The organism is Fontibacillus panacisegetis, from assembly GCF_900102215.1.
Classification (GTDB): Bacteria; Bacillota; Bacilli; order Paenibacillales; family Paenibacillaceae; genus Fontibacillus; species Fontibacillus panacisegetis.
This window is the reverse complement of record NZ_FNBG01000020.1, coordinates 1-99,805: the sequence shown is the minus strand read 5'-3', so window position 1 is coordinate 99,805 and position 99,805 is coordinate 1. Positions and strand designations below refer to the sequence as shown.

The 99,805-nt window shown below is 42.2% G+C and carries 89 protein-coding genes, 2 pseudogenes and 2 riboswitches; of the genes and pseudogenes, 25 read left to right on the top strand and 66 right to left on the bottom strand.

Features of this window, described 5'->3' with window-relative positions:
- The first annotated feature begins 457 nt into the window (after nucleotides 1-457).
- Nucleotides 458-946, top strand: a complete 489-nt coding sequence (locus BLS49_RS16500) for a hypothetical protein (protein WP_091232996.1) — start codon at nucleotides 458-460, stop codon at nucleotides 944-946.
- Here the strand turns inward: BLS49_RS16500 and BLS49_RS16495 are convergent.
- Nucleotides 941-1,744: a pentapeptide repeat-containing protein gene (locus BLS49_RS16495; protein ID WP_091232993.1), complete on the bottom strand. Its 804-nt coding sequence runs from the start codon at nucleotides 1,742-1,744 to the stop codon at nucleotides 941-943. The genes BLS49_RS16500 and BLS49_RS16495 overlap by 6 nt on opposite strands.
- A 184-nt stretch (nucleotides 1,745-1,928) precedes the next feature.
- Between BLS49_RS16495 and BLS49_RS16490 the strand changes: the two genes are divergently transcribed.
- The gene (locus tag BLS49_RS16490) at nucleotides 1,929-5,027 is read left to right on the top strand and encodes a hybrid sensor histidine kinase/response regulator (protein WP_342707209.1); all 3,099 of its coding nucleotides are present in this window, start codon (nucleotides 1,929-1,931) and stop codon (nucleotides 5,025-5,027) included.
- Between the two features lie 27 nt (nucleotides 5,028-5,054).
- Nucleotides 5,055-5,444 (top strand): iron chaperone, encoded by a 390-nt coding sequence (locus tag BLS49_RS16485; protein WP_091232990.1) that lies wholly within the window; start codon nucleotides 5,055-5,057, stop codon nucleotides 5,442-5,444.
- A 27-nt stretch (nucleotides 5,445-5,471) separates the two neighbouring features.
- Here the strand turns inward: BLS49_RS16485 and BLS49_RS16480 are convergent, their stop codons facing one another.
- Nucleotides 5,472-6,302 (bottom strand): helix-turn-helix domain-containing protein, encoded by an 831-nt coding sequence (locus tag BLS49_RS16480; protein ID WP_091233008.1) that lies wholly within the window; start codon nucleotides 6,300-6,302, stop codon nucleotides 5,472-5,474.
- 171 nt (nucleotides 6,303-6,473) lie between these two features.
- Between BLS49_RS16480 and BLS49_RS16475 the strand changes: the two genes are divergently transcribed.
- The 4 genes from BLS49_RS16475 to BLS49_RS16460 all read left to right on the top strand — a co-directional run bounded on the left by BLS49_RS16475 (nucleotide 6,474) and on the right by BLS49_RS16460 (nucleotide 10,134).
- Nucleotides 6,474-6,881, top strand: a complete 408-nt coding sequence (locus BLS49_RS16475) for a MerR family transcriptional regulator (protein WP_091232987.1) — start codon at nucleotides 6,474-6,476, stop codon at nucleotides 6,879-6,881.
- Nucleotides 6,882-6,944: 63 nt separating this feature from the next.
- Nucleotides 6,945-7,862, top strand: a complete 918-nt coding sequence (locus tag BLS49_RS16470) for an alpha/beta hydrolase (protein WP_175471445.1) — start codon at nucleotides 6,945-6,947, stop codon at nucleotides 7,860-7,862.
- A 105-nt stretch (nucleotides 7,863-7,967) separates the two neighbouring features.
- Nucleotides 7,968-8,951 carry a ketoacyl-ACP synthase III gene (locus BLS49_RS16465; protein WP_091232981.1) on the top strand — a complete coding sequence of 328 codons (984 nt, stop codon included), beginning with the start codon at nucleotides 7,968-7,970 and terminating at the stop codon, nucleotides 8,949-8,951.
- Between the two features lie 460 nt (nucleotides 8,952-9,411).
- Complete coding sequence (locus BLS49_RS16460; RefSeq protein ID WP_091232978.1) at nucleotides 9,412-10,134, top strand: DsbA family oxidoreductase; 723 nt, start codon at nucleotides 9,412-9,414, stop codon at nucleotides 10,132-10,134.
- A 202-nt stretch (nucleotides 10,135-10,336) separates the two neighbouring features.
- Here the strand turns inward: BLS49_RS16460 and BLS49_RS16455 are convergent.
- Nucleotides 10,337-11,150: pseudogene (locus tag BLS49_RS16455) on the bottom strand (helix-turn-helix transcriptional regulator).
- 95 nt (nucleotides 11,151-11,245) lie between these two features.
- On the opposite strand from BLS49_RS16455, the gene BLS49_RS16450 reads away from it, so the two are divergent.
- Nucleotides 11,246-11,860, top strand: coding sequence for a peptidase E (locus BLS49_RS16450; RefSeq protein WP_091232975.1), 615 nt, complete (start codon nucleotides 11,246-11,248; stop codon nucleotides 11,858-11,860).
- Nucleotides 11,861-12,092: 232 nt separating this feature from the next.
- Here BLS49_RS16450 and BLS49_RS16445 read toward each other — a convergent pair whose 3' ends face one another.
- The 5 genes from BLS49_RS16445 to BLS49_RS16425 all read right to left on the bottom strand — a co-directional run bounded on the left by BLS49_RS16445 (nucleotide 12,093) and on the right by BLS49_RS16425 (nucleotide 16,241).
- Nucleotides 12,093-13,220 (bottom strand): metal ABC transporter substrate-binding protein, encoded by a 1,128-nt coding sequence (locus BLS49_RS16445; protein ID WP_091232973.1) that lies wholly within the window; start codon nucleotides 13,218-13,220, stop codon nucleotides 12,093-12,095.
- 13 nt (nucleotides 13,221-13,233) lie between these two features.
- Nucleotides 13,234-14,097: a metal ABC transporter permease gene (locus BLS49_RS16440; RefSeq protein WP_091232969.1), complete on the bottom strand. Its 864-nt coding sequence runs from the start codon at nucleotides 14,095-14,097 to the stop codon at nucleotides 13,234-13,236.
- Nucleotides 14,043-14,750: a metal ABC transporter ATP-binding protein gene (locus tag BLS49_RS16435; RefSeq protein WP_091232965.1), complete on the bottom strand. Its 708-nt coding sequence runs from the start codon at nucleotides 14,748-14,750 to the stop codon at nucleotides 14,043-14,045. The genes BLS49_RS16440 and BLS49_RS16435 overlap by 55 nt, the downstream gene beginning before the upstream one ends.
- Nucleotides 14,751-14,819: 69 nt before the next feature.
- The gene (gene rpmG / locus BLS49_RS16430; RefSeq protein ID WP_091232962.1) at nucleotides 14,820-14,969 is read right to left on the bottom strand and encodes a 50S ribosomal protein L33; all 150 of its coding nucleotides are present in this window, start codon (nucleotides 14,967-14,969) and stop codon (nucleotides 14,820-14,822) included.
- Nucleotides 14,970-15,023: 54 nt separating this feature from the next.
- Nucleotides 15,024-16,241 (bottom strand): GTP-binding protein, encoded by a 1,218-nt coding sequence (locus BLS49_RS16425; protein ID WP_091232959.1) that lies wholly within the window; start codon nucleotides 16,239-16,241, stop codon nucleotides 15,024-15,026.
- Nucleotides 16,242-16,420: 179 nt separating this feature from the next.
- Between BLS49_RS16425 and BLS49_RS16420 the strand changes: the two genes are divergently transcribed.
- Both BLS49_RS16420 and BLS49_RS16415 read left to right on the top strand, forming a co-directional pair.
- Nucleotides 16,421-17,419: a permease gene (locus tag BLS49_RS16420; protein ID WP_091232956.1), complete on the top strand. Its 999-nt coding sequence runs from the start codon at nucleotides 16,421-16,423 to the stop codon at nucleotides 17,417-17,419.
- Nucleotides 17,416-18,300 carry a TIGR03943 family putative permease subunit gene (locus BLS49_RS16415; RefSeq protein WP_091232953.1) on the top strand — a complete coding sequence of 295 codons (885 nt, stop codon included), beginning with the start codon at nucleotides 17,416-17,418 and terminating at the stop codon, nucleotides 18,298-18,300. The genes BLS49_RS16420 and BLS49_RS16415 overlap by 4 nt, the downstream gene beginning before the upstream one ends.
- Before the next feature lie 30 nt (nucleotides 18,301-18,330).
- Here BLS49_RS16415 and BLS49_RS16410 read toward each other — a convergent pair whose 3' ends face one another.
- A complete protein-coding gene (locus tag BLS49_RS16410; RefSeq protein ID WP_091232950.1) occupies nucleotides 18,331-19,854 on the bottom strand; it encodes a copper amine oxidase N-terminal domain-containing protein in 1,524 nt (507 codons plus the stop codon).
- 143 nt (nucleotides 19,855-19,997) lie between these two features.
- Nucleotides 19,998-20,041: riboswitch (PreQ1 riboswitch) on the top strand.
- Between the two features lie 118 nt (nucleotides 20,042-20,159).
- Between BLS49_RS16410 and queC the strand changes: the two genes are divergently transcribed.
- From queC to BLS49_RS16385, 5 genes are all read left to right on the top strand, one after another.
- Entirely contained in the window at nucleotides 20,160-20,831 is a 672-nt protein-coding gene (gene queC, locus BLS49_RS16405) for a 7-cyano-7-deazaguanine synthase QueC (protein WP_091232946.1), read from the top strand.
- Nucleotides 20,828-21,322 (top strand): 6-carboxytetrahydropterin synthase QueD, encoded by a 495-nt coding sequence (gene queD, locus BLS49_RS16400; RefSeq protein ID WP_091232944.1) that lies wholly within the window; start codon nucleotides 20,828-20,830, stop codon nucleotides 21,320-21,322. The genes queC and queD overlap by 4 nt, the downstream gene beginning before the upstream one ends.
- Nucleotides 21,315-22,067 carry a 7-carboxy-7-deazaguanine synthase QueE gene (queE, locus tag BLS49_RS16395; protein ID WP_281243747.1) on the top strand — a complete coding sequence of 251 codons (753 nt, stop codon included), beginning with the start codon at nucleotides 21,315-21,317 and terminating at the stop codon, nucleotides 22,065-22,067. The genes queD and queE overlap by 8 nt, the downstream gene beginning before the upstream one ends.
- A gap of 488 nt (nucleotides 22,068-22,555) precedes the next feature.
- A complete protein-coding gene (queF, locus tag BLS49_RS16390; RefSeq protein WP_091232938.1) occupies nucleotides 22,556-23,053 on the top strand; it encodes a preQ(1) synthase in 498 nt (165 codons plus the stop codon).
- A gap of 72 nt (nucleotides 23,054-23,125) precedes the next feature.
- Entirely contained in the window at nucleotides 23,126-24,097 is a 972-nt protein-coding gene (locus BLS49_RS16385) for a 2-hydroxyacid dehydrogenase (protein ID WP_091232935.1), read from the top strand.
- A gap of 79 nt (nucleotides 24,098-24,176) precedes the next feature.
- On the opposite strand, the gene BLS49_RS16380 is transcribed toward BLS49_RS16385, so the two are convergent.
- Nucleotides 24,177-24,779 (bottom strand): PadR family transcriptional regulator, encoded by a 603-nt coding sequence (locus tag BLS49_RS16380; RefSeq protein WP_091232932.1) that lies wholly within the window; start codon nucleotides 24,777-24,779, stop codon nucleotides 24,177-24,179.
- Between the two features lie 11 nt (nucleotides 24,780-24,790).
- Nucleotides 24,791-26,311: an MDR family MFS transporter gene (locus BLS49_RS16375; RefSeq protein WP_281243746.1), complete on the bottom strand. Its 1,521-nt coding sequence runs from the start codon at nucleotides 26,309-26,311 to the stop codon at nucleotides 24,791-24,793.
- 309 nt (nucleotides 26,312-26,620) lie between these two features.
- On the opposite strand from BLS49_RS16375, the gene BLS49_RS16370 reads away from it, so the two are divergent.
- A complete protein-coding gene (locus BLS49_RS16370) occupies nucleotides 26,621-27,706 on the top strand; it encodes a M24 family metallopeptidase (protein ID WP_091232928.1) in 1,086 nt (361 codons plus the stop codon).
- A 66-nt stretch (nucleotides 27,707-27,772) separates the two neighbouring features.
- Here BLS49_RS16370 and BLS49_RS16365 read toward each other — a convergent pair whose 3' ends face one another.
- Nucleotides 27,773-28,474: a queuosine precursor transporter gene (locus tag BLS49_RS16365; RefSeq protein WP_091232925.1), complete on the bottom strand. Its 702-nt coding sequence runs from the start codon at nucleotides 28,472-28,474 to the stop codon at nucleotides 27,773-27,775.
- Nucleotides 28,475-28,762: 288 nt separating this feature from the next.
- Between BLS49_RS16365 and BLS49_RS16360 the strand changes: the two genes are divergently transcribed.
- Entirely contained in the window at nucleotides 28,763-30,451 is a 1,689-nt protein-coding gene (locus BLS49_RS16360; protein ID WP_091232922.1) for a methyl-accepting chemotaxis protein, read from the top strand.
- A gap of 411 nt (nucleotides 30,452-30,862) precedes the next feature.
- On the opposite strand, the gene BLS49_RS16355 is transcribed toward BLS49_RS16360, so the two are convergent.
- From BLS49_RS16355 to BLS49_RS16335, 5 genes and pseudogenes are all read right to left on the bottom strand, one after another.
- Nucleotides 30,863-31,165 (bottom strand): transposase, encoded by a 303-nt coding sequence (locus BLS49_RS16355; RefSeq protein WP_281243748.1) that lies wholly within the window; start codon nucleotides 31,163-31,165, stop codon nucleotides 30,863-30,865.
- 228 nt (nucleotides 31,166-31,393) lie between these two features.
- Nucleotides 31,394-31,630, bottom strand: a complete 237-nt coding sequence (locus BLS49_RS16350) for a hypothetical protein (RefSeq protein WP_091232916.1) — start codon at nucleotides 31,628-31,630, stop codon at nucleotides 31,394-31,396.
- A gap of 236 nt (nucleotides 31,631-31,866) precedes the next feature.
- Nucleotides 31,867-32,907 (bottom strand): hypothetical protein, encoded by a 1,041-nt coding sequence (locus BLS49_RS16345; protein WP_091232913.1) that lies wholly within the window; start codon nucleotides 32,905-32,907, stop codon nucleotides 31,867-31,869.
- A gap of 950 nt (nucleotides 32,908-33,857) precedes the next feature.
- Nucleotides 33,858-34,100: a hypothetical protein gene (locus BLS49_RS16340; RefSeq protein ID WP_139173151.1), complete on the bottom strand. Its 243-nt coding sequence runs from the start codon at nucleotides 34,098-34,100 to the stop codon at nucleotides 33,858-33,860.
- A 736-nt stretch (nucleotides 34,101-34,836) separates the two neighbouring features.
- Nucleotides 34,837-35,059, bottom strand: a pseudogene (locus BLS49_RS16335) (aspartate 1-decarboxylase); the annotation flags it as partial.
- Between the two features lie 1,632 nt (nucleotides 35,060-36,691).
- Between BLS49_RS16335 and BLS49_RS16325 the strand changes: the two are divergent.
- The gene (locus BLS49_RS16325; protein ID WP_175471444.1) at nucleotides 36,692-37,444 is read left to right on the top strand and encodes a helix-turn-helix transcriptional regulator; all 753 of its coding nucleotides are present in this window, start codon (nucleotides 36,692-36,694) and stop codon (nucleotides 37,442-37,444) included.
- On the opposite strand, the gene BLS49_RS16320 is transcribed toward BLS49_RS16325, so the two are convergent.
- The 17 genes from BLS49_RS16320 to BLS49_RS16240 all read right to left on the bottom strand — a co-directional run bounded on the left by BLS49_RS16320 (nucleotide 37,427) and on the right by BLS49_RS16240 (nucleotide 55,191).
- Nucleotides 37,427-39,175 (bottom strand): ABC transporter ATP-binding protein, encoded by a 1,749-nt coding sequence (locus BLS49_RS16320; RefSeq protein WP_091232903.1) that lies wholly within the window; start codon nucleotides 39,173-39,175, stop codon nucleotides 37,427-37,429. The genes BLS49_RS16325 and BLS49_RS16320 overlap by 18 nt on opposite strands.
- Before the next feature lie 8 nt (nucleotides 39,176-39,183).
- Entirely contained in the window at nucleotides 39,184-40,944 is a 1,761-nt protein-coding gene (locus tag BLS49_RS16315) for an ABC transporter ATP-binding protein (protein ID WP_091232900.1), read from the bottom strand.
- Nucleotides 40,938-41,969, bottom strand: coding sequence for a thymidylate synthase (locus BLS49_RS16310; RefSeq protein WP_175471443.1), 1,032 nt, complete (start codon nucleotides 41,967-41,969; stop codon nucleotides 40,938-40,940). Before BLS49_RS16310 ends, BLS49_RS16315 begins: the two co-directional genes overlap by 7 nt.
- Nucleotides 41,962-43,026: a thymidylate synthase gene (locus tag BLS49_RS16305; RefSeq protein ID WP_091232893.1), complete on the bottom strand. Its 1,065-nt coding sequence runs from the start codon at nucleotides 43,024-43,026 to the stop codon at nucleotides 41,962-41,964. Before BLS49_RS16305 ends, BLS49_RS16310 begins: the two co-directional genes overlap by 8 nt.
- Nucleotides 43,027-43,042: 16 nt before the next feature.
- The gene (locus tag BLS49_RS16300; protein ID WP_091232889.1) at nucleotides 43,043-44,206 is read right to left on the bottom strand and encodes a phenylacetate--CoA ligase family protein; all 1,164 of its coding nucleotides are present in this window, start codon (nucleotides 44,204-44,206) and stop codon (nucleotides 43,043-43,045) included.
- A gap of 8 nt (nucleotides 44,207-44,214) precedes the next feature.
- Nucleotides 44,215-44,469, bottom strand: coding sequence for an acyl carrier protein (locus BLS49_RS16295; RefSeq protein ID WP_091232886.1), 255 nt, complete (start codon nucleotides 44,467-44,469; stop codon nucleotides 44,215-44,217).
- Nucleotides 44,470-44,476: 7 nt separating this feature from the next.
- Nucleotides 44,477-45,988, bottom strand: a complete 1,512-nt coding sequence (locus BLS49_RS16290; protein ID WP_091232883.1) for a class I adenylate-forming enzyme family protein — start codon at nucleotides 45,986-45,988, stop codon at nucleotides 44,477-44,479.
- Nucleotides 45,989-46,003: 15 nt separating this feature from the next.
- Nucleotides 46,004-47,137: an aminoacyl--tRNA ligase-related protein gene (locus BLS49_RS16285; protein WP_091232879.1), complete on the bottom strand. Its 1,134-nt coding sequence runs from the start codon at nucleotides 47,135-47,137 to the stop codon at nucleotides 46,004-46,006.
- The gene (locus BLS49_RS16280) at nucleotides 47,137-47,400 is read right to left on the bottom strand and encodes an acyl carrier protein (protein WP_245742483.1); all 264 of its coding nucleotides are present in this window, start codon (nucleotides 47,398-47,400) and stop codon (nucleotides 47,137-47,139) included. The genes BLS49_RS16285 and BLS49_RS16280 overlap by 1 nt, the downstream gene beginning before the upstream one ends.
- A complete protein-coding gene (locus tag BLS49_RS16275; protein ID WP_091232872.1) occupies nucleotides 47,387-48,484 on the bottom strand; it encodes a hypothetical protein in 1,098 nt (365 codons plus the stop codon). Before BLS49_RS16275 ends, BLS49_RS16280 begins: the two co-directional genes overlap by 14 nt.
- Before the next feature lie 14 nt (nucleotides 48,485-48,498).
- Nucleotides 48,499-49,665 (bottom strand): glycosyltransferase family 2 protein, encoded by a 1,167-nt coding sequence (locus tag BLS49_RS16270; protein ID WP_091232868.1) that lies wholly within the window; start codon nucleotides 49,663-49,665, stop codon nucleotides 48,499-48,501.
- A 3-nt stretch (nucleotides 49,666-49,668) separates the two neighbouring features.
- Entirely contained in the window at nucleotides 49,669-50,673 is a 1,005-nt protein-coding gene (locus tag BLS49_RS16265) for a hypothetical protein (protein WP_139173149.1), read from the bottom strand.
- Nucleotides 50,674-50,827: 154 nt separating this feature from the next.
- Nucleotides 50,828-51,763, bottom strand: coding sequence for an NAD-dependent epimerase/dehydratase family protein (locus tag BLS49_RS16260; protein ID WP_091232862.1), 936 nt, complete (start codon nucleotides 51,761-51,763; stop codon nucleotides 50,828-50,830).
- A gap of 81 nt (nucleotides 51,764-51,844) precedes the next feature.
- Nucleotides 51,845-52,951 carry an aminotransferase class V-fold PLP-dependent enzyme gene (locus BLS49_RS16255; protein ID WP_091232859.1) on the bottom strand — a complete coding sequence of 369 codons (1,107 nt, stop codon included), beginning with the start codon at nucleotides 52,949-52,951 and terminating at the stop codon, nucleotides 51,845-51,847.
- Nucleotides 52,948-53,844: an NAD(P)-dependent oxidoreductase gene (locus tag BLS49_RS16250; RefSeq protein ID WP_091232855.1), complete on the bottom strand. Its 897-nt coding sequence runs from the start codon at nucleotides 53,842-53,844 to the stop codon at nucleotides 52,948-52,950. Before BLS49_RS16250 ends, BLS49_RS16255 begins: the two co-directional genes overlap by 4 nt.
- Nucleotides 53,841-54,656 (bottom strand): acetoacetate decarboxylase family protein, encoded by an 816-nt coding sequence (locus BLS49_RS16245; RefSeq protein ID WP_091232851.1) that lies wholly within the window; start codon nucleotides 54,654-54,656, stop codon nucleotides 53,841-53,843. Before BLS49_RS16245 ends, BLS49_RS16250 begins: the two co-directional genes overlap by 4 nt.
- Nucleotides 54,646-55,191: a hypothetical protein gene (locus tag BLS49_RS16240; protein ID WP_091232845.1), complete on the bottom strand. Its 546-nt coding sequence runs from the start codon at nucleotides 55,189-55,191 to the stop codon at nucleotides 54,646-54,648. The genes BLS49_RS16245 and BLS49_RS16240 overlap by 11 nt, the downstream gene beginning before the upstream one ends.
- A 749-nt stretch (nucleotides 55,192-55,940) precedes the next feature.
- On the opposite strand from BLS49_RS16240, the gene BLS49_RS25635 reads away from it, so the two are divergent.
- Entirely contained in the window at nucleotides 55,941-56,144 is a 204-nt protein-coding gene (locus BLS49_RS25635; protein ID WP_217640069.1) for a hypothetical protein, read from the top strand.
- A gap of 937 nt (nucleotides 56,145-57,081) precedes the next feature.
- Here the strand turns inward: BLS49_RS25635 and BLS49_RS16230 are convergent.
- From BLS49_RS16230 to BLS49_RS16145, 18 genes are all read right to left on the bottom strand, one after another.
- On the bottom strand, nucleotides 57,082-58,671 hold the full coding sequence (locus BLS49_RS16230) for a cobyric acid synthase (protein WP_245742479.1): 1,590 nt from the start codon (nucleotides 58,669-58,671) through the stop codon (nucleotides 57,082-57,084).
- A 22-nt stretch (nucleotides 58,672-58,693) separates the two neighbouring features.
- Nucleotides 58,694-59,497 (bottom strand): adenosylcobinamide-GDP ribazoletransferase, encoded by an 804-nt coding sequence (gene cobS / locus BLS49_RS16225; RefSeq protein ID WP_091232839.1) that lies wholly within the window; start codon nucleotides 59,495-59,497, stop codon nucleotides 58,694-58,696.
- Nucleotides 59,494-60,057 carry a bifunctional adenosylcobinamide kinase/adenosylcobinamide-phosphate guanylyltransferase gene (gene cobU / locus BLS49_RS16220; protein ID WP_091232837.1) on the bottom strand — a complete coding sequence of 188 codons (564 nt, stop codon included), beginning with the start codon at nucleotides 60,055-60,057 and terminating at the stop codon, nucleotides 59,494-59,496. Before cobU ends, cobS begins: the two co-directional genes overlap by 4 nt.
- A complete protein-coding gene (gene cobT, locus BLS49_RS16215; protein ID WP_091232834.1) occupies nucleotides 60,054-61,136 on the bottom strand; it encodes a nicotinate-nucleotide--dimethylbenzimidazole phosphoribosyltransferase in 1,083 nt (360 codons plus the stop codon). Before cobT ends, cobU begins: the two co-directional genes overlap by 4 nt.
- 76 nt (nucleotides 61,137-61,212) lie before the next feature.
- Entirely contained in the window at nucleotides 61,213-61,992 is a 780-nt protein-coding gene (locus tag BLS49_RS16210) for an ABC transporter ATP-binding protein (RefSeq protein ID WP_091232830.1), read from the bottom strand.
- Nucleotides 61,989-63,035, bottom strand: a complete 1,047-nt coding sequence (locus BLS49_RS16205) for a FecCD family ABC transporter permease (protein WP_091232827.1) — start codon at nucleotides 63,033-63,035, stop codon at nucleotides 61,989-61,991. The genes BLS49_RS16210 and BLS49_RS16205 overlap by 4 nt, the downstream gene beginning before the upstream one ends.
- Nucleotides 63,035-64,045, bottom strand: a complete 1,011-nt coding sequence (locus BLS49_RS16200) for an ABC transporter substrate-binding protein (RefSeq protein ID WP_091232824.1) — start codon at nucleotides 64,043-64,045, stop codon at nucleotides 63,035-63,037. The genes BLS49_RS16205 and BLS49_RS16200 overlap by 1 nt, the downstream gene beginning before the upstream one ends.
- 222 nt (nucleotides 64,046-64,267) lie before the next feature.
- A riboswitch (cobalamin riboswitch) is annotated at nucleotides 64,268-64,476 on the bottom strand.
- Between the two features lie 77 nt (nucleotides 64,477-64,553).
- Entirely contained in the window at nucleotides 64,554-66,005 is a 1,452-nt protein-coding gene (locus tag BLS49_RS16195; RefSeq protein WP_091232821.1) for a methyl-accepting chemotaxis protein, read from the bottom strand.
- 155 nt (nucleotides 66,006-66,160) lie between these two features.
- Nucleotides 66,161-67,123, bottom strand: coding sequence for a TRM11 family SAM-dependent methyltransferase (locus BLS49_RS16190; RefSeq protein WP_091232818.1), 963 nt, complete (start codon nucleotides 67,121-67,123; stop codon nucleotides 66,161-66,163).
- Nucleotides 67,124-67,601: 478 nt separating this feature from the next.
- Complete coding sequence (locus tag BLS49_RS16185) at nucleotides 67,602-68,348, bottom strand: ABC transporter permease (protein WP_425432158.1); 747 nt, start codon at nucleotides 68,346-68,348, stop codon at nucleotides 67,602-67,604.
- A 69-nt stretch (nucleotides 68,349-68,417) separates the two neighbouring features.
- Complete coding sequence (locus tag BLS49_RS16180) at nucleotides 68,418-69,221, bottom strand: ABC transporter ATP-binding protein (RefSeq protein ID WP_091232812.1); 804 nt, start codon at nucleotides 69,219-69,221, stop codon at nucleotides 68,418-68,420.
- A gap of 21 nt (nucleotides 69,222-69,242) precedes the next feature.
- Nucleotides 69,243-70,316 carry an ABC transporter substrate-binding protein gene (locus BLS49_RS16175; RefSeq protein WP_091232809.1) on the bottom strand — a complete coding sequence of 358 codons (1,074 nt, stop codon included), beginning with the start codon at nucleotides 70,314-70,316 and terminating at the stop codon, nucleotides 69,243-69,245.
- A 44-nt stretch (nucleotides 70,317-70,360) separates the two neighbouring features.
- Nucleotides 70,361-71,797, bottom strand: coding sequence for an aryl-sulfate sulfotransferase (locus BLS49_RS16170; protein ID WP_091232807.1), 1,437 nt, complete (start codon nucleotides 71,795-71,797; stop codon nucleotides 70,361-70,363).
- A gap of 25 nt (nucleotides 71,798-71,822) precedes the next feature.
- Nucleotides 71,823-72,299, bottom strand: a complete 477-nt coding sequence (locus BLS49_RS16165) for a MarR family winged helix-turn-helix transcriptional regulator (protein ID WP_091232803.1) — start codon at nucleotides 72,297-72,299, stop codon at nucleotides 71,823-71,825.
- Between the two features lie 282 nt (nucleotides 72,300-72,581).
- The gene (locus BLS49_RS16160) at nucleotides 72,582-73,148 is read right to left on the bottom strand and encodes a histidine phosphatase family protein (protein ID WP_139173148.1); all 567 of its coding nucleotides are present in this window, start codon (nucleotides 73,146-73,148) and stop codon (nucleotides 72,582-72,584) included.
- A 30-nt stretch (nucleotides 73,149-73,178) separates the two neighbouring features.
- On the bottom strand, nucleotides 73,179-74,135 hold the full coding sequence (gene cbiB / locus BLS49_RS16155) for an adenosylcobinamide-phosphate synthase CbiB (RefSeq protein ID WP_091232797.1): 957 nt from the start codon (nucleotides 74,133-74,135) through the stop codon (nucleotides 73,179-73,181).
- Nucleotides 74,132-74,860: an adenosylcobinamide amidohydrolase gene (locus BLS49_RS16150; RefSeq protein WP_091232794.1), complete on the bottom strand. Its 729-nt coding sequence runs from the start codon at nucleotides 74,858-74,860 to the stop codon at nucleotides 74,132-74,134. Before BLS49_RS16150 ends, cbiB begins: the two co-directional genes overlap by 4 nt.
- 45 nt (nucleotides 74,861-74,905) lie before the next feature.
- Nucleotides 74,906-75,997, bottom strand: coding sequence for a pyridoxal phosphate-dependent aminotransferase (locus BLS49_RS16145; RefSeq protein ID WP_483864829.1), 1,092 nt, complete (start codon nucleotides 75,995-75,997; stop codon nucleotides 74,906-74,908).
- Nucleotides 75,998-76,195: 198 nt separating this feature from the next.
- Here BLS49_RS16145 and lplA point away from each other — a divergent pair, with 198 nt between their 5' ends.
- The 4 genes from lplA (at nucleotide 76,196) to BLS49_RS16125 (ending at nucleotide 79,761) form a co-directional block, all read left to right on the top strand.
- Nucleotides 76,196-77,200 carry a lipoate--protein ligase gene (gene lplA, locus BLS49_RS16140; RefSeq protein ID WP_091232790.1) on the top strand — a complete coding sequence of 335 codons (1,005 nt, stop codon included), beginning with the start codon at nucleotides 76,196-76,198 and terminating at the stop codon, nucleotides 77,198-77,200.
- A 122-nt stretch (nucleotides 77,201-77,322) separates the two neighbouring features.
- Nucleotides 77,323-77,529 carry a hypothetical protein gene (locus tag BLS49_RS16135; RefSeq protein ID WP_091232787.1) on the top strand — a complete coding sequence of 69 codons (207 nt, stop codon included), beginning with the start codon at nucleotides 77,323-77,325 and terminating at the stop codon, nucleotides 77,527-77,529.
- Between the two features lie 464 nt (nucleotides 77,530-77,993).
- Nucleotides 77,994-78,902 carry a DMT family transporter gene (locus BLS49_RS16130; protein ID WP_175471440.1) on the top strand — a complete coding sequence of 303 codons (909 nt, stop codon included), beginning with the start codon at nucleotides 77,994-77,996 and terminating at the stop codon, nucleotides 78,900-78,902.
- Nucleotides 78,903-78,963: 61 nt separating this feature from the next.
- Nucleotides 78,964-79,761: a Cof-type HAD-IIB family hydrolase gene (locus tag BLS49_RS16125; protein WP_091232784.1), complete on the top strand. Its 798-nt coding sequence runs from the start codon at nucleotides 78,964-78,966 to the stop codon at nucleotides 79,759-79,761.
- Between the two features lie 317 nt (nucleotides 79,762-80,078).
- Here BLS49_RS16125 and BLS49_RS16120 read toward each other — a convergent pair whose 3' ends face one another.
- Entirely contained in the window at nucleotides 80,079-80,867 is a 789-nt protein-coding gene (locus tag BLS49_RS16120; protein WP_091232781.1) for an MBL fold metallo-hydrolase, read from the bottom strand.
- A gap of 138 nt (nucleotides 80,868-81,005) precedes the next feature.
- The gene (locus BLS49_RS16115) at nucleotides 81,006-82,070 is read right to left on the bottom strand and encodes a sulfate/molybdate ABC transporter ATP-binding protein (RefSeq protein WP_091232778.1); all 1,065 of its coding nucleotides are present in this window, start codon (nucleotides 82,068-82,070) and stop codon (nucleotides 81,006-81,008) included.
- A 223-nt stretch (nucleotides 82,071-82,293) separates the two neighbouring features.
- Here BLS49_RS16115 and BLS49_RS16110 point away from each other — a divergent pair, with 223 nt between their 5' ends.
- Complete coding sequence (locus tag BLS49_RS16110) at nucleotides 82,294-82,695, top strand: secondary thiamine-phosphate synthase enzyme YjbQ (protein ID WP_091232776.1); 402 nt, start codon at nucleotides 82,294-82,296, stop codon at nucleotides 82,693-82,695.
- Between the two features lie 164 nt (nucleotides 82,696-82,859).
- On the opposite strand, the gene BLS49_RS16105 is transcribed toward BLS49_RS16110, so the two are convergent.
- The 3 genes from BLS49_RS16105 to BLS49_RS16095 form a co-directional block, all read right to left on the bottom strand.
- Nucleotides 82,860-83,459 (bottom strand): TetR/AcrR family transcriptional regulator, encoded by a 600-nt coding sequence (locus BLS49_RS16105; protein ID WP_091232773.1) that lies wholly within the window; start codon nucleotides 83,457-83,459, stop codon nucleotides 82,860-82,862.
- Between the two features lie 5 nt (nucleotides 83,460-83,464).
- Entirely contained in the window at nucleotides 83,465-84,097 is a 633-nt protein-coding gene (locus tag BLS49_RS16100) for a YigZ family protein (RefSeq protein WP_091232769.1), read from the bottom strand.
- A 102-nt stretch (nucleotides 84,098-84,199) separates the two neighbouring features.
- Nucleotides 84,200-85,555, bottom strand: a complete 1,356-nt coding sequence (locus BLS49_RS16095; protein ID WP_091232766.1) for a glucose-6-phosphate isomerase — start codon at nucleotides 85,553-85,555, stop codon at nucleotides 84,200-84,202.
- A 189-nt stretch (nucleotides 85,556-85,744) separates the two neighbouring features.
- Between BLS49_RS16095 and BLS49_RS16090 the strand changes: the two genes are divergently transcribed.
- Nucleotides 85,745-86,650 carry an NAD(P)-dependent oxidoreductase gene (locus BLS49_RS16090; protein ID WP_091232762.1) on the top strand — a complete coding sequence of 302 codons (906 nt, stop codon included), beginning with the start codon at nucleotides 85,745-85,747 and terminating at the stop codon, nucleotides 86,648-86,650.
- Between the two features lie 387 nt (nucleotides 86,651-87,037).
- On the opposite strand, the gene ppnP is transcribed toward BLS49_RS16090, so the two are convergent.
- The 9 genes from ppnP to BLS49_RS16045 all read right to left on the bottom strand — a co-directional run.
- Nucleotides 87,038-87,355: a pyrimidine/purine nucleoside phosphorylase gene (ppnP, locus tag BLS49_RS16085; RefSeq protein ID WP_091232759.1), complete on the bottom strand. Its 318-nt coding sequence runs from the start codon at nucleotides 87,353-87,355 to the stop codon at nucleotides 87,038-87,040.
- A 47-nt stretch (nucleotides 87,356-87,402) separates the two neighbouring features.
- A complete protein-coding gene (tkt, locus tag BLS49_RS16080; protein WP_091232756.1) occupies nucleotides 87,403-89,427 on the bottom strand; it encodes a transketolase in 2,025 nt (674 codons plus the stop codon).
- A 251-nt stretch (nucleotides 89,428-89,678) separates the two neighbouring features.
- Complete coding sequence (locus BLS49_RS16075; RefSeq protein WP_091232753.1) at nucleotides 89,679-90,407, bottom strand: thioesterase II family protein; 729 nt, start codon at nucleotides 90,405-90,407, stop codon at nucleotides 89,679-89,681.
- 201 nt (nucleotides 90,408-90,608) lie between these two features.
- On the bottom strand, nucleotides 90,609-93,581 hold the full coding sequence (locus tag BLS49_RS16070; RefSeq protein ID WP_091232750.1) for a VWA domain-containing protein: 2,973 nt from the start codon (nucleotides 93,579-93,581) through the stop codon (nucleotides 90,609-90,611).
- Entirely contained in the window at nucleotides 93,565-95,499 is a 1,935-nt protein-coding gene (locus BLS49_RS16065; protein WP_175471439.1) for a vWA domain-containing protein, read from the bottom strand. Before BLS49_RS16065 ends, BLS49_RS16070 begins: the two co-directional genes overlap by 17 nt.
- A gap of 37 nt (nucleotides 95,500-95,536) precedes the next feature.
- Nucleotides 95,537-96,460, bottom strand: a complete 924-nt coding sequence (locus tag BLS49_RS16060) for a DUF58 domain-containing protein (RefSeq protein ID WP_091232743.1) — start codon at nucleotides 96,458-96,460, stop codon at nucleotides 95,537-95,539.
- Nucleotides 96,457-97,446 carry an AAA family ATPase gene (locus BLS49_RS16055; RefSeq protein WP_091232740.1) on the bottom strand — a complete coding sequence of 330 codons (990 nt, stop codon included), beginning with the start codon at nucleotides 97,444-97,446 and terminating at the stop codon, nucleotides 96,457-96,459. Before BLS49_RS16055 ends, BLS49_RS16060 begins: the two co-directional genes overlap by 4 nt.
- Nucleotides 97,447-97,528: 82 nt before the next feature.
- Nucleotides 97,529-99,232 carry a hypothetical protein gene (locus tag BLS49_RS16050; protein ID WP_091232737.1) on the bottom strand — a complete coding sequence of 568 codons (1,704 nt, stop codon included), beginning with the start codon at nucleotides 99,230-99,232 and terminating at the stop codon, nucleotides 97,529-97,531.
- A 222-nt stretch (nucleotides 99,233-99,454) separates the two neighbouring features.
- The coding region (locus tag BLS49_RS16045; protein ID WP_175471432.1) for a transposase at nucleotides 99,455-99,805 on the bottom strand (351 nt) is incomplete at its 5' end.

Sequence of the window (99,805 nt, the reverse complement as noted above, 5' to 3'; positions counted from 1 at the left end):
TTTGTTTATGTAAAGCCTCTAAATGCCCTAAATTGCTGCAAATGTGCAGGCTTTCTCTAAGGATTCTCTTCAAACTAGTCTATTCTGAAACATATTCCTGCACTTTTGCAGGCTTTTGTGTATCCTTTCATGGCTACTTATATAAAACTGCATTTTTGCATGCATTTCCTGATATTTTGCCTTCCACTGCTAAGAAGCGCCCCTCAAAGCTATACTTAGAAACTTTTGGAACAGTTGGAACAGCCCCTTCTTTAATAATGTGCTCAGTATGGTCGCTATCCTAGATATCCTTTTTGTATTGGGATGACTAGCGGGTGTCTATCCTTCGGGTCACAGTTCTGTCCTAGCCCAGATTTATACCGCTCGATCAATCACAGTTTTTATTGACTATTAACAATAATAGCCATAATGACGATATATTCAGAGAAATCCATTTAAAGTAACAGGTGGTGTAGAAGTGGGGTTTATTGATAAATTTTTTAAAAAACAAAAAACAGAGGCTCAGCCTCAAGATAATGAACGAATTCAAGCCATTCAACATGCAATTAATATCATGGAAAATGCCGATTCTGAAAGTACTGAGGAAATCATTGAAAATATCAATCAATTCACAAAAGACAAGCACATCGCTCGAGAGCTTTATTGCCTGATCCCATCCTCTTATTGCCGATTGATTATTAGAGAAGTGACATATTCAAATGAACTGATCACGATGTCACCGGACGGTTCTCAAAAAATGGATTTAATATCCAATCACCAACTCTATAATCTCATTCAGGACGTGCTGATACACAAGTTCAATGGAGAAATAGATAACGATAAAATTCAAACCATCTTATTTCAAAGTGCCGAATTTAATGCGATAAATAATGCACTGAACAACGGGAGTGCCCTTGAAGATTTAATGACTGGCCCCTTGGTCATACTCGCGTCTGACAACTTATAGCCAATGGGCAGGAGCCTTAATGTAACGAGGCAGCCTAGTCTCTTTATTGCCTTTGGCCGAATTTACTTGAGCTTGAGTCAAAAAAATACATCCAGTAAGATCTGCACCTGATAAATCAGCATCTCTCAAGTCTGCGCCTATAAAATCCACTTTTCTTAAATCAGCGCCCTTCAAATTGGCTGCAATCAGCAATGCCCCTCTAAAATTCATTCCTCGCAGGTTGGCCCCCTTCAAATTTGCACCTAAAAAATCCTTACGTAGCTTGCTGTTGCTATTACTTTGAAGATGATCTTTTCGAATGATTTCACTAGTTTGCAGCAATAACTGATTTACGACTTCTCTATGAGCAGGTACATCTAAATTTATAATCTCTACCGGATGAAGATGAGTCAGAGATAAGGTTGTATCAAAGACGCTTTGCAACTCATTATGAATAGAACGAGTTTCTTCTAAATGTAAAGCCTGATTTAAATAATAAAGCATCTCATGCAATTGCTGAACAACAGGAAATACTGCAAACATTTCTTTGGACAGCTCTGGATTATTTCTCCAATCCTTACCTTTGAAGATTTGCTGCGAGACATGCTGCCCTGCACCAAAACATTCATAAGAAACACACCCGTGAAAACCTTTATCTATAAGATGCTCATGTATACCGCAATGATGATCAGGACGCAAGTTGCAGCAAGGAATCCCGCCTTCCTTATTAAAAGCGAAATCCGCTGATTTTGCGTAAGGTAAAGCCACACAGCATATTCCAAAGCATTGTTCACAATCAGACTGTAAATTGTTATTCAAAGAAACCACATCCTAAATGAATTCTTAATATAAGCTAGAGGTTCACCAAAAACAAGATTCCCTATTATTTCAAATATTTGATCCTCTTGTATTCTACACTAATTTACCTGTTAGTATATAATTAGTTTTATAGACTATATGCAGTAGAACCCGCTATAGGGTATGCGATAGGAGCTAGAATAACTTGATAACTGGTATAAAGAAATATAAGACCTGGAAAACTTTTGCGATCGTGGGTTTGTTCATAATTATTCTTACAGGTTCACGATTACTTTGGATAGATAAATTTTATACTGACGATCAACCGCAAATTGAGAATGGGGTCCTTGATTTACGAGACTGGGATGCTGCACAAAAGGGTCATTCGATTAATTTGGATGGACAATGGGAGTTTTATCCTCATGTATTCCTGATAGATGATCCAATAAAAGCATTTAACACAACTCCCCAAATGCTTCAGGTTCCGGGAAAATGGAACGATTCCTTGGAGCCAGGTCATAGTACTCCCTACGGATACGGCTCATATCGACTTCAAATTCTCGTTAACCCAGAACGTGATTATACATATAGCATTCGAGTTCCAAGCGTCCGCAGCTCTTCGGAGCTGTATGCAAATGGAAGACTGCTTGCTAAATCAGGACAACCAGCTGTAGATGAACAAAATTATGTTTCGAGGAATCTCCCCTACTCAGCTTCCTTTACAGCAGGCGACAGTGACATCATTGAAATTGTTGTTCAGGGGGCAAATTTTAAAGATTTCCGTGACAGCGGAATTGTTCGCTCGATGAAGTTTGGAACAGAGCAAGTTATTGCAAATGAAATACGCACGTCTATCACTATGCAGCAGGTAGTCGCAATCGTATTTCTGATGCATGCCATCTATGGGATTATTTTGTACCTGGCAGGCCCTAGGGATAAGAACTTGCTTTACTTTTCCCTGCTGATCATCTGTGTGATGTTCATGAATTTACTTGGGAGCGAAGAAAAAGTATTACATTATTGGTTCTCGATAAATTACGAGATGGGCTTTAAGTTAGTTCATCTTGCTATGATTGGAATTTCCTATGCCCTGCTTCTGTATGTAGAACAACAGTTATCCCTGTTTTTGAAAAAAATATCTCGATGGTATATTCGTCTTTGTATCGTTGGCGTTGTAGTGGCAATTATCCTGCCTGTTCAATATTCCATAATAATTCAGCCGTTTTATTTTGTGCTAATGTTGATTTCTGTCGTCTTATCCTTATGGTCCATGCTTCAAAAGGCGATCAAACAAATTAAGGGCAGCGTACTATTTCTTTTGGCCTTCACTGCACTTGCAAGTAATTATATATGGTGGGCATTATTCCTGTTTAAAGGGATCAGTATCGTATATTATCCGTGGGATCTCATTATAGCGATAGCCTGCTTTGCGTCTGTATGGTTTAAAAGCTACTTTCAGGAGCATCTGGAAACTAAAAAGCTCGCTGCAAAGCTTCAACAGGCTGATAAGCTGAAGAATGAATTTCTAGCCAATACATCTCACGAACTGCGTAATCCGCTTCATAGCATTCTTAATCTTTCGCAGGCCGTTCTGGAAAGAGAGCAGAATGCTTTAAACAAAAAAAGTGTTAGAGATCTGGAAAGCGTCCTGTCTGTCGGACGGCGAATGTCATTGATGTTAAGCGAGCTGCTTGATGTGATGAGTCTGAGACAAAATGGTTCACATCTACAACTTCGAAGCTTTTCTATGCAGACGATTGTGACTGGTGTATTCGATATGCTTTATTTACTGGCAGATGGAAAAAAAGTGAGGCTGGAAAATCAAATCCCTGAGCATTTTCCGCAAGTATTTGCCGACGAAAATCGGGTCATACAAATCGTATACAACCTTGTTCACAATGCGGTGAAATATACAGACCAGGGTGAGGTGTCTATTCGAGGTTTCTTAAGAGGCGGGAAAGCTTACATAGAGATCGCGGATACCGGCATCGGTATGGATGAAGCAACTCTACAACGGGTGTTTGAACCATACGAGCAGGCTGACTCTAAAAGGTCGATGATTGAGGGAGGTTTTGGACTCGGACTGAGCATTAGTAAGCAACTGGTAGAGCTGCACGGAGGAACCTTGGAAGTACACTCTGTTCCCGGTGAAGGCTCGGAATTTATCTTTTGCTTACAGCTAGCAGATTCTGCATCTTCACAAGAAGATATACGAACAGAAATTGCTGCAACGGTTGATTTAGTAAAATCGTCAATGGCTTCCTCTCCTTTATCACACAGCTTGATATCCGAGCCGAAGCCACAGCTACTAGCTGATCGACCTAGAATTTTAGTGGTGGACGATGATCCGATGAATCTGAATGTGCTGGAATCGATTCTTACATTAGAACAATATGACATGATATGCGTAACAAGCGGTCAACAAGCGTTGGATGTATTGGAGTCCAAGGAATGGGATTTAGTTATTTCAGACGTCATGATGCCTCATATGTCCGGGTATGAGCTTACACGAATGATTCGTAGTCGATTCACGCTTACAGAACTGCCCATTCTGCTCCTTACTGCAAGAAGCCAGCCTGAGGACATCGAAAACGGATTTTTAGCGGGTGCTAACGATTATGTAACGAAGCCGGTAGATGCTCTGGAATTAAGATCACGAGTCAGAGCGTTAACAACAGTCAAGCAAACGGTTCGCGAACGATTGCAAATGGAGGCCGCTTGGCTTCAGGCGCAAATTCAACCCCACTTTTTATTCAATACATTAAATGCAGTTACCGCATTGAGCGAAACCGATTTGGAGAAGATGCGCAATTTGCTTGATGTACTTGGAAGCTTTTTAAGGAATAAATTTCAGCATATAAATATGGATGAGCTAGCGCCCATAGAAGACGAGCTAAGTATCGTCCGTTCCTATTTGTATATTGAACAAGTACGGTTTGAAGATCGACTGCATGTGGCTTGGGAAATAGACGAATGCAAGGAGCTGAAAATTCCGCTGCTTACGATCCAGCCTCTGGTCGAAAATGCCATTAAGCATGGAATTATGAAGTACGCCTGTGGTGGAAATATTGTCATCCGAATCTCGAATCATGATACTTATGCTGAGATAACAGTTGAAGACGACGGCAGTGGTATAGCTGAGGCTGATTTGCACCGAATCCTGGAAAAGGGATCTACCGGCAGATCCGGAGTTGGACTGATCAATACAGATCTTCGATTAAAGCGGCATTTTGGTAATGGACTTCAAATCAAAAGCACCTTGGGTGTTGGAACAAGGGTATCCTTTAAAGTTCACCGAAAATAATGGAAATTACAGGAGGAATCATCAACTATGAATGGAGACAAAGTCGCTTTTAGCTCAATTGATGAATATATCGCTTTATTCCCGCCTGACGTTCAGGATAAGCTTCAAACCTTAAGAAAGGTTATAAAAGAGGCCGCGCCAGGTGCGAATGAAAAAATTAGCTACCAAATGCCTACTTTTGCGCTACATGGGAATCTAGTACATTTTGCTGCCTATCAAAATCATATTGGCTTCTATCCTGGTGCAAGTGGGATTAGTGCATTTCTTGATGAACTATCAGTATATAAGAATGCTAAAGGTTCTGTTCAATTTCCCATAGATGAGCTACCACCGTATGCATTAATCACCAGAATCGTTCAATTCAGAGTCGCTGAAAATATTGGACGTGCAGACGCCAAGTTGAAAAAGAAGAAATAAAAGCCGGAATACCCCATTGTCCTATTTTTAGAACAAGCTGGGGTATTTTTGCACAAAAATGTTAGCCATAGCATGCTGATGAGGAATTCCTGATGAATTGCAATCAAACACAACCTCCGAGCTATCTTGAATAAACCAATCATGATAATGAGAGAGCAATTCGCCTGAGTACCATTTGTATGCGTTAGGTTCTTTTTCAGGAGGCGGCGCTATAAAAGGCTTATTAACAAACACATTGAGGAAATGCATCCCATTTACATTCGTGTACTGTTTATAGTTTTCAAATATTTCATTGCGAAAATCCGGCTTTATGTAGTGCAGAACACCGCTTGAAAACACAATATCATAATAAGCATCTAATCTATAATCCAGGATGTCCGCTTTAAAAACGTTAACATGTACCCCCATTTGATCAGCGAGTCTTTTCGTCTTTTCAATCCCTGCGTCCGATACATCAAAGGCAGTTACATCATACCCGTTTCTCGCAAAAAACACGGCATCTTTTCCTTCACCACAACCGATATCTAATAGCTTTAAGCGCCTGCCAGGTGGCATTAATTGTAGAACCTGATAACACGCTTTATTGGGCTCTAACCCCCAGTAGTACTCCTCTGTTTTGTATTCCTCCTCATAAATGGTGATCGGTTTATCCTGGGAAATATATCCTAACAGCTTATCGATGCTGACCTGTAATGTTCTGGATAATTCCGGCAGCAGAGATATATCCGGCATGGTTTGCGCGTTCTCCCACTTAGAAACAGCTTGAAACGAAACCCCGAGAATTTGAGCCAGCTCCTCTTGTGTCAATCCGTTTTCTTTTCGGTAAATGCAGATGTTCCTTGATAATTGTTCTTTCAGCATTTCTTCACGCTCCTTATTAACATGTACCCATTTTATTGGAGTTAACAAGAGACAACAATAACTTCTTAATTGATTTTAAAAAATATTCAACCGAGAGTTGAACTATTGTATGATCGTTATAAAGTGACTCAAAATACGAATATATTTTTTGATGCAAGGAGTGGCCAAATGTCGGATTATTTACGCGGGCAATTTGCAAAAAAAGCTAATGTAAATATAGAAACTTTGAGATATTACGAAGATCTCGGATTAATCGATCCACCGTTACGGTCAGAATCCGGTTATCGTCTTTATTCTGATGAAATGCTGATTCGCATTGCTTTTATTCATAATGCCAAATCATGTGGCTTCACCCTGAAAGAAATTAAAAAGGCTCTTACAAAATCAAGACATCAAAACATCGAGATCGATGATTTCATAGCATTGATAAATAAAAAAATGGCCAAGATTCAATCCGAAATCGACAATAAGGAAAAAACGCTTACCCTGCTGGATCAGTTGAAAACACAATTAGAATCAAGTGACAAGCACCCCGAGGTGCAGACTACACTCCAAATACTTAACATGGATCATTAGCTTGACCTTGTAGTTTACTACAGGCTTTATAATAATCCCATAAAACCTGTAGGAGGGATTATTTTGGATAAAACGAGTATTGAACAACTTGAGGCAATCAAAAATCACTTACGGCAAACAAGCACCAACGAGAACAAATCAATAGAGCAGATTCGTCAGGAAATGTCCGTGAATGCAGCTCTTTTCCCAAAACATTCTGATGTTCACATTCAACAGGCTACGATTGAACACTTAAGGGCAGAATGGATCACATCTGTCAACCTTGACCCTGATCATGACAACAAGCTGATTCTTTATTTCCACGGTGGAGGATTTATTGCCGGCACCTCTGAATTTTACCGTGATTTATGTACAAGAATTGCAAAAACCAGCGGTGTAAAAGTTTTGATTGTTGAATACCGTCTTGCCCCGGAGCATCCTTATCCCGCTGCTAATGACGATTGCCTGACATCTTATCGATGGTTACTTAAGAACGGATACTCCGCTCACGATATCGTGCTTGGAGGTGATTCCGTTGGAGCAAGCCTTGTTCTTATGACCCTGATTTCTTTGCGAGATCATGCAGAAGAGCTTCCGGCTGGAGCGTTTCTACTCTCTCCGCACACCGACCTCGTTCATTTAGATGGTGAATCTTATTTCAGTAGAGCTGGCCTTGATCCAACAGGGAGTCTGGAAGGAAACAAGAAGATATTAGAAGCTTATCTAGGTGATAATAATAAGACAAGTGGAATAATGATATTATCACCATTAAGAAGGAATTTGGATGGATTACCACCTCTATTAATCCAAGTAGGTGATCATGAAGTACTCTTAAGTGATTCGTTGCGTTTTACAGAAAAAGCTAAATCAGCAGGAGTCGATATAACACTGGAAGTATGGGATAACATGTGGAGTGTTTTTCAAATGCTAGCATACATGCTGCCAGAGGCAAACCATGCGATTGCGAATATAGGTCAATTTGTTCGAACAAAGCTCAACTGAACAAAGTAATATTTGCCTTTAATAATTTTTTTGTTTATATTTAGTACTAGCTACTAGTATCAAGTAATGATTATTGGGGTATTTATTATAATGAGGTGATAATCAATGACCAATTCCAAAGCACGTATTACAGCACTAGGTTCCTACGTTCCGGAACGAAGATTAACCAATAATGATTTAGAGCAAATGGTGGATACCAATGACGAATGGATCGTTAAGCGTACGGGCATTAAAGAGCGCAGGATAGCTCATGAACGAGAATTCACTAGCGACTTGGCCTATAAAGCAGTTCTCAACTTAATCGAGCGGTACGGTAAATCAGTAGACGATGTAGATTTAATTATCGTGTGTACTTTAACACCAGATTACAAAACGCCCAGTGTCGCCTCTTATCTCCAAGCAAAACTGGGAATTAAAGACACCGGAGCGTTTGATCTAAACGCAGCTTGCGCTGGTTTTACGTATGGACTGCATGTAGCTAATGGCTTGATCACATCCGGTTTACACAAAAAAATTCTTGTTATTGGCGCTGAAACTCTATCCAAGGTAACGGATTATACGGATCGATCTACCTGTATTCTATTTGGCGACGGTGCCGGCGCCGTTCTCGTCGAATATGATGAGGAACTGCCTGGTTTCATCGCCTCTCATTTGGGCTCGGAAGGAGAATTAGGACATCATCTATATAGTACGAACCTCTCTAATGCAATGAATGATGCTGACTTATTAAATCATGGATATATCGTTCAAAACGGCCGTGAAGTCTACAAATGGGCTGTTACTTCAGTTCCAGTAGGAATGCGTTCTGTTATAAATAACTCACCATTTGAATTATCCGATATCGATTGGTTTGTACCTCATAGTGCAAATTTAAGAATGATTGAATCCATCTGTGAAAAAAGTCAATTTCCTTTCGAACGTACTTTATATAGTATGGTCAATTATGGGAATACCTCTTCTGCTACAATTCCGTTGTCGTTAGATCTAGGACTGCGCGAGGGGAAAATCAAAAACGGCGATAAAATATTGCTTTATGGCTTTGGAGGTGGCTTGGCCTATGCTGGCCTGTTGATCCATTGGAATATCTGACAGAGTGTGATATAGTTCCTTTAGTGTAAAGGGGCTGACCCAAAAGTAGGTTTACTGTCAAAACTAGAAATAGCGGTGCAAGGAAGACGATCCCTGCACCGCTTGACCCTGCTACATTCCATGACCGTATCTTATATGTAATAGTGTCATGATGCGGAATTTCTGAAATTCCTGCAAATGTGCAGGCTTTGTTTATGTAAAGCCTCTAAATGCCCTAAATTGCTGCAAATGTGCAGGCTTTCTCTAGGGATTCTCTTCAAACTGGTCTATTCTGAACCATATTCCTGCATTTTTGCACGCTTTTGTTCATCCTTTCATGGCTACTTATATAAAACTGTATTTTTGCAGCTTTTCCTGATATCTTGCCTTTCCACTGCTAAAAAAGAAACGCCCCTCAAAGTTATACTAGATAACTTTTGGGACGGCCTCTTTCTTTAAATCATCTTAGGAGGAACAGAACATGAATGTAGAAATTTGGTCGGACATTACCTGTCCGTTCTGTTATATTGGCAAACGCTATTTTGAAAAGGCATTAGAGCAATTTCCGCAGAAAGATAAAGTTAATGTAGTGTATCGGAGCTTCCAGCTTGATCCGAACGCTCCAAAAAAACCTACATTCGACGTTTACACTTTGGTTGCTAACAAGTATGGTTACAGCCGTGAGCAAGTCAAGAGCATGCACGATAATCTCGTTGCACAGGCCAAACAAGTTGGTCTGGATTATCGCTTTGACCATGCATTGCCAGCAAATTCTCTGGATGCGCACCGAGTAATCAAGTTTGCAGATACTTATGGAAAATCAGAGGACGTTCTCGAGAAGCTGTACAAAGCTTACTTCACCGATTCCAAGCTGATTAGTGACTGGGATACGCTTGTCGATCTCGCCGCAGAGACTGGAATACCGCGTGAAGAGGTTTTGAACATGCTGAACAGCACCCGGTTTGAAGAAGAAGTGTTAGCTGATGGACGTGAAGCCAGCCAATTTGGTGCTACAGGGGTCCCTTTCTTTGTATTTAACCGCAAATACGCTGTATCAGGCGCACAGCCCAGCGATGTATTCCTTGGAGCGCTGCAAACCGCATGGAGTGAAGAGAATCCAATCGTGTCGCTGAACCCTGACTCTCCGCCATCTGAGCAAGGCCAAATGTGTGAAGATGGATTTTGTGTCCCGAAGGATCATTAATAGGAGAAACAATGATCAAGCAATCCTGCCTTTGTCGCTGTATTTTATGTTTGTAATGTAAAATACTGCGATAAAGGAAAGGAGCTTTTTTATGCCTGGAAACGATAGTTTGGGGAGGCCTCCCCAACAAGCAATTTTTGAGTTTTCCCGAAAGGGAAAATCTCAAAAATGTGCTGATGTATTGCGTGTCTTTAGTATTCATTTAGCTTTGCGAAACAAGATGATTCTTTATCGATTCCAACCTTTCAAGGATAAGGTTTTTTAAGCTGTCTGGCTGAATAGATAAAAGGGTTTCTCCATAAATAATAAAATAGTTAGCGATAAAATTTTCTTCTTCTTTGTTGTAAAAACCCCTTATATGACATTCGCCATTTTCTTGGTGTAGCTCCATAGATGGATAATGTTCTTTGTAAAATGTATCTACTCCCCGACTGGAAATCATAACCTCAAAGTCAACTGCTTTTTTGTCCCGAAACATCTTTCTGGAGGACACAAGAAATTCAGAAAGTGGCTTTGGCATATATTTATCACAGGGTTGAACGGAATGAACTCTATCACAACGAAATACTTGCGGTTTTTGGGTTAGGAAATTATACGCCGTTGCATACCATTGACCATAGGCAGAGGTAATATCAAAGAATTGAACATGATACTGTTTTTCGACTTTTTCTTTTATATAACAAACTTCACATACTCTTTCATTCACAGCCATTTTCAGGATATGACCAAAAAGGGGTGGATTGATAGGCATTAAGTGTCTGCATAGAAAAATACAATGCGTGAACCTCATCAATTGTAAAAACAATAGGAGATAATAAACGGTTAGGTAGAATACCATAATATCCATTTCGCCCCGGGTTTGAATAAATGGGCATACCTATTTCCTCTAAAGACTGAACATCCCGAAGGGCTGTGCTTTTAGAAATGCTGTACCTGTTCATAATATCTTTAAGATTAAACGATTTTTTGTCATTTAGATACATCATCATATCATTTAGCCGTTCTGATTTTTTCATCCGATTTCCTCTTTTTAATTAAACGGTTTCATAAACTGACACCATTATAAATAATACTTTAATCAGAACAGAAAGCAAAGGAGATCAAGGCGGATATGAAAAAACTATTTTTGGTTTCATCTTTTAAGGATGTAGCTAACATATTTACAGATTTTGAAAAAAACTTGAGCGGTAAAACTGTAACCTTTATCCCTACCGCAAGCAAAGTAGAAAAAGTTGTGTTTTATGTAAGTGCTGGAAAGAAAGCACTTGAAAAAATGGGGCTAATTATTGACGAATTGGACATATCAACTGCTACAATTGATGAAATAACTTTCAAATTAAAAAACAATGATTTCATTTATGTGACAGGTGGGAATACCTTCTTTTTGCTACAAGAATTGAAAAGAACCGGCGCAGATAAAGTAATTATTGATGAAGTCAATTCCGGAAAACTTTATATCGGAGAATCTGCTGGTGCAATGATTACATCAGCAAATATTGAATATGTAAAGGGAATGGATAGTGCAAAAAAAGCGCCGGGCTTAGAAAGTTTTGAAGCTTTAGGTCTGGTAGAGTTTTATACTGTACCTCACTATACTAATCCACCATTTCAAATAATAGGGCAAAAAATAGTGGATACCTATTCTTCTACATTAGATTTATCCCCAATTAGCAATAACGATGCAATATTGGTCAACGACAGAGAAATAGAAATTAAAAGCAATTAACTTCGGGCCGGGGTGACCGCCGCCAAAAGGTGGAGATTATCTACAACAATATCGGTGCGGTTGACCGCCTTGCCCTCAAAGGATTGAGGGCGTAACAAAACTGAATATCGGGAGCAGCACTTAAAGCGCTGCTCCCGGTCCATTTTTAGTATGCCTTTGATATGGATTCACGTTCACAATTTATCCTTGTGACCTCCCGCCCTTTTACCGGGACGCCTTGTTTTGCTTTTACTCATTCATTCAAAGCAAGTTTGAGTGCCTCCAGATTTTTACGCATAATGCCTAAATAGTCCAAGCCTGCAGCGATATCCTCGTCCGTCAGCCCTTCGATTGGATTCAGCACGTCCGTTTTTGCTGCGATTTCTTTAGCTATCGTATCCGCTACCTTGGATGAGGCTAATGTTTCAAAGAAAATGGTCCGCACCTGATGCTCTTTAGCAAATTGTACAATCTCCGCCATGTCCGCGGCAGACGGCTCCTGATCAGGAGACAGGCCCGCGATAGGAATCTGGGTTAATCCGTATTGCTTAGCCAAATATCCAAACGCCGCATGCTGTGTAATGAAATCCTTCCGTTTTACATTTTGCAGGCTATCTTTAAACTCCTGATCCAGCTTCTCCAGCTTGGCTACATACGCATCAGCATTGCTCTTGAACTGCTCCTTGTATTGTGGCGCTGCTTCCGATAATCCGGCTTCTATGTTGCGAACCTGCTGTATCGCAAGCGCAGGCGACAACCAGACATGCGGATCAAGACCACCATGATCATGATCGTGGTTATGAGTGTCCCCCGTCTCTCCACCTTCATGCTCGTGTCCTGCATGTTCATCTGCATCATGATCATGCGCTTCTTCCTCATGTTCATGTTCTGCTGCATGCTCATGCTCGGCTTCATGATCGTGTTCTGCTTCATGATCATGTTCTTCTCCTTCCATGATCTCAATCCCATGACTGGCTTCAATCTTGACCAACTTCTCATTGTTTACTGCTGCCAAAACCTGATCCAGCCAGCTCTCCATTCCTGCACCGTTATAGACCATAACATCCGAATCTTCAATCCGTTTCATGTCTTGAGGAGTTGGCTCCCAATCATGCGGCTCTATGCCATTCGGGACAAGAGACTGAACTTCTGCCAAATCGCCTGCTACATTAGTCGTGAACTCATACATCGGATAAAAGCTTACGCTTATTTTCAGCTTATCACTCTGTTCAGCGGCAGTCTGATTTCCTCCCGATCCTGTATTAGCCGTGGCTTTGGAGTTACCCTGACCTCCTTGATTGCTTCCGCAAGCAGACAATATCAGCACCAGACTTAATGCAAGCATGGCCAGTGACCTGTTTTTAATTTTACTTCTCTTCATAAATTACTCCCCCTTAGCTAATTCCTTGTTCTTTCGTTATCGTTTCTCTCTTGGAGAAAACCTTGCGTTTAAGTACTTTTATATACACCCTCTGAACAGCTATCCCTACTAATAAGAACACTAGCAATATAAGGGCAATCGTTCCGCCGGGAGGAGTATTTGCATAATAAGAAGCAGTTAGCCCGCTAAAAATACCGGTCAATCCAACCGCTACCGCTATCGTAATAGCAGACAGAAATCCTTTCGCTATGCGAAGCGCCAATGAAGCTGGCAGAACCATCAAGGATGATACCAGCAGTACGCCAACAATCGGCATTGCTGCAGCCACCGTCATACCGGTCAATACTGATAAAGAAAGTGATAACCATTTCACATGACCACTAGCGATTTGTGCTGTTTCTTCATCAAAAGTCAAATTATAGAGAGGTCTTCTAAATATAATAAAATAAACCAGTCCCGCCAGAGCTACCCCGCCGATCATCCATAGCTGCGTTTGATTAACCGCTACAATCGAACCGAACAAATAAGAGCTAAAGCTCTTGCTCAGGCTAGTGTTCATACTCATTAAAACTACCGCCAAGGCAAGCCCGGATGTCATGACGATCGCTACAGGCACCTCGCTATACGTTCGGTAAGTTCGGCGGAGCTGCTCTACGATAACCCCTCCAATCACTGCAATCGCGAAACCGGACAGCGTAGGACTTACGCCTATAAATGAGCCTAACGCTACTCCCGCCAAGGATACATGGGATAATGTATCAGCCATTAGAGCCTGCCGTCGAAGCATCAGATACACGCCCAATACAGGTGCAATGATGCCGATCAGAGCTCCGGCCCAAAACGCACGCTGCATGAACTCGTAGTCAAACATTGCCATTCCTCGCTTTCCCTTTGCTCCAGAGAGATTACGCGGTCCAAAAACTCTCCGCTCTCCTCCAGACCATGAGTCACCATGATAACTGTAATTCCATGCTCCGATACATAATGCCTCATTAATTGATAAAATCCCTGTCGACTACCGGCATCCATCCCTGCTGTAGGCTCATCCAAAACAAGGACATTAGGCTTTCCTGCCAAAGCTCTGGCAATGCAAACACGCTGCTTCTGCCCTCCGGACAGCTCACCGATTTTCCGATCCCGATAATCCCACATACCGACCTGACGAAGGCTTTGCTCGACAAGCGCCTCATGCTCCTTCGTGAACCGCCGGAACAAGCCGAGGCCCGGATAGCAGCCCGACTTGACGAGCTCTGAAACCTTGCTCGGAAAACCGCTGTTAAATGCTGATACCTGCTGTGGAACATAACCGATAGTCAGCTTCCTGCCCTTCAGCGCTTCCTGATTGATGCTGACGCTCCCGCTCCAGGGCTTGATCAGACCGAGCATCAGCTTTAGCAGCGTCGATTTGGCAGCACCGTTAGGTCCCGTGATACCTACAAATTCCTCACTGTGAATATCAAGGCTCACATTTTGAAGCACCGGGGTTTCCCCGTAACCGAACATGACATTCCGCATTGATGATAAAATCATATATATCCCTCTTTTTAATACGTAATAATCACGATTAACAAAGAAGACAAAAATGCTATTTTACAGCAGTTATCGTGTCTCTCGATGAATCGTATATTTTCTAAGCCGCGGCGAATATTTTCTAAGCTCCAACCGTTCCGGATGGTTTCTCTTGTTCTTCGTTGTCGTATAATTTCTATCACCGCACTCCGTGCACGCCAGTGTCACAACTACCCGCATGTACAGCACCTCCCTTCGCAAGCACTAAATCAACATGACTTAACATTATGATCTTTAAATCCCCATACTTGCTTCATACGCTTCGTCAGAAATCCACGGCAATGGATTAATAAATAACGACCAATCCGACTCCATTTCTTCATCCGTCAAAAGACAACTATCCAACTGATGCTCAATTTCGATGCGATCCATTTCAATGCCGATCATGACCAGCTCATTGATCCTGTCGCCAAATTTGGCATCCCATTTCATCCGAACCTCCGGCTCTTCATCCAGCACAGCCTGGCGTTGTTCATCCGGTAATGCAGCTACCCACGGACCGGCGGGCCCAAATTGAATGGACGGACCTGCCTGACTTAACGTTGCAGCAAGGTCGTATTTTACAGGAATCCATACCAGCCCCTTGGCTCTCACAACCTCTGCCGGCCAATTCGTCATAAAATCAGCGAGCCGTTCCGGATGAAAGGGCCGTACTCTCCGATAAACAAAAGAGCCGATACCATACTCTTCAGTTTCCGGAGTATGCTCTTCCTTTTGCAGCTCCTTCATCCACCCTGCCGACATGCTTGCTTTTTCAAAATCAAACAGCCCTGTATTTAAAATCTCCTCCGGCGCTACCACACTGTTGATTGCCCGTATCAATTTGGCATTCGGCTGCAGCTTGCGAAGAACCGCCTCAAGCTCATTTAAATCATCCTCATCCACTAAATCACACTTATTCAGAATGAGCACATCGCAGGTTTCGATCTGATCGATCAGCAAATCCACTACATCTCTCGTATCTTCCTCTCCCGTTGCTTCTCCCCGTTCAAGAAGAGTTTCTCCGGATGAGAAATCATGCCAAAACCGATAAGCATCCACCACTGTAACCATACAATCCAGTCTGGCTAATGAAGTCAAATCAATTCCCGTATCCGAATCCACGTAAGTAAACGTCTGGGCAATCGGCACAGGTTCACTTATTCCGGTAGATTCAATCAGCATATAATCAAAACGGCCTTCTTTCGCCAGCTTCTCAACTTCCTTAAGCAGATCATCACGAAGCGTACAGCAAATACAGCCGTTGGACATCTCCACGAGCTTCTCCTCCGTGCGGGATAGGCTGGTCCCCGTCTGGACAAGATTGGCATCCACATTAATTTCGCTCATATCATTAACGATGACAGCCACCTTTAATCCGGCGCGATTGTTCAGAATGTGATTTAACAGCGTTGTTTTCCCTGATCCTAAATATCCACACAGCACAGTAACAGGAATTTTAGGTGTACTCAAAAAGATTAACCTCCTCGATGTTTAATAGTAATATTTACGATTAACAAACAATAATATAATGCTATGAGCTACAGTTTGTCAAATAAAACTTTATGTGTTTGTACCTCTTTTCTGTTCTGAACCGCCGTATGTACTAATACTCTTGATTATGAGCAAGTGTTCAAGTAAAGGAGATTCCTATGAAAAAATTAACTTCTACTTCACTGTTGCCCATTCTCGTTCCGGTCTCTTTTGCCATTGCCTGTGTAACCGTAGTTCTACCTTCTGTTGCCAAGCAGATCAATACCGATTATATCCATGTTTTCCGGACAAGCTTTCTCGGGATATTGCTTGAGGCATTGCCGTTTGTGCTTGTAGGAGCAATTCTTTCTTCTCTCCTGCATCTCTATGTATCAGAGGAAAAGCTCGGCAAATGGATACCCAAAAATCCGGTCATAGGTATTCTGTTTGCCTGCCTGCTTGGTCTTATTTTTCCGGTATGTGAATGCGGTATGATCCCCTTAGTCCGTCGCCTGATCCAAAAGGGAATGCCCCTGTACATTGCTATTGTGTTCATATTGTCGGGTCCGATTTTGAATCCTGTCGTATACGCGGCCACCTACATGGCGTTCAGGCTATACCCTGAAATGGTCTACGCCCGAATGGGATTAGCTTTCTTTGTCTCTGCTTCTATCGGTTTCATAATCTATATGACTTGGCACAGCAACCCGCTTAAGCTATCTCTTTCCCGTGTGGACAATACCTCTGCACATACCGCTGAACATCGTAACGGGGGGCGATGGAACTCTATTTTTGTACATGCTGCAGATGAAGTATTTGAAATGGGAAAATACCTCATTATCGGCTGTCTGCTTACTGCAGGAATTCAGTCCTTTGTTGCAAGAGAAAGCCTGACCGCCATCGGTGCTGGATCTGTGAGCTCCTATGTATTCATGATGAGCTTTGCCTTTGTGCTGTCCCTTTGCTCTACGTCCGACGCTTTTGTCGCATCGACCTTCCTGCACTCCTTCTCCGGCGGATCGCTGCTCGCTTTTCTTGTACTTGGACCGATGCTTGATTTTAAGAATATGCTTATGCTTCTATCCGTCTTTAAAACTAAATTTGTATTCTATTTGGCTTTTCTGATCTGTGCCGTTGTCTTTATCGGTTCCGTGCTGACAGGAGGAATTTTTCTATGAATCGTCCACATATCATACGCCGTCACTATTTCACCAGATCGCTTATCCTGCTTGGTTTTGCGCTCTATATAGGATACTTGTCCCGTTCAGACTCCCTGCATTATTACATCGCACCAGATATGATAACCTGGATTACTTACAGCACGATACCTCTGACCATAATGTCTCTCAGCCTGGCTTATCAAGCTCTGTTTCATAAAGAAGACAAATTATGCGACTGTGAGCGTCCTCTATCCCAATCCAGCTTCAAGAACATCTCTATGTACGGCTTGTTTCTATTCCCGCTTCTGCTAGGTATTTTATTACCGGATCAGGCACTAGGGAGTATGGCGGCCGCCAAAAAAGGGATGACTCTAGGTTCTCCGGTTCTATCCTCAGTTCAGCTTAGTTCTATGTTCAAAGCCCCTGACAAGTACAACACCGAGTTTGCTGAAATTGCAAAAATAATTTATCAGCAGCAGGTTATCGAGGTAAATCCTGAGGTGTATTCGGAAATTATCGGAGCTATCGAGTTATTTAAAGATCAATTTGTCGGCAAGGAAATTAAGATTAGCGGATTTGTATATGAAGATCACTCATTAAAACAGAACCATGAATTTATTCTGGGACGTTTTCTCGTTCAATGCTGTACTGCGGATGCCAATCCGTTCGGGGTATTGATTACTTCAAATCAGTCTATTGCATCACTGCAAAAGGATTCCTGGATCGAGGTACAAGGAGTTTTACGGACAGAGATAAGGAAAGGTAAAGAAATTATTGCGATATCAGCGGATCAGATCACCCAGATCCCTCGTCCTGACACTCCTTATGTGTATCCCAACGGAGATGCGATAAAAGGTCTTTATGACGCAGGCTATAATATAAAGAGCGGAACAGATTAAATCTGCCCCGCTCTTTATATTATTTATTAATTAATCACGTTCAAGCGTAATCCAGCCGTATTCGTCTATTGCTACATTTGCTCCAAGAGTTTCAGCGATGAATCGAAGCGGGATATAGGTAGTTCCATCTGTATGAACAAATGGAGGCTGAGACAGGTTCACGATTTCCCCATTCACCTTTGCCTTGTTCGAGCCTACCGTCAATACAATTTCGCCGCCTGTAATGTCATCAATAATCTTAATTTGCTTGGTCGCAGGAACCCATTTCACTTCAGCATCCAGCTCCTCTGCTACATAACGAAGCGGTGCAAAGGAAGTATTTTTCTTCATGATAATGCCGTAGTACTCGTTTTGCGGGTCAATATAAACAGATTTTTCAGTAATCTTGAAATCGTTTTTTAATACCTTGTGAAGAGGGGCTACACCTTCAAAATTACGCAACAGCTTACCTGGTGTAACATTGTCATCAATAACGTTCAGCACCCCAGCTGCAATATCCACCTTGTCTGCCTTGACAGAACCTCCGATATTCCATACTTCACGATCATATTTTGCTTTGATTGACTGAATAGGCATGTCTTCCGATGGGTCGATGGCAATCGTTAAATCCAACTGCTGTTTACGAATATTTAGCTTGCTATCAAAAAATAGATCCAGCTTGAGAACTGTATTTTTACCTAACACAGTTTTAAATTCAGGTGAAGTCTCAAGTAAATTGGATACTTCCTTATCATAATTGTTAACTAGCTCTGTCAGTGTTTCTTGAACTGATGTATAAATCTCTGCAATAACTTCCTCTTTCGATTGCTGTGCAAACTCTGAAACATCATCCTCTTCAAGTTCATAGCTTTCATAAATCGATTCCATGATCGGATAGAAAGCATCGTAATACGCTCCAATCAATTCCTTGATACCTTGCTCATCCTTCACTAAGCTGTTGAGGAATGGTTTCACTAATCCCAGCAAATCCTCGCCATTCAATTCAACATGCAGATTGGTCAGGTTCAGCTTTTCTCCATTCACCTGCTGCTCTGACTGCTTAACCGAAATATTTTTAGGATTCGGTACGTGCTTTAGCAGTAATTCTAACGTTTTATAAGAGAAATCCTGTGCCCCATTCTCTAAAAGAGTCATATCCAGCATTCCATAATATGCTTCTGAGTAGGAATCCATTGATATGTAAAACGGCTTTTTGGCTCCGTCTACCTGTAAAGCTATTCCTTCCTTATCCACGGATAAATGGAACGGGATTTTTGTATCTTTTAAGGAAAGAGAGCCTTCAATAGATACCGTATTCTGATCCTGTACTTTTACACTGTCCAGTGTAAGTGATAATGAGTTAATTAATTCGATTGCTGTGGTGACTTCCTCAGAATGATTGCCTGCAGAAGGTACTACTTCAATCGATAATTTTTCTTTCGATTCGCTCGAGGTTGGCTTCAAGTTGCTTAGCAGGGCTTTGTTAACATCAAAACCTCCTACCACTTGACAGCCAGTAAGCGCAACCAGCATAACAAGCAGGATTAGCGCTAACCTGCGGAAGCTTTTGTTCATAATGTAATGTCCCCTTCCATAAGATGAATTTATTTCATTATTGTTGATTGAGCTAGTTTTGTAAATAGGAGAACTTGATTAATTATGCTATAATGACCTCGTGTCCAAGAGATAACTAAATGAAGAAGATCCATGCATCTCGCATGGGAGAGGTTCGCGAACTCCCTCTATAAAAAACTAATGGTGCCCAGAGTGTGTGTACTTGGGCTTGTTTTTTTGCGGTGTCAGTTCAAGAACTCTCTTTCTTCTAACAGGTGAAGGCCCTCCTTCATTTGACAAATCCAAGAAGATAGAGAGGTTTTTTTATGCTCAAAAATGAAACAGCAGTCGTCGTTTTCAGCGGTGGTCAGGATAGCACTACATGTCTTTTCTGGGCCATGAAGCAGTTCAAGGAAGTGGAAGCTGTTACCTTTGATTACGGGCAGCGGCATCGTCTTGAAATCGAATGTGCCAAATCGATCGCAAACGATTTAGGAATCAAGCTAACGGTTTTGGACATGAGCTTGCTTGGTCAATTAACACAAAATGCATTAACCCGAAGCGACATTCCTATAGTTCATGAGGAAGGTTCACTTCCAAGCACCTTCGTGGAAGGACGAAATCATTTGTTTCTCAGTTTTGCAGCCGTACTGGCTAAAGGAGTCGGTGCTCGTCACCTCGTTACGGGAGTGTGTGAGACGGATTTCAGCGGTTATCCTGATTGTCGCGACGCTTTTGTCAAATCGCTTAATGTCACGTTAAACCTGGCGATGGATTACGATTTCGTGATCCATACCCCACTCATGTGGATCGATAAGGCCGAGACGTGGAAACTCGCAGATGATCTGGGTGCATTTGATTTCGTACGTGAACGCACGCTTACATGCTACAACGGAATAATCGGGGATGGCTGCGGTGAATGTCCTGCCTGTAATTTAAGAAGAGCAGGAATGGAGACCTTCCTTCAGAAATATCGCAATAAAGAGGTGCAGTCATGAATACGATGCCCGGTGAATTTACCATTGTAGACTCTCTTCAAAAATTCGGAGCGGACATTAACCTGAAACAGCTTAAATATCATAACCGCCGTGTGCTGGTAAGCAAAGAATTCACCTTTGATGCGGCTCATCATCTACATGCCTATGAAGGTAAATGCAAAAACTTGCACGGTCACACCTACAAGGTTGTGTTCGGGATTAGCGGTATCCCGAATGAGATCGGCATCGCGATCGATTTTGGTACAATAAAAACTATTTGGAAAAAAGAGATCGAAGGTTTTCTCGATCATCGTTACCTAAATGAGACACTTCCGCCTATGAATACTACTGCCGAAAATATGGTCGTGTGGCTCTATGAAAAATTGGAAGCCGCTCTACAGTCGCCACAGCATCTTTCTGCGCTTACAGGCGCTCGAACAGAATTTGTCCGTCTCTATGAGACTCCTACCAGCTACGCGGAAGCTAGACGGGAGTGGATGTCAGGTGACTGATCACACGAAAAAATCTACGAGCCTGATTCCGGTGCTTGAAATTTTTGGACCGACCGTTCAGGGAGAAGGAATGGTCATTGGTCAAAAAACGATGTTCATCCGAACGGCTGGATGTGATTATCATTGCACATGGTGTGACTCTGCCTTCACTTGGGATGGCAGCGCCAAAAGCCTCATCAAGATGATGGAGCCTCAGAATATTTGGGAGGAATTGCGGCGGATCGGTGGCAATCGTTTTTCCCATGTCACATTATCCGGTGGCAACCCCGCCCTGCTGCCGCAAATGAGCGGTCTTGTAGCCCTCTTGCATCAGCAAGGTATAACAATGGCGGTCGAAACTCAGGGCTCACGTTGGCAGGATTGGCTGAAGGATATAGATCAAGTGACCCTGTCGCCCAAGCCCCCCAGCTCTGGGATGAATACAAAATGGGAGATCCTCGATGAGGTTGTCGAACGTCTGCTCCATCGCGAGCCATGTTTTTCGATGAGTCTCAAAGTCGTCATTTTTGACGAACAGGATCTGGCCTATGCCAAAAAGATCCATCAGCGTTATGCCCGGATACCTATGTTTCTGCAAGTCGGCAATCCAGACGTACACCGAATGGATATTCAGCATCATGCTGCTGACCTGCTGTCACGCTACGAAGATCTAATTGAAATCGTGATGTCCAGCAATGAGCTTAACGATGTGCGAGTACTACCTCAGCTACATGCATTAGTATGGGGCAACAAGCGAGGCGTGTAGGTTGCGTGTGTGATCCAATTTGTTCGGTGGATGGATGTTCTGTGATGCTCGGATGTTCTGTGATTTTCGGTGATGCTCATAGGGTGCTCGGTGGTGCTCATAGGGTGCAGGTAGTACTCATAGCGTGCTCGATGGTGCTTCATTGCGTGCTCATTAGATGTTCTATGGTCACCCGGTAATATGGCTCGACTTGCCCAGATCAGGCAAAAACCTGCAAAAGTGCAGGAATTTTCACGTAATAATGGTAATTTTCGAGCAAAAGTTGCAAAAGTGCAGGTTTTCTACTGTAAACTATGAAATTTATTCATCCTGTCCATAAAAAGCTGCATTTTTGCCGGAATTAATCTAGCTACTTTAGCCCAGAGCCAAAAAACTGCATTTTTGCCGGAATTCACAAAAAACACCTTCACAAACACCAACAGTTACACCAACAGCTACACCTACACCTACATCCACCTAAAAACAAGAACTTTCAGGAGGAAATTAATATGGCAGGAAGACAGTCCGACGAAATGCAAAATGTAACTCTGCTCGGAAATCAAGGGGTAAAGTACCCTGTAACATATGCACCGCAGCTGCTGGAAAGCTTCGAGAACAAACATCCTTATCGTGATTACTTTGTAAAATTTAATTGTCCGGAGTTCACCAGCCTCTGCCCAATTACGGGACAGCCTGATTTTGCGACGATTTATATCAGCTACATTCCAGATATATTAATGGTTGAGAGCAAATCTCTTAAGCTCTATTTGTTCAGCTTCCGCAACCATGGGGATTTTCATGAAGATTGTGTTAACATTATTATGAACGACCTTATCAAGCTCATGAACCCTAAATATATAGAGGTATGGGGAAAATTCACTCCGCGTGGCGGCATTTCCATCGATCCGTACTGCAACTATGGACGACCTGGCACAAAATATGAGACGATGGCAGAACACCGGCTTTTAAACCATGATATGTATCCAGAAAAAATAGACAATCGTTAAGTTGATCCATCTATATTTGTAGAAAATGCCGTTCATGAGCTATCTCTATTAATTCGAAAGGAGAACCAGCCTATGAAACCAAAAGTATACATTACACGAGACATCCCCCAGGATGTAGAAGCCTATATTGCAGAACATTGCAGTTATAGCAAATGGGAGCAGGAGGAGCCAATTCCGAGAGATCATCTCTTCACCAACTTGGCGGATGCCGATGGACTTCTTACGTCTGGCGGGAAGATTGACGCTGAACTGCTGGATCATGCTCCGCTTTTAAAAGCTGTCAGCACAATTAGCGTCGGTTACAACAACTTCGATTTGGAAGCAATGAAAGCCCGGGGAATCATTGGCACTAATACGCCGGAAGTGCTTAATGATACGGTAGCAGATCTAATTATGGCTCTTATGTTATCTACTGCTCGCAGAATTACTGAGCTGGATCGATACGTGAAGGACGGACTGTGGAAAAGCGGAGATGATGCAGAACTGTTCGGTCTTGATGTTCACCATAAAACACTGGGGATCATCGGTATGGGTGAGATAGGCGAAGCTGTAGCACGTAGAGGAAAATGGGGCTTCAGCATGAATGTCCTTTACCATAATCGCCATCGGAAACCCGAGGCAGAGGATGCAATGGCAGCCGAATATCGAGAATTGGATGACCTTTTGCATGAATCTGATTTTGTCGTCTTGATGACTCCACTGACTCCCGAGACTCGTCGAATGATAGGACAACGGGAATTCGCCCTTATGAAGCCTACGGCGGTATTTATTAATGCATCACGAGGCGCAACGGTAGATGAAGCAGCTCTTATTTCGGCATTGCAAAATAGAACTATTTATGGCGCCGGGCTAGACGTTTTTGAACGGGAACCCGTACTGCCGGACAACCCTCTGCTAAGCTTGCCAAATGTAGTCACTTTGCCGCATATCGGTTCAGCTACCGGGCAGACCAGACACGATATGGCTATGCTTGCTGCACAAAATTTAGTCAGTGCCCTCTATGGCCGCACCCCGCCAAATGTGGTACGAGAGCTGAGAGGCTAATATATTTAAGGACCGTCCGAATTTCCGGACGGTCCTTGTTCAATTACTAGCTTAGCTGGTCGCGAAACGACAGCCCTATCTACTCATCTATTCGCACTTCTTCATACTCCTCGTCAAGCAGCGGAGAGATTGTTCGCTCATTCAGACGACCTTCCTCAGTTTCTGCTAGCAATCTTTTGAGCCAGGATAGCTCGGTTTTTGCATGCTCATATTGTCCGACCATCAGATGCAACACACTTCTAGGGACAATTCCGCGGTGTTCAGCGTAAACCTGATAATAAATGTTCACCATATGCTCCGTATCCTGAATTCGTTCTTTCAACACCTGAGCGATGTCCAGTTGATCTCCTTTACCTGCAAAAACAAGCGCAATATACATCGGATGATAAGGTGGCTCCGTATCCCTCAGTCGTTCAATCAACAATTTGTGAAAATAGGTTCTGCCTTTGTCCGTAATCCGAAAAACCGTCTTATCCGGTCGATTCTCACTACGAATCGTCTCTACTGCTTCGATATAGGATTGTTTTTCTAATTGGTCTACCGCATAATACAGCGAGCCTATTTTAAATTGTCCCTTCTGATCCAGAAAACGTTCCTTCATTCGAAGGCTGATCTCGTAAGGATGTAAATTTTCCTCTAACAGCAAGCCAAGAATACTGAGTCGAATAGACAATGCCTTCATCTATTCCACCATCATCCCTGCTGCTCGGACAGTTCATGAACTTCTCTCCGGATGCGATCTTTTGGCATCGCAATGACAACTACAACCGCGAGAGCTGTAGGAATCAGCGCCCACATAAATGTTTGCGCAATAGATGATGAGAGAGCCGCCGATATTTTATCCAGAATAGCTGGGGGAATTAAGGCTCTGTTTTCCGGTGTCAGCGTTTCTTGGAGATTTCCAAAGCTTTGTCCGCTCTGCCCCATTCCTTGAAAAGCCTCAGCCATATTGCTGGCTACCAGATTCCGTTGAATAATGCCAAAAATCGTAATCCCCAGCGTCATGCCTAAAGACCGCAGAAACGAGTTCGTGGATGTCGCCGCTCCCCGCTGATGCATATCAAAATGATGTACGGAAGCCATACTAAGTACAGAAAAGGAGAAGCCTACACCAAAGCCTGTAAGAATGCTGTACAGTGTCAGCATCGTACGAGTCGAATCTACCGATAATGTGCTAAGTGCAAATATTCCCCCAAGGAAACATACGACAGACAGCATCATTACACTGCGATAGGAGAACCGTGATGACAGCATCCCCCCCATCATGCTACCCACAACGGAGCCAATCATCATCGGCATGAGAATGAACCCCGAGTTAGAAGCCGAGCCTCCAAATACTCCTTGCACATAAATAGGAATGTAAACCGTAGCTATGATAAATACTGCTCCGTACAGCAAAGCCAATATACAACTGGTAGTATACAGACGATTTCGGAACATTCCGAAGGAAATAATCGGCTCTAACACACGTCTCTCTATTAAAAGAAAAGCCGCAAACAACACCGCAAATCCGGCAAACAAACCTAAAATTACGAAGGAATCCCAAGCGAATCTCTCCCCACCGAGCTCCAACGCGAACATTAGACAAACGACGGCTCCCACTAACGTAAAAGCACCGCCCCAGTCAATTTGCTGCTTGATATGAGACAAGGACTCCTTATAGAAGACGATAATTAATGCCAACGCAATGAGACCTATGGGAAGATTGATGTAAAAGACCCAGTTCCAGCCCCATGAATCGGTAATGTAAGCCCCAAGCAATGGCCCAAAAATGCTGGAAGTCCCAAATACAGCACCTAATAATCCGGTCATTTTACCGCGTTTTTCTACAGGGAAAATATCATAGATAATTGTAAAAGCGATCGGCATCAATGCACCGCCGCCAACGCCCTGAATCGCCCGAAAAATACTAAGCTGAACGATGCTTCCAGCCATTCCGCACAGGATCGATCCAAGCAAAAACATGATGATTCCGAAAATAAAGAACCTTTTGCGACCATACATATCGGATAATTTTCCGAAAATAGGTGTACCTGCCATTACAGTTACCATATAAGCAGATGTAACCCATACAAACTGCTCCATCCCTCCGAGTTCGGAGACGATTGTACCCATTGCTGTCGTAACGATGGTGTTATCCATTGACGCAATCAATATCCCGAGCATTAGGCCAACTAATATTAGTTTTGTATTGTCTTTTTTTGCTACGCTCAAGTTATAATCTCTCCTTCACCTATTCAAATTTGAATAACAATTATATTTTAGTGAAAAATGGTAAAAAGTAAACCTCAAAATATGTTAATCTTTATAAAGTGCGTGTTCAAAAAGTCAGGTTTCCAGGACCGAGAAGGTTGGATGAAGCCAGGGCGTGAGGAGCGGAGCGTACGTAGTGGGTACGTGAGCACCGGAAGGCTCGGCTGAATTCAAGATTCGATGTCGAGTCCGCTTCATGATTTGCTTCGTCATGGGAAGATGACTTTTTGAACAACCTCTATAAGTAATAAAAGAAGGGAAGTATCATCTATGAACCTCAAATGGACCGGATTAGAACAAAAAATGGTTCAGGCCGGTATTCAAACGCTGTTAATTACTGACCCTAAGCATGTGTATTATTTAACAGGATTCCTGAGTAATCCGCATGAACGTTTTCTTGGAGCTATACTGCAAATTGGAGAACAGCCTATGTTAATTGTTCCTGCACTGGATGAAGAAGCTGCTCGTGCCGCTTCTGATATTCAGCATATCGTCACTCATCAGGATACAGATAATCCATATAGCCTGCTTCAACAATCGCTCAAAGCTGCTGTCGGGGTGATCGGACTTGAAAAAGAGCATCTTTCAGTTGCCAGATTTGAGCAGCTGCGTGAATCGCTCGGCTTCACCCAGAATCTTGACATCGGGCCTTGGCTTCAAGAGCTGCGTGTCCGCAAATCTCCACAGGAAATCAGCAAGATGCGTCATGCCGTTCAACTGATTGAGCAAGTATTAGAACAATCTCTTAAAAAGGTGCAGGAAGGTGTATCCGAGAACGAGCTCGTTGCCGAAGTGGAATATCAGATTCGCAAGCTTGGGGCAGACGGTCCCTCCTTCGACTCCATGGTGCTGTCCGGTGAAAAAACAGCGCTTCCTCATGGCGTGCCTGGCACAAGAACATTGCGACGTGGAGACCTGGTCATGTTTGATATCGGTGTATATGCAGGCGGCTACGCCTCTGATATCACTCGAACCTTCGCCCTGGGTAAGCTCTCGGAAGAGCAGGTTAGAATCTATAGCACCGTTCTGGAAGCCAATAAAGCGGCGATCCGTGCGATCAAGCCGGGAGTCACCTTCGCCTCCATCGATAAAGCGGCCAGAGATGTTATCGAGGAAGCCGGATACGGTGAATACTTTATTCATCGTTTGGGTCATGGACTCGGCATCGATGTGCATGAGTTCCCTTCCGTACACGGGAAGAATGAAACTTTATTAACCGAAGGCAACGTTTTTACAGTGGAGCCAGGTATTTACGTGCCAGGTGTTGGCGGTGTACGAATCGAGGACGACTGTCTGGTAACCACAGACGGAGTCGATGTACTTACTTCTTACCCGAAAGAACTTATTTATCTGTAAGTTCATTAATTATGAAAAAGCAGCCGTTCAAGACTGAATAGTCATCTGAACGGCTGCTTTAAATTGCTATTTCATTTCTATCAAGCCCTCATCCTCTTCATGATGGAAACTGCGGGCAATATACAAGAACGGCGTCCCCACCGCTGTAAGAACAAATTTGATGATATAAGTTGTAAACAGAATTTCCAACCAGATGTTGAAGCTATACTCACCGATAAAGGCGATGGAACAAAAAATCAATGTATCCACAAACGAGCTGATCATCGTACTCCCGTTATTTCGGATCCATAGCTGATTGCGTTTCGGATAGAACTTCCGAATCCAGGCGTACAGACGAACGTCCAGAAACTGACTTACAAAATAGGCTGTCAGACTACCGATTGCCAGGCGCGGCATCAAACCAAAAATGGTCTGTAGTGAAGACTGCGCAATATCGGTTTCCTGCGGTTCAAAGACGAGCACCATCTGCATCAGAATCGTCGTCATAATCAGAGTGAAGAACCCGAACCAAACCGCTTTTTTTGCCTCCTGTCGGCCAAATTTTTCATTCAGCAGATCACTTGTCAAATACAAGCTGACATACATTGTATTACCTAACGTCATAACGATGCCAAACATCTCAATCGTTTTCACTACTTGAATATTGGCAATTACCGTTGCAACACCAATCCAGGCATACAGCCCTTTCTTGCCAAACCATTTGTAGCAAATCAAAAAGCAACAAAAATTGATGAGCACATAAAATATGCCCCATCCAATATTAAACATAAAAAATCCCCCTAGTTTTGGTTACGCGGGATGGTTTCGAACCGCGGAATTAGTTTTACAGCAAGACTAAGAATACCATAGCAGTCTAGCAGATTCCATACCACATATTTGAAAATGTTTGAAAACATGACATGACTGAAAAAAAGATTTTCAAAACACATCATTTCCATTACAATAATTAATAAACCTTCGGTCAAAAAATACAATCCAACCAGAATTCCGCCTAAATAGAGAGAGATACACCCGAATTAATTAGGAGAACATTGAATAGAAATGGAGAGAAACCCTATGCTAATTTTAAAAAAGTCCATTAGCCGGAAGTTTATGGGGACATTCACGATTGTGACCATCCTGTCATCGCTTCTATTTAGTATCAGCTTTTATTTCGTATCAATGGGTATCATTAATCAGAATGTGCTGCCTCAATTTGACAAAGTACTGCAGACCAGCTCCAAAGACATTTATAAGTCACTAGATAAAACACAGGCGCTACAATTAATTAATGGAAAAGAAGATTCCCGATTTACTGTAGAATCTTACTTATCCGACAAAGTGGAGGAATTCCAACTACATACCGCATATATCATCAATTTTAAGGATGACCAAGCAGTAGTTCTTGGAGTCAGCGGAGATTCTAAAATGAATGTCGGCGATCCCCTTGAAACTCAGGAAGCTATGAAATCTGCAGCTCAAGGCACTGCAAGCATTACTGAGCTGTATTCAGATCAATATGGATTACATAAAACTGCATTTATTGCAATCCCCGGAAGCACAGCACAACTAGCCGTCAGCATGGATGCTACTTTTATAGAAGATAAAAAGCTGCAAATTTTCTGGATTTGTACCGGTATTTTTATTGTAGTCATCGCAGTCGCTCTACTTATCGCCTATATTACAAGCCTTAAACTTATTAATCCACTCAAAAAGCTGGCAGCAATTACAGAGCAGATGGCTCAAGGTGATTTTACTCAAAGCATAGACATCAATAGCCAGGATGAAGTGGGACAATTGGCGGATAGCTTTAGAATAATGACATCCCAGCTTAAAAATATGATGACTCAAGTTCATCAATCTTCCCAAGCCGTTAGTCAGGGCTCCGATCATATGCTGCAATCTGTAGTTAAGTTTCAAGACCTTATTCAGCTTTCTGGCTCTGCTACGCTTGATATTGAGAGGGGCAGTAGAACGATCGCACAGACTGCGAGCGAAAATGCACGTGCTATGGAGGAAATATCGGCAGGTGTCCAGCACATCGCCAGTTCTTCCGCAGAGGTTACTGAAAGTGTTGGAGAAGCTGCTCAAGAAGCTTCAGCAGGTAATGAGCTTGCTAAAAAAGCTATCCAGCAAATGCTGCTTGTTGAGGAAGCCGCTAACAAATCTCAGGAGCATATCTCTGTGCTAAGTCAACGTTCTGATTCTATCGCAAATGTGGTTGGTACCATTAACGATATTACGAAGCAAATCAACATTCTGGCTCTGAATGCATCCATTGAGGCAGCGCGTGCTGGAGAACATGGAAGAGGGTTTGCAGTCGTAGCCGAGGAAGTTAGAGTGCTTGCTGAGCAATCCCGTTCGGCAACCGATGAAATCGGACAAAACCTGCTCAGCATTCAAGAGGAATCTGCCAATTCTGTCCTTGCCATGAATCGAGTTAGTGCAGAAATCACTTCCGGAGCTGAGCAAGTAAGTCAAGCAGGTAGTGCCTTTTCTCATTTAGCTGAACTCATTAATGGGATCAATTTAACGATTCAATCCGTCTCCTCCTCAACGCAGGAAGTGTCCGCAGGAACGGAGGAAGTCACTGCATCTGTCGAAGAATCTGCTAATATTACAGCAAAATCCCTTAAACGAATCGAAGAGATCGCTAAATATTCAAATCAACAAATCTCGGAAATGGAAGCCCATTCCGAAACTGTTAATTCGCTTCACCAGCAAGCCGAATCCCTACAGAAAGCAGTTGAGCTGTTTAAGATCTAGCCGATCTATTTAACGATATGGACAAGGTGAAAAGCAGTCCTCATACATTCATGAACTGCGACCCGTAAGATGGACACTTTAAAAAAAGTGACCCTCTTGCGGGTCATTTGTGTTTTAACCAGATTATCAGAAGGCGAGGTAGACTTCTTAAAAAAGCTCGATGCGCTCGAAAGACAGAAGAAACGATACTAACGTGTTCCGGGCGCTATGAACTCATCTATCACACCATTCGGCTATACTGTCTTAAACGCCTTACTAGCTATCTATGTGAGCTTACTGGTGTAAGTCAATCCGGATATTACCGTTGGCTAGGAGCTGAACAGAAACGACAACAAAGGGCTTAATATGGACGAGCAAGAATACTTGCTTATAAAGTCACAGTACGATGCCCTACAAGGCAAGGCTGGTGCCCTAGTCATTAAAATTAGACTTGAGCACCTTAGTGGCGTGATGAATGCGAGCATTATCCAGAACCATCGTTATGGTTCCGAAAGGATAGGCAATTAGTACCTTGTTCAAGAAAATCAGAAACGTTTCTGCCGTGTATTCTTCGTCTTCGTGCCAGACGATCTTCCCGCTCGAATAGTCGACAGTCGCGAGCAGTTTTACACCACGATGCTTACCTGTTATTCGAATCACCCGTTGCGTGCCCTTTTCAAACCAGGTTCGTTGTAAGGCTTGATAATCACGAATCATGCTTTCATCTTCAAACAAAAGGTGATCAATTTCGCCATTTTTAACCCTTTTTATGGCAGAAAACGTTTCTTCGATAAAATTTTTTGTTTCTCTGGGTCTGCTCCGGCAAGGACATAAGTAGGCTTTGTATGGCTCAGATGTAGGTCTGCAATTAGCTGCAACGTCCAATTGAATCTGGCAGCAAAGCTGATATCTGCGTGCATCTGTTCTATGATGACACGCTTTAACTCGTCACGTTGTCTTTCGTTAGTCGAGGGGATCGCCTTGGTGAGAACCATATGTTGAGACCAGAGAAACCGTTCTTTTCGTAGGCATGAATGTATTTACGGATTGTTTTCTCAGAACGACAGGAAAGCGTGCAATTCCGTTTACAGACACACCCACTAGCCGCAAGCGAATGGTTTGAAGTCGTTCATACATTCGACGATCCTTTTTTAATTTTATTCGTTCTTCAATTGCCAATAAAGCCTCTTTATTTTCCATTCCGTTCACAGCCTCATCCAAGGGCCTTATAAGGTTCGGCGACGATAATCCGATAACCTTCCTTATACCAGAAGGTTAATATTTCAACTTATTATAGAACAAATTAAAAATATAAATTTGGAGATAACATAAGTTCTTGACAGGCCGGAAAGTTATGTAATACATTGGAAATTGTTGTACCTATTAATAATTTGCAGCACTTAAATGCATGCTATCCAACAGGTAAATATATAAGTTTAATTTTGTAATACTGTGTTAATGAGAAAAACTTCTTGTTCAGCAATCTCAGATAATCCATCCATAATGCTATGGATATGCTTGTTATTCCCATTTAAACGAAATTTCAACATGAGGTTGCGCAAAATTAGTGCCCTATTCTCAACAGTCTTAAATTGACTCACTATATCTTGACTCAATTCAATCCGCTTATTATTGTTCATGTATTCAACTCTCTTTGTCATTAGTAACTTGTGCTCCCAAACATTATGAATATAACGAACATCGAAACCTACCTCCTTTTTTAAGAGGCTTTTATAATAATCATGAATATAACTGTAACAATCAATACCAAAAACAAAATGCGAATACGGTTCACGAACCATAGAAAATAGTTCTGAAGTATTTGTTCCATTGGTATAGTCTCTCAAAGTATTTTTCGTCAACTTATAATTAAATGAATATTGTCCACTATTGTTAAATCGGAACAATTTTACAGTATTAAAATAATATATACTTTCTTCTGTAGTATTCTGGTTATTAAATTTTTCATTATAAATCATTTTCTCAATCCCCATATAAGCATCAACAAATTTATCATATGTTAATTGAACCGGTTTAAATATCCCCTTGTCATCAAAACCTAATACATCAAATGACTCTAAATCATCATTATATCCAAAAATAAGATTCTCATGGGCAAAATTCAATTTTCCAAAGCTTGTCCTCCCTGGCATGTAGTATTCATCCAAATAAAGATATACATACTTCTTTTGTTCTATACAATTTTTAACCCAAGAAATGATATCAAATTCAAAAAAGTTCAAAATATTTCTACTAAATTCTTCATCACAAAGCCATGGACTGATATGATGCTCATAAGCATAGAAAGTATATGGAACAGGACTATTAATATAGTCTTTGTCAAACCGCATTTGAATATAATTACTTAAGATCCAAGGAGCGGTCTTTTCGTTATAACCAATAATACTTAATGGAAACGCGAAAAAAAGATACCCTTTAATAATTGGTTCACTACAAGGTAATATTATTCTGCCCACCCAAAATCACTCCTTTATAGAAAAAATTGCTGGATGTTAATAATACAACATCACTTGATCTAGCTTCCTTTATACAAGGCGCTAGATAACTATTCGAGATTATGTATATTAGGTTATGAAACTAAAAGTAAATTTACTTACTTCCCATTTAAAAATTATTCCTTGCATTTGCTGCGTTTTCTTTAGCTTATTAACTTCAAATTATAGAGATGGAGATAGAGATACCATGTTGGCATAACATATTGTTTTGAATGGTCCGGTATCGGAAGTAGAGCTTGAACCCATCTTCCGTTTTATGGACGACACCTTTGATCGCCCTTGAATATCCATACCATTCCCTTGAAGGTTCACCTTCCCACGTCATGCTGGGACTAAGTCCTCACGTCCCTCCGTTCTACCTCTTCAAAGGGTGGACGCCGTTTCTTGCTTCTTTATTAGGTCTTAGCACTTATGAATGATAATATGTGGTTCTCCGTGCTTCAATAAAAAACATACGTATTTATTTGCAATTAGCTTTTAAGGTTTGATATTCATTTAAGCGGTAACCTGAAGCTGGAACTGGCGTAAACGGTATCGATACACTTTAATAGGAGGCATTGCATTAATAGGCAGTTTAATAATTTTCATTATACTTTATCCTCACAAAAGATCTCCCCGCCACTATGTTCCAATTTCAATCTGCGAGGGTAAGTTCCTTCCACTTTCGACTGAACTTGCTATTAAAGCAGGAAATAGAAATACTGACAAAGAAATCGCTTTCATTAATTTCGCTAATAACTAATGAAGGTTAGCATTGAAACGTTCCAAACGTTCATAATTAGGAAAAATATAAAAAAAATGTTTTCATTTTTTTGCATAAAGTTCAAATGAATAAGGACTATTATCTATATGTACAAAGCCATTCTTTATAAAAATACCTTTAGCAGGTATCCAAAACGTGTCGGAATTTGTTAAAACGGTAGCTCTTTTCCTTCGCTGTCTAGCATCTTCAATACAGGCTGAATGAGCTGTGAGCCAAGCCCATACCAGTTTCTCCGATCCATATGCAATGAATTACCATATATCCCGTCCACATGAGCAACTCCCCATGATGTTTCTCCAGAAGCATATTCAATAAATCCTAAGATTTCTTTGCCCGTCATTAAAAGTAAATAGTTAATTCCTCCTTCAAGCTGTTCTTCAGTCCAATCCACCTTTTCCTGGCAACCAGAAATATTTTGCATACTCTCATACAATAAAATCCATATTGGTGTCTGTTATTTTTATTATTTCAATTATTTGTTGAATTTATACTATCACCTCATGCCTTGTATTTATTCCAAATAGAGCTAGCTATACTTTCAATTCAAAATCAATTATGCAAATCCATTTGGTATACTCTTTAACTATAGAGCTTAGAAAATTAGTCGTATAAAATTAATCAATAATCCCATTATATCATTTTAATGGTGGTTTTTCCATTCGAATACCTCGCCCAATTTTATTGCTATCCCTTATCTATATAAGTTAAACTATTGATTAATCGGAATGATTTTGCAAATTCATGAAAAGTAGAAATCCGATCACAACGGCGAACGCTCGCTTCTTCAGAATCATTACACACTCTTGCTATCACGTTAATTCCTTAATTCAACTTAATAGTTTAAAAGAAAATTTTTAGTGTACATATCTTTTCAAACTGACAATTTCAAAGACAATCTCCCAATTGTAATTAAAATCCAATACCATATTAATTCTATAAATAAACTGTGGCCCATCCCTTTAAACAATGTCTGAAGTAACAACTATCAGTGGTATGCTTTTCGAGCAACAGTTCTTCGATTCATGTAAAAGCCTTCACATTTGGAGAACCTGCGTATTATTGTAAGAACCTTTAAAGTTAGAGCAATACTATGCTTTAACGAACTGTTGCATGAACCTGCCTCGCTGAGCCCTGTTGAGACAAATGATGCCGCTGCCGCGCGGCCCCGAAATAAACGTAAGTTTCTAAGCGAGCTCCATTATTGTTGTTTACGATTTGCAACCTTTTGTTTTCGAGCAAATCTGAGGATTCCATCAGAACTTCATCGATAGTAACACTGCCGATATAATTCAAATTTGTCTCCGTTACCATCGCAAGGTGAATTTTCGATTTCATCACTGTTCTAAACAGAGAGGATCTCTCCCCACTATAAAGTAATTTTTTCTCACTCGTTCATTAATTTTCAAATTTAACGAACAGAAACGCTTGGAGGTAGATTGAATTAGTTGAAATATTGCTATCAGGCTTTGATGTGAATAGAGTTTACAAATGTCAGTTTCCACACTGTGGATATAAAGGTATAATCGTACAGTGGTTCTCCACATACGCCCTCGGGGTTCACCCTCCCGTGTCAACTGGGTCTACGCCCTTACATTCCTTCGTTCTACGTTTCGATTGCTTCTTCTTGAGCAGGTTCTAATTGCGCATTGTGTAATACTTATGGAGTTGCTCTTGTTCACATGATGCGGATTAACGACAACGATTTGAATGCCTTGTTATTTCAGAAATTCTGCTAACCTGATCGTTATGGAAGGTGCAATTCTTACCAGCTCGATTCCACGAAAATCCGCTGCGCATGCTACGTGAATTTTCTTGGCAGTATCGGCTCCTACAACCAGCATTTTTTCATTAATTTGTGTATTCCGTTGATTTTACTTCTTTTTCAGCTTACGCTTCATAGAGCGTCCTCCTTCAATAGGGCAGTGAGTGACCACCATACCGGGACCCAGCATACAAAAGGCGCTTTTTATTTTCAAAGAGCAAATTACTTCATTACAGGAATGGCTGCTTATTCATTAAAATACATAGTAAATCTTTCTTAGTTTAAATAATACTTCGTGCTTCGCTTCCAGCAAAAGGCGTACAATCCCGGTTGATTTGTTCCAAATTAAATTGGCAATTCCATATTACGATTAACATAATTAAAGACATTTCTAAAGCCCATGATCCACTTCTTCATCTAGGCTCTGGAATAACGATTTTTGTTATATTTTGATGTAATTAGCAATGTATTTCTTCTGACTACGTAACCCCTTAAGGGCACATGATGACTTAACAAATTGCTGACTTGACCAGACAGAGTCTCAGCTTTCGTTAATTTCATCTCTGCAACATGCGGTATAAAATCTGAGTCTCTTTGCGGGGGGGGGGGGGGATACAGGATCGTATTCCATAGAAACAAGCTAGGAATTCCAGAAGTCTTCGGCTGAATATTGCCTCGCGTTTTAATTTGAACAGCAATTAAAGTTGAAGGAAGATTTAGTGGACCCACTGAATTGGTTTATTGATAAAGAACACGTCTTTTATACAAACAATTGATTTCAATTCATGGAATCCTATGAAGAAAGTCGCCAACAAACTTTTTTCTTCATACTTTTTTCACAAAGAAATAACAGTTCTCTTCGTTTGTCATTAACTAGTTTTCTCACTCTAAAAACAACTCCTAGATCGTCATTAGCAGTAAAGTAAGTTAGTCACCTTTTGAATTATGGGGGATGAGGTCACCCCCTTTTTCCCTGTTCTCAATTTAATAATAATTCATGCTCATTTTGTCCATCATCCTTCAGGTAAGGTCCCACTAGTATATGTAAAATCCAAAGCAAAACTTGCACATCTCCTACCTTAATTACCAATTACTGACTAGGTACCTTATACAACTATATCTGTGGTTGTTTGGTAGTAATCCTCATGTAGATTGAAGTATCGACTTTTTTGATTTATTATTTTAAGAAAGCACATTCAACGATGGGATGGTCGTCTCTTATGCTAACATTTCTTAGCATCCGCACAAAAGAAATCATTATGCCTCAGTGTACTGTTGAGTTTAAATGTAATAGTTCGTTAGTATACGCCCTTGATACTGTCGAAGTGAAAACTCCCTCTTCAAAAGACATACTTTTTCCCGGAGATACCATTATTGGTCATTCATTCAAACTAACAAATAAAAATACTTCTGTGGCAGCAATTCAATCTTTAACTTTTTTCATAAAAAATAAACCAAACAAAAATATTTGTATTTGTCGGTCCTATGAACTTGAACAATTACAACTCCGATATATTACAGATATTTTTAATTTAATTCATATTGAATCTAATTTTAATCATAAACATGAATTAAATCTAATTAATCTTCTGAATGATATTAACTGGATAACTAGCGGACAATCCCCTATGAATCGTCACAAAATAGATAATAGATTAATAAAAATTAACCGTTATATTCGGAAAAACTATCATTTGCCGTTGACCTTACAGCAATTAGCCGACATGCTATCATGTACTCCTGTATACCTCTGCAAAATGTATTCTAGTGTCTTTGGTGTTCCACCCATGCAACACATTCAAATGTTACGTATGACTAAAGCAACTGAACTATTAGAGCAAACTTATTTACATGTAAATGAAATTTCCGAACGCCTTGGTTATGCATCACCATCACACTTTATTTCAACATTTAGAAAATACTATAATACAACACCAAAGAAATATAAGCAGAGACTACATATGGGTATCTAACCTACTTCTTGTATAGGAGCTTAACAATTCCTTTTCCACTAATTTGCTGTAATAACCATTCTTTCTTAATAATTCATTGTGCGCCCCATATTCCACCAAATCGCCATGTTGCATTACAAAAATAACATCGGCATTTTTTATTGTTGAAAGGCGGTGTGCAATCACTATTGTGGTTTTATTTTTTCTTTCGAGATCAATTCCTCTCATCACGAGGCGTTCAGTTTCCAAGTCCAGAGCAGATGTTGCCTCATCTAAAACAAGTATCTCTGGAGTGCGAAGCAATGATCGGGCAAGAATTATCCTCTGTTTTTGCCCTCCTGATAACGTATTTCCATGCTCACCTATTACAGTATCAAATCCTTGATTAAATTGATTAATGAACTCTTGAATTTGTGCTAAATTACATGCGTATTCTAATTCCTCATTGGAATAGTCCGAACCGAGGGATAGATTTTCACGGATTGTACTAGGAAATAGGTAGGCCTCCTGAGTTACGAAAGCTATATGACGAAACCAATCATCATTTTTGAATTTTTGAATAACTATGCCATTAACCGTAATGTCACCCGAATCCGGTTCGTAGAAACGCATCAGCAACTTTGATATGGTTGACTTCCCACTTCCACTTTCCCCTACTATTGCAATCTTTCTTCCTAAAGGAAGGGTTAAATTTATTCTCTTTAGAGCCGGCTCCTTCCCCCCTTTGTAAGTAAAATCAACATTATGAAACTTGATGGAATCAAAGGAACTAGGTAAATTTTCCGTATTTTCATTGAATTTTTTATTATGATCATAAATAAACTCTAACCTTTTAATGTGTTGCATTTGACTCCATGATGATGTAATAAAGCGTGTAAATGACAATACAGCATTCATCAATTGGAGGCTAAATTGGTATAAGACAACGAAAGAGCCTATAGATATTTTACCTTGCATGGCTAAAACTCCGCCGTAGCCAAGTGAAATCCATATAACAGCCCATCTTATCGGTTCACTTCTAACAATGACTTTGTTTTGAAAGTCCCCTTCTTTGGTTGTATGTTTAAAATAGTCAAAAAATATTGAAATTAATCGTTTTTTTTCCCACTCTTTATTATTAAAAGCAATAATCTCTCGTGTTCCCGAAATTTCCTCCTCTATGACACTAATAACTTTTGCTTTGGCTTCTTGAGCTCGACCAGCACTCTCACTGATAGAAGGTTCTATTTTCTTGCTCACAAAATAAATTAGCAAACTAAATAAAATTACAGCTACGACTAAGAATGGACTGAGAAAAGCAATAACTACCGATACTATGATCACAGAAAATAAGCTTTGAATACCTTTTGGTATATCATCACTTACAAATATAGCTGCATTTTGGATATCCCCCGTAAAATAATTCACGTAATTACCTGTTTGTTTTTCCCTTAATTCATCTATAGTATATCCATATAATACGGAAAGCAGCCCATTCGACAGTTCTTTTTGAATGACGTAATTATATTTTTGCATCACTTGCGGGATGAGGGAATTCAATATTGCGTGCAAAAAGATACAGCTAAATAAAAGCAATAATAAAATATATAGCTTATCGAACATCTGCTTTAAAAAAACATCATCGATCAAATACTTCTGAACTTGAGTATTGTAGATTAATACAATGGATTCCATACCAAGCAAAAAAAGAATCATAATGAGCAATCGTTTTTTGTTTTTCACCATAAAAAGAATTGATTTAATGCCTCTCATATTAATCCTCACTTCTTGTCATTTGATCCTTCTACTAAACTATAGAATTTGCCATGCAACGATATCAAATCCTCATAGCTCCCCTCTTCTAAAATTACTCCGTCTTCTATTAAACATATGCGTTCAAACTCCCGTACAGTTGCTAAACGATGGGCCACACATATCACTGTTCTTCCCTTAAATAAACGGTTGAAAGCCAGTTGGATTTCAGTTTCAGTATAATTATCAAGAGTAGACGTAGCCTCATCCAAAACAATAATATTCGGATTTTTCAGAATCATCCTCGCTATGCAAATCCGCTGAATCTGCCCCCCGGATAAAGTTCTTCCCCGTTCACCTAAATGGGTATCAAACCCTTCTGGTTGGCTCTGAATAAAATCATATGCAAAGGCTTCTTTTGCAGCATGGATCACTTCCTCATCTGTTGCATCTGGTCGTCCAAAACGTATATTTTCTTTTATAGATGTTTGAAAGAGAAAGGATTCTTGAAAAACATACCCTATCTGCTCCCTCAAAGTAGCGGTTGACAACTTTTTTATATTTACACCATCAAGAAATATTGCCCCTTCTTGCGGATCATAAAATCTTCCGATTAATTTTAAAATGGTAGATTTCCCACTTCCACTCTTTCCAACAAATGCTATTCGTTCACCTGGTTTGATACAAAAATTCAAGCCATGGACTACAGTTTTATTCCCATAGTGGAACTTCACATTGTTGAAGGTTATTTCCCCTTTCACTTTATCCATAAATATCGGTTGTGTCGGTTCATCTACTTCAACAACTGTATTACAATATAAGTTATAAATATTTTGTGCTTGTACCAATAATAACTGCTGCTGATTAATATTCGTAATTAATTGGGTTATTGCATTCATAGCCAAAGAATAGTAAAGAAGGTAGGTAACGATATCAGCAATACCCATACGAGAATTTTTAAACATCCAAAAGCCAAACAACATAATTGCAATTATTCCAAAATCAATACAAAACTTCCGGAAAGAAAAGCGCACACAAGAAAAAAGGATCGACTTCCTCATCGCATCAGCGTATTCCTTCAGTTTCATTAAAAATAACTTTCTGTCCCACTGCTCGGCAACATTTACTTTTAAATCAGGCAACATAGAGATAGATTCATAAATTTTTTTATCAAATTCCTTTCTTTTACTATTAGCAATTTGAGAGTATTGAACAAACTTCTTGGAAATCATAGGTGAAAAAATATAATAGATACTCATGCAAAATACAATAACTATACTCAACTCAATATTTATGTTTATCGCAAGTAAACATGAAAAAATAATCATAATAATCTGTTTGATCATATCTGGAATATTTACACTGTATAGCCTTTGCATTTGAAAGACATCCGTATTCACGATGGATAAAATGTGCCCAATAGAATTTTTTTCAAAATAAGGGAAGCCTAATTGTCGAACCTTCGATAAAATAGACACTTGCAAATCAAACGAAACTTTCTCCCTAATATATATTTCTTTTCTATTTCTGGAAATCATTGAAATTAAGGATAGTATAGATATTCCTATAACTATACCTAGTAGTATAGCAAACAAACGTTTATCCTTTTGACCTAGTATGTTATCAATAAAGTAATTAATGGTCTTAGGAATAACCAATTCTCCACAGGCAACTACAATACTTAACAATATTATATAAAATAAATGCCATAAATATGGCCTATAATAAGTCATCAACCATAGATACATATCTAAAAAAGAATGTCTGCTGCCCTTTTTTTCTCTTAACATGATGGACCATAAACCTCCGGAATCTTTCGGCACATTAAATCCGCAAGTGCAAATTTATAATCGTCATTTACTGAAGTTTCGAAAACGCGTTTTGCCAATGCATGTTCATTCTTCTTAAAAAGCAAAAAGGTAAGCATTAGCTTTAAGCACTGACGAAGAAATGAACTTTGGAGTTCATTCACCTGCTTGAGGATTGACTCAATGGAATTCTCATCAGCGTTTGAAAAACCTTCTTCTACCTCAAAAAATTTCTTGATCTGATATTGGAAAGAATCTTCTTTTATATCCACTTTGGTCTGATTAAGGTTGGGATAATTATGGTAAATATCACTTTTTATTCTATTTTCTAACATTTTATCCATTCTTTCAAAATGATGTTCAAATATATTCATCGAACCGACAAAATGGTAGTACTTACCTACTTCAACATTAAGCCAACCGGCAATCATTTCTTGGAGTACTGTCCATTCAAACATATTTATTCCGGAAAAACCCCATATAAGATCGTTGGCTCTTAATGCAACGTGCATATTCAATTTTCCATCTCGTAAGAGAAACTGAATCCAGTTATTGCATGGAATATCCTTAGTTTGATTATCGTAATCAATTAAAGGATCGAATAATGTCATAACAGCTCTCCCAGTATAAGGAATCCGTTTAAGTAAATTCACGATTTCTTCAACTTGATTAACTCCATACCAATTTGTTAGTCGTTTTCCGTAAGCCCCCCTCCAGGTTGAGCCATCGTCTGAAAACTCATGAGCCCTCGGTAAATATTTTAATAAATATTTCAGATCGTCCCTACCTCCTATTACCCATATGGTTTCTGCAATAGTGGCAACAATATTGTTGTATCTGTTGGGAATAACTAGGCATCTTTCTTTAGGACGTTCCACTTCAATAAGAACTGGACTCAACTCAATGACCTTCCCCTTCCACGTTTCCATTTCTTTTCCACTTATTTTCATACATTCTAATGTCTTATAGAAGGCATCTGTAATATTTTTTGCCCGTATACTATGCATAATACTTCCTCCATTCCTCATTAAAGCAGCGATCGATAAGCTGCATCTTTATATTGGAGTGAAACGATTTCCTAATAAAATAATCTGCTGCTGCAGCCTTATATACATCATTGTCCAACAAATCAAAGAGCTCTATGAGCTCGGAAAACCTAAACTTTTTATAGAGTTCATAACAGTACAGAATTTTCAAAGCATGTTGTAAGAATCGACTTTTAATCTTGAGACTCAAATTTATAAGAGTCTCATAGTCAGAAAGATTATCAAAGGATGATTCAATTTCAAAAAACAGTCCTAATTCTTCAGACAAATCATCCCTCGATAAATCGATAGGCATCTGTGAAATATTTGGGAAGGTGTATATATCCTTCTCTATTTTTGTCTGTATAATTCTTTTAGCCCTCCCAAAATGCCGTTCAAACAAAGCCATATTCCCAATCATAATATGGAATTTCCCTAAGCCTAGATTTAACCAATTTGCCATAAGCTCATGAAGAAAACTCCATTCAAAATAATTAGCAGCTGAGAAACCCGCAATAAGATCACTGGATCGCATAATAACAATCATTTCCAGTTGATTGTCAGTTACGTTGAACTCACCCATACAAGTACAAGGAACATCCTTGGTATGATTGTTAAAATCCAGCAATGGATCGTATATCGTAAAAGGCCCTCGATTCGAATATTTTTTAGAAATTATTTCATATATTTTATCCACCTGGTTTATGCTATGGAAATTCACTAATCTTTTCCCGTATGCAGCTCTCCATGTGATTCCGTCATCACTGAAATCCATTGCATTGTGGACATACTTTTTTAAGAATTTCATATCATCCCTGCCTGCTATTACCCACAGAGTCTCAGCAATTGATGCAATCGTATTGTTTAGAAGATTAGGTACGATTAAGCATCTTTCATTGGGGCGATTAACACTGACAAGTAATGGACTTATTTCTTTTACTGTCCCTTTCCAGCTATTCAATAGAGTCCCGTTATCGAAAGTAGCCTTCAATATTTTATAAAAGGCATCCGTTATATTCTCAGAGGTTATAACGTGCATGGCCCCTCCTTTTTTCCTAGATATAACTATGGAAATTTTTTATTTTTCCTGATGGCAATCTTGGAATTTCATCCACGTAACGAAGATCAATATGTATCTTATTTCCCAACTCTGACCGGGTAAAGGCTAGTAATAATTGCTCCGATAGATGTGTATAATTCGGTCCCTTGACAATAAATATAACAATATGATTTAGACTGTACTGTTCCACTCTGAACCCGTCAACGACATCGTGATTGCACTTCATCAATCTATTGAGAATGCGGTTGAATAAATTATTACCTAACATATTCGTCCCTTTTAGTATATCTCCAGTTCTTCCTCCATACAGCGTTATGACTGGAGACTTACTTCCACAATCGCACCCTTTAGTTTCAATGGTACCAAGGTCTTGCAGGTTATAACGAACAAATGGCATTAGTTTATTAAAAAGACTAGTAACCACTAACTCTCCGATATTAGGATTATCTAATGAAAGGTTTGTGGGGATCTGCTCCAAGATAAATAAATTATCCTGCAGATGTAAATTTCCACAGTTGCATTCATAAGCAATGCACCAAGTTTCCTTCGTTCCATAATGGTTAATCGTTGTGCAATTAAAAATGCTTTCAATATACTTGCGTTTCTCAGGGTCTACATACTCCCCAAAAAATTCAATAAAATGGATACATTTTTCACGATATTCAACTTTTCCTCTCTCAATGAGACGGGCATATTGTTCAATAATTGAAATTGGTGCTGAAATCCACCTCGGTTTTTTGTTTAGTAGAACTTTTAAAAACACTGTCATTGTTTCTTCATTAGTGTCAATGAAATTACCTATCTCTTTATAAACCTGTTCTCCAAATAAATTTATAAAGTTATTAAAACTAACTTCTGGATCTCTTCTCTTTCTTTGTTTCCAAATATTCATACTTGCTGTCATCCGTTCCGAGATAGTTTTGAGACAGCGAAGTGGCACACCAGTTGAACCACTGGTCAATTCCTCAATTGCATCATCGCAACCTTCTGAAAAATAATTATCATATTGATTTCGTATAATACTCTTCGAAATTATAGGCAGCTTTTCAAAAACAGCCGCAGTTTCAACATCATCAATCTTTTTTAACAAATCTCTATAGAAATGATTATTTCTTCTTAAAAACGAAAATAATGTTTCAAGTTTGCCGAGTGTATTCATAATATCAATCACCCCTTTTTTGAATCTTTACGATGCTCCACATAAGCTTTGACTGCACCGACTGTTGAAAAATATTCTGCATTTAAATCTTCATCAGGTACCATTATGCCGTTCTCTTCCAAAAATGATATGAATGCAACAATAGTTAATGAATCAATACCTAAATCACGGATTAATTCAGTTTGGTTATTAATGACTAAGTTATACTTATTCCCAAGGTTAGACAGTTCTTTCAATTTATCTTCGATATTAATCTCCAACATTGAACTTTCACTCTCCTTTTAGAATCTGTATAAGCCTTTTTCGATTAGTTTTTCCATTCAAAGATAGTGGAAATGAGGAAAAGAGCTTAATTTCGGATGGAATCTTCCATGGTTCAAGATATTTTTTACAGCATTCTAAAGTTTCATATACCAACTCCACAAAATCAAATTTCATAGGTTCGCTATCAGGTATTATACATCCGACGATTTTGTTCATATTTCTATTGTCAATTACAGAAACCACTGCAGCATCCCTTACACCTTGAACGTGGGCAAGAATAACTTCTTCAATTTCTGCCGGATCCACTCGGTAACCTTTATGTTTGAATTGATCGTCTATTCTGCCATGAAAATAAAGAAAACCATCCTTATCTCTACTAAATAAATCTCCAGTATAAAGAATCTTCATTTTCCCATCATTGGTAAAGGTCTTATCCCTCTCCCTTCTCCAATAGCCCATGCATACATGGGGGCCAGATACAACCAGTTGTCCAACCTTGCCAAAGGAGCATTCATTGCCCAATTCATCCAAAATTGCAACCGTTGTTCCTGGTAGAGGAATACCTACAGAGTCTTGTTTCTTATGAAAATACTCATAGGGAAGAATAGAAACGCGCTTGCACTCAGATAAACCATACATTGGAAAAATGGAAGCATTAGGAAAGATGAGGGACATTCTCTCCATAATGGATTTTGGTAGAGCCTCCCCTGTGTTTGTCACACATTTGACAGTATTAAAAAAACTGCTTTGTCCCCTACAGATCAATGCAAACAGTTGGCGCATTCCAGGAATGACTGTTATTTCTTCAGAATCGATCAATTTATGTATACAAGCAGTAAAGATAGTTGGTTTTCTAAGATACAAAGTTGATTGCGAAAATAAAGACATAAAAACCTGATATAAACCATAATCAAATGATAATGGGAGGTAACTTAAAATCCTATCATGCGGTGAGTAATTTAAAACAGATGTAATTGTTTTCGTACAAAAAAAAATATTTTCAATACTTACCATAATCCCTTTTTGGTTGCCTATTGTTCCAGAGGTGAAAATAATAGCAGCAAGTTCTCCACTACGTATTATCTCTAACGTAGTTGTTTCACTCTGATCTATAAGCGTCTTAAAATCATAACTAACTGCTCCCCCCTCTTTTTCAGAGTATAATTCATCGTAAAAGGTTACAGTTTTTTTTTGTATGTTTTCTGTAACAGTAATTCTTGCTCCTACCTCTTGGCATATTGTACTGAAACGATTAATAGGGACTGATTCATGCACCGGTACTATAACAATTCCTGCTTCAATAGCACCTAGTATAGAAATAACTGTCTCGGAATCGTATCCACATTTTATAACTATTCGGTCCCCGCTTCTGCCCCCATGTTTTCTTAAAGCATAAGCAAAGCTCTTAACTTTTGTTCTTAATTCTCCGTAAGTCATAGATCCAGTTTCTGTATTTAATGCAACCTGTTCAGTCAATCCTTTACTCATCTGATCATAAAAACTCGTCTCTCTAGACATATCACTGCTTCTATCCTATAATTCCAATATAGACTTCACTACGGATGGCCATTTCTCTAACTTGTTTCCATACGTTGCAAGAAGAGCATACACCCATCGGTCTACCCCAAAAGCCACACAACCAGAATGGATTACTTCATTATTTACCCCTTTAACGTTAAACTTATGAGCAAGTGATTCCCTAACATTATTAAAAGATGCAATAGAAAAGTTCTTATTTTCTTTGTCGCTTTTGATATTAACTTCAAGTTCATATTTCATATCAGACAATATTTGAAATTGTCCTTTCTCAGCGTCCTCTGAGAAATAGAACGGATCGCTAGCAGTTGCGATTGATCCAGTCAGACCTATTTCATTGAAAACTTCCCAAACCTGGTTCATAATACTAGTTCGGACATCCTCTACTTCTTGGGGGGCTCCAAAGAAAACCAATTCAATCATAGTAAATTCTCTGATTCTATGCTTTGCAAGCCGCCATTTTGCCTCATGACGGAAGCAATTTCCTTCTATTGCGAATATAGCGGGTGTAATTATCCTCTTGTTGGACATTTCTTCATAGCAATGAAAGCACACAGCTGGAGAAAGTGCATCTCCACTCAATTGCGTATTATTTTGATCAATCCCCCTCTGCCTTACTGTTTCTAATTCTTTGAGCTGATGGGGAAACTGTGAGATCATATAGAGATTTTGAGGGAAGGACTCAGTGTAGTTACATTTTTGCAGCACACTTAGCGGAATAGTTGAGGGATATCTTCTTAAATCCGCATTCATTTTGTTTGCTATTTTCCTTGTCATATTCCTGACTGCATTCTCAATATGCATATCAATTGAATTCCGTATCATTGGATTAAAGTGATTACCGCCCTCAGAAAGCTCGCCGTTCTTATTAAGGTTAGTTGTAAGTACCTTGGTACGGAACGCTCGGATATTCTTCACTTTCTCAGACAAATGATCTGCAACCTGGATACATACATCAGGATCTGTAGACTGATCGAGCTTCATGATAAGCTCATTCGTTTCCTCTGAATATGACAGATCTTCTAAGCCCTCAATACTATAAGTTAATTTATCTAATAATAGCTGAACTTGTTTATCATTTAGATTTTTTTTAATTTTATAATTAAGTAGCATATGCAAACCCCATTTCATTACATTATTTTTGATTCAATTAAGCGAACTATCGACTGGATCGTTTTGAAATTATCAAATATTAACTCTTCATCTTCAAAAATTACATCAAACTTATCTTCTAGCATAACGACGATCTTTATAGTATTCATAGAATCTAGATTTAGTTCATCGGAAATGTCACCCTCATAGTCCAGATCGTTCAATACTTTGCCAATAAAATCTACAACTTTTGTATACAACTCATTCTCTTTGTACATTCTTAACCCGTTAATTGATTTCACCCCCAATATTCTTTGAATATAAGGCATTATAATAATCTTGTCTGTATGATGAAAGCAGCTTTAAACATGATTTATTATGAGAAAAGGCATCTTCCTTTAGCAATATAATTTCACGGAAAGAAGAAAAGTTAGATTCTGTTTGGTTGGCAATTAACTGCAAAATAATACGCCAGTATAAACATTGTTCATGATGAGGCTTATTAATTGAAATAATTAAAGCCAACATTATAAATTGGAATGTCACAATTAACCCATGGCCTAAAGTTGATTGATATTCCAACAGTTCGACTAGCCTGCATGATTCAGAAAAAGGAATGCCGAAATATGGACAAATTGCCCTCTCAATCAAATTGCCGATATTTATTTCTTGAAGATCTTTGGGATTGAATATTTCCCTTTTTAAAATGAACTGCTTAATTGTATCTAACGGTAAAATTTCCTGAACTGAATCGCTAAATGTTTTATCCAGTAGATCCTTATATAAAATTACTGTTTTTTTATAAGGAAAAAGATTCAATTTAAGACTTTCTAGCACTAGTTTAATTGTATGGTATGTATGTTCGGATCTTATATATACCCCTTTTTCTCCCATATTAAATGAGGGATGAAACAAATAGCATGAAATTTGGTGAATCGTTGTTTCGTAATAATGCTCGAACTGAACTGTTTGGAGAGGAGCTTCCTTTATTAGAAAACACTCATATAAAGGATTGCTTAATGATAGTTCAAGATCTCTTGCAAAGCAGGATTGCAAAAGCGGTAATTTATCAGCACGAGTTGTAATTACTGCTGATTCACCAAGTAATTTAACCAGCTTTTTATGAATATAATTAACTTCCTCTGCATCACATGAAGAACTGACGACTGCAACCAAATCAATATCTGAATTAAGCACTGCTTCATCATTAATCACTCTTATTGAAGGTTCTTTACGCGAAAGCGAGCCAGTTAAATATAAATTAAAAGAATTGCCCCAGGAAGAAACCTCTTCCTTGATTGCAAGGAAATTGTGTTCCAAACGTAAATTAACTTGTTTAGCGATTCTTTGAGATATAAACAAACTATTCTCAAAATAATTTTTCATAAAACTTCCTTCTTTTACTTTAATGTGAATGACTGAACAAGCTGGTTTGAAATAATATTTGAGATAACCTTCTCAGCATACAGATCACCGATTTGTTTGCTGAATTCAAATACCTCCTTCCCCAATGGCTTTGGATTATGAATCCACCAATGATGTATGGTTTGATAAAGCTCATTCTCGATGTCGCTGAAATAATCGGGATTCTGTGTTATATACTCCGGTCTCACAATAGTTCTTAATAAAATGTAGTATTCAGCAACATAACGTCTTTTTACGGCTCCAAAATCAATCGTTTCACTCATATTCTCCAAAACCGAGTACTCATCATCTTCTTTCTCAAGGCCCCTGAGATCTGTCATAACATTATTATAGGAAGTTCCACTAAGAAAATTATGCGGTTCCTTAAGCATTCTTCTTGGACAGGCCTGATAGGGGGCCTTATTTACATACAACAATTTTGCCCCAATCCGCTCCAATCGGAACATTAAACGCCAGCCTTCACCGTATACTTCACGTGTACAGGCTGAATCGTAAAACTCTCTTTTATACCCTCCAACATGTTCATATATACTTCGCCTAATGGCATAACAACTATCAGTAATGAACCTATTAAAATCAAAAAAGATTTTTTCCGTCAATAAGTAACGATTATTTTCATTACTGATCCAAGAAGTCGTTTCTTTATCAAAAAAAATTGTTCCTATTTCTCGAGCAAATTTCTTAGTAGTTTTCGGTATTTTGCTCCAAAATTCATAAGGAAAACACCCCGCAAAAGAAAGTATATCTGCATCGGTGTATTCAAACTTATTAAGTACTGTAATCATCCATCGTTCATGCAATAACGTGTCGGCATCTATACTTGCCAGAAATTCTGTTTTTTCAATTTCCGGATTTAATAGCAAGCTGTTAAAACCTGCAATTCTGGCAGGAATAACCCCTTTTTCTGTTTCTTGAATAATATACAGTGTCATTTCAGGATGTTTTTCTTTAAAGTCTTCAATTATTTGAACACTAAGATCAGTGCTTCCATTATCAACCATAATAAGTTGATAAAGCTTCGGATCAAAAGGCCGCCCCTCATGATCCATCTGGTTTAGAAGTGTTTGAAAAAAAGAAGGAAGTATTTCTTCCTCATTGTAAAAGGGAGTTATTATTGTTAATTTCCTTGTATTTTCAATCATTATTTAAATTCCTCCTCTTTCCCTAATCTGCCTTTCCAGCTTTGTCTCTTCGTCCAGTATGCTCCTTGCCATTCCGATCACTGTAGGGGCAAAATCAGAACTCTTAACACTATTAATTATTAAATTGGATAGGCTTATCCAGTCTTGAAATACTTTTTCTGATAAAATCCTTTCTTCATCGTTTTTTACTACTCTGTTAATGAGATGCAACCGCAATCTTGCCATCGGTACAATATTATAAAGTATTGTGAAATGGTACCCCTTAGCAAAATAGTCAATATTTCCCGACTTGGAAAAATGATGTTCCATATCTTGAATAAGGAGTTCAATTTCTTTATAAATATTCTTTTCCTTGCTTAGATATTGTTTATAAAAGCCTTTATAATCCACCGTAACAGGCGGATCACCTGCATATAATGATAAGAAGGAAGCGGACAAAAAATTCGAGTAGGTTGTTGGAATAAACCGAACAACTTCATCAAATGAAATTTCGTAAGCCTTCTCAACATCCATATCCAGAACGCGAAATTTTTGAAACTCCGAGATAGCCCCAATAACAAGGATTCCATGGGGATTATGTTTTTGTAAATATTTCTCGCTATTAGAATTATAATAATCATCGATAAATACGATAGGTAAACGCCCTAAAGATAGAAATTCAAGAATAGCCTCGACAATTGTTTTTTCACCATAAGCTTTTATTTCTGTATGTACACCTAATGTGTTTCTCATAAAATCAATGCACTCATAAAATGCTGATTCTTCATCGAATAGTGGGACGCCATTGGAATTGCAAATTCGCAATGGTTTCCATCCCCAAGGATTTCCACTAAATTTTTGATTTATATAGTAGTAGTCTAACGAAAAAAACTTTAGGTTACATGACGAAAGGAACAGTATCATATCCTCAGTTAAAGAAGGCCTAAAAAAATTACAACAACTGATAAAATAGCTGCCAAAACAATTGGCAAATGGAGCCGCAGGATGGGTAACTTCCTTTAATAACATAATTGCATCCCCTTAAAAGTCTCTAGAATTCCTGGATAAGTATATAACTGGATATAAGAATAGCCCTTCCTTAGCTTATGTAGATGTTACTCTCGTAAGTAAAGAAGCGCTATCTTAAGCAGATGCCAACTTATTGAAATAATTAAAAAACTATTTATTCCGCATGGTTTATGATGTACGAATAAGTTTTTTTAATGCCTTCCCTAAGATCAATTTTTGGCGACCAACCAAGTTCTTTCTGTGCCATTGTACTGTCTATAGCACTTCTTCTCACATCACCTACACGTTCACTTTCCACAATTAACTCCAATTTTGTGCCTAGAACTTCTTGCATTGTATCGTACAGGTCTGCAATGTATAGTTCCTTCCCAGTACCGATATTCAACACAACATTCTCGCCTTTCGTTAAACTAAGAACATTTGCTTCCGTTATATCATCAATATAAACATAATCCCTAGTTGTACCTCTTGGCATGTCCGAATAAGTCAAAAGTCTGGATGGTTTCCCAGCTATAGCATTATTCATGAATATTGGCAATACCCCGCATTCACCGTCCGGTATTTGCCGTGGCCCATAAACATTAGCATAGCGGAGACTAACGTAGGTTAATCCGTGAGTAACCTCATAAAAGTTAAGATACTTTTCGCCTACAAACTTGGTAATTGCATATGGAGAAATCATATTAGGTATGTATTCCTCATTGGTCGGAATTTGGTCGGCGTCACCGCTCAAAGCACCTCCCGAAGAAACAAAGATCATTTTCTTAACATTGTGCTTAACGCAACAATTTAACACGTTTATCAAACCAAGAACATTAATCTCCGCATCCAGAGCGGGGTCGTCTACAGATTTAGGCACAGATTTCTGTGCTGCATGATGATCAACTACATCTGGTTTTTCCAATTCAAAGACCTTATCCAACTCTGTTGAACGGATATCTAATAAATAAAATCGTGCTTTTGGATTAAGGTTAGTGAGTTTGCCAGAACTTAAATTGTCTACAACCACAACATCATGGCCCTCATCAATAAACCGATCCACCACATTTGAACCAATAAAACCTGCACCACCAGTAACTAAGACCTTCATTCGAAACACTCCTTTATATTATTTAATAATTAGCAAGAACTGAGAAATAATTAAGGTAGGTAAATTAAGCAAATTCCATATCTAAAGGCACTTAGCAAATATTTTTTCCATCTCTGTAAATGAAGATTCACATAAAAGATGAGATATGGACAGCCTAACCCCTCCTATTAACCCAATGAATTTACAAACAATTCCTTCATTAGATAAGTCAACATTTAACTGGTTGGAATCCCTGTTTTCATCAAAAAAAGTAAGAATGCCGTTATATGGTGGTATGGACAACATTGAAGTACTTCTTCTAGTAGACAAAAGTTGAACAACTCGATGCGTATTATCTTTAATTTTTTGATAGCGGTTCAACATTCCTTCTCCCAAATATGCTTCCAGAGCAGTCTGCAATCCCGAAAGTAGCGAAAAGTTTAATGTCGATACTTCAAATCTTGCGGCACTTGGTTTATAATTCATTGTCTCGAAATCAGCAACCGATCTCCAACCGGAAAAGTGCGGAGTAATCCTTTCAATTTGATCTCTTCGGACATATAATCCTCCGCATCCCGGAGGACCATTCAACCATTTTGAACATGTCCATGCGTAACTGTCACATTGGACTTTCTCAATATCCAGCGGTATATGCCCAACTGCTTGGGCACCATCGACTAATGTAAAAACTCCGTGTTTTTTAAAAAGACTACACATTTCCTCAACAGGAAGTTCTGCACCATTTGTGAATAATATATGACTAAAAAAGGCGAGTTTTAATCGAGGTGTTATAAGATTGCTTATTTTCTCCAATAAACCTTGCTTATTAAAAATACCATCCTCGAAATAAGGCGGAATATTAATTTCTTTAATATTTATCCCCTTGAAACGAGCAAGATTCATAAATGGAACAATACACGAATAATTTTCATGATTGGTGATAAGAATCTCATCCCCTGGTTTGAGGGATAGCCCATTCAATATTATGTTGACTCCCTCTGTTGTATTTGAAGTAACCACGATTTCATCAGTAGATGCATTAACTATATCACTTAGCAATTTACGGACATTCGCAAGGTTCTCAAATCTTTTTTCAAGAACTTTCATTGATGAGGGACCCAATGTATGTTCAAGTTCCATTGACGAATAAATTGATTGAATGACCTGTTCAGAGGGCAAACCTTCCATTGCTGTATTTAAATAAATCATGATGTACTTATCCTCCCAATGTTATATAATTTCCCTATAGCTGACATATCCAAATCTCCCCAGCCCGAGTTACGCGCAAGACTTAACATTTCCGCTGCAATTTTTGATACCGGAATCATTTGTTCGCAACTACTTGCGGCTTCAACCGCATAATGCAAATCCTTCGCTAGATTGGATAAAGAGCAATGGACATCTCCATGTAGGTCAGAAATCATTCTTTCCCCTTTGCTAGAACCTACCTGTTTGCTCCATCCGTTCTTTGAAAGAATTTCACCTGCAAGTTTGAGGTCGATGCCCATTGTCTTTGCAAGCCCTAAGGCTTCCGCAAAGGCAACAAGTATCGTACCACTGAGCATGTTATAGACCAGCTTAAATTTGCATGCATCTCCTGTATTTCCAATCCGAATAATTTCCTTTCCAAGATGATTTAATACTGGTGATACATTATCTATATCCTTCTGCGCTCCTCCAATAAAAATTGTCAATGTCCCATTCTCCACCCCCGACTTACTTCCTGTTACAGGACAATCAAGAGGTATTCCGCCAAACATAATGATATTTTTTTTCCAATGTTCGACGTAGTTTAATGATAATGTGGACATTTCAATGCAATAACAATCAAACTCTAACGAATACGCAGCGCCATCTTCTCCAAACCAAACCTCATTGCTCGCATGATCGTCTGAAACACAGGAGATAACATATTTTACACCTTTTACAGCATCACCAGCGCTACGGAACACAGCGTCTAATGAAGTAGCCAATTCCACTGATCTTTCATATTTCCGATTATACAAATGGAGTTTAAAACCTTGTTTCTGGAGATTCCTTATTATTCCTTTTCCCATTACTCCCGCACCGATAACAGCGATTCTCTTCTCCCTATCATTCATAGTTCAGATTCGTTAAAACGGTATAAGACTTTTCCACCATGCAGTACAAATCCCTCACTAAAAGTCCGGGCTGCAAGTATCTCTTTCGGTTGCAAAACAGAAATTTCTTCATCCGAAAAGGATTCGATTCGAACATCACCATTTGCCTTCCAGATATCCGTCTTGACTGCTTGATCGACAACGAGCTCAATCAATTCGTGCACACTCACTTCGTTCGCATCGTGAATATCGGGATAGTGCCTCATTACAAACATAGAGTTACCCGCATATTCATCTTTTTCCGTTTGCTCCAAGAGTTCAAGATTAATTTCCACATGTATCCCGTTGAAGGACTCGCATACCGCCTTCATCATAGTACCTTTACGTTGGGACCCAATCAGAGAATTTAAATTATGTAGCTTGGTAATATTAATTTGCCCCATTTTTTTACCGAATCCTAGAAGGAAACCTCTTAATAACGAGAAATCCTTATCTACCCATGTCAACGGAACGTACCAACCCTGTTTTCCCTTGTACTTGCAATGGAACTTGATTAGACATTCCTTGTATTGTGTTTTTTCTGGATGAAGATAAGCCATGTCCTCCGAACTGACCGAGGTCATATCCACCATTGTTATACTAACGACCCCGTTTAGTTCACTGACTTCTAATGGATAAGGGACAAATTTCCTAAAACTTTCAATATTTGTTCTATATATAACCTCAATTCCATCACCCCCAAAATACCAAGGAGGTTTTTCTACAAGTGATGACTTTCCTGTATCACTTAAAGGTAAACTGTAACCTTGTACTGTTGTTCCTTTAACCAACATTATTCTTCACCCTCCGGTATAACGTCCAGATCATATCAGGCCTAATTACGTCAAGGATTTCCAAATTATCATACTTAGTAATTACATCAAGGGAACCCAAACACATATCAACTTTTTGATCCACCACCATTTGAACGGCTGCCGGCTTATTATTTACATATGTAATGGCTGAGGGACTATCCTTGGCCAAGTGAGTCAAGAGTTTTTCAGTTGATGGATGAATAGCAATTGTAGAAGGAGAGGTACAAAACTTGTGCTTGGCAAGACATATTGGCTTGGTTGGAGAATAAAAACATTCGAACATCTCCATTTTACCGGTATAAACAAAATTCAAATCAACCCAGCTTTCAGTAATCTCCCCTCTATCTCCTCTATTAATATAACCTGCACTTATTAATGCTATCGTATTATTATTGTAAGCGTATTCTAAAGATGCATTGAAACTATCCAGAAGGATTACTTCTTCACTGATTTTAGTAGCTATATTTTCAGCATCTGTTCCCTTAGGTCCTAAAGTTACAACTTTCTTTAACACATAGATCCCCCTCCTTCCTTTCTGAAATCTTAAGATACAAAGTGATTAGTAAAGAGTGTATCATTCTATAAATTAAACCATAATAGTATAAATCCACCATTATCATTACTAAGTTATCACGATAAAAAAAAACATGCAATTAATTGTTAAAGTCTGGATAGTATATTAATATTCTTATATTTATAAAGTTACCATTAACAATTAAATCCCTTATTCATATTGAAGTAATGATCACAAATTGTGTTCGAAGACCAATTTTGTAAATAACCGCAATCGGTTAATCACCTATTTTTTCTCACTATTACGAATAATGATTCTTGTATATGAGCATTTTGTGTTAATCTAAGTCCTTGTTACACGAGGGAGTTTTTGATATAAAAAGAGACTTCCCCCTAACTTGGAGAAGTTTTCTGGTAACAGCACCAAAACACTCAAAGGGATTCTCTAAGAAAGTTTTTTCCTTTGAGGAGCCTAAAAAAATCGAATTTAAAGAACGACTGCTTCTTTTTTTCAGTGCACTTGACCTACATTCTTTCGCGAAGAAATTGAGAAGTCCCTCCCACTGGGGAGTGGATGGACATTGCCCTTAAGGCATTCTTCTTGCTTTACTCGCAGCTCCCTTAGCGAACATTGATACGTTTACCGGCCTACAACGCAGACTGAAGTTTGGCCCTCGTTTCCGTTACCAATGTGGGCTGCGGTTGGATCGCCCTGCCCACGCGAACGACGGAGTTGAAGGACCTGAGCTCATGACGCTTGCCGCTGCGAAATCAAAAGCAAAATTCCTCATTCTGGATGCGGGTTATAACCAAATGAAAAATTACGAGGCAGCCCGGAACGTCATGGTGCAAGCAATTATTCCATTGAATCCCGGAAATGAGAAGGAACCTCAAGCCGAGATCACCCGCAAAGGCACGCCCTGTTGTTCAATGGGCTTTCCCCTGACGTATTGATGACAATATAAGACACACTTTACATTCCTTTGTCCACATGCGAAAGGTCAAGTAGATTGTCATTTAGACACGACCGCCCGTTCGTCCTCTAACTATGGAAATGGTGATCTAAATCAAAAGTCAGGCAGATTCCGGCGCTTGCGCTACCGTATCGGGAAAGTCGAGACTGGAAGGAGCTTTACAATAGAACGAACCAATGTGGAACGCTGTAATACTCGAATGAAGACCTATCTAACCGCAGAATAACTCCATGTCTGGGGGATTTAAAAAGTGACTACTCAACAATATTTGAATGCGATTGTGTTACTGACTCTACACTTCGAAGCAACACGCCATAACACCGCTTAAAAATTTCATCATCACCGAAATTCTGCCCGTGTCTGCCCATGTGTCCTCAGATTCACAACACTGAAATTTCGCTGTGGTACAACTATGACTTTCAATCGAAAAATGAATTATGCAAAACTCTCATTCAAAAAGCAAAGTGATTGGCAGTGTAATATCAGTTATTTTCAGCCTTATGATCGTTAATTCAATTTGTGATTACCCTGACTCATTTTCAAATATCCAAAGGCAAAAAGAAAGAGCCACTTCAGTGACCCTGAACACGAATGGTGCTTATTGGATGTGTTGACTTACCAACCGTCTTCCTGCAACTAGGTCTTAATCTTGGACTGCTTGTCCGCTGGAGGTATGAAAGCTTCTTGCGATTTCGATATTGAGTCTCGATTCATCGATTATCGGTTACGGAACCTTTCTCTTCATTTTCGATTTTTTCTGTTCCCTTTAACGCGCTGATTATTGCTTGTGTCGCTATGGCGTAACGCTTCATTAGTCTTCTTTGTTACTTCCTCCACAATGACCTTCGTATGCGCATCCTTGTCAATCTTCGTCACAGTTCATCATAATGGGAAGGACTGCTTTTTATTAGTTTAAGTTATATAGAAATAATTCGATAAATTTGATCCATATCAAGGTGATTGCGTACATGCTCAGCCAGACGATTAAAAGCGGCTTCCTTCCGTGTTTCCGAAGTAAACGTTCCATTCAACGGAGCGAGCCCTTTATTCGTACGCATACCATTTAACCATGCTCTTCGCCAAGCATCATTATGGAACAACCCATGGATGTAAGTACCGAACACACGTCCATCCAAGGTAACTACGCCTTCGTGGCGGTATTCATTCTTGTTATCTTCTTCACGGATTTTAAATAAATGCATCAATTGCCCATTGTTGTACCTTGAGCAGTTGGAGGAGCCAGTTGTTATTTCAGTGTCACCTGCATGGATTTCATATCCACTCACTGGAATTTCCCCGTCAGAGGGATACAGCGGTAGAGAGATATCTTCTATCGTTAATCCCTCAACCCTTCGGGTTGTTTTTCCAGAATGGAAGGTTGTTACTAGCGGCAGATAGCTCAACCCTTGCGCGAATCTAGGCCCAGCGCTTTCTACAGCCTCTGGATCAAGCAGCTCTTCACCCAGCATTTGATAACCTCCGCAAATCCCCACTAACGAGGTATGACTATTTTGCTTCAATTGCTTCTGAATAGCCGTATCTATTCCTTGCTCTCGAACAAACGCCAAATCTCCAATCGTATCCTTTGTGCCGGGAAGAATAATTACATCAGGATTGCCTAAATCAGAGGATTTAGTTACATACCGCAACGAAACATCAGGCTCAGCGGCAACAATATCAAAATCCGTAAAATTCGAGATTCTAGGATAACGGATTACTGCGATATCAATGTCCTTATCCTTATGAACAGCTGAAGAATATGAATCAAGCACAACAGAATCCTCTGCTTCAATGTCCAGATCAGGCACAAATGGCAATACCCCCAGCACAGGAATCCCTGTTCTTTGCTCCAGCCAATCCAATCCTGGCTTCAGCAGTGAAATATCTCCTCTGAATTTATTTATGATAAAACCCTTTACTCGTTTACGTTCTGACGGCTCGAGCAATTCAAGGGTACCGACCAGGAAAGCAAACACTCCGCCACGATCAATATCGCCTACCAAAACTACCGGTGCATCGGCCCACTCCGCTAAATTCATATTTACGATATCCCGATGCTTCAGGTTGATCTCAGCCGGACTCCCCGCTCCTTCCATCACGACAATGTCATAGCTGTCACGCAGATGTCCGAGAGCTTCCATAACCAGAGGTTTCGCATATGGCAAAAAGTCCTCCCTGTACTTCACAGCACTGAGATGACTATGTGGCTTGCCATGCACAACGATCTGTGAATGCATTTCGCCAGTAGGTTTAATCAGGATCGGATTCATATCCGTAGTCGCCAATAAGCCGCTAGCCTCCGCCTGTATCCCTTGAGCATGTCCAATTTCCCGCCCATCCACCGTAACGTATGAATTTAACGCCATATTTTGCGATTTAAACGGAGCCACAGAATAACCATCCTGTAAAAAAATGCGGCATAGCGCTGTAACAATGACACTTTTGCCTACATCAGATGCTGTTCCTTGAATCATCAGTACCGCACCCGAGCGATGTAAATCTAACATCTGGCACTCCCTCCTCTATGTATTACAAATTAAGAAGGCAAAGCAGCAGCAAGATCGCTTCAAGTCCTTCGTTTAGTGCACCGTATGTATCTCCGGTTAATCCACCGAGCCTTGAGCTCATCCGGCTCGCGGCTAATGCGCCTACTCCGAGTGCTACTAGAGGAAGCAACACAAAGTAGGTAACTAAGAGCTGCCATTGAAAAGCGCCACTATCCCACGCAAATGCTGCCAGAATGCCTATAGCAGATATAAGCAGGGCAAAGCCCATAGATATTGCTACATCTCTATTTTTAATCCCATGAAACCGCACCGCCAATCCTTCTCCTTGACGAGCAGTCGGCCATATGCGCATCGCCCATACCATGAACCAGCGGCTCCATACAGGTGCTGTAAGCAAGGCAACTCCGGCAGAAAACTCCCCTTGATCCAATAAAGAAGAGATCAGGGTCATTTTGAACATTAATAGCAGCACGCAAGCCAATACGCCCATAGCACCGACACGGCTGTCCTTCATAATCTCCAGCATTTTATCACGTGATCTGTAGCTAAGCAGCGCGTCCGCAGAATCCATCCACCCATCCAGATGTAGTCCTCCGGTTAGCCATACCCAAACGATCAGCATAATTACGGCTGACGGTAAAGATGGAAGTACCATATTAGCTGCAATACCAATTGCCCCTACGACAAGCCCAATCGCTGCGCCAACGAGTGGATAGTACTTTGCACTTCTTCGCAGCAGCTCTGGTGTAAAATCCAGTTCCGCTTTCACTGGAAAACGTGATAAAAATTGAAAAGCGGCCAGAATCGGCCGTCCTTTGTCACTCATAATTGATACTCCCTGCTCTTAAGTTCGATGGCGATTCCTGCAGTTACGAGAAATAGTTGATCCGAGACCTGAGCCATTTTACGATTCAGCATGCCTGCCAAATCGCGATATTTTCGGCCAAGCGGATACTCAGGCACAATGCCGCTTCCCACTTCATTAGTGACCATAACCAGATGACCTTGAAAAACACTAACTGCTTCTACAAGCCGATCCATTTCCAGCAGGATGATTTGGTCTGAGTCAGGTTTTCCTTCAGCTGCAAGCAGCACATTGGTAAGCCAAAGAGTCAGGCAGTCAATCAAAACTACAGACTTCGCTAACTCTTCTGATTTCGCAGATTTGTGCAACAGCTCGACTAAATGTAGTGGCTCCTCAACCGTGCTCCATTGAAAACCGGACTCTACTCGCTGCTGCTGGTGCAGGGCGATACGTTCTTTCATTTCATCATCAAATGCTTGAGCCGTAGCTACGTAAAGACCGGAATCACCATGTTTCATGCACCAACGTTCCGCAAATGAACTTTTTCCGCTTCGCGCACCGCCTGTTACCGTTACAATCATTGCCCGTCCTCGTCAGCTGTTGCAGGTTCTGCCGAGGAAACCCCCGCGCTTTCAAACGTCGCCATTTCCGCCATGATCCGGCAAGCCGCATCGATTAAGTGTAATGCAAGCACTCCACCTGTCCCTTCACCAAGCCGCATATCCATATGTAACATTGGTTGAAGATCAAGTTCTTGCAATAACGAGGCATGTCCTTGCTCATGAGATACATGCGAAGAGATCATATAATTTGCGGATTCCGGTGCAATTCGCTGCGCTAACAGTGCTGCCGCACTGGAAATAAAGCCATCGATCACAACAGGGCAATGATTAGCTGCTGCCGCCAAAATAACCCCAGTCAAGCCAGCGATCTCTAAGCCGCCTACCTTGGCAAGAACATCTATTGGGTCGGTCGGGTCAGGTTCATTTATTTTTAGAGCACGCTCTACTACAGCTATTTTGTGACGCAATCGTTCATCGTTAATTCCTGTTCCCCGTCCTACGCTGCCTAATGGTGAAATGTCGGTCAACGCACTTACGATCGCCGCGCTTGCTGTTGTATTGCCAATCCCCATTTCGCCAGTTATGAACAGTGATACCCCGCGTACTACTGCTTTTTCAACAACTTCAGCTCCTATTAAAATGGCCTTTTCCGCCTCTTCTCGACTCATTGCAGGCCCTTGAGCCATATTAGCAGTGCCGTACCGCACTTTCCGCGAAATAAGATCTGGATGACTCAAGTCGGAGTTCACACCGATATCTACACAGTTCACTTCTGCACCGGCTTGTCTTGCCAGTACATTTACCGCCGCGCCGCCTGCCAGAAAGTTCAATACCATCTGCGGCGTAACCTCTGCAGGAAACGCACTAATTCCCTCCTCACAAACACCATGATCAGCTGCCATGACAATAACAGCTCGTTCAGTGAAAGAAGGCTTCACTTCTCCAGTAATTCCTGCCAATCGAACAGCTAAAGCCTCCAGCTTGCCAAGACTGCCTGGAGGCTTCGTCAAAATGTCCAAATGTTGTCCTGCTGCCACCATAGCTGCGGTATTCGGTGCTTGGATCAAACCCGCCAGCTCCTTAACTGATCGAATCATTAGTAATTCCCCTTTCAAGTCCATCAACAACGATTAATATTATCTATCTTACCACACAGCATATTCCCCAGTTGACTTAACTGCGCTTTTGCAGAAGCAGCTGAGGTACTCCAGTATCGGGATGATTGACCGTATGAGATTTCACGTCAAATACTGCTTCGATCGTTTCTGGAACTAGAATTTCATCAGGCGTACCCTCAGCAATCACTTTTCCCGCACTCAAAATCAGTAGCCGATCACAATAGAGAGAAGCGAGATTAAGATCATGCATGACAGCAACGACAGTCAGACCCTCTTCTCTTTGCCAGGAAGCTATTAAATCCATGAACTGCATCTGATAACGAATATCCAGATAAGTAGTCGGTTCATCAAGCAGCAGCACCTCAGGCTGCTGGGCCATTACTTTTCCCAGAGCTACACGCTGCCTTTGGCCACCGCTCAATACGCTTAAAGGGCGACCTGCCAACTCCTGAAGCTCCAATCTGTTCATGATTTGATTCAGCAGATCATCCGCATTGCTGCCTTTTTCCCTTCCTCTCCAATCTTGAAAAGGAAACCTGCCCATCTCAATAACCTCTCTCACAGGATACGATATCGAGGGTAAACCGTCCTGCTGCAATACGGCAAGCCTTTGAGAAAGAGACTTGCGAGAAAACGAGGTTATTGGCTGCCCCGCCAGACTGATCTCCCCCTGATCCGGCTCCTCAATGCCTGATATCAAATTTAAGAGTGTTGATTTCCCGCTGCCGTTTGGTCCAATAATCCCTACAAATTCTCCAGTCTCTATCTTTAAGCTGATATCACGAAGTACGTTCAGTTTCCCATAGGATTTTGCAGCCTGCTTAACTTCAATCATTGCATATTCACCTCTCTTGCCTTCTTCTTGCGATACAGCAAATACGCGAAGAAAGGAGCACCAACAAACGCGGTAACAACACCAAGCGGAATTTCAGTCGGAGCCAGCAGCGAGCGTGCAGCGAGATCGCTCCACATCATGAAGATTCCACCCCCCAGAGCAGAGAGCGGTATAATCAGACGATAATCAGGCCCGGTTATAAGCCGAATCATATGAGGAACAACAAGACCAACAAACCCTATTACTCCGGATACCGAAACTGCTGCAGCTGTCATTAACGTAGCAACAAGCAAAATGATCAGCTTAGTCGATTCTACATTCAGACCGGAATGCGCTGCCTCGCGTTCCCCTAATGCTAACAGGTTAAGTGTACGTGAGCGACTCCATAGAAATAACACACCTAGCGCTAAATATGGCAATAGGATGGCCGTATATGACCATCCTCGCAGACTCAGGCTTCCCATCGTCCAATACATGATTTCATTTATTGTTTTTTTGGACATTGCCGTCAGAAAAGAAACGATCGCCCCTAAAAAAGATTGCATCACAACCCCTGACAGTATCAGGCTCTCTATCGGAATTTTGCCATTTTCACGTGCCAGCCACATAACGATCCATAACGTAACAGCACCAGTGAAGAAGGCCACTAACGGAAGTGTAAAGACCCCCGCCACAGAAAATTGCCATCCGAAAAAAATCAGTACAGCAGCTCCGACCGCCGAACCAGATGATACGCCAAGAGTAAAAGGATCTGCTAATGGATTGCGAAGCACCCCTTGGAAGGCGGCGCCGGCGACCGACAGCGATGCTCCGACCAGCATTCCCAGCAGGACTCGAGGCAAGCGTACCTGCATCACGATTTGTTCCGAGGATACACTCCAATCTGGTGTAATCAAATTCCCGATTCCAGGAATACGGTGCAGCATGATAGCCACAATTTCACCAGCCGGCAACGGAACAGAACCAAAGCCAATGCAAATCAAAAGTGTTATGAATAACAGCGCAAGACCGATTGTTCCGTAACCAGCCAGTTTCGTCTTCATTACTGAATCAGATCCGGATAGATCGCTTTAGCAACTTCAATCAGTCCTTGCGTGACACGTGGACCAGGACGGCTCAGCAAGTTATCATCAAGTCCAACGACACGATCCTCTTTAATCGCCGAAATTTGATTCCATCCTCCGCGTCCTTTAATGATATCAGCAAGCGTCTGGTTATTTTCGTCTACAACACTTTTTGCGTATAAAATAACGTCAGGATTCGCCTTAATAATATTTTCTTCATTAATCTCACTCCAGCCCGTAATATCGGAAGCGACATTTACACCGCCAGCGAGTGTAATCATTTCATCCATGAATTCACCTTTGCCTACTGTCCAGCCTGGTGAAAACTCGATGTATACCTTTTTCTTCTGATCCTCAGTCAGGCCCTTCACAGCCTCAGTAACCTTGTTCAATTCATCTTGCATTTGCTTCGCTACCTGCTCCGCTTCCCCCTGATGGTCTGTAATTTGACCCACCGTCTTAATATGCTCGATCACTTCATCTACCGTCTTCGGATTAGATTGATACACTTTAATACCTAGATCCGTCAGGCTCTTAACTGTCGCCGGATCAATCAAACTTGCGGCCATTACTAAATCAGGCTGAGCAGCAACCACGGCCTCAACATTAATTTGAAACCCGCCCATTTTCGGTTTATCTTTAACTGCTTCAGGATAGTCGTCATTATCCGATACACCAACAACCTGCTCATCAAGACCAAGTGCAAATAACCCTTCTGTCTCTGATGGGGCTAAAGATACAATACGCTTTGGTGCAGACTCAAATGTAAACTCTGTACCTGATGAATCTTTTACCGTCAGCGGATAGGTAGTAGTCTTCGCATCTTGTTCACTTCCCGTAGTGTTGTTGCTGGTTTGTTCCTGTGCAGCAGATTCAGTCGTTCCTGCATTGTTAGTATTTTTAGCATTGTTAGTTGCTCCGCAGCCAGCAGTAATGACGAGCAGCAATGCCAGCAGCCAAATCCCCCAAATCTTCTTAAAACCTTTCACTTGTTCCACTCCTTTAGTGATCTAGTTAATGCTTCATCTAAGAACAACTTGAGTCAAGGCGATATCAAGAAATATATTCAACAGACAACAAGAAAAAAACCCAAACCATAAGGATTGGGTTACGTCCACAAATGGATAACGGAAATGTTGAGTCAGACTGCATGTACAAAACTTTCTCAAATTCCGTCTTCTTATGTAGAGCGTTATCCTTTCCTCGAAGGACCGTCTTAACTCCCGTGGGCAGGTCTCCTGACTATCAGGTATATGACAAAAGCTCGCCTTCCCATCCCTCTTCATGAGATAGACAGTGGCATCATTGAGCTTTGTCCCTGTATACAGTGGCGGGACCGCGCCGGATTTGCACCGGCTTCCCTTTTAACCCGAAAACAGCGTCAATGCGCTGCCTCAGGACCAACGGGTACAATGATAATTCCTTGAATCATAGCAATTCTTCTCTATAGGATTATAGGATAATTGAAACAAACATACAATAATGAGATCACTTCTTCTAATCATCTACAGACACATCAGCACCCAATACTCCGATAATTTCACCATCTTTCTTGATAGGTACAGATAATGTCATGCAGCGCCGTTTCGTAATAGCGGAGACGTATACTTTTGAAATGACGGTCTCCCCAGCCAAAGCCTTTCTGAACCATTCTCTTCCTTTTGCATTTACCAGACCCGCTTCCGGAATAGATACGACAAACGATCCGTCCGCACGGTTACTCCATGCCGCTTCAAGTCCAGACTCCCGCTTCAATAAATCTTCTAGTGCACCACGATGCCCTGCCTCTTCCATTTGCTGAAAAACATTTCTCTCAGCTTCTTGCAGCAGTATTTTTGTAAAAGCCAACCCGCGCTCAACGCCGCCGCTTTCGGTTGGATCGTCGGATAAATCTTCTCTTACCGAAGAAAGCGTGCATACAAGCTCTTCCTGTGCTCTATGAAGGCCTCCTGCTACAGACTGCAGCTTGCCAATATACAGCCGCTGAGATTTCATTCTTCCCAGAGCCCCTTCAACATGTATAATACTTTGACTCAGCCCTTCATGAACCTGATTCATCATATTTTCCATATTGTACGTCATTTCAGCCTGCTCACTGCTTCGCTGTCCGGCTTCGGCAACTAATTCATTAACGGCAGCTATTTCCTCATAAATATATCGAATATCTTCTCCCATTGATTTCATAACATCAATTCCTTGCAGAGCTGAATCTTTACCCAACTGCAGACTATTTTTGACACGTTCAACATCTTCCCCAATATTCCGGAACAAAGGAGCGGATTTGCCAATCGCCAGTCTGCTCTGTTCAGCAAGCTGCCGCATACGTACGGCAACAACATCAAATCCTTTTCCCTGCTCTCCCAGACGTGCCGCTTCAATCGAAGCGTTAAGAGCCAGCAAAGCTACCTCACCGGAAATATCCTCAAGCTCGCGATAGAATGATCCGAGCTTTTTCGTATTGCTCTCCAAATCATCCATAGGCTTAACAATAGATTGCTGTGATTCTGCTAACGCTCGAATGGTCCGATCTGCGGTTGCCAGGTCCTGTGCCATACGGGATGCTTCAGATTGGGTCTTTTCACTTTTGATATGCAGGTGATTAGCCGCCTCTTGTATACTAACCGCCGAGGCAGTAACCTCCTGCATTGCAGCAAGACTTTCCTGGACTTGTTCCAATGATTGTTCACTGCTGTGCTTCAGCTTCAAGTCCTCAATAGAAGAGATGTCGGCCAGAGTCTGAAGCTCCTCGATGCTGCTGTTCACCTCGCCTACTGCCGCCTGCAATCGATCCGCCGCAACCAATGATTCATTAGCTATCGCAGTCCATTTGCTGGTATTTAGATCGTCGCCAGAATCATCACTATGTATTAGGCGCAACGACTTCCCTTCATTACGAGCTTTTTTTTGACGTTTTTCAAAAGTACTAAACAAGGCCCGAAGCTGACTCATCTCTTCCACTCCCCATATGTTAGTTTATCTAACATTATAGAATGGGTATTAAGACTTATAAAGAGGAATTTTAATTATTTTCCAACAATATATCAAAAAATATCAAAAAAATGCGAATAAACACATTTACCTAACATACAGCGTCATATATTAAACTACATTCTACTTTCACATAACCAAACATTCCGAACGAATGATCCTTTCTTTACGATACATTGATCCTTGATCCTGAATCCTGCGCTAATGATATATTCCTCCAATAACTCGGATGATACAATTACAGCAAGTCTGCTAAAGCGGCTTACGCTTGTCAGCATAGTAATGGTTTCTTCTTCGGAAAGGATCGAACAAAGGTTGTACGGCATATCCAATATGGCAGCATCATATAGCTGATCGATCTCATTCATATCACCAATCATCACTAAATCGCTATCTGAATACCCAAAATGTCGTAAATTGATACGTGCCCCTCTGATTGCTAGCGGATTGATATCCCTGCCAACGATATTTATCCCCATAGATAATGCTTCTATCAGCACATTTCCCATACCACAGCATGGATCGATGACCTTAACATCGTACGGATCTGGGACTGCAATGTTAACTAATGCGCGGGCTACGACTGTGCTGAGACCTGTCGAATAATTTTGCGGCTTATCCTTATGCTGGAGCCATACCGATTCAGCGTGATGACACACACCAAAAATCCAGCCCGCATCCACAGGCAGCAGTCCAAACATAACATCCGGCTTACGCATGTCTGCCGTACCACGGATGCATCCACCCACCTGACGCTCCAGCTTGCGCTGTTCATCGTAGCTGTGCTTTGCACCACCTTTTATATACAGCACTTTAAAACTATCCCCTTCGATCTCTATCGAAGGAACCAGCTCTAAAATCTCCTCCAGTGTACTCCCTGCAAATATGACATCCATTCGCATGGAAATGAAAGGACTACGACTTGGATCGATCTGTTTAGGACTTTCTATATAGTACGAAGCATCTGGTTCAGCATTAAATAGAGCACGCAGCTCCATTTCGCATAGGTCCCGCTCAGTCTCATGGCATGCAAAAGTATAAATATATCGTCCCTGTTCCGGGAGTTTTTCTGTCAGCATATCTTTTTCCCTTCCGTAAAAACCTGCTATGAACTTAGTACTACTTCGATTATTTTAGCTAGGTCCATTACAGCACTTTCCGCCTCCACTTTCAAGCACACCTAAATGCCTTACAATCAATAATTCTACTGATTACTAGGCTTCATTGTCTATTCAGGTCGAGTTCACGATGAGTTATGTTGCATTGGCTTCACATTGAGCGAGTTGAATTAATAATTCGTGCAATAGTGCATCTTTTTTTGCTAGGATAGCCTAATAAATTCAAATTCCTGCAAAAGTGCACCTTTTTTCTACTAATTCCGATGTTTTATTATATAGCAAGGCAAAAAACTGCATATTTGCAGGCTTTTCGTCCAAAAAATAATTCCGGATAAAATAGCCTGCACTTTTGCAGTTTTTCTGAGATTCAGATCATTTTATTCACCACGTTCACACGCCACACGCCTCGTATCGTATCATGAAGATGCTATGACAGAACTTATCTTTTCCCTGGAGAAGAACTTACTACACCGTATCGGCCAAGCACTTTACGACCAAACAACCCGAGGAGTCGATCGGTGACAAAGCCCATCAGACCCAAACTAATTAATCCGACAAAAATCCAATCTGTTCGGAAAAAGAGACGGGAATTCCATATTAAATACCCTACCCCTTCGTTAGAAGCGATCATTTCAGCACCTACAATTGCCATAAAGGAAGTACCCATAGCTAGCCGAACTCCTGTAAAAATATAAGGCATTGTCGCTGGAACAATTACATGAATGACGATTTGCGACTCCGATGATCCCATGCTGCGGGCCGCTCGAATTTTATCCTCCTCAACAGACAATACCCCCGTTAACGTGTTCATAATGACGATAAACAAAGTTGCGTACAGAATCAGGGCAATTTTAGACTGCTCTCCGATCCCAAACCATACGAGGAATAGCGTAATGAAAGCAATTGGCGGAATAAAGCGAATAAAATTAAGCAAAGGCTCTGCGAAATTGCGTATGTGATCTACCTTACCGATAAGAATACCAATCGGAATCGCGATAAGGCTTCCCAGTGCCCATCCCGTGAGTACCCGATAAAAGCTAATGCCAATATACTGCACAAGGGAACCGTCTTGCAGCAATTCACGTGCCGCTATCGCAGTATCCACTGGGCCCGGAATTACTTCAGGTCCGTATAATTCAGCCCCTATTTGCCATAAGGCTAAAATAGAAATCCATAAAACAATCAAAACAAACCATTTCTCCCTTAACCATTTGGACACCGTACCACCTCCTTGTTTAGTTAAATGTTCACCCACTTATTCATCAAAGTGTGATTGTATCTTACTGTAATAATCGTAGAACTCTAAGGCTGACACATCGCGCGGATAAGATAATGGAATCTCGTAAATATCCGAAATACGGGAGGAAGGGCCCGATGACATAATTCCAATTCGTTGTCCCAGCAATATAGCCTCCTGTATATCATGCGTTACAAATACAATCGTTTTGTTCGTCTGTCTCCAAATACGCACCAATTCCTTCTGCATGGTACGGCGGGTCATAGCATCAAGTGCTCCAAACGGCTCATCCATAAGCAGTATTTCCGGATCATTTGCCAGCACACGGGCTAACTGTACCCGCTGCTTCATACCACCGGAAAGCTCCCTGGGAAATTTATCACCATGTCCAGAAAGTCCGACAAGATCAATGTATTGATCTGAAATGACTCTACGCTGCTTTTTAGGAACCTTTTTCATTTTCAAACCGAATTCTACGTTTTGCCGTACGGTTAACCAAGGAAAAAGTGAAGAATCTGCTTGCTGAAATACAACCGCTCTGTCGCGTCCGGGCTTTTGAATTTCCGAGCTGCCTACTCTCAAATTCCCACCTGTTTTTGATACAAATCCGGCGATCATATTTAGAAGAGTTGATTTGCCGCAGCCACTAGGTCCAAGCAGAATAAAAAACTCACCGCCTTTAATGACAAGATTGACGTCTTTAATAATATAATGAACATCACCTGCGGCTGCCTTAGCAGGAACTTCGTAATAGCTTTTGTTAAGTCCCTCTATCGTAATGGTATGCAGCGATGATGCTGCAGAAGCATTCCCTCTGGACATCTATCCTCGCCTCCTATTTAGCTATGGCTGATACGTGATACGATCCGGAACAACCTTACGCAGAAAATCGAGATTGATTTTTTCCGTTAGCTCAAAATCCTGCTGAATAATGCCGTTATCCACCATATATTGCTTTTGACTTTTCAAACTTTCTATCGATCTTTGCGTAAATCCGATTTCCCAGTTGTTAACCTCTAAATCCTTTAATGTAGCTTCTTTGGGCTGCTTCACTTCCTTATACAGCAAATCGGCTACTTCATTGTGATTTTCTTTGATATAGGCAGCTGATTCCTCAACAGCCTGAAGAAATTGGGTCACCGTATCCGGGTGATTCTTAATCAAATCATTAGGTACAACAATATCGCTGCCAAGCCTCACCTTTGTTTGCGACATATCGGTTAGCTGATGTACGCCCTCAATGGCACTGAACTTCTCCCTCATAACGGCACCAAATGTCCATACTGCATCGATTTCACCCTTTTTTATTGCAACGTACGCTTCATCCAAAGCTCCTTGGCCGATCAGCTCTGTATCCGCAACTTCAACACCGTGCTCACCCAGATATTCATCCCAGAGATAAGGCAGAAATGTACCTCTCAAAAAGCTTAACTTCTTCCCCTTCAAATCCTCTGCACTCTGAATGTCATCTCTTACAAACAGCTTCCAATCGGCTGCCTCTTTATCAGTTGCATCGCCTGTAGAAGCGACGATGCTGTATTCTCCTTTACTGACCGCATTTAGAATTGGAAAATCCGCTCCCCATGCAATATCAACCTGCTTGATAAACAACGCATTTATTCCTTCGGCTGGTGTGGCAAATGTAACTAGCTCGGCCTCAATGCCATGCTTGGCGAAAATCCCCTTGCTAGCGGCTACACGAAATACCGGATTGGAGGAAATATCGGCCAGGTTCAGCTTGATCGTCTCTTTTTCAGATTTCTTGTGCCCTTCAGAAGCCGACACCTGATTTTGCCCATTCCCCGACGCCCCATTATTTCCGCAACCCGACAAAACACTCAACGCAACGACCAATATCATGATGACAACTATCGATACTACGGATTTATTGTTAGAAAATATAAAATTCCAACGCATGGTTCCCCATCCCCTTCAGGTCTATTTCTTGTTCAAATTTTCAATCATTCACTGGGCTTTTCATCAAACCGAGCGACGCAAAGCGCACCTTCTCCATAAGATACTGTACCTTCCACAGTGACTACGGAATCCGTACCCGTCTCTGCTGCTCCAGGTACTCTGAACTTAGCAACATCAAGAGGCTCAATCGCTTGCTCCACAGGACGTTCTAGTTGAGGAACCCATTCATACGGCACACGGTAAGCGCGGTACACCATGTTGGAATTCCGTTGATTGCTATAAGGCGAAATATATTCCCACACCAATTCGTGGCTCCGCGTGACTTCAAAGATCCGTCCATCGGCTCCTTCAGTGATCAGCGTATTACCGTTAGGAAGTCTTTGCGCTGAACTGATATATGGACTATAGAAACGATAGGAATCGAGCGGAGCCTGAAATCCTGCTTCGGTTGGTGTATACTGCCACACGATTTCTAAAGTTATCGGATCGATCTCTAACACTCGGGAATGATCTCGAAGCGCATTTTTTTGCCCATATGTTGAAGACGGATTAGGTGCTCCGTATCCAGCCCAACCGCCATTATCAAACACAAGCAAATTTCCTTCACCCGAAAGTCCTTTTGGAATCAAATGAGCGTGGTGCTGTCCAATAATCCATCCCAAATGCTTGACCTCTGGCGCTGAATAGTCAGGTCCCAGCTTCCATACGATGCTGCCCGTTTTTTTATCAATGATTGCAATAATGTTGGACTCTCTGGCATCCCAAATAATGTTGTCCGGATGAAAACGCTCATCGCCCTGATCGTAGAATCTGTTCGACCCTAAAAGCGAAGCTGAATTGATATGCATCCAGTCTCCCGCCTCATTGCCAAAGAAACGAGCGTTAGGATCACGGAACAGCACATTTTTAGCGAGTTCATCAAAACCTAGCTCATCAAAATGTTCATTCAGGTTCCATTCCCAAACGATATTACCCTCCCAATCCACCTCAAGGATGGAGTCATCAAGAAGCTGCTTGTCGGAAATTTTAGGGTTATGCACGTTCTTATGAGCCAAAATGAGAGTATTCCCTTCCGTTGTTTTCGGCTCTGCTCCAGGCGCATAATAACCTACCGGATTTCCTTCCCGTTGATAATCATGATGTGCTCTTGCCATCCACCCCGCTTCATGACCGGGGTCTTCAATAAACTCATGCTTATTAAATCGCCATACGATATTACCATCCCAATCAACCTGAACGAGATCAACTTCATCCTGGAAACTGTACTTGGGATCACGCTCTGCAGTACTTCCTAGTACATATCCACCCGGAAGTATTTTATTTGGGAAGCCTCTCAGTCCTTTCCAGAGATGAACCTCTTTACCGTTCATATCGATCAATAGCGCTCCTAAATCGGCCGCTTGATAAATGGTGTAGCCGCTCCATGCTTTGTCCGGGTTATAAACTGTTGCTCCTGTCGGATATATCGTTGGATGTCCCATACGTCACTCTCCTGATCTTTGTGAATTAATATGATAAAAATCGACTGGTTTTTGCATTTCTTACATCAGTTACACATGCATTATGCTCATTATCTTGAGCAAGCCTGTTAAGCGTTGCAGCATATCGGTCCAGATTGTTAACAATTTGAGTAGAAAATTGGATAAACTCCTTCAACTGCTCAGAGGTCATTCCCTCAAATAATGTTGTTATCGAACGGGTTCCAACATTTCTATGTCGATCCATCAAGCATCTGCCCTGTTCTGTAATGTCCAGCCATATTGCTCTACGGTCATGCTCCATACGGACTCTCTTTGCAAGTCCCTTACTTTCCAGCTTGTCACATAGCCCAGTAACAGCTCCGGATGTGAAATCCAATTCCTCTCCCAAATCTCCAAGTCGCTGCGAACCATCTCTGATTAACTTGTTCAACACCATAAGAGCTGGCAAGCTTACTCCTTCAACGTCAACCTTATCTCTTTCTTTAACAAATCTTCTGACCATTTTTCGAAATAGCCAGTCGGCCTCTTCCAACTCATTCCAACATACATTGCTGTTTACGATAGCTCTACACCCCCAAATATTACGTCCAACATATTTCCAGCCAACGACAAAAAGCTCCCGTAGTCTTTCCCATAAGGAAAGTCTTCAGGAGCCTTTGGTGGTCCAATCGGCCGCATTATGTCATTTTCTCTTAGAACTAAGAAAATGAGTGGTAAGTTATTTTTCACTATATTAACCCCATAATTCTTACCTGTCAAGTATGAATTATGGGGTTAATATTCCTCACCGCGAAATTGCAGGAGCTGTTACCTTCATCACCTCACCCGGCTCAACTCTGGCAGCTTCCCAAAAATTTGATCCAGAATTCATAAAGGTAGTAATCATGGAGATGACTCCTCCATGTGTAACGATAAGCACAGGATCGTTCGAATTCAGCGAAATGTCCCGAAGCTCGCAATAAATTTCGTTGACCCGACCTTCGAATTGTTGCCAGGATTCGCCTCCAGGAGGTGTATAACACTTGGGCTGATCAATCCATGAACAGTAAAGAGGGATGCCTTTGAGCATATCGTACGTTTTACCTTCCCATTCACCAAAGTTCATTTCACGCAGCCTGCTGTCGTAATGGACTCCTTTAGTGTCCAGATCAGGAAAAACATATTTTAAGGTCTGGCGGCAGCGCAGCAAGTCACTGCAATAGATCGCTGAAAAAGGGACTCCCTTCAGTTTTCTGGACAAAGCTTCCAAGCCATGTTTTTCATTCGGTAACAGTTCCACATCACTATGTCCCTGATATCTTCGATCTGCATTCCATGAGGTTAACCCATGTCGAATCAGCCACCACTCCATGTCATTTTCCTCCTGATCGTCAGTCTCCATCTATATGCTGAACAAGATCCATACGATAGTAGCAAGCACCACAAACGAGCTTGAAACGAGGAACATCAGCCTTGCCGTACGAGGAATATCTTCGGCTTCCATTTCTCGATTGTTGTCCCCCATATATGCACGAAACGACATCACGCCGTGGTAGCTGTTATGTCCACCGAGGCGAATGCCTAAGGCCCCGGCCACCGCACTCTCAGGATAACCGCTGTTCGGGCTGGGATGTGAAGAAGCGTCGCGCCGTACGATGCGCAGTGCTCCCCTGGCATCCAGCCTTATACACCATGAAGCAGCCACCAGCATAAGAGCGGTGAGACGAGCAGGAATAAAATTAGCGATATCATCCAGACGCGCAGAAGCCCATCCGAGGTTAATGTATTTGTCGTTCTTGTAGCCGACCATCGAATCCAGCGTGTTGATCGCACGATAGGCCATCGCTAGCGGAGCACCGCCGATTAATGCATAGAAAAGCGGTGACACTACCGCGTCCACGATATTTTCGGCGACGGTCTCAACCGTGCCCCGCACAATCTCCGGCTGTGCCAGGGCGTCGGTATCTCTGCCGACGATCATCCCGAGCGAGCGGCGGGCTGCTGGCAGATCATTGCGGCGCAAATGGCCGCATACCTCCATCCCGGCGTCCCGCAGCCCTTTGGCGGCGATCGTCGTCCAGATCAGCGCGGCCTCCGCAGCGGCCGCGAGCCACGGGCTGACCTGGGCCAGCAGCAGCAGCGTTGCCCAGGTCAAAACAAAGCTGCCGCCCGCGACGAGCAGCGGCAGCAGCAGCCCTGCGGCGCGATAGCCGCCGGGCTTGAACAGGCGGCGCACCGCCGCCTCGATCGCGCTAATCGCCTTCCCCATCCCGATCACGGGATGAGGAAGCCAGCGCGGATCGCCAAGCAGCCGGTCGAGCAAATACGCGACCGGCAAAATCCACCACGCCGCCGTCACCCGCGCTCACCCGCTGCCGCGGTCAGCGATTCCTTCACGGCGGCATACACCAGGCGGCCAATCGCGCCGCCTATATCCGTCGCGGTGCCCGCGTAGCTGTGAACCAGCTCCCAGCCGGCACGCTGGGTCACACCCAGCACGACCGAATCGGTCGTCGTGCCTGTGGCCACAAGACCATTCTCGGCATCCAGCACGCCGAGATCAGACAGCGCGGCCGCCTTCGCCTCAGTCGCCGTAATGACGGCGTTGACCATCGCCGCCGACGTCATTTTCCCGTCAATAACCAACATGATATTGATCGTTCCAGGCGTCCATGATGCAGGAAATGTCGTTCTCTCGACACCTGCCCGCGCTCCATTAGATACCCCGGCAGTTGCACAGCACATAATTGCAAATTCATCATTCCGCACCTCCTGGACAGATACATGACGCAATTGCACAGCTGTCAGAAGCCCCGCAGCCTCCGTCACAGGATAACCCCACTGTTCAAGCAATAGACCGATATCCCTTACAGGATTTTCACAGCTATAAAAACGGTCAACATAAATGTTAACCATCCGCTTCAGCCGAACCATCCCCCCGCCAAAAACGGCACTTCCGAGACCATCCATGCTTTCCGGTGACTCCAGCAGCAAATGTCGCTCACCGCGAATCAACCGGAGACCCGATATTACATCCGATTCATATATGCCGCTTTCTCCTGTCGTTAAAAAGGGCGTCGTCATCCCGTATTCCCCCTTGCCTTAGCCAACTTTATTGACTAAATCTTGTTATTCCTCTGTCTCTAGAACCTTTCGCATCGCTTGCAGCAGCTTATCACAGCACAACTGGTCCTTTACCGCTACCCGTATATCCCGTTCGCCAAGCCCGTTATACATAGCACAGCTTCGCACTAAAATCCCCTTCGCCCCTAGTTCTTCCTGCATTTTCAGTGCTGTCCATCCCTCAGGCAGTCGTACTAACAGGAAATTAGCTTCCCCCGGCCATGTCTCACAGCCCAGACCCGCTAAGCCTTCCCGCAGCAATTGTCGCTGCTTCGTAATTAATGTTATCGTCTCATCCTCGTACTCTTTTCCTGCTTGCAAACAAAACTCCCCAGCCAACAGAGCCAATAAATTTACACTCCACGTTACCTGCTTCCCCCGCATTGCTGCAGCCAAATCTGGATGAGCTATCGCATACCCCAGCCGAAGGCCTGGAATCGCATAAAATTTGGTCATCGAGCGGATCAAAATAACCCGGGGATAATGATGCAATTCTCCCAGAAGCGATATCCTATCCTTCTCAGGAATAAAATCTATAAATGCTTCATCCACAACCAAATACGTACTATAGCTCTCCGCAGCATCTGCAAACCGCCGAAGCTCATTCCAGCCGTATTGAATACCGTTAGGATTATTCGGCTGCCCAATGAACACTAAATCATTATCACGGATTAGCCCAACAATATCATCCGGGTCAGCATGAAAATTACTTTGTGCACTACCAAGCACAGAATTGACCCTCGCTCCAAACTGCCTGGATAACGTCTCGTATTCAGAAAAACATGGCTCTATAATCCCAACCCTTTCAGGGTTTAACGCCAGCAGGGCAAGCGCCATATTTTCCGCCGCACCATTGCCGATGACAAAGCAGTCCTCCCCAACCTGAAGCAGCTCACCTAACTGTGACAGCAGTGCTCTATGGCCTGGATCAGGATATCGTACTATATCTGGCATCGCCTCTCTCAGCTTGTTCAGCAGTCCCGGCGGCGGACCAAGCGGATTAATATTGGCACTTAAATCGGTAAACTCCTCTGCAGCGACGCCAAAACGGGCAGAAGCTGTTTTCACATCCCCGCCATGTCCGTATACTTCCAGCAGCATATGCTCTCCTCATTTCATTGTTCATTTCCGGTTCATTCTCATTCTCCCATTATGGAGTCAATCTTCAAAGTCCGTCAATTCCATAAAAATCGTCACTCTCTTTGGTTTCATAAATAATTGGTTTACAATAGGAATATACGCACTGAAATATACTCACTCTATGGCAAGATCCCAAGAGTAATGGAGGCCACAGTCATGCAATTTATCGACAATCAAGGAATCACCGATGCTTCAGTCAACCTGGCTATTGAAGAGTATGCGCTCAGACATCTTCCTCTGGAGGATGACAGCTACTTGTTGTTCTACATCAATGCCCCGTCCATCATTATCGGGAAGCATCAAAATACGATTGAAGAAATCAATAATGAATACTGTAAGGAAAATGGAGTGCAAATCGTTAGACGTCTCTCCGGTGGCGGTGCAGTTTACCATGATCTTGGCAACCTTAATTTCAGCTTCATTACCAAGGATGATGGTCAATCCTTTCATAATTTTCGCAAATTTACCGAACCTGTTGTGGAGGCCCTCAAATCGTTAGGTGTGAATGCTGAATTAACCGGACGCAACGATCTTCAGGTCGGAGAACAGAAAATTTCAGGGAACGCTCAATTTGCTACCCGTGGTCGGATGTTCAGCCATGGCACTTTGATGTTTAATCTGAATTTGGATCATGTACAAGCCTCACTGCATGCAAACCCCGAAAAATTCAAATCCAAAAGCACCAAATCCGTACGCAGTCGGGTCGCCAACATTATTGACTTCATGGATCACAAAATGACGATTGAGGAATTCCGTTCCGAGCTGCTTAGACATATTTTCGGTATGGACCCTGAAGCTGTTCCTCAATACAAGCTAACGGACGAAGATTGGGTCAAAATCCATGAGATCTCCAATTCCCGATATAAGAACTGGGATTGGAATTATGGTCTGTCTCCAGAATGCAACGTAAAGCATACTAAGAAATTCCCTGTCGGGATCATTGATCTGCGTATGGATATCAAGGATGGACATATTCGCGAAATCAAAATTTATGGCGACTTCTTTGGAGTTGGTGATGTAACTGACATCGAGGACAAGCTGCGTGGAGTTCGTTACGAAGATGAGGCCGTTCGGGAAGCACTAGCCGGCATTGACGTAAAACATTACTTCGGCAATCTGGAATTCGACGATTTTATCGGTCTCGTATTTTTGGAAGAATAAATACAATTACTGAACTCTAGCAAATTAGCACATTATAGCGCCTGCTCACCTCGTATCTATACAAATCTCATGGAACTTTCATAGGATATCTTATCCATGAGAAAAGAGGTGAGTGAAGCTCTATGGACGGTAAAATCATTAGGTTGCGTCGTCAAGCCAGACTGTTTCTGAACAGACGTGTTGTCGTCGTGCTGTGTGACGGACGTGTGTTTACTGGCCGGTTAGTCATAGTAAGAAGGAACTTCATCATTATTCGTGTTAGAAGAAGAAATGTTTTTATTCGGATTAGAATACCTTTTATTGATATTAAGGATATCGATTTGGCTTAACCAGACATTCCCTCCCGGGAGGTGTCCCCAAAGTTATCTAAGATAACTTTGAGGGACACTTCTTTTTTTTGCAGTGGAAAGGCAAAATATCAGGAAAAGAATGTAAAAATACAGTTTTTTTAAAAGTAGCCATGAAAGGATGAACAGAAGCCTGCAAAAATGCAGGAATATGGTTCAGAATAGACTGGTTTGAAGAGAATCCTTAGAGAAAGCCTGCACATTTGCAGGAATTTCAGTAATTCCGCATCATGACACTATTACACATGAGATACGGTCATAGCATGTGGCGGGGTCAAGCGGTGCAGGGATCGTCTTCCTTGCACGGCTTTTTTTAGTTTTGACAATAAACCTACTTTTGGGACAGCCCCTTCATATTTTACATGTGTATTACTTTATCGATTCTTGTCTCGACCATCTATTTAAGTTACAATTTGATCAATTGTCTCATGAAAGGAATGACCTACTTGAACCGCTCCCGTCTTGCCGACCTGGGACTTTTACTGGTAGCGATGATGTGGGGCTGCACCTTTCTGATCGTTCAACAAGCGGTTAGAGTTCTGCCACCCCTTGCTTTTAACGGTATCCGTTTTATTGGCGCCGCATTGCTGCTGACCATCATTATTTCGCTGTTCTACCGCAGCGACTGGCGGAAAATGTCCTGGACTCTTATGCTCCATGCGAGTCTGCTCGGCTTTTTTTTATTTCTGGGGTACGCCTTCCAGACGATAGGACTACTCTATACCAGCACTTCGAATACAGGCTTTATTACCGGATTATCCGTCGTTTTTGTGCCATTCATATCTTTGTTATTACTAAAACACAAAATTACATGGCACACCTGGTTAAGTGCTCTGCTAGCTGCCATAGGTCTCTATTTACTAGCTTTTGCCGGCACGTCCTATTCTATGAATCACGGTGATGCCCTGATTCTTCTATGTGCCATCGCTTTTGCGTTGCATGTCGCCTATACTGGAATATTTGCCCCTAAGTATCCGACTCTTCCTCTAGCTGCAATGCAGATGGCTGTAGTAGGCATTTTAAGTCTGGTCAGTTCATTCTGGTTTGAAGAGAGCCTGTATCATCAGTTTCAAAATACGGTAGAGAGCATAATGAAACCGGAAGTTATTATCGCTTTGCTCGTATCGATAGGCCCCACTAGCGCTCTTGCATTCTGGATTCAAACGGAATGTCAAAAATTCACCAGCCCTGCCCGTGTAGCTGTCATTTTTGCCATGGAACCGGTATTTGCTGCACTAACTGGTGTATTTTTCGGTGGTGAATCTCTTACTTATTATGCTGTGATAGGATGCGTATGTATTTTTGTGGGAATGATCCTTACGGAATTGAAATCTTCAAGCGGTAAGGTACAATAGAAATAACCAAGCCTAGAGAGATGAACGGAACCGGGATTCGTTCTTACAAAGGAGAAGACTTATGTACAAATTAATCGCTATCGACATCGACGACACACTAATTAATGACGACAAGGAAGTAACACCTGCTACCCAACAAGCTCTGGAACAAGCCGTCGCACAAGGAGTCATTGTTACACTTGCCACAGGAAGAGCATATGCCGGAGCCTATAAGCTGGCTCGTCAGACAGGTCTGAACGTGCCTATCATTACTTATCAAGGAGCACTTATTAAGAACCTGCTGGATGAAGAAGTGCTTTTTGAACGATATTTGCCAATCGATGCGGCTACCAAGCTGTTTGATTATTGCCTTGAGAACAATTTACACCTGCAAACCTACATTGATGATAAGCTTTACGCTCGTGAAGAGAACCAAAAACTTATCGACTATACGAATCTAAACGGTACAAAATATTATATTGAACCTGATTTCATAAAGGTTGTAGTTCAACCGACACCTAAAATGCTCATCATTGATGATCCGGACTACTTGGATGAGATTACACCTGTACTACGTGAGCTTCTAGGAGAAGAGGTACATATCACGAAATCCAAGCCGCATTTTCTTGAAATCATGCATAAAGAAGGAACTAAAGGGCATGCTCTTAAATTCCTCTCAGCACATTTCGGCTGTGAATTGTCACAAACCATCGCCATCGGTGATTCCTGGAATGACCATGAAATGCTTGAAGCCGCTGGCCTTGGCGTCGCTATGGGTAACGCTATCCCTGCACTGAAAGAAATTGCTGATTACATTACAGCAAGCAACAATGAAGATGGAGTGAAGCAAGTTATCGATAAATTCGTTCTCGGTGAATAGTATACTTATGGGGATATCGCTAGAGGTTTGATTCATCAGCTGAATTTTCGACTTTTGAACAAGTTTCGGCAGGAATAAGGGAGAACATTTCCCTTATTCCCTAATAATTACTGCATTCTCGAAAAATAAAGGAAGTGTTTTCCGCTATTTTGGTACTATCGACTATTTTTCTGCTTTTTGGAGCAGTTTCGGTAGGAATAGGAGAAATAACTTCCTCTATTTTCCATTAATCACTATATTCTCGAAAAATAAGGGACGTTATTTCCGTTATACCTCATCAATCCCGAACTCCATTTGATTGGTTTCAATGTTTCCATCTACATCAGGGATATTTTCCCTCCTACCCATCTCTCCAACCCTGTCTCCGCAAACTCTACACGATCTGGAAGATTATATTTACGTCTCAAATCAATATCATGCGACATGTGAGTAAAAATACTTTGTTTCGGCCCGACCTCCGAAATCAGTTCCAGCGCCTCCGTTACATCGTACACAGAACGAGTGCTGAACTCGGCCTCTTCATGATAAAAGCTTGTTCCAAGCACAAGTAAATCCAATTCGTAAAGTGGCAGTTTTTGCTCCGGCGGCAGAGCAATGGCATCAGAGCAATACACCCAGACATAGCCGTTTTTTTCGAGTCGATAAGCATAAGAATAACCGTTCTTCCCGTGAAACACCTTCCAGCCCGTAATATCCCAACCTGCTAAAATAACCCCATGGTCAACTGCATGCAAATTCAGATTTCGGTCCAACCAAGGATATTGCTTTAATATAACATCCAGTACCTCTTGAGGTGCATAGAGCTGACCTTTTTTATTCATCCATCTGCAAGCATCCGCCCACTCCGGCAATCCCCCAATATGATCAAAATGCGCATGAGTAACTAGAATACGTTCAATAAACCGCTGTCCCCTGCTCTCCATCATCGTTACGAAATCCGGTCCGCAATCAATGAAAAAGCTTCCGTTATCACCTTCCACAGCAACAGAAGAACGAAATCTTCGATTTACCCCAGTAGTTCTGGCCTCAGTGCACACTTCACAATCACAATATACTCTTGGCACTCCCATCGCATCACCCGTACCAAGGAAGATAAGTCTATCCATCTATTTACACGTCCTCTGCCCATCTAGTCGATATTTTAATTCACACCCTTATGGTACTGATAATGATACTGATCTTTCAAGTGCACTAATAAAAAAAAGAAGATCCAGGCCTATTTCGCCAGATCTCTTTATTATGAACTATATAATGACACTTAACGGATTTCCTTTAAGCGGATTTTCTACCACCCAGCTTCTATCGTCATTGTACAAATATGCACGATGCACGAGAACGCGAACCTCTTGACCAGCCTTTAGTGTTTCCTTCTCAAGCGAACGGAAGGTCGTCAGCACTTGTCCTCCAACCTCAACCTCAACTAGCCACTCACTTCCACGGAAATGCAAATGCTTGACTACACCGGGTGCTGTTGCAGATAGGAGCGTAAATTCATTATCTGTACCTATTTCAATATATTCTGGACGAATCAGCGCTTTAGTTCCCTCAGGCCCTCCTTCTCCCTCAAATCCCTTCAAGCTCGAAGCTTTCTCTATCTGAGTCGATTGCCCCACAAATGAAGCAACAAACGGAGTAAGCGGCTCCTTGTAAATGTCCCAAGGCGTTCCCTTTTGCTCCAAACGTCCTTCACCAATAATCATGATTTCATCAGCAACCTCGATCGCTTCATCTTGGTCATGAGTAACGAATATCGATGTAATTCCTACACGTTCTATCAATTCGCGAAGCCATGAACGCAGCTCCTGACGAATCTTCGCATCAATCGCAGCAAATGGCTCATCCAGCAAAAGAAGCTGAGGTTCAGGGGCAAGTGCACGAGCAAAAGCAACACGCTGACGTTGTCCCCCGGACAATTGATGAGGATAACGATGCTCAAAGCCTTTAAGTCCAGTCAATTCGACTAACTCCGTAACCCTCTCTTTAATATAGCTCTTAGATGCTTTTTTCACTTGCAACCCAAATGCGATATTGTCAAACACGGTCATATGCTTAAAGAGAGCATAGCTTTGAAATACGAATCCAATCCCGCGATCCTGCGGAGCTAAATCATTGACACGCTGTCCGTGAAATATGATTTCCCCTGAATCCGGTTGCTCTAGTCCTGCCAGCATACGAAGAATCGAGGTTTTCCCCCCACCGCTAGGTCCCAATAATCCGATCAATTGACCTTTCTCAATTTCAAAACTGACATCTTTCACCGCATGAAAGCTGCCAAAATGTTTATCCAAGTTTCGTACTTCTACATGCATTGGAGGGGTCACATCCTTTCATATATACAGATCACTGGGATCAATAGTAAACGCTGCGTAATCATCTCATATAAGTTTATCCGATATAAATACTTGGTTTTACTTATAAAGATACTTTACCAAACAGGAGGTTCACCGTCAATCCAATTCGTTTACAAAATAATACAAACTTATATTATAATTTTAAGAAGCTGCTCAGAAATCAGTAATGGAGGGTATACAGATGCTTCAAAAGCTTGAGATTACAACATTCAAACGTGATGAAATGCGTGATATTACAAGAGAAGTTCGTTCAGTAGTGAATAAGAGTGGGGTTCAAAATGGACTGGTTCTCATTTATTCTCCCCATACTACAGCTGGCATTACAATCAATGAAAATGCAGATCCTGATGTCAAACATGATGTGTTGATGAGACTTGATGAAGCTTACCCTTGGACGCATCCGAAATACCGTCATGCTGAGGGTAATACAGCCTCTCACCTTAAGACCATTACGACCGGCTCCTCCCAGACTGTCATCATCCATAACGGCGAACTGCTCCTTGGTAGATGGCAAGGCATTTATTTCTGTGAATTCGATGGTCCAAGAAATAGACAATACTATATTAAAGTAATTGAAGGATAAAGAAATCTCAACAAACATAAAAGGCGCTGGTCCTAACGAACTCAGCGCCTTTTAAAATACGAGAACAAACAAAATGGAAGTAAATTACGTTAATAAAGTAATGTTGTACAGCTATGACAATGTAAATGGGTAAAGCGTAATTGTAAAACAAAAACGTCTTAATCTTATGACGTTAATAAGCGGTAATTGCTCTGACTTAACATTTTGACATGGGCTACTGCAGCTGGCATTATTTCCTCGAACGTCAGGCGATCCTGGATGTAGAAGGAGATGAAGCCATGTATGCCCAAAAACATACTAAGCGGAAGAGATGGATTATTCTCCAGCGGATGTTTCTCTTCCTTCAAAAATTGACGTATGATGGTATCAAACATGTCAAAGCATTTGGACTGTTCCGCACGACAATAAGTCAAAATTTCTTCATCTCTGAGCATAAACATAATTTCATACTGATGCGGATGATCAAGTCCAAACTTGATAAATTCCAGCATTAATTGCTCTGCCTTCGTCATTCCTTCTGATGGAGGACGTCTGGTCACTTGTTCACATAACTGGGCCAAGTGGTTAAAATCCTGGACAACGATCGCATAGAACAATTCCGCTTTTTCCTTGAAATGATAATACAATGAACCATGACTGTACCCTAAATGCTGGCCGATGCTCCGCATGGATATGCCCCGATATCCCTTCGTGATGAACAAATGTCTGGCAGCATCCATAATTCTATCCCTCGACAATTCCTGCTCCACTGCTCTTCTTGCCATAGACATTATTCCCCTTCAATAAAGTAAACCTTGTCACCTACCGTCATTACAGCCTGCCCTTGTGTCATATCCGTCATCCAATTCATAAAGACTTCACATTCTTGATCCAGTGGAAGGCACAGCAATGTTACCTTATCAGCAAACGCTGTCTCTCCTGTACGAATTCCCTTGTTTCGAAGTTCGTTCTCAGCTTTTCCAAGCCATGTGTAATCTATCTCGACATAAATCTCCTGATGAAGCACACGCGTAATTGCTTCACCCGCTTCAATTGCGGCAACAGCACCATCTGTATAAGCACGGATCAGTCCGCCTGCACCAAGCATTATTCCACCAAAATATCGGGTAACGACAATAGCTACATTTTTGAGGCCCTGATTTTTAATGACTTCCAAAATCGGCTTGCCTGCTGTTCCACTAGGTTCACCATCATCCGATTGCTTCTGGATCTCATCCCGCTCTCCGATCATATAAGCGGAGCAATTATGAGTTGCGTTCCAGTGCCGCTTCTTGATCTCTTCAATAAACAAGACGGCATCCTCTTCAGTCTCTACCGGCTTCACATGACCGATAAATCTTGATTTTTTGATGACAATTTCCTTTTCTCCGGCTTTGCGAACCGTTTTGTAGCGCTCTAACATATGACCTCATCCTTATGAATGAGCCAAGAAGCAGTCCGGGCCGGTTTTTTACCGGTGAACTGCTTCTTGGCATTTATTCCTTGTTGTAAAACAAGCTATTATCTACTCAGACAATCTTGCTTCCAATTCTGCTTTTTCTTTCTCATAACCTGGTTTGCCGAGAAGCGCGAACATGTTTTTCTTATAAGCTTCTACGCCAGGTTGATCGAATGGATTAACACCCATTAAGTAGCCGCTGATACCGCAGGCCTTTTCAAAGAAGTATACCAGATAACCGAAAGAATATGGAGTTAAATCTGGAACATTTACTACCAAGTTAGGTACTTCACCGTCTGTATGAGCCAGAAGTGTACCTTGGAATGCCTTTTTATTTACGAAATCCAGAGTTTTACCAGCGAGGAAGTTCAGGCCATCCAAATCGGCAGGATCTGATTCGATCGTAATGTGGCTTGGAACTTCAGTAACTTGAATAACTGTCTCAAAAATATTACGGTTACCTTCTTGAATGAATTGACCCATCGAATGCAGGTCAGTTGAGAAGTCAACTGCTGCTGGGAAAATACCTTTATAATCTTTACCTTCACTCTCGCCGAAGAGTTGTTTCCACCATTCGGATACATAGTGCAAGGATGGTTCATAGTTTACGAGAATTTCTGTTACTTTTCCTTTACGATACAGTGCGTTACGAACTGCTGCATATTGGTAGCTCACATTTTCAGCAAGGTTAGGATTGCTGTATTCTTTAGCAGCGTCAGCAGCTCCTTGCATCATTTCTTCAATGTTGATGCCTGCAGTAGCGATTGGAAGAAGACCTACAGCAGTCAGAACAGAATAACGCCCGCCTACATCATCAGGAATAACAAATGTTTCGTATCCTTCTTCGTTAGAAAGCTTCTTCAGAGCACCCTTCTCGCGATCTGTCGTAGCGTAAATACGTTTACGAGCTTCTTCCTTACCGTATTTCTTCTCAAGAGCGGCACGGAAAATGCGGAAAGCTATCGCTGGTTCTGTAGTTGTACCGGATTTAGAGATAACGTTCACTGAGAAATCCTTGCCCTCGATCAAATCAAGCAAATGGTTCACATAAGTCGAGCTGATGTTGTTACCAGCGAAATAGATTTCAGGAGTTTTACGCTTGTCTTTAGGAAGTTCGTTATAAAATGAATGAGACAATGCTTCGATTGCAGCACGTGCTCCGAGATAGGAACCGCCAATACCAACAACGATCAACACTTCGGAATCGCTTTGAATTTTAGCCGCTGCCTTTTGAATGCGTGCAAATTCTTCTTTATCATACTCGGTTGGGAGGTCAATCCAGCCCCGGTAATCGGAGCCTGCTCCTGTACCGTTATGTAATTGTTCATGGGCTACACGAACGTACTCGGTTAAATTGTCTACTTCATTTTGACCAACGAATTGCAGGGCTTTGCTGTAATCAAAACTCACCTTTTTAGTCATTACTACAAATACCTCCATGTTATATTTATTTATCTCACTACCTACCCCATAATACCTAGACATTCACTAAACAACTAAAGATAGGATACTGTAAATTCCCAGTGAACACAAGGGCACAATATACAGGTTTCTGCACACTGTGATAAAATATTTAAATGCTGTTCAATCAAAAAATTGAGGGTGACTTACATGAAAAAAATCGGATTTGCTGGATTAGGTACAATGGGAGCGCCAATGGCATCCAATCTGCTGAAACAAGGTTACGAAGTGACTGTATATAATCGTACAGCCGCCAAATGTCAGCCTCTTGCTGCACAAGGTGCTGTCATAGCCGCAACACCCAGGAAAGCTACAGAGGGCGCTGACACTGTTATTACAATGGTAAGCGACGATAACTCTATAAAAGCTGTATATGAGGGCTCTGATGGCGTTCTCGCCGGTCTCAGCGCTGCTAAGACGGTCATCGATTGCAGTACAATTTCACCTTCGCTTGTCAAACAATTAGCCGAACAGGTTACAGCGCATGGAGCATCGTTTCTCGACGCACCTGTAACAGGCAGTTCACCTGCTGCAATTGACGGAACCCTGGTATTTATGGTTGGTGGTTCTGCCGAAGTTCTCTCCAAGCAACAGGATATATTCGAGTGTCTCGGCAAAAAAATTCTGCATATGGGCCCTAACGGCAGTGGATCTGTAGCCAAACTTGCTCATAACACCATCGTCGGCATCAACAATCTTGCTCTTGCAGAAGGCTTTGCAATTGCTGCTAAATCCGGTTTGCCCGCAGATACCTTCCTTGAACTGGTGCAGTTGGGTTCAGCCGGCAGTAAAACCGCTGACCTGAAGGGCAACAAAATTATTAATCACGATTTTACCAACCAATTTTCTCTTGCGCTCATGCTTAAGGATTTGAAGCTGGCTTCATCCCTGACTGACGGCGCAGCCATTCCTTCTCCGATGCTGAATCTCGCCAAGAGCCTCTTCCAAGCAGGTCAAAGCGAGGGTTATGGAGATGAGGACCTTTCCGCTGTCGTTAAGCTGTACGAAGCATGGATCGGCCAGAGAATAGGTGAGCAATCGTCAATTCAGGATTAATGCACATGAAGTACACTTGAAGTACACTTGAAAAGCCTGCAAAAGCGCAGCAATTTTCATTCTAAAGCGTTAATTTAGCACAGAAGCCTGCAAAAGTGCAGCAATTTTCTACTTTTACGGTCAAAAGTCTGGAGTCGGACTCAAAAAACTGTACTTTTGCAGCAATATATCCGAAAGCATCTAGTAAAAGTTAAAAAGATGCACTTTCGCAGCAATTTCACAAAAGACGATCTTATTCGTGGAATACTATATTCCAGAAGATAACAGAGACCGAATGAGATAAAATATTTCGGGTATCCGCTGCCTTGCTGCAGATTGATTGAATCACGTGATTACCTAGTAAAATAGCGCCCGTATGGGCGCTATTTTACATTTAAAACATTAGGCTCAAGCTCCGTAAGAGCAGCAGTAATCCGTTACACTACGCACTTCAAGTTTAAAGGAAGATTTAGCAGGAACAGTAAACGTTCCACGGCCGCTAATTTCTCTCCACAGCGTCTCGCCTGGAAGTAGCACCTTCAAATCTCCCGCTAAAATGTCCATAACTTCAAGTGAATCTGTCGAAAACTCATATTCCCCGGGAAGCATGATTCCCAGAGTGACTTTACTTCCACCCTCCAGCCATACACTACGGCTTGTTACTTTACCGTCAAAATAAATATTGGCAGCTTTATCCACTGTTACATTCTTGAATTGCTCTGACACGTTTCCCGCTCCCCTCACGGCTGTTCTTTAAAAATTAGTTCTCTATATTATTTTAATTGATCTTTAACATTCTTCACAACGTTGCTAACAGTAAAGCCATACTCTTCGATAACTTTGTCTCCAGGCGCAGAAGCACCGAAAGTATCAATACCAAGAACAACACCGTTCTCGCCAACATAACGTTCCCAACCAAATGGATGTCCCATTTCAATGGCTACGCGCGCTTTAACTTCAGGCAAGATAACGGAATCTTTGTATGCTTTGTCTTGCTTGTCGAACAAATCCCAGCTTGGCAAGCTTACTACACGAACATGAATGCCTTCTTCTGCAAGAGCAGCTTGAGCCTTCACAGCAAGCTGTACTTCAGAACCAGAAGCGATAAGCTGTGCTACAGGTTTGCCGTCTTTAGCTTCAGATACTACGTATCCGCCGCGTTTGATGCCTTCACGAGCCAACTCTGCAGACTTTTCCAGAATCGGCAGGTTTTGGCGAGTCAATACTAGCGCAACTGGATTTGCTTTGTTCTCTACAGCATAAGCCCAAGCTGCAGAAGTTTCATTACCGTCAGCTGGACGAAGCACTGTCAGACCTGGAATGATACGCAGGGAAGCAAGCTGTTCAATCGGTTCGTGAGTAGGACCGTCTTCACCGACAGCGATACTGTCATGCGTAAGCACAAAAGTCACAGGCAGCTTCATCAGAGCAGACAGACGTACTGCTGGACGGAGGTAGTCAGTAAATACGAAGAATGTACCGCCGAACACTTTAAGTCCACCATGCAAAGCGATACCGTTCATTGCAGTAGCCATACCGAATTCACGAACGCCAAAGTAGAGGTTACGTCCATCGCGAGTTTCAGGTGTGTACATTTCCAATCCGTTCAGGTGAGTCATGGTTGAGCTTTCAAGGTCAGCGGAACCGCCCAGCAATTGCGGTACACGTCCTGCCAAACCGTTAAGCGCATTACCAGAAGCAACGCGAGTAGACAAAGCTTTATCTTCAGAAGTATATTTCGGCAGGTCGCTTTCCCATCCTTCCGGTAGGTTGCCAGCGAATGCTTGTTCAAATTGAGCCGCCAGATCAGGATATTTCGCTTTATATGCCGCAAAGGTTTCATCCCATGCATTGTTAGCTGCAATACCGCGATCTTTTACTTTTGCAAAATGCTCACTAACTTCTTCAGGCACGTAGAAATCTTCTTCGTAAACCCATTTATAGAATTCTTTTGTCAGTTTCGTCTCATCAGCACCAAGTGGAGAGCCATGTGTACCGCCATGTCCACCTTTACCCTGTTTGTTAGGGCTACCGTAACCGATAACTGTTTTTACTTCGATCAGGGTTGGGCGAGTTAAATCACTTTTACCTTCTTGAATAGCTGCTTCAATAGCTGCCAGATCATTGCCATCCTCAACAAGCAGCGTTTGCCAGCCATATGCCTGAAAACGTTGTCTCACATTTTCAGAGAAGCTAAGGTTAAGCTTGCCGTCAAGAGAAATATCGTTGGAATCATACAAGAAGATCAATTTACCGAGCTTGAGGTGTCCTGCAAGGGATGCAGCTTCACTAGCTACGCCTTCCATCAAGTCACCATCACCGCAAATACCGTAAGTGAAATGATCCACAATTTTGAAATTGTCGCGGTTGTAAGTAGCAGCAAGCTGAGTTTCAGCAAGAGCCATCCCCACTGCCATTGCAATACCTTGTCCAAGTGGACCTGTCGTTGCATCAACACCTGCAGTATGTCCGAATTCCGGATGCCCTGGTGTTTTGCTGCCCCATTGACGGAATTGCTTCAAATCTTCCAGCGAAAGACCATAACCGCTCAGGTGAAGCAAGCTATAAAGAAGCATAGATCCATGACCTGCGGACAGTACGAAACGGTCACGATTCACCCATTCAGGATGAGCTGGGTTATGAGTCATCGTTTTGGCGAATAATTGATACCCCATCGGAGCAGATCCCATAGGCATTCCCGGGTGACCGGATTTTGCTTTTTCAATCGCATCGATCGCTAGTGTACGAATCGTTGTGATCGACAGATTGTCGATAGTGTTGTTGTCTGACAAAGGCATTTGATTTCCTCCTTAATAATGAAAAGATAAATCTGCAAATAGAGAGGCTACATTGAAACATTTACTGTGAATTTAAATAAAACATTCACTTTGAAAAGATCATTTTGACTTTATCTATTGTAACATTTCATTGAGCCCTTTTCCATACCATTATTCCCATAGTTTACTGTTTAGAAAATAAAAAACAGGCGACATTCAGAAGATTTCTGATATCGCCACACTTTTTCAAAATTATCTTGTTAACTTTCAGCTCAGGCTTTAGGAGCCACTAAACATTTCGACCCTGCAATTGCTTCGTTAATCAGGAGAGCAACTTGTTCCGGTTGATCCTTTGCAAAAAAATGATCTCCTTGTACACAATGTATATTCCAGCACCCGGAAGAATGTGATTTCCACTGCTCCATTTCATTTATTGCAACAGTATGGTCATCACTACCATACAAAGCCGTCAAATTGCACTCAATTTTTCGTTCTCTGTTTTGAAAAGTGTAGGTTTCAAGAATTTCGAAATCCGCGCGCAGAATGGGAACGAAGAAATCAAACATTTCCTTGTTCTCAAAAACAATGCTCGAAGAAGCGCTATATTTTAAAACTTCCTGCTTAAACTCCTCATCGGGCAGATTATGAATTTTCTTTTCCCGTGCTCTATCAGGAGCTCTTCCTGCGGATACAAAAAGATGAACAGGCTCTTTAAACCCGTTATTTATTAACTCATGATATAATTCAAAAGAAATTAAGCTCCCCATGCTGTGTCCAAAAATGGCGTAGCTCTCATCTCGGCCGAGCTTATCTTGAATGTGGTTATACAGCTCAGAAACTATCTCCTGCATTGAATGCTTCAAGGCTTGGCTGGATTTTGCTCCTCTTCCAGGCAGCTCTAGTGGGATAAGCTCGATGTTTGCATTTAAATATTTTTTCCACTGAAAATAGATAACTGCCGATCCGCCAGCAAACGGTAAGCAAAAAAGTTTAACTTTCAAGAAATATCCCCCCGTTCTCTATTATTTGTAACAACCAACCTAATATGCAAAATTTTATAATTACATACATTATTCTTTTATAAAATATAATATTAGTAAATGGTATAAAACTCCTATTTTACAAACAGCATCGCCCTGTTCCGAATATGGGCAGGTGTGGACAATAAAAAGAGGTGGACATCCTCGTCCACCTCTTTTGGTTTATCTTTTGCCTCGCCGCTTGGCCGCAAGCAGTCGGCCAAGCGCATCCTCCGGCGCGGCTTCGCCCGCGCCGGCTGGCCGCCCGGCCCCCTCCCCAGGAGGGGGAGCCGGCGGCTGCTCCGCGGCCCGCTTCGCTTCGCGTGCGGGCCCAGGCGCCGCTCCCGTCCCGCCATCAGAGGCGGGACGGGGTGGCGGCGCCTTCGGCGCGGCGGCGGTGTCGCCTCCGCCGCCAGCGCCGTAAAAGGCGGCTGCGCGATCCTTGCGCGCAGCCAGCCGCGCCAGCCCGGCGTCCGGCTTCGCTGCGGACGCCGCGGGCTGGCCTGCCGTCGCCGCGGCAGCTCCGCTGCGGCGACGCCACAACATCAGCCGCTCCGCCATACGTCCCCAAGGCAGCGCCAATCTGCGCAGCGCGATATCAACGACCCAAAGAATTAGCGCAGCTGCCAGCAACAGCTTTTCCAGATCACGATATACTGGAAATGCTTTTGGAGTGAAGCCGAAAACCTCCTTCGTTTGATCCCATTCCAGTACACGACCACCCGTCATATCCGCAAGCGCGGTTAGCTTCTCCTTAGCATCATCAACCTGAATTCGATATTCCGGAGAATACGGAATCACAAAGCCCGTTCCCGTACCTAAGCCATTCTCGGTCCCCGTATCCGTCTCCTGACTGGAGCCATCATCGTTTGATGTTCCTTCCGACTTTTCCTTCAAATGAAGCAAAAACGATCCTGGCTGGCTTACTTCCATCACGCCCGTATAAGTTCCAGGAGATGTAGGCACTAGTGTTACTCGGCTTTCCTGTAAAGCCTCCGAGCTTACAATCCCTTCGAGATTTTCCGATGGGTTCGCTCCATTCGCCGTTACCTCAAACTGAACCTGATTGCCGATGACCGTAGTATTCACTTCATAAGGAGAAGCGGTAAACTGAGGAAACGTCCACTTGACCATCTCCGTAAATACATTCGGAAATTGAGACCAGCTTACCCATTCCTTTGACCACTTTCCCGTCAAATCACTGGTCCAGGCTACAGATCGACCTGATCCGTACTGCCATCTAGCTAATAACGGATCTGGCTCCGGGCTTGCCAGGATCGTCTGTGCCGTAGACTTCGCGGTAGTTGCTACATACCCGTTAATACTCGGCAGCCCTCCGCTGAGTATCTCTCCCCATTCTCCGGGTGTTACGAGAGACGGCACAAAAGGCTTGTTTACAATATAAGTTCTCGCGATCATTGCAGCCTCCCGGCTAAAAATCGCAGGCAATGTCGTTGCATCCTTTACGAGATAATATCTCCCTTTTGCCTCGTCAGCGAGCCATTGCAGCAGATTAAAATCCGCATCATTCCCTACTGCAACAGTAGACATCGTAATTTTCGAATCCTTCATCGTACCGATCAAATCGTTGTAGCTGGAATTTACCGCTGACTGTCCATCTGTTAACAGAATAATATGTTTACGCTGCGCAGTAACTTCCAGCATCTTGTTAGTAGCGTCAGCAAGCGCAGGAAAGATGTCAGTTCCGCCTCCACTAGGAATACTGGAAATCTGCGATATGACTGAATCCTTGTCATCCAGCTTTTGAGGCTCTACAACCCACCACGGACTATCATCAAAAGCAACAACTCCGACGGTGTCCTTCGGTCTCAGCAGCTCAATCGTCCGAATTGCGGACTCTTTGGCAAGCGCTATTTTGTCGCCATCCATACTGCCAGAACGATCAATTACTAGAATCAACCCGAGAGAAGGAACCTCTCGTTTCCCTTCAAGCTCCATAGACACAGGCAGCAATTTCTCAATCGGCGTCTTGAAATAGCCGCCCATTCCGTAGCTGTCTTCACCACCTACCATCATAAAACCGATCCCGTAGGAGCGGACAGCCTGCTCAATAAGATCCATCTGTTTGCCGCCTACCTGCTCACCGGATACATTGTTAAAAATAATACTGTCGTATCTGGCGTATTTCGCCATTTCGAGCGACAGCATTTCCGGCTTAGTAACCTCATAGTCAACCAGACCAGAGCTCAGAGCATTTTCCAGATTGGCAGATGTTCCAGCTTTCCCTTCAACAATGAGCACCTTCGGGCTTCCGGTCACCCTGGTAAACGCATAATTAGCGTTGTTTCCGGACTGCTCATCACCATCCACAAACACCTCTGCACGATAACGATGCAGCCCTGTCTCACTGGCTAACCCCTGTAATGCAAACCGATTGTCGCCTCTCTCAAGACTCACCGTTTTACGCCCAATTTCCCGGTTGTCCTCATACAATCGCAGCTCGCCTTCACCTGAAAAGGTGCTTCTAATGGATACTTCAAAAGAAAAAGATTCCGCGTGATACAGCTTCTCCGGCACTTTAAATGATTCAATCGACACATCCTTGATCTCTGCTTTAGCTACAGGCAGTACATCGACGACAATTCCTCGCTCCTTAAGCGACAGGGCCGCTTTTCGCAAATCTCCAACGTTCTCTTCTCCGTCCGATACTAATACGATCCTTCGGTTTCCCTGTCCTCCAAACAAGCTTGCAGACAACTGGAGACCTTGCTCCAATCTAGTAAATTCAGAATTGACCTCACCACCAAGACTGCCTTCAGAAATAGGTGATACGTCCAGATTTTTCCCGACCACTGCATCAAGCCCAGTCGACACTACACCGACCTTGTCCTGTTCCTTCTTTTCCTGTCCAGCCTCTACAATCCACTTTTCAGCATTTCCGAGCTTTGACATATTGCCCGACATACTTTCAGAACGGTCCAGCAAAAAGACAATTTCCTTATCCTTTACAATGCTGTAAGTATGAAATCCAGCCAGCAACAGAATAAGCAGTGCAAATACTGTCGTCCGAATGCCAAGAACCCATTTTTTTCGTCCACCGCTAAGTCTGAAATCAGAACGGTAAGTGTACACAACCCATCCTGCTAGCGGAAGGAGCAGCAGAAGCAGCCAGGGATGATCAAATTGAACGCCCACGCTGATACACCCCCCATTCCACCAAAATCACGATTAATACCAGTAGTGCGATCCAATAAACAAAGGAATATGGAGTCCTGACAGCATTTTCTTCATTTGCTCCATTCCCTGAAATTTGAAGCGATTTTTCTCCATTAATGTTCGATTCCAGTCGATTAGCAGAAACCTCCAGATAATAACCTGAAAGCACGGCTTTCTCTATCCCTTTTAGTTCAAAACGCCACAATCCCGGAATTTCAGGAGCCTTCTGTTTAGAAGAAATTTGCTCTCCATTGTTTTCAGCAGCAACACTGGGCGCACCGTTCTCCAGCGCATAACCATCTACCGGAATCCAAGCACCTTCCACAGCCTCGGCATCCACAGGAATTTCAACCTGTGCACCAGCGTTCATTCGGCCCAGCCCTGCTGCCTTGCCTGAATTCAACCACTCCACCGCATTGTTCACCAATATTGGAAATTCAGGACGAAGCGGCAAATCACCCGCAGTCAGCTCAAACAAAAATGTCAGCCGAGCGTTGCCTTCCTCCATTCCGGCATACATCGCAGGAATTCCGCCAATGCTCATAATTGGACTGGCCCATGAAGGGATCTTCTCATCAATAAGTGAAGCAACCGGAGAATCTTTTATCGATAAGTAACGAGTTACTGGATGTGTGGAAGTTTTGATATCGCCATTCGTCAGTTGAATTTCTTTTCCATCGCCGCCCAGGCTCCAGAGCGGGGTTTTCTTTAGCAAGTCAGCCCATTCTCCCTGAGCAAAATAAGACGGAAGCTTGCCATCCACAACGATAATGTCCGGCTTTGTTTTTGGAACGATAGGAATATCGTCATTGTTTATGTCATCATCAGAAGCACTGGTATCCATGCGGGTAACCTCCGAGCCAGTGAGCTGCAGCGCTTTTTCTAAAAAAAGATTTCCAGATGAAATCAGCAAAATACTTGGCGCACCACCATGTTCCAAAAATGCAAACGCCATATTATCCGGGGCATAGTCGTCCTCCGTTTCAACCGCAAGACGGTATACTTCTGCTTGTGCCAGCCCCTCAAATGACACTGTAGCGCTTTGCCCGGAAGCAATGGTTATTCCTTTACTGGCAAGCAATTGACCATCGCCGTATAGATCCAGTGTCGTTTCCATTGTGGTATTGCCATAGTTTCTTGCTACTGCAACACCGGTTACCGCTCCTTGTGAGCCGTCCGTCAGACCGCTTTTAACCCCAAATTGCTCTATAGCCAAGTTGCTGACCTTTTCCTGGTAGGTTGAAACTACCTTTACCGGAACATCAAAATGAATATCATCCGAACGTTCGTTCCACTGCTCATCAGAAAATATGACGACGCTTGCATCCGGGTCTTCCTTCGTAAGTGCAGCCGCCAATGAGAGACTCTCTCTGTAGGCTGCTTGTCCAAATTGAACCTGCAGACCATCGATAGCTTTATTCCACGAATCTCGGTCACTCTCACGGGACAGTATTACTTCCGGCTGGCTACTGAGCTTTAGCAGTGTGATTTCACTTCCGCGGCCAAGCGTGTCAACCATGGACCTCATTTGCTCTTTTACTTGATCCAGCCGATTGACTTGATGAGCTCCGGCTTCTGCGTTTTCAGTCCAAACTGCGTCCATGCTGGCGGAGGTATCTACAACAATGACGGTATGTTTACTTCCCCCCTGTACGAATATATACGGCCCCATTAACGCAAATACCAGAAGTGCCGCAACAAGCAATTGAAGCCATAGCAAGAGACGATTTTGGAGTTTCTGCCACGGACGGTTAGCCTCTATATTACGCAGCACCCTATTCCATAGAAAATGACTGGGCACGACTGTATCCAAGTATTTTCGCTTAAAAAGATACAGCGCAACTATTACCGGAATGGATAGACCAAACCATAACCCTGCCCAGGACATAATCCCCATGACATTCCCTCCTTTCATGTTTGTCTAGCTTCTCTATTCAAGTTCCTATAGCACCTGCAGTACGTAACGTATCGAAAATCCCTCTATCAAGAGGCAGATTAGTTGGAGCCTGCACATAACGAATTCCCCGTTCACTGCAAAATGACGAGATTTCCAATATATATTGCCTTAAGGCCTGCTTATAGGATTCCAAAATTTTACCGGTTAACGCAACCTCTTTACCAGTACCCAGCTCACTATCAATTAATCTCAAGTCTCCGCTAAATGCAGGATTCAGCTCCTCGGCAGATATCACGTGCACAAGTACAATATCCTGACCTGTCGCCTGAATCAAAGAGATAGCATCAGCTAATTCTCGGAATCCATCCTCCTGCCAAAAATCAGAAAATATCCATGTCATACCTGGGCGGCGTGGTATAGCTTCAGGTTTTCGTAGAGCTGTCGCGAGATTGCCTACATGCTTGTTCCCTTCCTGTTCAGCATCTCTACTCACGTCACCTTCAAAAAAGGAGAACAATCTTGATGCCGATGCCTTCCCGCGAATCGATGGCAAATACTTCTTTACCTCATCAGTACATAAATAGGCTTGCATACGATCATGACTTGCTAGTGCCATATATCCTACTGACGCTGCTAGTTGCTTTGCATACAGCAGCTTGTTTTGCTCGTCTTCGCCAAAATCCATCGAGGCTGAAACGTCAACATACAGGCTCACCGACAGCTCCTGTTCATCCCAATATTGACGGATAAATGGTCGCCCTGTCCGAGAATAGACACCCCAATCAAAACGCCTGATATCATCTCCCGGTGCATATTCTCGATAATCGGCAAATTCAAGAGAAGCGCCAAGACGACCAGAACGCCGTTTGCCCTGGGTCATCCCTCGCACTCTCCGGTTTGAAATAATAGACAGCCGTTCCAACTGCGGCAACAAAGACGGGGGAAGCAAATGAGTCATCATCTGTTGCCCTCTAATGATGCAATAATATCTTCAATTAATCGATCCGTGGATATTCCCATTGCTTGACCTTCAAAGTTTAAAAACAACCGATGCCGCAGAGCCGGTACTGCTACTGCCATTAGATCTCCGGTTGATACATGCCATCGTCCTTTAGAGAGCGCACGTACTTTAGCGACCGTCACCATCGATTGAATACCGCGAGGCCCAGAACCAAAGCCAACGTATTTCTTAACCGATTCAGGCGCCCCCGCCTCTTCCGGATGAGTCATCATCAATAATCGGATTCCGTAGTCCAGCACTTCATCAGCCAGAAGCACTTCTTTAGATGCGGCGCGTAAATCTAGCAGCTCACTCGCTGACGCCTGCTTGCCCGCCGTTGCCGGATGTGCTGAAGTCGTTCGAATAACGATTTCTTTTAATTCCTCTGGAGTAGGATAATTTACATTTATTTTGAGCAAAAACCGGTCAAGCTGAGCCTCCGGCAGAGGATATGTTCCTTCATTCTCCAACGGATTCTGAGTGGCCAGCACAAAAAAGGGCTGCGGAAGAACATGCGTTTCCCCACCTACAGTAACCGTCTGCTCTTGCATGGCCTCAAGCATGGCACTTTGGGTTTTGGGGGTTGCGCGGTTAATTTCATCCGCGAGCACAATGCTGCTAAAGATAGGCCCTGGCTGGAACACTGCATCTGTCGCTCCCTGAGGTCCAAATCGAATGACATTCGTACCCGTAATGTCACTTGGCATCAAATCTGGCGTGAACTGAATACGTGAAAAAGATAAATCAAGCGTATCTGCTATCGTTCGCACTAGCATCGTTTTACCAAGACCTGGTATACCTTCAAGTAGAGCATGTCCTCCTGCGAAGACGCACCAAAGTATTTGCTCTACTACATCCTGCTGACCAACGATCACGCGTTCGATCCCCTCACGCACGGCTGTAATCGTATTTTGCAGTGATTCTACCCCTTCCTTTGCCTCCAACATACTCTGTCCCCTTTCTGCATGATGCTCAATTGGTTCATGATAAGCTTCTATTAGCTTCTAATTTTCATTCTCTGTTCAGCAACTAACGTCCCGGATCTATCTCTACAAAATAATTTTCCACCAAACTCTGCATGCTTTGCGGCAGCTCGCTTCGTTCCAAGGAACGTTTAGCTTCTGTCGCATAGTCGCTATAAACCTCTTCATACGGACGACTTACCCCATCCAGGATCGGGGATTTTCCGCCTTTTTGCACATTTCCTCCTGTAGAAGGTCCTCCATCCTGCTGAACATTGCCGCTGCCCTTCAAATCACGGGGAGCAGTAATCAGCGTTCTTCCCCCGCTGCCAAGTCCTGCTCCTGCGGCTTTTCCGCTCCCTTGACCAGACCCTTGTCCTTTGCCTTCAGATGACCCATTTCCGTTCCCGCCTGATCCACTTCCGCCAGGTTGACCACTGCCTCCAGTACCGCTAGTTCCATTACCTGAATTCGAGCCTGTTCCATCCAAGCCCTCCGATGAATCTGAAGAATCTCCTGAGCTGGCATTGCCGCTAGATGCTAGTTGGTCTGCGGTCCCCCCCATGCTCCATGAATTAGATACAGCAAGCCCTGATGCCGCCATGTTATCTGCCAGGCCCATCCCCTGCTTCGCCAGAGCCATAGCCAACGCTTCCGCTGCCTCAGACTGTTCTGATTGCGATTGACTAGCTTCAATATTTTTTTGAAGAGCTTCTTCCAGCTGTTTTAGAGCTTGCTCCACTTCTTCTTGATTGCCTTTTCCAATAGCTTCTGTGGCCTTCTTCAAAGCTTCCGCCAATTGCTGTGCATCCTTATCATCTTTCGGAGCTTTATCAGCCAATTGCTTCAATTGCTCAACCAGCTCCTGTTTTTGCTGAGAATTCATCTTTGACAGCTTATTTCGCAACGATTTCATTTCTTCTGATAAGGCTTCCGAATTTTTCTTTTGTAAACTCTCTGACAGCCCCTCAGTTAAGGAATTTTTCTTCCATTCATCCAGCCAGGATTGTCTGTTTTGTTCTTTAAGCTCCAGCTTATCCGACATTTCCTTAAGCTTTTTCATGGCCGTTTCAACATCGCTTAGCATTTTTTCCGGCTCTTTGCTCTCCGATATCGAATTTCTTAAGTTCATCAATTCCTGGTTTAACGGTTCCCGTTGTATAGGGTCCAGCTTGTAAGTCTCCAATTCCTTGATCCGCTGCTCCGTTTCCTGCTTCTGCGTATTGGCCCATTCCTTTTCCTTATTTTGCTGAGCCAATATTTCGTCCATAGGACTAGGGAGGATTACAAGCAGAGCTAACAAAAGAATTCCTGTTGCAGCGGCAATCCACCACTTACGCCTACGGGGAGCTGGAAGCTTCCGCTTCATTTGAATTAGATACTCTTCACCATATCTGATCGCCTGATTGCGCTGCATCTGAGCTGGGAGAGATTCCGACTTGGCAAAAGACAGAGCGGTTGTCATGGCATCGAGCTGCTCCCCTTCAAAACTGCCTCTATCCATCGTTCTCGCAGCTTCGATCGCTGTTATTTTGCGAAAATATCCCCACAAGCAGCCTGCTGCCAGAAATAACACAAAACTAGCTGACGCATAAACCCAAAGGCCATGTATCGGCCAGAAACGTCCTGCAAAAAACCATAGAATCGCTGCAACAATACCCGAGAGCACACCATACCAAAAGCCTTCTATTACCCTAAGCCACTGTAACCGTCGGATAACACTATGAATTTGGCGGGTTATAATTTTCATATTGTCCGAGATTTGCTCCAAGCCTCTCTCCCCCCTCTTCTATTTATTTTGATAGGATTTTGAGCAAAGTTGCTGCAAAAGTGCATGAATTTACTCTAAAGCTTACGTGTCCAAAAAAATTCCTGCAAAAATGCATCTTTATCCCACTCAATCTTCAATATGAAGCAAAATACAAAGAAATTGCTGCACTTTCGCAGGCATTTGCTCCAAATTCACCCATCCGGCTGAATATTACTGCATAATTCAGGCTGTTGAGATACCCCTACTTTTAAACTTAGTATCGAAAGAAAAATGAAAATGAAGATGTAAAATACTATACGAAATCTTGTGCATATTCGAGATAGTCCTTCTGGAAAGGTGGAGGGCTATCTTCTTAATGTTCTGTGCAGTTGCGGTTAGCAACGCTTGAATCTGTACATTTTCTCTGCCCCGAAACCGGCAATAGCGAAGCCCGTGGAGCACTTTGGCATCCGCGAAGCTTCGCTCTATAGTTTGGCATCGTATGGCGTAAGCGGCTTTTCCTGCATCACTTTGCCGGTATTTTGCTACTTTTTCCTTGTCGCTCTCCCAAATGTGGCGTTGTACGGTTCGTTG

Excerpts from the sequence above, each read along its gene's own strand:
- BLS49_RS16485 (WP_091232990.1), top strand. The coding sequence starts at position 5,055 with ATGAATGGAGACAAAGTCGCTTTTAGCTCAATTGATGAATATATCGCT.
- BLS49_RS16475 (WP_091232987.1), top strand. The coding sequence starts at position 6,474 with ATGTCGGATTATTTACGCGGGCAATTTGCAAAAAAAGCTAATGTAAAT.
- BLS49_RS16465 (WP_091232981.1), top strand. The coding sequence starts at position 7,968 with ATGACCAATTCCAAAGCACGTATTACAGCACTAGGTTCCTACGTTCCG.
- BLS49_RS16460 (WP_091232978.1), top strand. The coding sequence starts at position 9,412 with ATGAATGTAGAAATTTGGTCGGACATTACCTGTCCGTTCTGTTATATT.
- BLS49_RS16450 (WP_091232975.1), top strand. The coding sequence starts at position 11,246 with ATGAAAAAACTATTTTTGGTTTCATCTTTTAAGGATGTAGCTAACATA.
- BLS49_RS16445 (WP_091232973.1), bottom strand. The coding sequence starts at position 13,220 with ATGAAGAGAAGTAAAATTAAAAACAGGTCACTGGCCATGCTTGCATTA.
- BLS49_RS16440 (WP_091232969.1), bottom strand. The coding sequence starts at position 14,097 with ATGGCAATGTTTGACTACGAGTTCATGCAGCGTGCGTTTTGGGCCGGA.
- BLS49_RS16435 (WP_091232965.1), bottom strand. The coding sequence starts at position 14,750 with ATGATTTTATCATCAATGCGGAATGTCATGTTCGGTTACGGGGAAACC.
- rpmG (WP_091232962.1), bottom strand. The coding sequence starts at position 14,969 with ATGCGGGTAGTTGTGACACTGGCGTGCACGGAGTGCGGTGATAGAAAT.
- BLS49_RS16420 (WP_091232956.1), top strand. The coding sequence starts at position 16,421 with ATGAAAAAATTAACTTCTACTTCACTGTTGCCCATTCTCGTTCCGGTC.
- BLS49_RS16415 (WP_091232953.1), top strand. The coding sequence starts at position 17,416 with ATGAATCGTCCACATATCATACGCCGTCACTATTTCACCAGATCGCTT.
- BLS49_RS16410 (WP_091232950.1), bottom strand. The coding sequence starts at position 19,854 with ATGAACAAAAGCTTCCGCAGGTTAGCGCTAATCCTGCTTGTTATGCTG.
- queC (WP_091232946.1), top strand. The coding sequence starts at position 20,160 with ATGCTCAAAAATGAAACAGCAGTCGTCGTTTTCAGCGGTGGTCAGGAT.
- queD (WP_091232944.1), top strand. The coding sequence starts at position 20,828 with ATGAATACGATGCCCGGTGAATTTACCATTGTAGACTCTCTTCAAAAA.
- queF (WP_091232938.1), top strand. The coding sequence starts at position 22,556 with ATGGCAGGAAGACAGTCCGACGAAATGCAAAATGTAACTCTGCTCGGA.
- BLS49_RS16385 (WP_091232935.1), top strand. The coding sequence starts at position 23,126 with ATGAAACCAAAAGTATACATTACACGAGACATCCCCCAGGATGTAGAA.
- BLS49_RS16380 (WP_091232932.1), bottom strand. The coding sequence starts at position 24,779 with ATGAAGGCATTGTCTATTCGACTCAGTATTCTTGGCTTGCTGTTAGAG.
- BLS49_RS16370 (WP_091232928.1), top strand. The coding sequence starts at position 26,621 with ATGAACCTCAAATGGACCGGATTAGAACAAAAAATGGTTCAGGCCGGT.
- BLS49_RS16365 (WP_091232925.1), bottom strand. The coding sequence starts at position 28,474 with ATGTTTAATATTGGATGGGGCATATTTTATGTGCTCATCAATTTTTGT.
- BLS49_RS16360 (WP_091232922.1), top strand. The coding sequence starts at position 28,763 with ATGCTAATTTTAAAAAAGTCCATTAGCCGGAAGTTTATGGGGACATTC.
- BLS49_RS16350 (WP_091232916.1), bottom strand. The coding sequence starts at position 31,630 with ATGGAAAATAAAGAGGCTTTATTGGCAATTGAAGAACGAATAAAATTA.
- BLS49_RS16325 (WP_175471444.1), top strand. The coding sequence starts at position 36,692 with ATGCTAACATTTCTTAGCATCCGCACAAAAGAAATCATTATGCCTCAG.
- BLS49_RS16320 (WP_091232903.1), bottom strand. The coding sequence starts at position 39,175 with ATGAGAGGCATTAAATCAATTCTTTTTATGGTGAAAAACAAAAAACGA.
- BLS49_RS16315 (WP_091232900.1), bottom strand. The coding sequence starts at position 40,944 with ATGTTAAGAGAAAAAAAGGGCAGCAGACATTCTTTTTTAGATATGTAT.
- BLS49_RS16310 (WP_175471443.1), bottom strand. The coding sequence starts at position 41,969 with ATGCATAGTATACGGGCAAAAAATATTACAGATGCCTTCTATAAGACA.
- BLS49_RS16305 (WP_091232893.1), bottom strand. The coding sequence starts at position 43,026 with ATGCACGTTATAACCTCTGAGAATATAACGGATGCCTTTTATAAAATA.
- BLS49_RS16300 (WP_091232889.1), bottom strand. The coding sequence starts at position 44,206 with ATGAATACACTCGGCAAACTTGAAACATTATTTTCGTTTTTAAGAAGA.
- BLS49_RS16295 (WP_091232886.1), bottom strand. The coding sequence starts at position 44,469 with ATGTTGGAGATTAATATCGAAGATAAATTGAAAGAACTGTCTAACCTT.
- BLS49_RS16290 (WP_091232883.1), bottom strand. The coding sequence starts at position 45,988 with ATGTCTAGAGAGACGAGTTTTTATGATCAGATGAGTAAAGGATTGACT.
- BLS49_RS16285 (WP_091232879.1), bottom strand. The coding sequence starts at position 47,137 with ATGAAATGGGGTTTGCATATGCTACTTAATTATAAAATTAAAAAAAAT.
- BLS49_RS16275 (WP_091232872.1), bottom strand. The coding sequence starts at position 48,484 with ATGAAAAATTATTTTGAGAATAGTTTGTTTATATCTCAAAGAATCGCT.
- BLS49_RS16270 (WP_091232868.1), bottom strand. The coding sequence starts at position 49,665 with ATGATTGAAAATACAAGGAAATTAACAATAATAACTCCCTTTTACAAT.
- BLS49_RS16265 (WP_139173149.1), bottom strand. The coding sequence starts at position 50,673 with ATGTTATTAAAGGAAGTTACCCATCCTGCGGCTCCATTTGCCAATTGT.
- BLS49_RS16260 (WP_091232862.1), bottom strand. The coding sequence starts at position 51,763 with ATGAAGGTCTTAGTTACTGGTGGTGCAGGTTTTATTGGTTCAAATGTG.
- BLS49_RS16255 (WP_091232859.1), bottom strand. The coding sequence starts at position 52,951 with ATGATTTATTTAAATACAGCAATGGAAGGTTTGCCCTCTGAACAGGTC.
- BLS49_RS16250 (WP_091232855.1), bottom strand. The coding sequence starts at position 53,844 with ATGAATGATAGGGAGAAGAGAATCGCTGTTATCGGTGCGGGAGTAATG.
- BLS49_RS16245 (WP_091232851.1), bottom strand. The coding sequence starts at position 54,656 with ATGTTGGTTAAAGGAACAACAGTACAAGGTTACAGTTTACCTTTAAGT.
- BLS49_RS25635 (WP_217640069.1), top strand. The coding sequence starts at position 55,941 with ATGACGCTTGCCGCTGCGAAATCAAAAGCAAAATTCCTCATTCTGGAT.
- BLS49_RS16230 (WP_245742479.1), bottom strand. The coding sequence starts at position 58,671 with ATGTTAGATTTACATCGCTCGGGTGCGGTACTGATGATTCAAGGAACA.
- cobS (WP_091232839.1), bottom strand. The coding sequence starts at position 59,497 with ATGAGTGACAAAGGACGGCCGATTCTGGCCGCTTTTCAATTTTTATCA.
- cobU (WP_091232837.1), bottom strand. The coding sequence starts at position 60,057 with ATGATTGTAACGGTAACAGGCGGTGCGCGAAGCGGAAAAAGTTCATTT.
- cobT (WP_091232834.1), bottom strand. The coding sequence starts at position 61,136 with ATGATTCGATCAGTTAAGGAGCTGGCGGGTTTGATCCAAGCACCGAAT.
- BLS49_RS16210 (WP_091232830.1), bottom strand. The coding sequence starts at position 61,992 with ATGATTGAAGTTAAGCAGGCTGCAAAATCCTATGGGAAACTGAACGTA.
- BLS49_RS16205 (WP_091232827.1), bottom strand. The coding sequence starts at position 63,035 with ATGAAGACGAAACTGGCTGGTTACGGAACAATCGGTCTTGCGCTGTTA.
- BLS49_RS16195 (WP_091232821.1), bottom strand. The coding sequence starts at position 66,005 with ATGAGTCAGCTTCGGGCCTTGTTTAGTACTTTTGAAAAACGTCAAAAA.
- BLS49_RS16190 (WP_091232818.1), bottom strand. The coding sequence starts at position 67,123 with ATGCTGACAGAAAAACTCCCGGAACAGGGACGATATATTTATACTTTT.
- BLS49_RS16180 (WP_091232812.1), bottom strand. The coding sequence starts at position 69,221 with ATGTCCAGAGGGAATGCTTCTGCAGCATCATCGCTGCATACCATTACG.
- BLS49_RS16175 (WP_091232809.1), bottom strand. The coding sequence starts at position 70,316 with ATGCGTTGGAATTTTATATTTTCTAACAATAAATCCGTAGTATCGATA.
- BLS49_RS16170 (WP_091232807.1), bottom strand. The coding sequence starts at position 71,797 with ATGGGACATCCAACGATATATCCGACAGGAGCAACAGTTTATAACCCG.
- BLS49_RS16165 (WP_091232803.1), bottom strand. The coding sequence starts at position 72,299 with ATGGTCAGAAGATTTGTTAAAGAAAGAGATAAGGTTGACGTTGAAGGA.
- BLS49_RS16160 (WP_139173148.1), bottom strand. The coding sequence starts at position 73,148 with ATGGAGTGGTGGCTGATTCGACATGGGTTAACCTCATGGAATGCAGAT.
- BLS49_RS16150 (WP_091232794.1), bottom strand. The coding sequence starts at position 74,860 with ATGACGACGCCCTTTTTAACGACAGGAGAAAGCGGCATATATGAATCG.
- lplA (WP_091232790.1), top strand. The coding sequence starts at position 76,196 with ATGCAATTTATCGACAATCAAGGAATCACCGATGCTTCAGTCAACCTG.
- BLS49_RS16135 (WP_091232787.1), top strand. The coding sequence starts at position 77,323 with ATGGACGGTAAAATCATTAGGTTGCGTCGTCAAGCCAGACTGTTTCTG.
- BLS49_RS16125 (WP_091232784.1), top strand. The coding sequence starts at position 78,964 with ATGTACAAATTAATCGCTATCGACATCGACGACACACTAATTAATGAC.
- BLS49_RS16120 (WP_091232781.1), bottom strand. The coding sequence starts at position 80,867 with ATGGATAGACTTATCTTCCTTGGTACGGGTGATGCGATGGGAGTGCCA.
- BLS49_RS16115 (WP_091232778.1), bottom strand. The coding sequence starts at position 82,070 with ATGCATGTAGAAGTACGAAACTTGGATAAACATTTTGGCAGCTTTCAT.
- BLS49_RS16110 (WP_091232776.1), top strand. The coding sequence starts at position 82,294 with ATGCTTCAAAAGCTTGAGATTACAACATTCAAACGTGATGAAATGCGT.
- BLS49_RS16105 (WP_091232773.1), bottom strand. The coding sequence starts at position 83,459 with ATGGCAAGAAGAGCAGTGGAGCAGGAATTGTCGAGGGATAGAATTATG.
- BLS49_RS16100 (WP_091232769.1), bottom strand. The coding sequence starts at position 84,097 with ATGTTAGAGCGCTACAAAACGGTTCGCAAAGCCGGAGAAAAGGAAATT.
- BLS49_RS16095 (WP_091232766.1), bottom strand. The coding sequence starts at position 85,555 with ATGACTAAAAAGGTGAGTTTTGATTACAGCAAAGCCCTGCAATTCGTT.
- BLS49_RS16090 (WP_091232762.1), top strand. The coding sequence starts at position 85,745 with ATGAAAAAAATCGGATTTGCTGGATTAGGTACAATGGGAGCGCCAATG.
- tkt (WP_091232756.1), bottom strand. The coding sequence starts at position 89,427 with ATGCCTTTGTCAGACAACAACACTATCGACAATCTGTCGATCACAACG.
- BLS49_RS16065 (WP_175471439.1), bottom strand. The coding sequence starts at position 95,499 with ATGGGGATTATGTCCTGGGCAGGGTTATGGTTTGGTCTATCCATTCCG.
- BLS49_RS16060 (WP_091232743.1), bottom strand. The coding sequence starts at position 96,460 with ATGATGACTCATTTGCTTCCCCCGTCTTTGTTGCCGCAGTTGGAACGG.
- BLS49_RS16055 (WP_091232740.1), bottom strand. The coding sequence starts at position 97,446 with ATGTTGGAGGCAAAGGAAGGGGTAGAATCACTGCAAAATACGATTACA.